This window comes from Halomonas alimentaria, from assembly GCF_009902005.1.
Classification (GTDB): domain Bacteria; phylum Pseudomonadota; class Gammaproteobacteria; order Pseudomonadales; family Halomonadaceae; genus Halomonas; species Halomonas alimentaria.
Genome location: NZ_WUTT01000001.1, coordinates 1,655,467 through 1,768,622 on the forward strand (window position 1 = coordinate 1,655,467; position 113,156 = coordinate 1,768,622).

Here is a 113,156-nt window from a genome sequence, read left to right on the forward strand (position 1 = left end):
CCAGTTCCGGGCCCTGCCGGAAGTGGATCGCGCCCGCCCCGGCGACCTGCTGTTCTTCGATACCAGCGGGGGTGGCAAGGCCAGCCACGTGGGCATCTACCGCGGCGACGGGCAGATGATCCACGCCCCCGGCCGCGGCCGCCGGGTAGAGACCTCGCCGGTGGAGATCGCCTACTGGCAGGAGCGCTTCCTGGGCGCCGCCGCCCCGGCCCCCTGACGCCCGAGGTGGCGCACAGCATTCCGGGCCAGGGCTTAAGCCTGCGTTAAGTTGTCGGGACCAGAGTATCGGTGACACGTCATGGAGACGACCCGATGCCTGAACCGAGACGCCTGCCCTGCCTGCCGGCCGCGGCCACCCCCTCGCCGCTGCAGTGGCGCGAGGCTCGCCACTGGACCCGGCGCCGCCGCCTGGAGCACCTGATCCGTCGCCGCTTCGCCGAGGAGCATGGCGCCGCCATCACCCAGCTGCTGCCGCGCCTCTTCGGCCTGTGGCAGGGCGAGCGGGCCGAGGCCGCGGTGGGGGTGCGCTCGGCGGCGAGCGGCCCGCTGTTCCAGGAACGCTACCTGGACGTTTGCGCCGAGCGCCTGCTGGCCGAACGCTTCGCCCGCCCCGTGGCCCGCCACCAGGTCGCCGAGATCGGCAACCTGGCCAGCCGCCGTCCCGGCCTGCAGCGGATGCTCTTCCTGCATCTGGTGGACCAGCTCGGCCGCGAGGGCATCGGCTGGCTGCTGTTCACCGCCACCCCCGAGGTGGCCAACGGCATTCGTCGCCTGGGCCTTACCCTGGAGCCGGTGATGGTCGCCGACCCGGCACGCCTCGGCGCCGAGCAGGCCAGCTGGGGCCGCTACTATGAGCGCCGCCCTTGGGTCATGGCCGGCGACCTGCGCCGCGCCCATCGTGAACTGGGAGAACGCGGCCTGCTGCCCTCGAGCCTGCCCCGTCCGGCGGAGGTGGCCCATGCGCACCTCGCCTGAGGCCTTCCTCGCGCGGCTGAGCCGCCACACCGAGGAGCGCCCGACCCGTATCGCCCTGGAGGAGGGGCAGCGGCGGGTCTCCTTCGGCGAGCTGCCGGGCGAGATCGAGGCACGCCGGCAGCGGCTGGCCGACGCCGGCGCCGCGCGGGTCGCCCTGGCCCTGGACAACGGCATCGACTGGGCGCTGTGGGACCTGGCGCTGCTGCAGGATGGCCGCGTGGCGGTGCCGGTGCCCGCCTTCTTCAGCGCTGCCCAGCGCCACCACCTGGTGGAGACTGCCGGGCTCGACGCCTGGATCGGCCCCGGCGGCGAGGCCCAGGGCTTCGCCGCCACGCGGGACCCGGCCCTCGCCACCCGACGCGTCGCCTCGCCACCGGAGCTGCATCCCGGCACCACCCGCATCACCTTCACCTCCGGCACCAGCGGCACTCCCAAGGGAGTCTGCCTGGATGCCGCCGCGCCGCTGACGGTGGCCGAGAGTATCGCCGCGGTGGTCGAACCACTGGGCATCGAGCGGCACCTGGCGATGCTGCCGCTGGCCACCCTGCTGGAGAACATCGGCGGCCTCTATGTGCCGCTGTGGCTGGGCGCCACCGTTTGCCTGCCCGGGGTCGCCGAGCTGGGCTGGAGCGGCGCCAGCGGCTTCGACCCGCACCGAGCACTGGCCACCCTCGACGCCTGCCGGCCCCACAGCCTGATCCTGGTACCCCAGCTGCTGCAGGCGCTGGTGGCGGCACGCCCGAACGCCCCAGAGAGCCTGCGCTTCGCGGCGGTGGGTGGCGCCAGGGTCGCCGATACCCTGCTGGCGCGTGCCCGGCACGGCGGCTGGCCGGTCTTCGAGGGCTACGGCCTCTCGGAATGCGCCTCGGTGGTGTGCCTCAACCGTCCCGGCGAGTCCGCCCGAGGCGTGGGCCGGCCGCTGCCCCATGCCAAGGTGCGCCTGGCCGACGACGGCGAGGTGCAGGTCCAGGGGGCCAACATGCTCGGCTATCTCGGTGAGCCGACGTCCACCTCGGCCTGGCACGCCACCGGTGACCTGGGGCACTGGGAGGGCGACGCCCTGGTGCTGGAAGGACGCCGTCGCGAGGTCTTCATCACCACCTATGGTCGCAACGTCGACCCCCAGTGGGTGGAGGGCGAGCTCTGCGCCCGCCCCGCCATTGCCCAGGCCCTGGTGCACGGCGAGGTGCTGCCCGCCAACCGCGCGCTGCTGGTGCCTGCCTCGGCGGAGGTCGACGACACCCAGCTTGCCGCCGCGGTGGCCGAGGCCAACGCCGGGCTGCCCGACTACGCCCGGGTCCACGAATGGCGCCGCAGCGCCCCCTTCACCCCCCACAACCACCAGCTGACGGCCAACGGCCGCCTACGCCGCGACGCCATCCTCGCCGCCCATGGCGGCTGGCTATGTGCCGCACCCACTCGACCCGAGCCGCACCTTTCACAGGCGCCACAAGGAGTGACCCCATGACCCCCTACCAGCAACTGCAGCACGCCACCCGTGAAGAGCGCGACTGGCTGCTCTCCACTCCGCTGCTGACCCGCGCCCTGGCCGGCCGGGTGAGCCGTGACGAATACCTCGCCTTCCTCGGCCAGGCCTACCACCACGTGCGCTTCACGGTGCCGCTGATGATGGCCTGTGGCGCCCGCCTGCCGGAGCATCTTGAGTGGCTGCGTGGCGCTCTGGTGGAGTACATCGAGGAGGAGCACGGCCACGAGCAGTGGATCCTCGACGACATCCGTGCCGCCGGTGGCGATGCCGCGGCGGCCGCCACCCGCCCGGCGGACCCCGCCACCCGTCTGATGGTGGCTGCTGTGCGCGACGAGATCGAGCATGGCCACCCGGTGGGCTTCTTCGGCATGGTCCAGGTGCTGGAGGGCACCAGCACGGCGCTGGCCACCCAGGCTGCCGAACGGTTGCAGGCGAGCCTCGACCTGCCCGACGACGCGGTACGCTACCTGACCTCCCACGGCAGCCTGGATATCGGCCACCTGGCCTTCTTCGAGGGGCTGGTGAACCGCCTGGAGGCGCAGGACCTGGCGGCAGTGATCGATACCGCCAAGCTGGTCTACCGCCTCTACGGCGCCATGTTCCGCGGCGTCGAGACGCGCTGTGCCGGCGGCAATGCCGCCCGGGAGCTCTCCGATGCGCTGGTCTGACCGCCTCGCCCGACGCCCACGGCTGCCGGAGGGGGGCTGGCCCGCCCAGCGGGTGCTGATCACCGGGGCCAGCGGCGGCATCGGCCAGGCGCTGGTGGACGAGCTGGCCGCCGCCGGGGCGCAACTGCTGATCACCGGCCGCCGAGCGGAGGCCCTCGCGGCCACCGCGGACCGCCACCCCGACCGGGTCACCGCGCTGCCCGCCGACCTGACCCGCGTCGAGGAGCGCCAGCAGCTGGTGGCCACGGCTCGACAAGTCGGCTGCAACATGCTGATCAATGCCGCCGGTGTGAACCGGGTGGCGCTGTTCACCGAGGGCTCCGATGCCGAGATCGAGCGCCTCATTGCCCTCAACCTCACCGCCACCCTGCAGCTGACCCGCGCCCTGCTCCCCCAGCTGATGGCGGCGCGCCAGGGCTGGGTGGTCACCCTGGGCTCCACCTTCGGCACCCTGGGCTACCCCGGTCAGGTCGGCTACTGCGCCACCAAGTTCGCCCTGCGCGGCTTCAGCCAGGCCCTCCGCCGGGAGCTCGCCGACACCCGGGTGCGGGTGTTGCATGTCTCGCCCCGGGCCACCCGCACCGCCATGAATGCCCCCGAGGTGGAGGCCATGAACGCGGCCCTGGGCAACGCCATGGACAGCCCCGCCCGGGTCGCCCAGGCGGTGCGCCACGCCGTGGAGCGCGGCCGCCAGGAGGCCCAGCTGGGCGGGCCGGAGCGGCTCTTCGTGCGCCTCAACGCCCTGCTGCCGGGTGTGGTCGACCACGCCCTGGCGCGCCAGCTTCCCGTCATCCGCCGCTTTATCGGCACTTCGGAGACCACGCCATGAACGCTCGACGCCCCCCTCGCTTCCCCCGGCTGCGCCTTGCCGCCACGCTGCTTGTCGCCGGCCTCGGCGGCCTCTCCACCATCACCGCCCTGGCCGCGGGCGATGGCGGTGGTTCCGACCCGAGTGTGGCTGCACTGCAGTCCCGCTGGGCCGAGATCCGCTACGAACTGCCCGAAAGCCAGCAGGCCAAGGCCCTCGAAGAGCTAGGCAAGGAGGCCGAACGCCAGTTGGCCGAGCACCCCGACTCCGCCGAGCTGCTGATCTGGTCCGGCATCGTGCGCTCCAGCCAGGCCGGCGCCGAAGGCGGGCTGGGGGCGCTGGGCCTGGTCAAGCAGGCGCGCGGCTATCTGGAGGCCGCCCTGGCGCAGGACCCGCTGGCGCTGAACGGCTCCGCCTACACCAGCCTGGGGGCCCTCTACTACCAGGTACCGGGCTGGCCGATCGGCTTCGGCGACGACGACAAGGCCGAGTGGCACCTCAAGCGGGCGCTCACCATCAACCCCGACGGACTCGACAGCCTCTACTTCTGGGGCGACTATCTGCACCAGCAGGGTCGCGATGCCGAGGCGCGCCAGGCCCTGGAGAAGGCCCTGCAGGCACCGCCCCGGCCCGGCCGCGAACTCGCCGATGCCGGCCGCCGCGAGGAAATCCGCCACCTGCTGTCGCAACTGGAGAAATGACCCAACGATGCGCATCCTGCTGGTCGAGGATGACCCGAGCCTGGCCTCGGGCATCCGCCTGGCCCTCAAGCCAGAGCACTACACCGTGGACCATCTCGCCGATGGCGCCGTGGCACTCACCGCCCTGCAGGGCAGCGAACCCTTCGACGCGGTGATCCTCGACCTGGGCCTGCCCGGGCTCGACGGCATGCGGGTGCTGGAGGCCGTGCGGCGCGGCGGCAACCGGATCCCGGTGCTGGTGCTGACCGCCCGGGACGCCGTCGACGACCGCATCGCAGGGCTGGATGCCGGCGCCGACGACTACCTGGTCAAGCCCTTCGAGGTCGCCGAGCTCAAGGCGCGCCTGCGTGCCCTGCTGCGCCGCAGCCAGGGCCAGGCCAGCCCAATGCTGGAGTGTCGCGGCATCCGGCTCGATCCCGCCAGCCGGGAAGTGTGCTATCGCGGCGAGGTGATCCCGCTCTCGCGCCGCGAGTTCACCCTGCTTCAGGAATTCATGGGCCACCCCGGGCGGGTCTTCACCCGCGACACCCTGACCCGGCTGGTCTACGGGTGGGAGGAGGACGTGGAGAGCAACGCCATCGAGGTGCATGTCCACCACCTGCGTCGCAAGCTCTTCCCCGGCCTGATCCGCACCGTGCGCGGCATCGGCTATGTGCTGGACCGCGCGCCGCAGGAGGCCGAGGCATGACCTCCATTCGTCGCCGAACCCTGGGACTTGTGCTGCTGGTGTTCGGGGTCAGCATGCTGGCCATCGGCCTGGTCAGCTATCGTTATGCTGCCCACGAGATCGAGGAGCTCTACGACGCCAGCCTGGCCCAGAACGCCCGCCTGCTGGAGGGCCTGATCCAGGCGCCGCTGCCGGACGACCAGCGCGAGGCGCTGCTGGCCAGCCTGGAGAGCGCAGTGGCGCGCGCCGAGCAGTCTGACAAGGAGCTCCCCGGTCACCGCTACGAGAGCAAGCTGGCCTTCCAGCTGTGGGAGGAAGACAGGCTGTTGCTGCGCTCGGCCAGCGCCCCGCCCGAGCCCTTCACCGAAGCGCCACCCGGCTATGCCAGCAGCCGGGTGGCCGGCCACGACTGGCGGGTCTATGTCCTCGACCTGCCCGAGCCGTCGCGGCGGGTGATGGTCGCCGAGCGCGACGACGTGCGCGGCGAGCTGACTCGCGCCGTGGCCCTGCGCACCCTGCTGCCGGACCTGGTCGGCCTGCCGCTGCTGGCACTGCTGCTGTGGTGGGCCGCCGGCTGGGGATTGCGGCCGCTGTCGCGGCTGGCCGCGGCGATCCGCCAGCGCGATCCCCACAACCTGCAGCCGCTGGTGATGCGCCCCCTGCCCCGGGAGCTGGACACCATCGTCGGCGCCCTCAACCGGCTGCTGGAGCGCATCCGCGGGCTACGGGTGCGCGAGAAGCGCTTCATCGCCGACGCCGCCCATGAGCTGCGCACCCCCCTGGCGGTGCTCGACCTGCACGCCCAGAACGCCCTGGCCACCGAGGACCCCGCCGACCGTCGCGAGGCGCTGGAGGAGCTGCGCCGCGGCGTGGCTCGCGCCACCCGGCTGGTCACCCAGTTGCTGACGCTGGCGCGCCTGGAGCCTGAGGATGAGGAGCAGGAGGCGAGCGCCCGGATCGCCGGCGACCTGCTGGTCGAGGTTCGCGAGGCCCTGGCCGAGCTCTCGCCGCTGGCGGTGGAGCGCGGCCAGGCGCTAGACCTCACCGCGAACGAGGAGAGTGACTGGCGGTTGGCTACCGAACCCGGTGCCATCGCCACCCTGGTACAGAACCTGGTCGGCAACGCCCTGCGCTACACCCCGGACGGCGGCCGGGTAACGGTGAGCCTGGCCGCCGAGGCGACCCGACTGACGCTGCGAGTGGATGATCAGGGCCCGGGGATTCCCGCCGCGGAGCGCGAGCGCGTTACCGAGCGTTTCCATCGCGCCGGCCCCGGCGCCGGCGCCGGCCTGGGGCTCTCCATCGTCGAGCGCCTGCTGGCCCGCCACGGCGGCACGCTCCGCCTGGAGGAGGCACCCGGCGGCGGCCTGCGCGCCGTGGCGATGCTGCCGCGGGCCGCCTGAGCCTTTGCGCTGGTGCCTCTGAAATAAGGCTTCGTTAAGACGAGCCCGTCAGCATGGCTGGGTTACCTTCCTGGACTCAGCCAATGCCTGAAACCAATAACTCGCGGATAGATAGTCTCCTGCGGTTCCAATACCGACTGCCAGCGGTTTCCCCCCAGGCCCTGACCCTGCTGGTGTGCCTGAGCTTCACACTCTTCTACAACCGACGCTTCTGGTCGGCGGTAATCGAGGCCGAGCCGCCCACGGGGCTTGGCGACTGGGGCCTGCTGGTCGCCTACGGCGTGGTGGTGACAGGATTGCACCTGGTGGTCTTCCTGCCTCTGGTCGGCCGCGTGACCGTCAAACCGCTGCTGACTGCCCTGGTGATGGTCGCCGCCTCGGTCAGCTATTTCACAGGCCAATACGGCACCTACTTCGATACCCACATGATCGATAACGTGCTGCAGACGGATACCCGAGAGGCAGGCGAGCTGCTTACCCCGGGCCTGGTGCTCTACCTGCTGCTGTTCGGCCTGCTGCCGTTGTCCCTGGTATGGGGCTGGCCGCTGCGCCGGCGCAGCTGGCAGCACGGCCTGGGGGCCGGTGCACTGTGGTGGCTGGGTAGTGTCGTCGTGCTCGTCGGGGCACTGCTGCTCTCCTTCCAGAGCTTCTCCTCGCTGATGCGCAACCATCATGAACTTCGCTATCTGGTGACACCGGGCAATGCCATCGTCTCCACTGGCCAGGTGATGGCGGCGCCCCCACCGCTGCCCGAGGAGCGCCTGCCCATCGGCGAGGATGCACGACGCCTGCCGAGCGCCGACGGCGCGCCGCGGCTGCTGGTGCTGGTGGTCGGAGAAACCGTGCGCGCCGCCAACTGGGGGCTGTCCGGATACCCGCGGCAGACCACCCCGCGGCTGGCCGAACGTGAGGTCGTCAACTTCAGCGAGGTGGCCACCTGCGGTACCAGCACCGCCGTCTCGCTGCCCTGCATTTTTTCCCCGCAGGGGCGAAGCGACTACGACGAACGCTTCACCCGCAGCCATGAGACGCTGCTGGACGTGGTGCAGCGCGCCGGCTATCGCGTGGTATGGATCGACAACCAGTCGGGCTGCAAGGGAATCTGCGATGGCGTGGAACGGGGCTCACCATCGCCGGACGCCCACCCCGAGCTGTGTGGAGAAGAGGGTTGCCTCGATGGCGTGCTGATCGAGGCGTTGAAAAGTCAGGTTGCGTCGATCAGCGGCGATACGGTTGTCGTGCTGCATATGCTGGGCAACCACGGCCCCAGCTACTTCCAGCGCTACCCGGAGGACTTTCGGGCCTTCACGCCTACCTGTGACACGGCCGACCTGGCCCAGTGTGAACGGGAGGCGATCGTGAACAGCTACGACAACGCGATCCTGTATACCGACAGCGTACTGGCCGGGATCATCGGCGTGCTGGAGGAGAGTCAATCCCTGGCCACGGCCATGCTGTACGTCTCCGACCACGGAGAGTCACTGGGCGAGAAGGGGATCTATCTGCACGGCCTGCCCTACGCCATCGCTCCTCGGGAGCAGACCCGCGTGCCCATGGTGTGGTGGGCATCCGATGATTTCCTGGGCAGCCAACGACTGACGAGCGACTGCCTCACTGCCCAGCGTGACGCCTCACTGAGCCATGCCCACCTGTTCCACTCTCTGCTCGGCCTGCTTGGCGTGGAGAGCGAGGTTCGCAAGGACGCCCTGGACCTGACGGCAAACTGCCGCGCTCCGGAGGCACAAGCCCCCGGAGCGCTGATCACGCAGGAATAGCAGAATATTCAGGCCATGCGCTTCAGGGTGTGGTCGCGCAGCCAGAACTGGTGCGCCAGGCTGGCCGCCACGTGACCGCCGATCAGCAGCCACAGCAGGTTGGCCAGCACCTCGTGGGTCTCCTCGGCGGCCTCCTCCAGCCACTCGATCTCGGCACCGGAACCGATCAGCGGCAGGCCGAAGAACTCCACGCCGTGGCCGCTGCCCAGGGCGACGAGCAGGCCGCTCACGGGGATCACCAGCATCGCCGCGTAGAGCGCCAGATGCCCCAACCGGGCCGCCCACTTCCAGTGCGCATGGGCCTCGAGCCGGTCGTGGTTGACCCGGCGCCACAGCAGCCGGAACATCAGCAGCCCCAGCAGCAGCACCCCCACGCTCTTGTGCAGCGCCATCGCCTCGCGCTCGCTCATCCCGACGATCTCCGCCAGCCACTCGGTGCCCAGCATCAGTAGCAGCAGCGTGGCCATGCTCCAGTGAAGCGCCCGCGAGACGGCGCCGTAACGTTGTTCGGAATCCAGCCAGTTCATGTCGTCATCCTCCTCGGTCGATGGACGACGACCGTTGTACCGCACCCAGGCTGACGCCAGCCTTAACGCCGCATTCATGCGCCGTTCATCTTCACCCAGTGCCGCTCAACGATAGAAGCGCGACAGCGCCTGCAGCACCTCGCGGGAGACCTCGGGGGCCGGGCGCACCTCCGCGAGCTCGTTCATGCGGTAGTCGTAGGCCTCGAAGGCGCCGGTCGGATGCACGGCGATCTGGTACTCCGGCAACAGGATGCCGTAGCCCATGTAACTACCGGATAGCAGCCAGTCACGCTCGCCCCCGGGGACGAGCAGGCTGCGCCCTAGGGTATAGCGCTCGGGGGCGGCCTCGCAGCCGAGCAGTTCCTCGAGCAGTGTCGGGGCGATATCGGCATGCTGGGTGCGCCCCTCGAGCACACCGCCGGGGCGCCCCGGCAGGTGCATCACCAGCGGTACCTGGACCTGCTCCGGGGTGTAGTTGCTGCCGTGCCCCCAGTAGTTCCGGCCATGCTCGTTGAACGACTCGCCGTGGTCCGATGTGATTACCACGGCGGTATCGTCGAGCCTGCCGCGTCGCTCGAGGTCGTCAAGCACTCGCCCGAGCTGCGCATCCACGTAGCGCGCCGCGGTACGGTAGCGATTCCAGTAGGGCTCGGGGTCGAAGTCGGGACCCAGCGCCATATGGTTGATCTGCTCCCAGTAGGGAGTGAAACGCGGGAAGTCGGGGGGATGGCTGTAGCCATGCACGGCGTCGTAGAAGAGGAAGCCGAAGAAGGGCGCAGCGTCGGGCGACTCCGCCGAGGCCTCCATCCAGGCCAGCCAGTCGTCGGTGATCTTCCGGTCGCGCTCCCAGGGCTCGCCCTGGGCCGGGGTCAGCGAGACGTCCTCCAGGCCGGCGAAGACGTTGCGGTCGAAGGCGGGGCTCACCAGGGTCGCCGAGGAGAGCACCTGGAAACGATAGTCGGCGGCCTCGAGCTTCTCCATCAGCACCGGCGGCGTCTGGCCGCCGGTGAAGGCATCCCAGTAGGTGACCGGCAGGCCGTAGAAGAGGCTGAACACCCCCGCCTTGGTGGAGTTGCCCCCACTGAAGTGCTCGGCGGCCCGGTACCAGCCTGGGCGACCGGCGTAGCGACTCAGGTTGGGCATCACCTCGGGGGTCAGCAGGTCGTGGCGCACGCTGTCCAGCACCACCAGCAGCAGGTTGTGGGACGCGGCCGCCGACGAGCAGCTCAGCGGCGCCGAGGGATAGGCCAGGTCATGGGCCTTTCCCTGTGCCGCCTCCAGTTCCACCCGGTCGCGCACCGCCTGGGGGTCGACCCAGCCCCGCTTGACGAACAGGCGCTTGGCGGTAGCGGGATAGAACAGCGGCACATGGCGGGTCATGCCGGTGATGTCGCGGTCATAGTGGGCGTCGGCCCAGGCGTGCCAGCCATGCACCCCGAGCAGGGCCAGCAGGCCGAGGGCGAGTGCCGGCAGCACCGGCCGCGACAGTGGGCGCCGCTTGAGCCATAACCCCAGGGCCCCCTGCAGCGCCAGCATCGCCAGCACACCGCCGATGGCCAGGGCCCAGGCCAGCCAGGAGAAACTGAAGACGTCGCCGCCAGCGTTGACCAGCAGATCGAGGATGAAACCGCTCAGGTGGAAGCGGTACTGGGCGTAGACGAAGGTGTCGAGCAGCAGCACCAGTTGCAACAGGCCGGCCCACAGGGTGGTGACCAGCCACAGCCAGGGCGCCCGAAGTAGCGGGGCCAGCAGCAGCAGCGGCAAGGCCCCAAGCCACACCAGCAGCCCGATATGACCGAGGAACACCAGCAGCAGGTAGCCCCACTGCTCGGCGCCCTCGGGGGCCATGTAGGGGAGATAACGCAGACTGATCAGCCAGGCGAGCAGCAGGTTGGCCAGGGTCCAGGCGCCCAGCCAGCGCCAGCGATGGAGAAGGGATGCAAGCATGTGATGACCACGATCATGAAAGGGCCCGACACCAAGCCGCAGTACACGGCCTGTCGGGTGGTGGAAAGATACCGGGATCGGCGCCGTCACACTCTGGTCATGCCACCTTAAGCAATCCTTAAGGAAGGCGCGCCACAGTCATGGTGCATGCTGATACCGCCGCAACCCGAGGCAACACCATGACCCGGAGTCCGATAATGACACTCGCAGACACCCTCGTCACCGAGAACCGCGCCATCGTGCCGCTGCTGCTCATCGGCCTGGCGTTGCTGGCCCTGGGCGTGCTGGCCGCCGGCTGGGAACCCATCGAGCTGCCGCTGGGGCTCGCCGCCCTGGGCACCCTGGCGCTGGTCCTGCTCACCCCCGAGCGCTGGCAAGACGAGGAAGCACGGGACACCGTCAACAGCCTGGTACTGGCCAGCCTGATCACCCTGGCGGGCTTCCATGTGATGGCATGAACCTCGCTGCTCGAGCGCCTCGCCAGAGGCATTGCCCGGCCTTTACAGTCCTCCCCGGGACGTGGATAGTGTGGCTCGACGACAGGGGCGCCGCGGCACTCGCCGTGGCTGAGACGCACCCTTGGAACCTGACCCGGATCATGCCGGCGTAGGGAGTCGTGCAGCCCGCCCCGCCGCCTGCACCTCCCGCGCCCGGGAGGAACGATGACCACCGCCACCCGCGGCCCGATCGACCCCGCCGCCCATCTCGCTCGCCTGCGCGAGCGCGCACCCCTGATTCATAACATCACCAACCTGGTGGCCATGAACCCCATGGCCAACGTGCTGCTGGCCCTGGGCGCCTCGCCGGCCATGGTGCATGCCCGCGAGGAGGCCGCCGAGTTCGCCGCCCTCGCCGATGCCCTGACGGTGAATATCGGCACCCTCTCCCCCCTCTGGGTCGAGGCCATGCAGGAGGCCGCCGAGGCCGCACGGCTGACGGGCAGGCCCTGGGTGCTGGACCCGGTGGCGGTGGGTGCCACCGCCTACCGCCGCGAGACGGGCAGGCGCCTGCTGGAGCGACGCCCCACGGTGATCCGCGGCAACGCCTCTGAGATCCTGGCCCTGGAGCAACAGGGCAGCGGTGGGCGCGGCGTGGACAGCAGCGATCCCACCGAAGCCGCCGAACAGGCCGCCGTGGCCCTGGCACGCCGCATTGATGCCGTGGTGGCGGTGACCGGCGAGGTCGACCTCGTCACCGACGGCCGGCGCCTCGCCCGCATCCCGGGCGGCCATGCGCTGATGCCCCGGGTCACCACCCTGGGCTGCGCGCTCACCGGCGTGGTCGCCGCCTTCCTGGTGGGCGCAAAGGACCCCTTCGCGGCCAGCGTGGCGGCACTCGCCTGCTACGGCGAGGCGGGACGCCGCGCCGGTGAGGTCGCCAACGGTCCCGGCAGCTTCGCCGTGGCCTTCCTCGATGCCCTCTACGCCCTCGACCACGACCAGCTTGCCACCCTGCCCACCCTGGAGGTAACCGATGCGCCTTGACCTCTCCCTCTACCTCGTCACCGACCCCGCCCTGTGTTCAGGCCACGGCCTGGTGGAGACCGCGGTGGCCGCGGTGCGCGGCGGTGCCACGATGATTCAGCTGCGCGACAAGCTCGCCTCGGACGGCGAGATGATCGACCAGGCGCGACGGCTCAAGGCGGCCCTTGCCGGCAGCGGCGTGCCGTTGATCATCAATGATCGCCTGGCGGTGGCGGTGGAGAGCGGCGCCGACGGCCTGCATATCGGCCAGGATGATGGCGAGGTGGCCGAGGCTCGAGCGGCCCTGGGCGAGCAGGCGATACTGGGGCTCTCGGTGCAGACCCTGGCGCAGATGGCACGCATCGACGCCGAGCGCCTCGACTACCTGGGGCTCGGCCCGGTATTCGCCACCCCCAGCAAGCATGACCACGCCGAGCCGCTGGGCTTTGCGGGGCTCGCCACCCTTGTGGCGGCGAGCCCCCTGCCCAGCGTGGCCATCGGCGGCCTCAAGGTCGAGCACGTGGCGGCGACGCGCCAGGCCGGTGCCGACGGACTGGCGGTGATCTCGGCGATCTGCGGCATGCCGGACCCCGAGGCCGCGGCGCGGGCCTTCTTCTCCCGAGGCTGAACTCATCCCGGGACAGGGCCAGGACGTGCAGCAGCGGCTGGGGATCAGGCGGTGGGGCGACGCTTGAGCGAGGTGCGCCCCTCGCGGTAGGCGATGGCCAGGCCGCTGCCGATGATCAGCACGCTGCCCACGAATACCCAGAGGTCCGGCATCTCGCCCCAGAACCACCAGCCCAGCAGCACCGCCCACAGCATGGCGGTGTAGTCGAAGGGGGCGGCGATAGCCGCCGGGGCGTGGCGGAAGGCCAGGGTGATGAAGGCGGTGGCCCCCACCCCGAACACCCCGGCGCCGAAGAAGCCCAGCCAGTGCCAGGGCTGGGGTGACTGCCACACCCAGGGCAGCAGCAGTCCGGTGATCACGAAGGGCACCACGGTCATATGGAAGACCATGGCCCAGAGATGCTCGCTGCCGCCCCAGCGGCGCGCGGTGATCAGCATCAGCGCATAGAAGAGCGCCGCCCCCACCAGCACCAGCGACCCCGGATGGAAGGCCTCTCCCCCCGGGCGCACCACGATAAGCACGCCGACGAAGCCCACCAGCGAGGCGATCAGTACCGGCGCCTCGATGCGCTCCCCCAGCAGCGGTATCGAAAGCAGGGTCACGAACAGCGGCGCCACGAAGGCGATGGCCGTGGCCTCGGCCAGGGGCAGCAGGGTCAGGCCCAGCACGAAGCAGCCCATGGTGCCGGTGTAGATCAGCCCGCGCAGCAGGTGAATGCCCGGGCGCCGGGTACGCAGCTTGCGCAGGCCGCCGGCAAAGTGCGCCAGCAGCGCGATCAGCGGCAGCGAGACCAGGGTGCGGAAGAAGATGATCTGCAGCGGCGAGTGCACCTCACCGAGCCACTTCGAGATGGCGTCGCCGGTGGCCAGGCAGAGCACGCCCAGGCACATGAAGCCAATCCCCTTGAACGACGACGTCATCGCGACTCCCCTTCCGATCACCCGGAGTGACAAAAGCACCACCCCGCCGACCGAAGGCCGACGGGGTGGTTATCGAGGTCAGGCTAGAAGGTTCGCAGACGAACGGCAAGGCCTAGAGGCTGGCGTTGACCACCATGCAGTCGATGCCGTCCCGGGCCAGGCTGCGACAGGCGCGGTAGGCCTGATTCTCGTCGAGGTTGACCAGGCGGGCGCGGAACAGCGGCTGCGGCCCCGGCGCCTCGTGGATATCCACGCGGGCATTGGTCAGGTCGCTGGCCAGGCGGTCGGCGGCACGGCCGGCCAGGCTGCGGGCGTTGTCGGGATTGCTGAAGGCGCCCACCTGAACGCCCCAGCCTCCCGAGCCGCTGCGACCTACCGGCTCGAGACGCTGGCTGGTGCGGCTGACCGGCTCATCGGCCTGGGAGATCAGCTCGCGGATCGGATCGTTGGCCGAGCCCTGGGCGGTCTCAGGCAAGGCTGACGTCGCACGGGGCAGCGGCTCGGGGACTTCCAGGCTGGCCAGCTGGGGTGCTGGTGCTGGCTCCAGGCGCTCCACGACGCGGGGTGCCGGTTCGGCTGCCTGGCGGCTGGCCAACTGCACCGCCGGCCGGGACGCCGGCACTGCCGGACGGGAGGCGGGAACCGCTGCGGGCGTCGTCTGTGGCAGATTCATGCGCTCGCCGGAGAAGTCGGCCTGGGCCACCCAGTCGCCGCGCCCGTACAGCGAGGCGCGCACGAAGCCGCGGTCCAGCAGATCTGACATGTGGGCGTCGCGGGAGGCCGCGGTGAAGCCGCCCATTACCACCGATACCAGCCGGCGGCCATTGCGCACCGCCGAGGTGGCCACGTTGAAGCCCGAGGCGCGAATGAAGCCGGTCTTCAGGCCATCGGCGCCGGCATAGTTGTCGAGCAGCCGGTTATGCCCAGTGATGGTCTTGCCCTTCCAGTTGAAGCTGGTGCGCGAGAAGTAGTGATAGTACTGCGGGAAGTCCTGCATCAGCCGCAGCGACAGGGTGGCCATGTCGCGGGCGGTGGTGGTCTGCCCGGCGTCGGGCAGGCCGTTGGCATTGCGGAAGGTGGTGCGCGTCATGCCCAGCTCATGGGCCTTTTCGGTCATCATGCGCGCGAAGTGAGTCTCGCTGCCGCCCAGGGCCTCGGCCACCACCACGGCCACATCATTGGCCGACTTGATCACCAGCGCCTGGATGGCGGTCTCCACCGGAATCGTCGAGCCGGCCTTCACATAGAGCTTGGAGGCCGGCTTGGAAGCCGCATAGGAGGAGACCGGCAGCGCGTGACCGAGGCTCAGGCTACGCCCCTCGAGGGCCTCGAACAGCAGGTAGAGGGTCATCATCTTGGTCAACGACGCCGGATAGCGAGTCTCCTCTGCGTTGGCGGCGTGGAGGATCTCGCCACTCTCCACGTCGACGACGATGGCAGCGTAGCGAGGATTGGCCTGTGCCACCCCGGCCAGCAGCATCGCCAGGCTCACCAGCAGCCCGAACGCCAACAGCCGTGAGCGGCCCGTGGCCATGTTCGCGGTCACCATACTCTTGCTCCCTCGAATGTCCCGATATCGCTTTTCTTGAGGCTTCTAAAGCCATTATGGCCGGCATGCCGGCGCTGTACAGCGCGAATCGGCAAAAAAACTCGACTTCCACAATCCTCAGCCCGCCAGCCGAGACGCCCCCAGCCAGACCAGCCGCAACGCCAGCAGGGTCAGGGCCCACTTGAACAACGTATCGAAGCGGTGCTCGGAGAGCCGCCTGAGCAGACGCAGGCCCAGCCAGGTACCGATGAAGCCCGAGGCGACCATGGCCAGCATCAGCCCCAGCCAGTCCCGGAACACGAAGCCGGCCATGCCGAACACGAAGGCCTTGGTCAGGTGCTGGGCACTCATGCAGGCCGAGAAGGTCGCCACCTTGGCCAGCCGGTCGCTCTGCCCCTGCTTGATGAAGGCCGCCACCATGGGCCCGCTGGCGCCCACCAGGCTGGAGAGCAGGGTGGTCAGGGCGCCGGCCAGCAGCACACCGGCGCGCCCCAGAGCCCGCTTGGGCAGCCCCGGCCCCCAGCAGCTGTAGAGCACAAAGGCGGCGATAGACAGCTCCAGCAGCCCGGCGGGCAGGCGCACCAGCAGCCAGGCCGCGGCCAGGGCGCCCAGCACCACCCCGGGCAGGAAGGCCGCGATCACCGTGCGATCGACATGGCGCCAGGTGAGCGCCACCCGTCCGACGTTGGAACCGGTCTGCACCATGCCGTGAACCGGTATCAACGCCGCCGCCGGCATCACTTGGGCCAACGCCATGATCAGCAGCAGCCCGCCCCCGACTCCCACTGCTGCGGTGAAGGCCGAGGTGAACACCGAGATCAGGATCAGCAGCAGATTGATGCCGGCGGAGAGCGGCGAGAGGAGGTCGAGCAGGGTCATCGGGGCTCCCGGCGGGGGTGAATGGCGAAGGGAATGACGCCATAGGGTAGCGAGAGGCCAGCGAGAAATCTCCCCGAGCCTCCAGGTGACAGGGCCAGTCCAGGCCGGCCCCATGAATGACGCATTGGTTCAAGACAATGTCGTTTCAGGTCAACTCTTCCGGGCCAAGGCTGGCCACACTAGGCGGGACAACTCCTCCGCCACAGAGGCAAGACATGAACCGCAACGTGATCCTGACCTGCGCCATCACCGGCGCCGGCGATACCACCGCCAAGAACCCCAATGTCCCCGTGACCCCGCAGCAGATCGCCGACGACTGCATCGCGGCCGCCAAGGCAGGCGCCAGCGTGGCGCATATCCACGTCCGCGACCCCGAGACCGGCGGCGTCAGCCACTCTGTCGAGCACTTCCGTGAGGTGATGCAGCGGGTGCGCGAGGCGGACGTCGACATCGTCATGAACATCACTGCCGGCGGCGGCGGCGACTGGATCCCCGACGCCGAGGATCCCACCCGGGGCGGCCCGGGCAGCGACATCCAGACCCCGCGCGAGCGCCACGAGCCGGTGGGCGAGCTGCTCCCGGAGCTCTGCACCCTCGACTGCGGCAGCCTCAACTTCGGCGACATGGTCTATGTGAACCCCGCCGACTGGCTGCGCGAGCACGCCCGACTGGTGCAGGCCGCCGGGGTCAAGCCGGAGCTGGAGTGCTTCGACCTGGGCCACGTCTGGTTCGCCCGTCAGCTTCAGCAGGAGGGCCTGATCGACGGCGACCCACTCTACCAGCTCTGCCTGGGCATCCCCTGGGGCGCCGAGGCGGACACCGAGACCATGCTGGCGATGCGCAACAAGCTGCCGGAGAACGCCAACTGGGCCGCCTTCGGCATCGGCCGCCAGCAGATGCCCATGGTCGCCCAGGCGATGCTGCTCGGCGGCCACGCCCGGGTCGGCCTGGAGGACAACCTCTACCTGAAGAAGGGGGTGCTCGCCACCAACGGCGGGCTGGTCGAGAAGGCCGGGGACATCATCGAGAGCCTCGGTGGCCGGGTGATGACGCCGGCCGAGACCCGTGCCCACCTCAGGCTGCGTGACCCGAGCACCGGCCATATCGTCAAAAAAGCACTCGAGACAGCCGCGGGAGGTGAGGCATGAGCCAGCAGCTCTCCGTGATCGGCACCGGGGTGATCGGCAACGGCTGGATCGCCCGCGCCCTGGCGCGCGGCTGGGACGTGGTGGCCTTCGACCCGGCCCCCGAAGCCCCGGCGCGTACCCGCGCCTTCGTCGACAATGCCTGGGCCTCGCTCGAGCGCCTGGGCCTGGCCGAGGGCGCTAGCCCCGCACGGCTGACCTTCGTGGATAGCCTCGAGCAGGCGGTGGTCGGCGCCGACCTGATCCAAGAGAACGTGCCGGAGCGCCTGCCCCTCAAGCAGGAGATCCTCGCCGCCATCGATGCCGCGGCGTCACCTGAAGCCATTATTGGCTCGTCGACGTCCGGCTTTAAGCCCAGCGACCTGCAGCAGGATTGCGCCAAGGCACCCGGCCGGGTGATCGTCGCCCACCCCTTCAACCCGGTCTACCTGCTGCCGCTGGTGGAGCTGGTCGGCGGCGCGGCCACAGAGCCCGCGCAGGTCGAGCGTGCCCAGTCGCTCTACCAGGCACTGGGCATGCGCCCGCTGGTGGTGCGCCGCGAGATCGAGGGGCATATCGCCGACCGCCTGATGGAGGCGCTGTGGCGCGAGGCGCTGCACCTGGTCAACGACGGCGTGGCCACCACCGAGGAGATCGACGCCGCCGTGGTCTATGGCTGCGGGCTGCGCTGGTCGTTGATGGGCACCTTCCTCACCTTCCACCTGGCCGGTGGCGAGCAGGGCATGCGTCATATGCTCGAGCAGTTCGGCCCGGCCCTGAAGCTGCCCTGGACGAAGCTCGAGGCCCCCGAGCTTACCGACACCCTGATCGACCGTGTGGTCGAGGGCTGCGAGCACCAGGCCGCCGGCCGCCCGGTCGCCGAGCTCGACCGCCGCCGCGATGACTTCCTGGTGGAGCTGCTCGACCTGGTACAGAAGTACTGGCCCGAGGCCGAGGGCCTGGAGGGGCGCATCTGATGGTGATCCTGGAGAGCCGCGTCGCCCCCGAGTGGGTCGACTACAACGGCCACATGAACGACGCCGAATACGCCCGGGTCTTCTCCCTGGGCGTGGAGGCGCTGATGGGCCATATCGGCCTGGATGCCGACGGCCGCGACCGGCACGGCTATACGATCTACACCCTGGAGACCCACCTCTGCTATCGCCGCGAGGCCCACGAGGGGCAGCCGCTGCGCGTCGCCCTGACCCTGCTGGATCGTGACGCCAAGCGGCTGCACGTCTTCTTCGAGCTTCTCGATGAGGAAGGCAACCTGCTCGCCACCAGCGAGCAGATGCTGATGGGCATGAGCCAGGAGAGCGACCGTCCGGCGCCCTTCCCCGCCGAGATCGAGGCCGTCATCGCCATGCTGCCCCACGCCGCACGGGACGCCTGGCCGACACTCGCCGGGCGCACCATCGGCATTCGCCGCTGACCCGGCATTCGTCACTAACCCGGTCACGAACGCCATAAGGGATCGGCTGCCCCTTGCCGGGCAGCCGAGCGGGATCGCCGGCCCGAGGACCGGCCCAGGAGGACACGACTATCGCTACGCCAACTCCCCCATCGCATAAAGCCGACGCTCATATCGAACTCGATACCGACTACATGGTCACCGAGCTCGCTCAGGGCGGTTTCTTCCAGGGCATGCACCGCGGCATGACCCTGACCTCCGCCGCCCTGGTGCTGGCCTTCGTGCTCTTCACCGGGTTCGGCTCCGATACCGCCGGCAGTGTGTTCGGTGCCGCCCGCGCCTGGATCGAGAGCACCTTCAGCGGCTACTACCTGGTCACGGTGATGCTGCTGCTGACGGTGTGCGCCTTCATCGTACTCAGTCGCTACGGCAGCGTACGCCTGGGACCCGATGACAGCCGCCCGGAGTTCAGCAACTTCTCCTGGTTCTCGATGCTGTTCTCCGCCGGTATCGGTATCGGCATCCTGTTCTTCGGTGTCGCCGAGCCGGTCTTCTACCTCGATGACACCGGCGCCTTCGGCTATCCCAACAATCCCCATGCCGACATGGCCGGGGCCGCCGCCATCGGCCATGAGCGCGCCATAGACGCCCTTCGGGTCACGGTCTTCCACTGGGGGCTCCACGGCTGGGCGATCTACGTCATCGTCGGCATGTCGCTGGCCTACTTCGCCTATCGCAAGGGCCTGCCGCTGGCGCTGCGCTCGGCCCTCTACCCCTTCATCGGCGAGCGCATCTTCGGTCCTCTGGGCCACCTCTTCGATATCCTCGGCGTGCTGGGCTGCGTCTTCGGTGTGGCCACCTCCCTGGGCCTCGGCATCAGCCAGATGGCGGTGGGTCTGGAACGACTGGTGGGCATCGGCGCCGGCCTGGATACCCAGCTGATCCTGATCGCCCTGATCTCGATGGTCTCGATCCTATCGGCGGTGACCGGAGTACGCCGCGGCATCCGGGTGATCTCCGAGCTCAATATCTGGACCTCGCTGTTCGTGGTCGGGGTCTTCCTGATCGGCGGCCCCACCCTGTGGCTGCTCAGCGCCTTCGGCGAGACCCTGCTCGACTACGCCGTCAACTTCATCCCCATGGGCCTCTGGTTCGCCGACGACCCCGCCAACGTGAAGTGGCAGCAGGGCTGGACCATCTTTTACTGGGGCTGGTGGCTGGCCTGGGCCCCCTTCGTCGGGCTGTTCATCGCGCGCATCTCGAAAGGCCGTACCCTGCGCGAGTTCGTCCTCGGCGTGCTGCTGGTACCGACCCTGATCATCTTCGTGTGGCTGATCATCTTCGGCGGCAACGCCATGTATCAGGAGCTCAATGCCCCGGGCGGCCCGGGCAGCGCCGGCATCATCGAACTGGTCAACGCCTGGCAGCTGCCGGCGGCGCTGTTCGCCACCGCCGATGGCATCGTCGGCACCGGCACCTTCGGCTGGCTGCTCTCGGCGATGATGGTGTTCCTGCTGATGAGCTGGTTCGTCACCTCATCCGACTCCGGCACCCTGGTGCTGACCACCATCCTGTCACTGGGAGACGAGGAGCCACCCCGCCGCTTCCGGGTGTTCTGGGGCGTGGTGATCGGCCTGGTGGCCGCGGTGCTGCTGGTCGCCGGCGGCCTCACCGCCCTGCAGACCGCACTGATCGCCGCCGCCCTGCCACTGAGCTTCGTCATCCTGGTGATGACCGCCGGCGTGCTGCTCTCGCTGGTGCGCGAGACCCTCGACGCGCGGCGCCGAGCCGCCGCCAAACCCATCTCCGCACGACAAGGAAATTCCCATGAGCGCTGACCTGCCCCTGACTCCCGACTACGACGCCTGGCCCATACACGCGGATATCATCGCGGTGGAGAGCGACCCACAGCTGGTGACGGTGCGCTGGAACGACGGCCGTCAGAGCCGCTACCACGGCATCTGGCTGCGCGAGAACGCCGCCGATGACTCCACCATCAACCCGGCCACCCGGGAACGCATCCTGGACCTCTCCACCCTGCCCGCCTGGCCCACGATCGCCGATGCCGAGGTCGATGAGGCCGGCGCCCTCTGTGTGACCTTCGCCCCCGAGCAGCGCCGCCTGCGCTTCCACCCCGGCTGGCTGCGCGCCCATGACTACGACAACGGCGAGGATCCCGAAGCGCCGCTGGTGCCGGTGACGACCTGGCAGGGCGGCGAGGACAAGGTGCCGGACAGCCTTGAGGCTGCCGGGCTACTCGACACCGAGCCGGGCAGCGAGGCCGAGGAGGCGATCCTCGCCCCGGCGCTGGAAAGTGTTCTCGCCAAGGGACTGGTTCGCCTGCACCATCTGCCCACCGAACCCGGCTCGCTGAAGGCCATCGCCCGGCGCATCGGCCCGGTGCGCCCCACCAACTTCGGCCTGTTGTTCGACGTCAAGGCCAAGCCGGACCCGGACTCCAACGCCTATACCTCTATCGCCCTGCCGCCGCACACCGACCTGCCGACCCGCGAGTACCACCCGGGCCTGCAGATGCTGCACTGCCTGGAGAACAGCGTGGAAGGTGGTCAGGCGGTGATGCTCGACGGCTTCGCCGTAGCCGAGGCGCTGCGCGAACGCGACCCCGAGGCCTTCGTTACTCTGACCCGGGTGCGCTGGTGTTTCGCCAACACTGCCCGCACCACCGACTACGTCTGGTACTCGCCGATGATCCGCCTGGATGAACGCGGTGAGCTGCTCGAGGTGCGCATCGCCGACTTCCTGCGCGGCCCACTGCAGACGGACTTCGAGGAAGTGGAGCCGGCATACCGGGCCCTGATGACCCTGCAGGCGATGCTGCGCGAGCCCGAGTTCGCCCTGCGCTTCACCTATGCGCCAGGGGACCTGGTGATATTCGACAATCGCCGGCTGCTGCATGCCCGCGACGCCTTCGAGGGCGACAGCGGCCACCGCTGGCTGCAGGGCTGTTACATGGAACGCGACGAGATCCGCTCACGCTACCGCCTGGTGCAGCGCTCTCGGCGCCAGCGGAGACTCACCCGAGAATGAGCTGCCTTAGCCATTGGCCGGCAGTTGACGCACCTCGCGCGGCGACTGGCCGTAGTGTTCCCTGAAGGCGCGAGAGAAGCTGGACGCAGACGAGAAGCCACAGGCGAGGCCCACCGCCAGCACGTCGAGATCGGTCTCGACAAGGAGTTGGTGGGCTCGCTCCAGGCGCAGACCTAGGTACCAGCCCTGGGGCGTGCTGGCGAGGTGCTGCGCAAAGAGCCGCTGCAGCTGGCGGGAGGTAATCCCGCAGCGGCGGGCAATTTCGCCAAGCGCCAACGGCGCCTCGAGATGGCGCTCCATCAATGCCACCGCCTGCACCAGACGGCGGTTATGAGTGCCCAGGCGACGTGCCAGGGCCATGCGTTGCTGGTCGCTGCGGCTGCGTAGCCGGTCATGAATCAGCTGCTCGGAGACATCCAGTGCCAGGCGGGTGCCGTGACGTCGGGCGATCACCTCCAGGGCCATGTCCATGGCAGCGGCCCCGCCGGCGCATGAAAAGCGCCGCGGACCGAGCTCGAACAGTTCGTCGGACGTATCGATGGCAGGGAAGCGTTCACGGAAGGCGGGCAGGCTCTCCCAGTGCAGGGTGACCCGCTCTCCCTTCAGCAGGCCGGCGGCGGCGAGCAGGAAGCAGCCAGTATCGAGCCCGCCCAGGGTACAACCGGCCTGGTCCAGCCGATGCAGCCAGGCCATCAGAGGCCGGCTCAGATGTGCCTCGGGCTCGAAGCCGCTGCACACAGCCAGGGATGGCAGTGCATGAGGTTCACCGGCCGGCCGGTCGACCAGCAGGGTCATGCCGTTACTGGCGGTGACCGGCTCACCGTCGACCCCGAACAGTGTCCAGTCGAACAGTGGCCGCCCACTGATGCGATTGGCGATACGCAGCGGCTCCACCGCAGAGAAGAAGGCCATCATCGAGAAGCGCGGCAGCAGCAGGAAGCCGATCAGCTCGGGTAGTGGGCCCTGGTAGTGCAGGCGCATGGCTGGCTCCTCAATGCGGTTTCACCACATCCGACATGGCGTTGCAGTAGCACCCCGTGGTAATGGCGTATCCACTCTTTTCGGGTTGCGATCTGGCGCGATCGGCCTACAAATACGGAAAAATACTAATGACAAGAGGCTTTTTTTTCGTTTGAGGCCAAGACATGGGCTCTGCTCTGATATGGGGCCTAACACTCCAAAGCCCCTAAAGGAGGCAACCCACATGGAACTTCCCTACGTCAGCGACTCGATGGGCATCGTACACCCCATCTGCGTGACCCGCGGCCGCAACGCGGAAGTGTGGGATGAGCAAGGCCAACATTATATCGACTTTGTTGGCGGGATCGGTGTGCTCAACCTAGGCCACTGCCACCCTACGATTGTAGAGACCACCACTCACCAGCTGAACCAACTAATGCATTCTGCTTTCAATGCCTTGCCCCACCGCGGCTACCTGGCAGTGCTCGACGCGCTGCAAGACTTCGTGCCAGTGAGCTATCCCCTCACCACCATGCTGACCAATAGCGGCGCAGAAGCAACGGAAAACGCCCTCAAGGTCGCCCGGGGATTCACAGGTCGTCAGGCGGTGATTGCCTTCGACGACGGATTTCACGGCAGAACATTGGCGACCCTCAACCTCAACGGTAAAGTCACCCCGTATAAGCAAGGACTCGGTAGTCTCCCTGGCCCGACTCACCATGTGCCCTTTCCCAGCCAGGATGGCGGCGTCTCAGCCGAAACCTCGCTCGCGGCCCTGGAGCGCCTGTTCGAGGTAGAGCTACCCGCCAATGAGGTGGCCGCTATCATCGTCGAGCCAGTTCAGGGAGAGGGTGGCTTCCGCTTGCTGGATCGTGAGTTTGCCCAGCAGCTTCGCAAGCTGTGTGATCGCCACGGCATCGTGCTGATTCTGGATGAAATCCAATCTGGATTTGGACGTACCGGCACCCCCTTTGCCTTCTCTCACCTGGGGATCGAGCCCGACCTCCTACTGATGGGCAAGAGCATGGCGGGCGGTCTCCCACTGGCGGCTGTTGCAGGACGAGGGCCGATCATGAACGCCCTACCCAAGGGGGGGCTCGGCGGGACCTTCTCGGGCAATGCTGTAGCCTGCGCTGCTGCTTTAGGCGTCATCCAGGAAATGCGTGAGGAGAACCTCACAGCCTGGGGGGAAAAAATCTCCGCTCGGCTCGAGTCCATCCATGCCCGCTGGCAGGTAAGCGGGCGCTTCGCGATGCTCGGGCCCCTCACAGGGGTCGGCGCGATGCGCGGCATCATCATGAATGACACTCCCAAGGCCAACGGTGGGCAACACCTAGGCCGATTACTCCGCGAGGCGCGCCAGAGGGGCCTGCTTCTGATGCCCAGCGGGCGACACAAGAACGTGTTGCGTCTACTGATGCCGCTGACCATTGAGCCCGAAGTGTTGGATCAAGGCCTTGAGCGCCTCGAGCAGGCTCTGACGGCACTTGCCCCCTAATTCCTGGCATGACACTTCAATGGAGAGACAGATGAGTCACTGGATTCACAAGGATCAGATTCGCGACCGCTTCTCGCGCGCCATGTCGGCGATGTACCGCCAGGAGGTGCCCCAGTACGGCACTCTGCTCAAGCTGGTCGACTCGGTCAATCGCCGGGTGCTGGACAAAGATCCCGAGCTGGCCGAGGCGCTGACTCAGCAGGGCGAACTCGAGCGCCTGAATGTGGAACGTCACGGCGCGATCCGGGTGGGCACCGCGGAGGAACTCGCCATGCTACGGCGACTCTTCGCCGTCATGGGCATGGCCCCGGTGGGCTACTACGACCTTTCGACGGCCGGGGTGCCGGTGCACTCCACCGCCTTTCGTCCGGTGGATGAGGTGGCCCTGACGCGTAACCCCTTCCGGGTCTTCACCTCCCTGCTCCGCCTGGAGCTGATCGAGGACGAGGCACTGCGACGCCAGGCCACCGATATCCTCTCCGCCCGGGATATCTTTACCACCAAGGCCCGCCACCTGATCGTGCTGGCAGAGCAGCAGGGCGGGCTGGATGCAGCCCAGGCCGAAGCCTTCGTCCATGAGGCGCTGGAGACCTTCCGATGGCACCAGCAGGCCACCGTGGATCTCGCCACCTATCGAGCGCTCAACGCCGAGCACCGCCTGATCGCCGACGTGGTCTGCTTCCGGGGCCCCCACATCAACCACCTCACCCCTCGCACACTGGACATCGACGCGGTGCAGACAGCCATGAGCCAGGCTGGGATGACCCCCAAGGCGATCATAGAGGGACCTCCGCGGCGGCGCTGTCCGATTCTGCTGCGCCAGACCAGCTTCCGGGCCCTGGAGGAGTCCATCGCCTTCGCCGGCAATGAGCCTGGCCAGCACACCGCGCGCTTCGGTGAGATCGAGCAGCGCGGCGTGGCGCTGACCCGCAAGGGGCGCGCTCTCTACGACGAACTGCTTACCGCCGCGCGGGAGACCAATTCCTCCACCGATAACACGACCCATCAGGACCAGCTGGCCAGGGTGTTCGAGGCCTTTCCGGATGACCACGCTACCCTGCGCCGGGAAGGCCTGGCCTTCTACCGCTATCGACCGGTCCCCGGTGTGCCCCTGCCCGCCGCTCACGACACGGAGTCGCTGATCGCGGCGGGAGCCCTGGTGGCGAGACCCATCGTCTATGAGGACTTCCTGCCCGTCAGCGCCGCCGGCATCTTCCAATCCAACCTGGGAGACGGGACGCGCGACGAATACGCCAGCCACTCCCTCCAGGCCCAGTTCGAGGCTGCATTGGGCGCCGAGGTCATCGACGAGCTGGCGCTCTACGAGAAGAGCCAGCAGGCCTCCCTGGACGACGCCCTGCAGGCACTGGGTCTCGCCACGCCCTGAGGGCGACCGGATGCCCTTGCTCATTCGCGTGTGGGCAGGGGCCCAAGCCACGGCGGCGCCCACCGGGGCAGTGACACCACGGTCTCCACCGAAGCCAAGATAGCGGTCGTCGCGAGTCCCAGAAGAGTAAAGCTCTCCTCCGCCGTCAGCCGGGGCAGGCGTCGCCGACTATCCGGTGCTCGACCACCCCCGTCACCAGCTCTTCACTCACCGACCCCGTTCGTCGATACTCATCGACGATCAGGGAGTAAGGGCATCCAGTCCCTTGCTCTTCAGCCGCTCCAGCAAGGCCACCTCTTCTTCACTCAACTTGATACCCTCAGACACGGCTTCTCGGCGCGCCTTATAGCGACGCTGAGATGGCAAACGTGCTCCTTGATTCACAATGCCTTGCAGCAGTTGTTCACCTCCCGCCATAGGGTCACGATGGCGACCATGGGAAAACACCTGCGGATCAAAGGCGAGCACCAGCGCACCGTGCCGTGGTAACAAGCTAGTGTCGCCATGCATGAAGTCGAGCGCTTCCTGGCTCGTAAAGTCTCCCAGCATCGGTCCTGCCAATAGCTCGATCATGGTGGCGATAGCTGATCCCTTATGCTGGCCAAAAGGCAGCATGGCGCCAGCAAGCGCTGCGTCTGGATCGGTGGTGGGCTGGCCCGCATTGTCTACTGCCCAACCTTCTGGCAATGGCCTGCCTTCACGACGATGAAGTTCAATCTCGCCTCGCGCCGCAACTGTGGTGGCAAAATCAAAGACGTAGGGGTCCACCCCTTTGCGCGGCCAGGCAAATGCAAAGGGGTTAGTCCCCAAGAGTGGCTGCTTGCCACCCCAAGGGGCCATGACCGCATAGCTTGGACACATGGAAAGTGCTACCAGGCCTCGGCTGGCAATATCTTCAACCTCATACCAGAGTGCTGAGAAATGCAGGCAATCATTGATGACCAGCGCCGCTAACCCATGCGTCTGAGCGCGCTCGATCAATAGAGGCACCCCTTTTTCATAGGCCAGGCTGGCAAAGCCACCCTTGGCATCAACTTTCACCATGGGCCCATCACCCGCCTCTATCTCAGGCACTGCCTGTGGTGAAACCTTACCGGCTTGCAAGACACGCAGACACCCCTCGATCCGATAAATACCGTGGGATTTACAGCCATCACGCTCACCAGCGCTAATCACTCTCGCTATGGCTTCAGCTGCATCATCAATCACGCCACACTTCTTGAAGATAAGCCCCACATCCTCTTCAAGTCTTTCGATAGTATACATCGTCTTATTATTCATTTTCCCACTCCTTGAAAATCAGGCTCTTCGCAGCCTGACGTCAACCCCGTCAATAGGAGGGATGCTACACATCTCCACGAGAGGCCTCAGGCACCCTGCGCCCCCCGACTAGGCGGCATCAACAAGGCTCCTAGCGACGCCATTCGCCCGGAGGATCCGGCCTTCTTAGACGCGACGCCGGAAGGTGACCCCTCTAACCATGGTGATCGATAAACACCAACATTATGGAACAAGCCAGTAATGCAAACTGCCCCCCAAGAATGAGGGGCAGTGCCATCCAAGACTACGCACAGGCTTCAAGGCTGCCTGACGGGCTCTCCCACGGCAGCTTCCGCAGCGGCACCGAGATCCGATCGAGTCGCGATCGCTTCATTTTGCTCTTGCCACATGGCACGCTCAGCATCCGTTGCCTTGGGAGAGAACATGCCAAGCTGAGCATAGATAATTCCAATGATGGGAGATATCCAGCACGCGAAAGCCAGTGGGATATAAAGCAGGTTTTCTACGTTGCCATCTGCAATTCCTAGGCCCAGTACACTGATAACAAAGGCTCCACCAGCATTCCATGGAACCAAGGGTGACATTAACGTACCGCCCTCTTCAATAGCACGGGACAAGTTGAGAGTTGAATAACCAAGGCCCCGGTATGTAGGTGCATACATGCGACCAGGCAACGCAATAGATAGGTAAGGATCACCAGCGACCAGATTGGTGGCGAAAGAAGTCAGCATGGCTGATGTTTGGACACCTTTAAAACTCCTCACCTTCGACATGATCGCCTGTATGATAGTCTCGAGGCAACGAGTCTTCTCTAACGCACCACCAAAGCCCAAAGCTATAAGAATCAACGAAATAGTCCACATCATGGACTGGATTCCACCGCGGTTAAGCAGGCTATCCATCGCTTCTACACCGGTCTCTATAGTGTAGCCATAGTTCGCGAATGTAACCACTTCATGTAACCCGACACCTTGAACCATCATGGCTGTTGCTCCGCCCGCCAGCACACCAGCAAACAGAGAGGGAATCGGTGGCATACGCTTGACGGCAAGAATGATTACCAGAAGAGCCGGAAGTAGCAACCAAGGAGAAATGGTGAAATTTTCTTTCAGCGCCGCGGTAATGGCATTAATTCGTTCAAATGAGGCCGTCTGATCATCGATCATGCTGAAGCCGGCAAAAAGATAAATTCCAAGCGCAATCAGCATTGCGGGAATAGTCGTAGGCAGGAGATTCTTGATATGCGAGAAAATATCTGTACCGGTTACCGCTGGTGCGAGGTTGGTGGTATCCGACAGGGGCGACACCTTATCGCCGAAGAAAGCACCAGACACCACAGCCCCGGCAGTCCAGTACATGGGAATATCGAAACCGGCACCGATACCCATCAAGGCAAGACCAACAGTACCCACCGTACCCCAGGAAGTCCCCAAGGAGACCGAAACTACAGAACAAAGGATCATGGCTGCGGCAAGAAAGAATGCCGGTGAAAGCAGAGTAAGCCCATAATAAATCAGGCTTGGAACTGTTCCACTAGCAATCCATACCCCGACAATCATCCCTACGCATATTAGTACGGAAACCGACGGCAGCGAGACGTGAATTACATGAAAAACACCTTCTTCTATCCGCTTCCATCTCAACCCCAGCTTTACACCTACCAATGAGGTAATGGCAAGACCTATGGCTAGCGGTATATGTGGCGTGAAGTCGCCAAAATAAAATATTTGAACCCCGATTGCAGCTAACGTCAGCAGCACAGGCGTAAGGGCCAGCGCAAGGCTTGGCTTTTGCAAATCTTCAGAAAACTTTTTCTCTCTCATTTTATTATCCTTGTCTACCCTGAGTGAAGTATATTACTGTGTTTTCATCCTTATATTAAAACGCGAAGGCACTGACCCGCATGGTAGAGAGTGAACCCTCCTTCATAGGCAGAACTCCATAATGGTTTCGCTTGAATCGGCTTGCACCGTCGAATTGGTAACGGTAGTTGCGATTCATCCTTCCGTGTCAGGTAACGTGCAAACCCCTTTCCCACTACCGTTCCCGTAGTAATACCTCGGCCATTGAAGCCTGTCGCGGCAAGGATGCCAGGGGCTGGCTCGAAGAGGCGCAGCGTATGATCGGGGGTAAAGGCGATTTTTCCCGTCCATGTACATTCCCAATCGACCCTACCTAGTTGGGGGAAGTAGTGCCGTTGAATGCGATCGGCCCAGCAGCGCAAATACGCAGACGGCCGCCCTTCTCCACTACCTAAGCTACCTAGGATCAGGCGTCCTTCGGAGTCACGCCGCATGCTGCTGAGTACCATTCGGGTATCCCATGCGCCTTGCCCTTCTGGCAGAATATCACCGGCAAGTTCATCGGATAATGGAGTCGAAGCCACCTGAAAAAAGCAGCCCGGAAAGAAGTGGTGGCGCACCTGATTCCAGTCATCTTCTGTGTAGGCGTTCGTGGCAAGCACTATGCGGGGAGCCAACACACTGCCTTGCGGAGTAGTAACACGCCAAGATTCGCCTTCACGAGAAACTCCCAGTGCAGGACTCCGAGTAAAGAGATTCGCGCCGGCTGCATATGCCGCCCTAGCCAGCCCACGTGTATAGGCCGCGGGGTTGAGAGTTCCGGCGCGTCGATCCAGCAGCGCCCGGCGAATCCGCCGAGTCCCTACCTTCTTCCAGCAGGCCTCATCTTCCAGCAGCTCCACCGGTGCATCACGCTGCTGAAATTGCACCACACGCCGCGCTAGCTCTTGTTCTCCCTTGGTATTGTGCGCCAGATGTAGGGTTCCCGTGCGCGTCGCCTGACAGGCGATATCATGTCGCTCAATCAGGTCGAATACCTCACCCGGCGCCGCACCGAGAATAGCGTTGGCACGCTCACCGTCTTTCTCGCCGAGGGCATCACAGATATCCTGGGGCGGGATCCATAGCCCCGCGTTTACCAAACCAACATTTAGGCCCGACCCGCCACTGGGAATCTCACCCGATTCGATCAACGTGGCTGTAGTACCCGCCTCGGCTAAGTGCAGCGCCGTACTCAACCCAGTAATACCTGCACCCACCACGATGACATCGGCAGACTGGCGTCCTTCGAGGGCTGGCAGATCCAGACATGGCTCCGGCGACGTAACGTGCCACAGACACTGCTCTTTCATTACCCCTCCTCAAACAGTACGCGGACTCAACGCACCATCTCTGTCAATCAAATTTAATCCCTTGTGCCAAGGGTAACTCACGAGAGTAGTTGACAGTATTAGTCTGACGACGCATGTAGCTCTTCCAGACATCTGACCCCGACTCACGGCCGCCTCCGGTCTCCTTCTCGCCACCAAAGGCACCACCGATCTCCGCCCCGCTGGGCCCGATATTAACGTTGGCGATGCCGCAGTCGCTGCCCACGTCGGAGACGAAGGTTTCCGCCTCGCGCACATCGGTGGTGAAGATGCACGACGATAGTCCCTGGGGCACATCATTCTGCAGCGCCATGGCTTCATCGAAGGTGTCGTAGGTCAGCACATAGAGAATGGGCGCGAAGGTCTCGTTCTTGACCAGCTCGTCCTGACCCTCGGCTTCGACGATGGCCGGCGAGACGTAGTAGCCGTCGGGATACTGATCGGCCAGCTGACGCTCTCCCCCGAAGACCCGACAGCCTCGCTCCCTAGCCTTCGCAAGCACCGACTGCATCTGCTCGAAGGCCTGGGCATCGATCAGCGGACCCACCAAATTCCCCGCCATAGGATCGCCGATGGTCACCCCAGCATAGGCCTTCTTGACACGCTCGAGTACCTCATCGCGTACCGAAGCATGCACGATCAAACGACGCAGAGTGGTACAGCGCTGCCCCGCGGTACCCACCGCGGAGAACAGGATGGCGCGCACTGCCATGTCCAGGTCCGCGCTGGGAGCCAGGATCATGGCGTTGTTGCCGCCCAACTCCAAGATGCTGCGGCCAAAGCGGGCCGCCACCCGCGGGGCAACTTGGTGCCCCATTCGGGTACTGCCTGTGGCGCTGATCAGCGGCACACGCGGATCATCGGTGAGGCACTCGCCCGCCTCGCGCTCCCCGATGATGACCTGGCTAAGATCCTTGGGCGCCTCCTCGCCAAATTCCTGCATGGCTCGCTCGAGCAAGGCCTGGCAGGCCAGTGCACACAGCGGGGTCTTCTCGGAGGGCTTCCACAGCAGGCTATTGCCGCACACCAGGGCCAGGGCGGCGTTCCAGGCCCAAGGAGCCACCGGGAAGTTGAAGGCGGTGATCAGGCCGATCGGCCCCAGGGGGTGCCAGCTCTCGCGCATATGGTGGCCGGGGCGCTCGGAAGCGATGGTCAGCCCGTACAACTGACGAGACTGCCCTACGGCGAGGTCGCAGATATCGATCATCTCCTGCACCTCGCCGAGGCCTTCCTGGTAGATCTTGCCGCACTCCAGGGTAACCAGGGTGCCGAGGTCCTCCTTGTGGCGACGCAGCTGCTCGCCGAACAGGCGCACCAGCTCGCCGCGGCGCGGTGCCGGCACGCGGCGCCACGCGTCAAAGGCCGACTGCGCACGATCAATTCGCGCTTTCACCTGCTCGGCATTCTCTAACTGAACCCGCCCTATCTCACCTCCGTCGGTGGGGGAAAACACCACATAGTCGCCGCCACGATAAAGAGATTCTTCCACACCGAGGCGCTGCATGATGGAACCAATCATTCTTCCTCCTACTGCTGAATCTGCCCAAATGGGGAACACCCGCAGTATTGCCGTACCCCTTGACCTGCCTCAAACGACGTTTTATATGGAGGTCATTCCTTTTTTTCTTGGAGCTCCCTACCATGAGTCGACGCCACCTGCCCACGCTGACCGCCATGCAATGTTTCGAGGCCGCCGCCCGCCACTTGAGCTTCACCCGGGCCGCTGAGGAGCTCAACCTCACCCAGAGCGCCGTCAGCAAGCAGGTGGCACAGCTGGAGTCGGTGTTGGAACACCCGCTGTTTCGTCGCGTGCGCAAGCGTCTTCAGGTCACCCCCGAGGGATCCCTCTACCTGACCGAGGTACGCAAGATTCTCGCCCAGGTGGAGATGTCCACTCGCTACATGCAGTCCTACGGCGGCCAGAGCGAGGTTCTCAATATCACCACCCTGCCGACATTCGGTGCTCGCTGGCTAATTCCTCGCCTCAACGGCTTTCGCTTCCGCCATCCCGATGTCTACCTGAATATCAGCAACCGGGTGGAACCCTTCGACCTGGACAAGGAGCGCGTGGACGTGGCGTTCTTCTTCGGACATGGCGCCTGGCCCAAGGCGGAGTGCATCAAGCTACTTGACGAGGAAATGGTCGCCGTCTGTGCCCCTGATGTGATCCCCGCCGGCGGCGTCCAGGATCCCCTGGCGCTCACCAGCATGGTTCTGCTGCAGAGCGCCACGCGCCCCGAGGCCTGGCACAACTGGTTCAAGGCTCAGGACCTCTATACCGAGCACAGCTACCATGGGCCACGCTTCGACACCTTCTCCATGACCCTGCGCGCCGCCAGGGCCGGCTGTGGGGTAGCGCTAGTGCCCCGTTTCCTGGCCGAGGAGGAGCTGACGGCGGGCCAGCTCACTACTCCCTGGGAGTTCTCGCTGACCAGCCGCGATGCCTACTATCTTGCCTACCCCGAGCACAAGGCCGAGCAGGTCAAGATTCGTGGATTCATCGACTGGATAATCGAGCACCTCGAGTCCTCTGAACGGCCTGAGAAAGCCTCGACCTGTCGAGCCGCACATGCTCTAACCGCTATCGCCGAAGCCCCATAGCGCTCCAATCCCCCCTGGAATGTCAACGCCACTTTTTATCGTTTGCTAGGCCTGGCGGGGCCGGTATTGAATAAAGAGAAAAGTCGCTAGGAAGAGGCCAGCGAGTGCCATGACAACACCACAAGAGAGCCAGGTCTGCGTGATCGGCGCCGGCGTGATTGGTATCACTGCGGCACTGGCCCTGCAGCAACGTGGCCTCTCGGTCACAGTACTTGATCCTCAAGGGCCGGGAGAAGGCACCTCGTCTGGAAATGCCGGCTATATTGCTGTAGAGCTGATCAACCCCCTGGCCACGCCTCACACCCTGCGCCAAGCCCCGAGTCTCTGGCTGGATCCTCATGGCCCCCTGGCCCTGCCGCTGCGATATCTTCCCGCCGTAGCGCCCTGGCTCGCGCGTTTCATCGCCGCGGCGAGCCCACGGCGGGTAGAGGAGTCACGCCGAGCGATCCACGCCCTCAACAGTGAGGCAGTCACCGCCTGGCAGCGCTGCCTGGCAAAGGCCGACGCCAGCGATGCCTTGGTCCAATCCGGTTACCTGATGGTCTGGGAGTCGCCTCGAGGAATGGCGGCAGCCCGGCAGCACATGGCGCAGTTGGAGCAATGGGGGCAGCAGGTTGTCTGGCTGGAAGGCGCCGATCTCCAGCGCCATGAACCGGGACTGCAGGACGGGCTCAGTCACGGGCTCTATCTGCCCAAGGCCCACCAGGTTCGCGACCCCTATGCCCTGGTCCAGCGTCTGGCGGGGGTACTGACCCAGCGGGGTAGCAGTATAGTTAAGACCACAGTCGAAGCCGTACATCCACAGGATACTGGCGTGACCCTAGAGACTGACGACGGCCCGTACCATGCCGATCACGCCGTTATCGCAGCGGGCGCCTGGAGTCACCGGCTGGCCGGACAGCTGGGGCTTTCGATTCCCTTGGAAACCGAGCGGGGCTATCACCTCACTCTGCCCTCTCGAGTGCAGGCGTTGAAACAACCCGTGGGCTCAGCTGAGCGTCACTGCGTCATGACCCCCATGAGCTGCGGTTTGCGTATCGTCAGCTTCACCGAGTTGGGCGGCCTGACCTTGCCTCCGATCATGCGTCGTTATCGTTCACTGCGTCATCACGCCAAGGCTCTACTCCAGGACTCATCTGGAATCGAGACCGCCCAAGAGTGGATGGGCTTCAGGCCTACCCTGCCCGACTCCCTGCCTGTGATCGATACCCATCCCGAACATCCTTGTGTGCACTTCGCCTTCGGCCACCAGCACCTGGGACTCACCCAGGCCGCCATTACCGCTGAGCTCTTGAGCGCACTAGTATTTGGCGAAGCACCACACATTGACCTGAAGCCATATCGCGCCTCCAGATTCTAAAGGTTAGCTAGTGTGGTGTCTCACAAGTAAGTACTATAAATATAGTCTATCCTGATACCTGAATTCCGCACCATTGCTGGAGGTGGTCGAGCAGCGTCAGCTCTTGATCGACGCACCGACAAGCCAGATTAATTATGCGAACTTGAGAATCGCCACACTAGGATATTGGTGGAGGGATGCTCAACACTCGATCCCGCTGACGGCAAGGCCACCCTTAGAAGTCTCCTTGTACTTCTCCTGCATGTCGGCGCCGGTGTCGCGCATGGTGCGGATCACCTTGTCCAGCGATATGAAGTGCTGGCCATCGCCGCGCAGGGCCATCTGGGCGGCGTTGATCGCCTTCACCGAGGCGATGGCGTTGCGCTCGATGCACGGCACCTGGACGAGGCCGCCTACCGGGTCGCAGGTCAGGCCCAGGTTGTGCTCCAGGCCGATCTCGGCGGCGTTCTCCACCTGATCGATACTGCCGCCCATCACCTCGGTGAGACCGGCGGCGGCCATGGCGCAGGCGGAGCCCACCTCGCCCTGGCAGCCCACCTCGGCGCCGGAGATGGAGGCGTTCTTCTTGCACAGGATGCCCACGGCACCGGCGGCGAGCAGGAAGTCCACCACGTCGCGCTCGCTGGCGCCCTTGCGGAACTGCATGTAGTAGTGCAGTACCGCCGGAATGATGCCGGCCGCGCCGTTGGTGGGGGCGGTGACCATGCGCCCGCCGGCGGCGTTCTCCTCGTTGACCGCCAGGGCGTAGAGGTTGACCCAGTCCATGGCCGACATGGTGGTAGCGATCAGCGAGTCGTCGTCGCTGCTGTCCAGCAGGCGCTGGTGCAGCGAGCGGGCGCGACGGCGGACATTGAGCCCGCCGGGCAGCACGCCCTCCGCTTCCAGCCCCTTCTCCACGCAGGCCTTCATGGCCTGCCAGATCTCGCACAGCCCGGCGCGGATCTCGTCCTCGCTGCGCCACGCCTTCTCGTTCTCGAGCATCAGCTCGCCGATGCGCAGGCCGCTCTCGCGGCACATGCGCAGCAGCTCGTCGCCGGTCTGGAAGTCGTAGGGAATCTCGGTGTGGTCGGTGTCCAGCACCCCCTCGGCGGCCTGGGCCTCGTCGATGACGAAGCCGCCACCCACCGAGTAGTAGGTGTTGCGGTAGAGCTCGCCGGCGTCGCCGTGGGCTATCAGGCGCATGGCGTTGGGGTGGCGCGGCAGGCTCTCCTCGAGCAGGCGCATGTCCCGCTGCCAGTCGAAGGCGACATCATGGCGGCTAGCCAGATGCAGGTTACCCGAGGACTTCAGGGCCTCGATACGCGGCGCGATGACGTCGGGGTCGATGCGGTCGGGGCGCTCGCCCATCAGCCCCATGATCACCGCACGGTCGGTGCCATGGCCGATGCCGGTGGCGGAGAGCGAGCCATAGAGCTCGACCTCGAGACGCGTGACGTGCTCGGTCAGCTCCCTGGCCTCGAGCTCGGAGACGAAGTTGCAGGCGGCCTGCATCGGACCCACGGTGTGGGAACTGGACGGCCCGACGCCGACCTTGAACAGATCGAAGACGCTGATTGGCATGATGCTATGACCTTGTTGTTGGATTCATCGAGAGGCGCCTGACGGTGCCTATCGATCGAAGACTACGGTGCGTTTAGCGTGCAGGAAGACACGGCGCTCCACGTGCAGGGCCACCGCTCGGGCCAGGGTGAGGCACTCGACGTCACGCCCCTTGGCCACCAGGTCCTCCGGGTAGTCGGCGTGGCTCACCGGCTCCACGCCCTGGGTGATGATCGGCCCCTCGTCCAGGTCATCGTTGATGTAGTGGGCAGTGGCGCCGACCAGCTTGACGCCCTTCTCGTAGGCCTGGTGGTAGGGCCTGGCACCCTTGAAGCCGGGCAGCAGGGAGTGGTGGATATTGATGGCGCGGCCGCTGAGCTTCTCGCACATGTCGCTGGAGAGCACCTGCATATAGCGGGCCAGGATCACCAGCTCGGCGCCGCTCTCCTGAACCACCTGCCACACCTGCGCCTCCTGCTCGGGCTTGGTCTCGGGGGTGATCGGAAAGTGGTGATAGGGAATGCCGTGCCACTCCGCCAGGTCGGCCAGGTCCGGGTGGTTGGAGACGATGGCGCGTATCTCGATGGGCAGCTGGCCGATGCGATAGCGGTAAAGCAGGTCATTCAGGCAGTGATCCGCCTTGGAGACCATGATCACCACCGGCATGCGCGTGCCGGGGGCGGTGAGTTCGAAGCTCATCTCGAACTCGGCGGCGCGGGCGGCGAACTCGGCCTGGAAGGCCTCGGCATCGAAGCCTTCAGCCTCCGGCTTGAACTCCGTGCGGATAAAGAAGCGCCCGCTCAGCCGGTCGTCGAAGGAGTGCTGCTCGGTGATGTAGCAGCGGCTCTCCTTGAGGAAACGCGTCACCACGTCCACGGTGCCCAGCCGGCTCGGGCACTGGGCCGCCAGGATCCAGCGATTGTTGTTGTCTTTCATCTCATCTCTCCCGAAAGGGGCCGGCAGATGCCGGCCCTCTCTCTTCTAACAAGCAACAGCTGTTACTCTTCCACGCCGATGGCGTACTCGGCACCGGCATCCAGGATCCAGCGATAGACGTAGTCGGCGAAGCTTCTGCGCAGTACCAGCTCCCAGCGCTCCTCGGTCGGCCGACGCAGGATCAGGTTGGCCTTGGCGAACACCGTGGTCACTCCCTTGCCCACCGGGAAGGCCTCCGGGTGAACGTCATAGGGTGTCGACTTCATCAGGAGCTCCCGTGCCTTCTCGCCCGAGAGCTCGACCAGGGTCTGGCCGCCACTGACATCGACGATGGCATAGTGGGCATCGCCCAGGGCGTCGCGCAGCCGCTGCTCGACGTCGAGCTCCTCGCCACCGGGCACGATCACCAGCCACTCATCCGGCGACAGCCACTGAACGCTGCGCTCGCCGCTGGCATCCAGAGCCAGCCCCAGGGGCTGGCCGGGCAGGCTGATGCCCAGCACCTTGCGCACGGCTTCGTCGAGGACGATGGCACCACCACGCAGGATCAGATGGCCCAGGAAGGCCTGCTCCTTGAACAGGACCCGGCTGCCGGATGTCGCGGCGGGCACACTGCCCGTGTTGAACGCCACGGACAGCGGTGACTCCATGGGAATCGAGGTGTCCGGATGGGTGTTGAAGGTCGCAACCTTGCCGTAAGTGATATCAGACATGCTGACGCTCTCCCTTGGGATCGATGAATACGGGGCTGACGACCTCGACCTCATGGGCCTGACCGCCCGGCATCGGCACATAGAGCTTCTCGCCCATGCGGTCGCGGCCGCCCTTGATCACTGCCAGGGCAAAGCCGCTCTCCAGGTTCGGGCTGTAATAGCTCGAGGTCACGTGACCCAGCATGTCCATGGGGATGGGCTGGTCCTTGTCGACGACGATATGGGCGCCCTCTTCCAGCACCACCTTCGGGTCGACGGGCTTGAGCCCCACGAACTGCTTGCGGTCCTTGCGCGCCGTATCCGGACGCGTCAGGGCGCGCTTGCCGATCCAGGAGAACGGCTTGTCGTAGCCGATCGCCCAGAACATGCCCAGGTCCTCGGGGGTCACCGAGCCGTCGGTATCCTGACCGGCGATGATCAGCCCCTTCTCGGCACGCAGCACGTGCATGGTCTCGGTGCCGTAGGGCGTCAGGTCATACTTCTTGCCGTGCTCGAACAGGGTCTTCCAGACGTGCATGGCGTAGTTGGCCTGGACGTTGATCTCGTAGGCCAGCTCCCCGGTGAAGGAGATGCGGAACACCCGCGCCGGGACATCGGCCACCTTGCCGTTGCGCCAGTCCATAAACTTGAACTGCTCCTTGTCGAGATCGATATCGGTGATCTCGGACAGCAGCTTGCGCGCATCCGGGCCGGTCACGGTCATGGTCGCCCAGTGGTCGGTGACCGAGGTGAAGTACACCTGCAGCTCCGGCCACTCGGTCTGGTGCCACAGCTCCAGCCACTCCATCACGCCGGCGGCGCCGCCGGTGGTGGTGGTCATCAGGAAGTGGTTCTCGCCCAGGCAGCTGGTGGTGCCGTCGTCCATCAGCATGCCGTCGTCCTTGCACATCAAGCCGTAACGCACCCGGCCCGGCGCCAGCTTGGCCCACTTGTTGGTGTAGACGCGACCGAGGAACTCCCGGGCGTCCGGTCCCTGGATATCGATCTTGCCCAGGGTGGAGGCATCGAGGATGCCGACGCCGGTACGCACCGCCAGGCTCTCGCGGGCCACCGCCTCGTCCATGGTCTCCAGCTTGCCGTTGACCTTGCGCGGGAAGTACCAGGGACGCTTCCACTGGCCGACATCCTCGAACTCGGCGCCGTTCTCGACATGCCACTGGTGCAGCGCGGTGTAGCGCTCAGGGTCGAACAGCTCGCGGCAGTGGCGTCCGACGATGGCGCCGAAGGTGACTGGCGTATAGTTGGGCCGGAACACCGTGGTGCCCACCTCGGGAATCGACTTGCCGAGACAGCGCGCGGCGATGGCCATGCCGTTGATGTTGCCGAGCTTGCCCTGGTCGGTGCCGAAGCCCATGGCGGTGTAGCGCTTGACGTGCTCGATGGACTCGAAGCCCTCGCGAGTGGCCAGTTCGATGGCCGCCGCGGTGACGTCGTTCTGCATGTCGACGAACTGCTTGGGCGCACGCAGGGTCGGCTTCTCGTGGGGCACCTGATAGAGGGCACAGGCCTGGCCTTCGCGGATGGCATCGGCCCGGGGCGGCTCGATGGCACTGGCGGACTTGCCCAGCGCGGCAAGGGCCTCGCTCGCCTTGGCCGCTCCATCGGCCAGGCCTCCGGCCAGGTCATGCACGCCACGCGCGCTGCCGGCGGCGTGCACCCCCTTCACCAGGCTGGGCACGAAACCGAGGATCTCATCGTCCCAGGTGGGTCGTGCACCGGTGTGAGAGGCCAGGTGGATCACCGGGCTGTAGCCGCCGGAGCTGGCGATGGTGTCGCACTCCAGGAGCTCGGCCTGACCGGTGACCTTGAAGGCCGCGGCATCGATGGTCGCCACACGGGCGCCGCTGACGCGCTTGTCGCCCTTGGCCTCGAGCACCGCCGCGCCTTCGATGATGCGAATGCCGCGGGCGCGAGCCTGCTCGACCAGCTCGCCATCCGGGTTGCGGCGCGCATCGACGATGGCCACCACCTCGCGGCCGGCCTCATCCCAGTCCAGGGCGGCGCGGTAGGCGTGGTCGTTGCTGACGGAGAGCACCAGCTTGTTGCCCGGCACCACCCCGTAGCGGCGGATATAGGTGGAGACCGCACCTGCCACCAGATTGCCCGGCACATCATTGTTGCCATAGACCAACGGACGCTCATGGGCGCCGGTGGCGAGCAGCACCTGGCCGGCACGCACGCGGTGCATGCGCGAGCGAGTAGGACGGACGCCGTCAATGGTGGGCGCCGTTTCGCCGAGGTGCTCGGTGCGCCGCTCGTGCAGGGTCACGAAGTGATGGTCATGGTAGCCATTGGCCGTGGTGCGCGGCAGCAGGGTGACATTGTCGTTCTCGGCCAGCTCGCCGATCACCTGCTCGGCCCACTGGGCGGCAGGCCGATCGTCGAGCAGCTCGCGGCTGTCAAGCAGCGAGCCCCCCATCTCCTCCTGCTCATCGCACAGGATCACTCGGGCACCGGCCCGGGCGGCGGTCAGCGCGGCGACCAGACCAGTGGGGCCGGCGCCGACTACCAACAGGTCGCAATGCTGGTTGAGGTGGTCGTAGCTATCGGGGTCGTTTTCCATCGGGCTGCGACCCAGACCCGCTCCCTTGCGGATGTACTTCTCGTAGGTCATCCACATGGAGGCTGGAGCCATGAAGGTCTTGTAGTAGAAACCCGGCGGCATGAAGCGCCCGCCCAGCTTGCCGACCAGGCTCATGACATCACGCTGCACGTTCGGCCAGCCGTTGGTGCTCTGCGCCGTGAGGCCCTCGAACAGCGCCTGCTGGGTGGCGCGCACGTTGGGCACCTGGGCCGCCTCGGTGCTGCCCAGCTGGACCAGCGCATTGGGCTCCTCGGCGCCGGCAGCGACGATGCCCCGGGGCCGCGAGTACTTGAAGCTGCGGTTGACGAGATCCACCCCGTTGGCCAGCAGTGCCGAGGCCAGGGTGTCACCGGCATGGCCCTGATAGCGCTTGCCGTTGAAGGTGAAGCTCAGGGTGCGGGCGCGATCGATGCGTCCACCCTGGCGAAGACGATTAACCTGACTCATGCCTTGACTCCTTCCTGACCTGCGACCACTCCCGCCTCGTCGGCGACGTTCACGGCAGCCCCCTGCTCGGCGGACTTGCCCTCGGGATGCTCGGCGCTGAAGCGGGGCTGCTCACCCATTCGGTAGGTCTCGAGGATCTCGTAGCTCGCCGAATTGCGTGTAATGTTGAAGAACTTGCGGCAGCCGATCGCGTGCACCCACAGCTCATGGTGGATACCCCGCGGGTTGTCGCGGAAGAACAGGTAAGCACCCCACTGCTCATCGGTGCAGGACTCGGGGTCCTCGGGACGGGCGATATGCGCCTGGCCCTTGGGGTGGAACTCCTCTTCATCGCGGTATTCGTCGCAATAAGGGCAATGGATATAGAACATCGTATTTCTCCTTAGTGCGCGACGCCGGCGGCGCCATGTTCATCGATCAGGGCGCCGGTGTTGAAGCGGTCGATGGAGAACGGCGCAGCGATGGGGTGCATCTCGCCCTTGGCGAGGCTCGCCGCGAACACATGCCCGGAGCCGGGTGTCGCCTTGAAGCCACCGGTGCCCCAGCCGCAGTTGAAGAACAGCCCCTTGACCTTGGTCTTGGAGAGGATCGGACAGGCATCCGCACAGGTGTCGACGATGCCGCCCCACTGACGGTTCATGCGCACCCGCGAGAAGATCGGGAACATCTCGACGATGGCCTGCAGGGTGTGCTCCACGGTGGAGTAGCTGCCGCGCTGGCCGTAGCCCAGGTAACCGTCGATACCGGCGCCGATGACCAGGTCACCCTTGTCGGTCTGGCTGATATAGCCATGCACGTGGTTGGACATCACCACGGTATCGAGCACCGGCTTGAGCGGCTCGGAGACCAGCGCCTGCAGCGGATGCGACTCCAGCGGTAGCGTGAGGCCAGCCATCTTGGCCACCACGCCGGAGTTGCCCGCTGTGACACAGCCGATGGTCTTGGATTCGATATCGCCGCGATTGGTATGCACGCCATACACCTGGCCATCGCGAATCTTGAAGCCGGTGACCTCGGTATTCTGCAGGATATCCACCCCCAGGGCGTCCGCCGCCCGGGCGTAGCCCCAGGCCACCGCATCGTGGCGCGCGACGCCGGCACTCTTCTGCCAGGAGGCCCCAAGGATCGGATAGCGGGCACGCTTGGAGGTGTCGATGACCGGCACGATCTCCTTGATCTGGTCGGGGTAGATCACCTCACTGTCGACACCGTTCAGCCGGTTGGCATGCACTCGACGCTGGATGTCACGCATGTCCTGCAGGGTGTGCCCCAGGTTCATAACGCCACGCTGGGAGAACATCACATTGTAGTTGAGGTCCTGGGACAGCCCCTTCCACAGATCCAGCGAGTGGTCATAGAGGCGTGCCGCCTCGTCCCACAGATAGTTGGAGCGCACGATGGTGGTGTTGCGCGCGGTATTGCCGCCCCCCAGCCAGCCCTTCTCCAGCACAGCCACGTTGGTGATGCCGTGGTTCTTGGCCAGGTAGTAGGCGGTGGCCAGGCCGTGGCCGCCGCCGCCGACGACGATGACGTCGTACTGTTTCTTGGGACTCGGGTTGCGCCACTGGCGCTGCCAGTTCTCATGGTGGCTGAGCGCATGCTTCGCCAGCCCGAAGCCTGAATAGCGTTGCATCTTGTTCCTCCTCGGCCGGCCCCGCCTGGCGGGGCCGATCCTTTGCGGGTTCAGGCGGTAGCGGTTTCGCGTACCGCAGCCGGGGTGGCATCGCCGTAGACCGGATGGCGCTCGCAGAGGGCGGCGACCTTCTCGCGCACCTCGGCCTCTACGGCGTCGGTATTGCCCTGCTCGGCCAGCACATCGAGGATGTCGCAGATCCAGCCCGCCAGGTCGCCGCACTCGCTCTCGTCGAAGCCGCGGGTGGTGACCGCCGGGGTGCCGATACGCAGCCCGGAGGTGACGAAGGGGCTCTGCGGGTCGTTGGGCACGGCGTTCTTGTTGACGGTGATATGGGCGCGACCGAGCGCCGCATCGGCGTCCTTGCCGGTGACCCCCTGCTTGATCAGCGAGACCAGGAAGAGATGGTCGTCGGTGCCGCCGGAGACGACGTCATAGCCACGCTCCAGGAAGACATCGGCCATGGCGCGGGCGTTATCGATGACGCACCGCTGGTACTGCACGAACTCCTGGCTCATGGCCTCCTTGAAGGCCACCGCCTTGGCGGCGATGACGTGCATCAACGGGCCGCCCTGCTGACCGGGGAAGACCGCACCGTTGAGCTTCTTGTAGAGATCGGCATCGCCGGTGGCGGAGAGGATCAGGCCGCCGCGTGGGCCACGCAGGGTCTTGTGGGTGGTGGTGGTAACCACATGGGCGTGGGGCAGCGGGCTCGGGTAGTGGCCGGCGGCGACCAGGCCTGCCACATGGGCCATGTCGACCATCAGCCAGGCGCCTACCTCGTCGGCGATGGTGCGGAAGCGGCGCCAGTCGACGACGCGGGCATAGGCAGAGAAACCGGCGATGATCATCTTCGGCTTGTGGCTCTTCGCCAGACGCTCGACCTCGGCATAGTCGATCTCGCCGGTCTCCGGGTTCAGGCCGTACTGCACGGCATGGTAGTGCTTGCCGGAGAAGTTCGGCGCCGCCCCGTGAGTCAGGTGGCCACCGTGGGCCAGGCTCATGCCCAGCACGGTATCGCCGGGCTTGACCAGGGCCATGAAGGCCGCGGCGTTGGCCTGGGCGCCGGAGTGGGGCTGGACGTTGGCGTAGTCGGCACCGAACAGGTCGCAGGCGCGGTCGATGGCCAGCTGCTCCACCACGTCGACGTGCTCGCAGCCGCCGTAGTAACGCTTGCCCGGGTAGCCTTCGGCATACTTGTTGGTGAGCTGGGTGCCCTGGGCCTCCATCACCGCACGGCTGGCGTAGTTCTCGGAGGCGATCAGCTCGACGTGGGCCTCCTGGCGGGCCACTTCGTCGGCGATGGCGGCGGCGATCTGGGAATCGTAGCTGGTGAGAGAGGCGTGATTCATGAGTTTCTCCTGTTGTTGTCGCTCATTGTTCGTTTTTCAAACCCCATGACCGGAATCTATCGGCACTCTCGTCGTGGGGAAAATTTGAAATCCTTATGCGGGGATAACCGTCGCGCAGGGCGTCCGGCATATGCATCGATTAAAGACGACGGAGAGGGGAAGGGATTGAACAGATGCGACAGGATTCCTGAACGCCAGGAATCGTGCTTGCCGCTCGGCGAGCGGGGAACGCCGGACGGTGACGCGCTAACGGCAAGCATGAAGACACGCGCACCTTGAGGTGTTGCCGAGGGCTCAGAGGGTAGGCCGGCCGTCGATATGCAGGAAGAAGGGGTCGACCTGGTCGCTGCCAGGCTCTCCGGCACGCTTGCGCATCTCCGACGGGGTCATGTCGAAGGCGCTGCGGAACTGGCGTGAGAAGTGGGCCGTGTCGGCGAAACCGCAGCGCTCGCCGATCTCGGTAATGCTCTTGCCGGTGTAGTGCAGCAGCCAGAGGCCATAGCGCAGGCGCAGGTCGCGGGAAAACTTGAGCGGGCTGACACCAAGGCTCTCGCGGAAGCGACGCTCCAGATTGCGGCGCGAGGTACCGATCCGCTCGGCCAACGCCTCCATCGAGATGGCCTCACCCATATGCTGCTCGATCACCGCGATGGCACGGCGCACCAGACGGTCCTCGATCTTGCCGAATACCACCGGCTGGGGCTGGGGATGGGTGCCCGCCCGGGCCTCGTCGAGCAACATGATGTTAAGGCTCTTCATGGCCCACGCCTTGCCCAGGTGGCGCTCGACCAGATACGCCGCCAGGTCGGCCGCCGCCGCGCCCCCGGCACAGGTGAGCCGGTCGCCATCGTCGATGAACAGCCGATCGGCCACCGGCTGGATGGCGGGGAAGCGCTGGATCATGTCGCGATGGTGGTACCAGCTGACGCAGCAGCGTCGCCCCTTCATCAACCCCGCCTGGATAAGGGCGAAGAGGCCGGTGCATAGCCCTACCAGTGGCACGCCCGCTTCGGCCGCCTGGCGCAGATAGGCCAGGGCGGTGGAGTCCGTACGTTCGCCATCATCCTGCACGCCACCGATCACCACGAGGTAGTCGAACTCGGCAGGGTCCCGGAAACGCTCGCAGGGCGAGATAGCAGCGCCGGCGCTGGAGAGGACCGCCTCGCCGACGCTGGTCATGAATGTCCAGTGGCAACGCACCTGACGCGAACGGTCTCCCTCGTCGGCGGCCAGGCGCAGGCAGTCGACGAAGGCGGCGAATGGCATCAACGTGAAGCGATGCAGCAGGACGAAGCCGACCGAGAGGGGTTCGTCCTCCAAGTGTGTGCTCATTAACTTTGTCCGGATCTGGGTGGCGAAACAAGCCGTCAGGATGATCAAGGCCCAGGCTCTACTCTACCCCGCCAGATCCTGAGGCAACCATCCAGTCGGCCCGTCCCGCATCTACACCTACACCACAAACAGCGGCGCCCGCAGACTCTGCGGGCGCCGCCATGGTATCGAACAAACGGGCTTAGGAGTGCACCGCCGAGCCATTGAACCGGGAACGGGGCGTCACCAGCGATACCCCCACATAGCAGATCGAGGATACCACACAGCCTGTCAGCGGCCCGATCAACCAGCCCACATCGGCGAACAGCATCATGTAGCCGCTGGTGCCGAAGCCAGCCAGCATGGCAACCAGGGCGCCCCAGGCGCTACCCTGCCAGAAGGTGGAGATAAATACCGGACCGATCATACTGGCCAGCAGGGTGCCGGTGCCGAGGATGCCCAGCCAGGAGAGCATGAAGGGCGGCGCGTAGAGCATCATCAACAAGGCGACGATACCCAGGACCACGACGGCCAGACGATTGACCCACAGCACCAGCCGCTGGCTATGGAGAAGGTTGCTGAACAGGGCAAGCCGCAGATCATGGGAAGTCGCCGAGGCCACGGTATGCAGCAGCGAGTTCGCAGTGGACTTCATGGCGAACAGGATAAACAGGGTGATAAAGCCCTGAAGTGCCGGATGCATGAAGTGTTCGAGATAGGCCGGCATGGCATTGTCAGGGTCGGCCAGGTCCGGCATCTGTGCCCGCATATAGAGGCCGACAAGCGGCACCAGGCTCAACAGGGCCCCCAGGATCGCCACATAGACGCCCGCCTTGTGCAGCTTGACGTCCGGCTTGAAGGCCAGGAAGCGTATTGCCATGAACGGCAGGACCGCGGCGAACAAGAAGGCATAGGGCAGCACCAGGAACACCGTCGCCGTGCTGTCGCCATAATGGGCCCCGGTGGTAGGATTCAGAAGCTCAGGATCGATGGCATTGAGTGACGCCTCCCAGCTGCCCAGATCTATAGACGTGAAGATCTGCACCATGATGATGACAGCGGCGACCGACATGCCACAAACCATCACGGTATCGGTCCAGGCCACCGCGGCGAGGCCGCCCAGCATGGTGTAGAGGATGATGACGCCGACCATCAGCAGGGCACTCTGGTTCAGATCGATACCCAGCCAGCTGGCTCCCAGCAGGCCGACGGCCTTGATCTGGCTGGTCAGGAATACCAGCAGCAGCAGGATGGTGATTAGTGCCGCGACCCCCTGTACGAGCCGGCCCATATTGCCGCCGCCATGAATCTGGGCGATATACTCAGGGATAGTGTTGCTGCCCATGTCGATGGCCTTGCGCTGCAAGAAACTCGCAAAATACAGCACGGCAATCATCATCGCCGGGGCGAAGAAGAAATTGCCCAGCACCTCGATGGCGCCGAACTGGTAAGTCACGCCCGGTGAACCCATGAACCCCCAGCCGCTGAAGCCGGTGGCGACGATGGTACTGGCGCCGACGAAGGCACCCAGGGAACGTCCAGCGACGAGAAAGCCGCCTTCATCGCCTTTCTTCATCATCCTGGATGAGAGGAAGCCCAGGTAGATCATCAGGCCGAAGGTGAGGAACAGAAGCCCCCAGTTGAATAGCTTGTAGGAATCCATGATTACTGCCTCGCTGACCCATTATTGGACTTTCTTTTCAGCTCTCTTCGTAGATAGGCGGCGCCGGCATGTACCAGCATATAAATCGTCAGTATCAGGAAGGTGGTCAACACCCAGGAATCCATATGCTTATACCTCTTGTTATTGGTTTGGCAACAGTGTTGTGATGTTTTCTTTTTGCACCTTCAAGGTATTTTCCTAGCCCGGCAGGCGCCAATTTGTATACTCAATACACACATCAGTCATCGAAATGGGCCAATAATGACTAATATACCCACCGATCTGCTGAGGACCTTCGTCACCATCAAGGATCTCGGTGGATTTACCAGTGCTGGCGATCTGCTGGGTCGTTCACAGCCAGCTATCAGCTTGCAAGTCAAGAAGCTGGAGGAGATCCTTGGCACCAAGATATTCCTTAGGGGCTCCAGCCTGGAACTTACCGAGGATGGAGAGTATCTCTACAAGGCAGCCAGGCAGATACTGGAGATAAACGATCGGGTCATCGCCAAGGTGAGGGGCGACAATATCTCGGGCAAGGTTCGCCTTGGCATTCCCAACGACTTCGAATTGGCTTTTTTGCCCAAAGCGCTACGAAAACTGTCCCGCATCTACCCCAACATCATCGTTGAGGTCGACTGCGAGATCAGCAAGGTGATCCTTCAGCGTTACCAGAAAGGGCACTATGATATTGCCATGGCCATGGAGCGCGAGAAGGAGCATGAGGATCGAGATTCCCGCGACTATCGCCTGGAAAACCTCGAGTGGGTATTCAGGGAAGACCATATGGACAGCGGAGCCGATAGCCCGCTCCCTCTGATTGCGTACCCACAGGGGTGTGTCTATCGATCGATCATGGAAGAGGCCCTGCAACGCCAGGCGCATCCCTATCGCTTCATGTATACCAGCACTAGCCTGCTGGGCATCTTCTCTGCCGTGGAGGAGGGGCTTGGCATCACCGCAATGGCCAGTTCTGTCACCCCAAGCCACCTCAAGCATGCCGAAAGCTCAGACGCGCTCCCTGACCTGGAGCGCGTCTGTATTGGCCTTTACTACAAGGTGTCCGAATTGAACGTGGCATCTCGCCACGTCCTCGACTTCTTGCGTGCCGGACTGGCCAATATTTCTTCTCCTCCGACCTATGGGGGGCTATGAAGAAGGTTATTCAGCGAATGATATTGTGCTCCGGGCCATACGGGAAGCCGGTGATGTTCTCGGCCCCGTGCTCGTTGACCACCAGGATGTCGTGCTCGCGATAGCCGCCGGCACCCGGCTGGCCTTCCGGCACCATGATCATCGGCTCCATGGAGACCACCATGTTGGGCTCGAGCACGGTCTCGATATCCTCGCGCAGCTCCAGGCCCGCCTCGCGGCCGTAGTAGTGGCTCAGGGTGCCGAAGGAGTGACCGTAGCCGAAGGTGCGGTACTTGAGCAGGTCATGCTTGGCGAAGATCTCGTTGAGCTCGTGGGCGATGTCGCAGCAGCGCACGCCGGGCTTGATCAGCTCCTGGCCGCGGCGGTGGACCTCGCAGTTCACTTCCCACAGGCGCAGGTGCTCATCGGAGGCGTGACCGAGGAACAGGGTACGCTCCAGGGCGGTGTAGTAGCCGGAGATCATCGGGAAGGTGTTGAGGCTGAGGATATCGCCGGGCTGAACGCGGCGGCTGGTCACCGGGTTGTGGGCACCGTCGGTGTTGATACCGGACTGGAACCACACCCAGGTGTCCATCAGTTCGCTGTTGGGGTAGGTCTTGGCGATCTCGCGCACCATGGCGGCCTGACCGGCCAGCGACACCTCGTACTCCGGCACGCCGGCGTAGATGGCATCGCGCACGGCCACACCACCCACGTCGGCGATGCGTGCGCCCTGGCGGATCAGCGCGATCTCCTCGTCGGACTTGATCATGCGCATCTTCATAGTGGGCGCGCCGGCATCGACCAGCTCCACGTCGCCCAGCACATCCACCAGCTTCTTCTTGTTCTGCAGCGTCATGTGGTCGAACTCGACCGCGACGCGGCGCTTGCCTTCGCACAGCTGCTTGACGGCCTTGAAGAAGTTGTCCTTCTGCCAGTCGGTGTAGACGATGTTGTCGCCCAGGCGGTTGCGGCGATAGGGCTGGCCGCCGTCGATGTTGGCGGTCACCGTGGTGAAGCGATCCTGGGTCACCACCAGGCCGTAGTCGCGGCCGAACTTGCAGTAGACGAAGTCACTGAAGTAGTTGATGTTGTGGTAGGAGGTCAGCACCACCGCATCGACATCGTTCTGGGCCATGTAGTCGCGCAGGCGCGCCAGGCGGCCCTGCATCTCGGCGTCGGAGAAAGTCGGGACGACCTTGTCGCCGTTGGGAATCTCGATCAGTGACGGCAGTTGCATGTTGTTGTCTCCTCTGGGTCCGTGGGATCGACTCACCAGCCGGGGCGTCCGCGGCCCTTTCGGTGTCGGCCGCTCTCCCCTTCACTTGTCAGTGTTGTGTCGACTGCTGGTGATTCGAATATGGCCAGAGGCACCCCGCGGGACCAATGACTAGTGCAAATGCATGCATTGGCGCGGTCAATACGCTTTTATTTCAGTAAGTTATATTTTCGACAAATGCCGTCAGGGGCGGTGACCCGCGCGCCGCCGCGCCTCCCCAGGCGGATAACCGTAGCGCTCTCGGAAGGCGCGGGAGAAGCTGGTGCCGGAGGCGAAGCCGCAGGCCAGGCCGATGGCGAGCACCTCCATGTCGGTCTCGGTCAGCAGGTGGTAGGCGCGCTCCAGGCGCAGGCCGAGGTACCAGCGGCGCGGCGTGGTGGAGAGATGCTGCTCGAACAGCCGCTGAAGCTGGCGGGGCGAGACCCCGCAGCGCGCGGCGATCTCCGCCAGCGGCAGCGGCGCTTCCAGGTGGCGCTCCATCAGCGCCACCGCCTGTACCAGACGGCGGTTGTGGGTGCCCAGGCGACGGGCCAGCGTCATGCGCTGCTGGTCGCTGCGGCTGCGCAGGCGCTCGTGGATCAGCTGTTCGGAGACATCCACGGCCAGTCGGGTTCCGTGGCGGCGGGCGATCACTTCCAGCGCCATGTCCATGGCGGCGGCCCCACCGGCACAGGAGAAGCGCCGCGGACCGAGCTCGAACAGTTCATCGCTGGTGGGGATGGCGGGAAAGCGCTCGTGGAAGGCGGGCAGGCTCTCCCAGTGAAGGGTGACCCGCTCCCCCTCCAGCAGGCCGGCGGCGGCGAGCAGGAAGCAGCCGGTATCGAGCCCGCCCAGGGTGCAGCCGGCCTGGTCCAGGCGGTGCAGCCAGGCCATGAGCGGCCGGGTAAGCAGCGCCTCGGGCGCGAAGCCGCTGCATACCGCCACTGAGGGAAGATGGTGAACCGCGTCGATGGCACGGTCGGCGAGCAGGGTCATGCCGTTGCTGGCGGTGACAGGCTCACCGTCGACGCTGATCAGGGTCCAGTCGAATAGTGGCCGACAGCTGATGCGGTTGGCGATGCGCAGCGGCTCCACCGCGGCGAAGAAGGCCATCATCGAGAACTGTGGCAGCAGCAGAAAACCCACTTGCTCGGGCAGCGGGCCCGTGTAGTCCAGTCGCACGCCGTCTCGCTCCCCGTCCGTCAGCCTGCGATCACGCGCCTGATGCTTTCCGCCACGGGCAGTGCCATGGCTCAGTCGTCAGTCATCATCAGGTCGCGCATCTTCTGCTCATCGAGCACCACCAGCCGCTGGCGGTCGATATTGATGGCGCCGCTGTCGCGCAGCTTGGCCAGCAGGCGCGAGAGGGTCTCCGGAGTCATGGCCAGCTGAGCGGCCAGCCAGCGCTTGGGAATGGTCAGGCGCACCACCCGGGGCTCCTTGCCACGCCCCGACGGCAGCTGGCGCAGCACATAGCTGACCAGCCGCGACATGGCGTCGCCCTGGGTCAGCAGCGCCAGGTCCTCGAGCCGGTCGGTGAGTTCCAGCGCCAGACGGCTCATGAACTCGGCGCGGCACTCGGGGTGGCGATCCATGGCCTCGCGGCAGCGCTCGGCGGGAATCGACAGCACATGGGTGCGGCGCAGCGCCTCGGAGGAGTAGAGGTAGATGCCCTCCCGGGAGACCATGCTCAGCTCGCCCAGGGTGCCGCCACGCTCCACGCAGCGGATGGTAGCCAGGCGTCCGTCCCCGGCACTGCGTACCAGGCGCACCGCACCACTGATCACGATATGCAGCCACTCGGCAGGGGTATCCTGGCGGAACAGCCATTCACGGCTGGCCAGGGTGCGCGGCTCGCAGTCCTCGAGCAGCGCCTCGATCTCCTCGTCGGAGAGCGCACCCAGCCACGGCACGCCGCGCACCAGGTCACGCAGCTGGCGCGGCTTGAACAGCAGGTCAGCGGCCGAACTGGGCGGCTGGGCAGTATCCATAGGCATGTTGTTCCTCCACATCGGTGTCGGCGTCGACCAGCAGGTAGCCATGGGCCTGGCTGGCGGCACTCAGCATATGTGATCCCTGGCCGCCGGCCAGGCGTGCCACCGGCGTGCCGTCGCTCCAGTCGAGCACGACCCGCAGCAGTTCACGGCGACCACGCGGCCCGCGCCGCGAAAAGCCGGCGGTGACCGGAAAGCGCTGCAGTGCCGGCGGCGTCATCCCCTGGCGGCCTTGCACCAGGGGCAGGGCGAGGAACTGCCAGCCCACCAGCGAAGCCACCGGATTACCCGGCAGGGCAATCAGCGGTGTTCCGGCGGCGAGCGAATCGCCCAGGAAGCCAAGGGCGAAGGGCTTGCCGGGCTTGATGCCCACGCCATGGAAGGCGATGCCACCCAGCCGTTCGATGGCGGGGCGTACATGATCCTCCTCACCCACCGATACACCGCCGCTACAGACTACCAGATCGGCCTCGTCCCGGGCCCGGCCCAGGGCCTGATGCAGGTCAAGCGGATCGTCAAGAAGCACGCCCTGGTCGATGAGCTCGACGCCCGGGTGGGCCATCAGCGCCTTGAGCATCGCCCGGTTGCTGTCGAAGATCTGGCCCGGCGCACGGCGCTCGCCCGGCTCGATCAGCTCGTCGCCGGTGGAGAACAGCGCGATCTTCACGCGGCGCCTCACCGTCACCTCGGCGATACCGTGGCTGGCCAGCAGGGCGATGGCAGCGGCCTCGAGGCGCGTGCCGGCGGAGAGCAGCGGCGTGCCAGCGCGGCTCTCCTCGCCCCGGCGGCGGATATTGGCCCCCTCGGCGAATTCTCCCTCGACGTGCACCCGACCTTCGGCATCCAGACTCACCTTCTCCTGGGGCACCACGGCGTCCGCGCCGATGGGCACCGGGGCACCGGTGAAGATGCGCGCGCAGCCGCCTCCGGGAAGGTGCATCACCCCGGCACCGGCCGGCACCCGTTGCACCACTGGCAGGCCCGCGGGGCAAAGCTCGGCCAGGCACAGGGCATAGCCGTCCATGGCGCTGTTGTCGACGCCGGGCAGGTCCAGGGCCGCGGCAACATCATCGGCCAGCACCCGCCCCTCGGCGTCACCCAGCGCCACCCGCTCGTGACCTTCCACCGGACGAGCGGCGGCGATCATGCGCTCACGGGCATCGAACAGGTCGAGCAGACCGGAAGTGACCACCTCCGCGCAGCCACAGTTCATGCATCGACCTCCTCGTCGCTTTCCGTCTCGATCAGCGCCTCGCTGGTCGACGGCTCCTGCTGGCGGCTGACACAGCCCACACTCTGGGGCAGCACCATGGCCACGAAGTTGCAGGGCCGGGTACGCGCATCGAGCTGCTCGGCGAGGATGCCATCCCAGGCGGTGGCACAGGCCTTGGGCGAGCCGGGCATGGCAAAGACCAGGGTGCGGTCGATCAGCCCGGCCACCGCACGGGACTGCACGGTGGAGGTGCCGATGCTCTGGAACGACAGGTGGCGGAACAACTCGCCGTAGCCGTCGATGGCCTTGTCGAACAGCGGCGCCAGCGCCTCCGGGGTGGTATCGCGGAGGGTGAAGCCGGTGCCGCCGTTGACGAGTACCACCTGGATGTCGTCGCGCACGACCCACTTCGAGACCACCGCACGGATGCGGTAGACGTCGTCGGGGACGATGCGTCGCTCGACCAGGGCATGGCCGGCCTCGGTGAGACGCGCGGAGAGCAGGTCGCCGCTGCCGTCCTCGTCGAAACCGCGGGTGTCGGAGACGGTCAGCACGGCGATGCCCAGCGGGGCGAAGGGAGTATTGGCGTGAACGTGAGCCATGGGGTCCTCCTCACCGCCCGCCGGCGGGCGAGCGGTGCATGAATGGCGAGGAAAGGAAAAGGCGAGAACACCGAAAAGGGGGCCAGGCGGCCCCCTTCATCCGGCTACTGCATCAGGGCGCTGCCACTTTCGTCGTCGAGACTGATCCCCTCGACGCCGATCTCGGCCTGCAGCGCCATCAGGTAGTGGCGCAGGGCACGACGGGTGGACTGCTCGCGCAGGCTGTGGCGCACATGCTCGGCCACCTGCTCGTAGGGGCGCTCGCGACCCTCGACACGCTGGTCGATGCTGACCACATGCCAGCCGTAGCGCGAGGCGAGCGGCCGGTCGTGGAGCCCCTCGGGCAGGTGCTGCAGGGCACCGTCGAGCTCGGCCACGGTCTGCCCCGGCGCCAGCCAGCCCAGCTCACCGCCCTCCTCCTTCGAGGGACAGGCGGAGTGACGCTGGGCGAACTCGGTAAAGCGCTCGGGGTGTTCGCCCAGCTGCTTGATGAGCTTCTCGCCCAGGCGATAGCCGGCATCCCGGGCCTCGGCGTCGTCCGGCGCCGCGGCCAGCAGGATATGGCGCACCTGCAGCTGCGTGGGTTCGCTGAAGCGCTCGGCGTGGGTGGCATGGAAGCGCCGACAGTCCTCCTCGGAGGGCTCGGGCACGTCCAGCTCCTGCTCAAGCAGGGCAGCGATGGCGGCATCGTTCTCGTCGAGATCGGTGCCGTCGGCATCGGCCAGGCCCAGGGCGGCGGCGCGCTGGTGCAGCAGTTCGCGCACCACCAGGGCACGGGCGGCCTTGAGCTGGGCGGTGCCGGCGCTGTCCGCCGGGTGGTACTGCATCTCCTGGGCGATGTCGGCCTCCGCGATGGTGGCCTCGCCGACCCGGATGGGCGGGGGCGTGGTAGCCCCCCCCGGGATCATCTCGATATCGATCTTCTGCATGGTGATGACTCCTCAGCCCCGCTTGCGAACCAGCTGGTAACGACGGGTCACGTAGCCGAAGGGCACGCTCCAGACATGAACCAGGCGGGTGAAGGGGAAGACCAGGATGATGGTCAGGCCCACCAGGATGTGAAGCTTGTAGATGAAGCCCACGCCCTCGAGGTAGGTGGCCGCACCGCCCTGGAAGAAGACGATGGACTGTGCCCAGTGGGCGAGCTGGATCATCACGCCGCCGTCCAGGTGACCCAGGGCGGGGATGATGGTCAGCAGACCCAGCGAGACCTGCACCACCAGCAACACGATGATGAAGGTATCCATCGGGCTCGAGGAGGCGCGCACCCGCGGGTTGGTGATGCGGCGATGGGCCAGCATCACGCCACCCACCAGGCACATCACCCCGGCGATGCCGCCGATCAGGATGGCGATCACCTGCTTGGTGCCGGCACTCATGAAGGGCGAATAGACCCAGTGCGGGGTCAGCAGGCCCACCAGGTGGCCGAAGAAGATCACGATGATGCCGACATGGAACAGGTTGCTGGCCCGACGCATGTTCTTCGAGGTCAGCATCTGGCTCGAGCCGGTCTTCCAGGTGTACTGGCCGTGGTCGAAGCGCAGCAGGCTACCGATCAGGAAGACGGTACCGGCCAGGTAGGGGTAGAGCCCGAACAGCAGGGTGTTGAAGTAGTTCATGACGGGTCTCCGTTCAGTGTTTCCGGGCGGGGGCGGCGGGGTCGAGGACCCGCACCGCTTCGCTCTGGGTAACGTTCTTGCGCTCGGCCAGTCGCCGTCCCTCGGCGGACTGCAGGGCGCAATCCTGGTCGGAATCGGCGGTAAAGCGCACCGCCTCCTCTTCCCATACCTCGTCCAGGGCCTCCGGCGTGTAGTCGGGCGCCTCCTCCTTCGCTGTCTGGCGATGCGCGGCGACATCCTCCTCCGCGCCGATCAGTGCCAGCAGTGCCAGGGGCACCAGGGCGTGATCGGCCTCGCGCTCCTCGAGGCGTGCGGTGAGCAGCGCCAGGATATGGCGGATCTCGCCCAGCCAGCGACCGATCTCGGCCTCGGAGCGGGTGGAAAGGTACTCCAGGAACAGCGGCAGATAGTCCGGCAGTTCATGGGCGTCGAGTTCGAAACCCGCGCCGCTGTACTCGGCCATCAGGTCGACCATGGCCTGGCCACGGTCGCGGGACTCGCCGTGCACGTGCTCGAACAGCAGCAGCGAGGTGTTGCGGCCACGATCGAACAGCGCCACGTACTCCGCCTGCAGCTCCATGATGTCGGCCTCCATCATGCGCTGGCACCAGTCCATCAGGGCGGTGCGTCGCGCCGCCGACAGGCGGCGCTCGGCATTCAGGATCTCGATCATCTCGGGGGCGGCGGCCTGGAGCTCCTCGCTGGGGTAGTCCAGCAGCCGTGCCAGCACGCGCAGGCTCAGCATGCCACCGACGGGGTCCAGCTGTTGTGCTGCGTCAGCCATGACGGGCCTCCTCGCTCTGCGCCTGCGGGTCGAAGGTCACCGGCTGGACCAGGGTCGCATTGTTCTTGCGTCCGCCGAATAGGCTCTCGCTGCTGTCGCCGTGGCAACCATCGCCGAAGCTGAAGCCACAGCCGCCGCGCTCCGGGAAGGCCTCGGTGGCCATCTCGCGGTGGCTGGTGGGGATCACGAAGCGATCCTCGTAGTTGGCGATGGCCAGGTAGCGGTACATGTCCTCCACCTGCTGCTCGGTCAGGTCGACGCTCTCCAGCACCTCGGCGTTGGCCTGGCCTTCCACATGCTTGCCGCGCATATAGAGGCGCATGGCCATCAGCCGCTTGAGCGCCAGCACCACGGGCTCCTCCTCACCGGCGGTGAGCATGTTGGCCAGGTACTTGACCGGGATGCGCAGCGACTCGATCTTGGGCATCACACCGTCGAACTCGACCTTGCCGGCCTCGGCGGCGGACTGGATCGGCGACAGTGGCGGCACGTACCAGACCATCGGCAGGGTGCGGTACTCGGGGTGCAGCGGCAGCGCCAGGCCCCAGTCCATGGCCAGCTTGTAGACCGGCGAGGCCTGGGCGGCGGCGATCACGTTGTCGGTGATGCCGTCCTTCTTGGCCTGGGCGATGACCTCGGGATCATTGGGATCCAGGAAGATCTCGCGCTGGCGGTGGTAGAGGTCGCGCAGGTCCGGCGAGCTGGCCACTTCCTCGATGCGGTCGGCATCGTAGAGCAGAACGCCGAGATAGCGGATGCGGCCCACGCAGGTCTCGGAGCAGATGGTGGGCTGACCGGCCTCGATGCGCGGGTAGCAGAAGATGCACTTCTCGGACTTACCGGTCTTCCAGTTGTAGTAGATCTTCTTGTAGGGGCAGCCGGAGATGCACATCCGCCAGCCGCGGCACTTGTCCTGGTCGATCAGGACGATGCCGTCCTCCTCGCGCTTGTAGATGGCGCCGGAGGGGCAGCTCGCCACGCAGGTCGGGTTCAGGCAGTGCTCGCACAGCCGCGGCAGGTACATCATGAAGGTGTTCTCGAACTGGCCGTAGATATCGGCCTGCACCTTCTCGAAGTTCATGTCCTTGCGACGCTTGGCGAACTCAGTGCCGAGGATCTCCTCCCAGTTCGGGCCCCACTCGATCTTGTTCATGCGCTGGCCGGAGATCAGCGAGCGCGGACGCGCGGTGGGCTGGTGCTCACCCTGCTTGGCGGTATGCAGGTGCTCGTAGTCGAAGGTGAACGGCTCGTAGTAGTCGTCGATCTCCGGCAGGTCGGGGTTGGCGAAGATGTTCGCCAGCACCCGCCACTTGCCGCCGATGCGCGGCTCGATCTTGCCGTCCTTGCGACGCATCCAGCCGCCCTTCCACTTGCCCTGGTTCTCCCACTCCTTGGGATAGCCGATGCCGGGCTTGGTCTCGACGTTGTTGAACCAGGCGTACTCGACGCCCTCGCGGCTGGTCCAGACGTTCTTGCAGGTCACCGAGCAGGTGTGGCAGCCGATGCACTTGTCTAGGTTGAGGACCATGCCTACCTGGGAACGAATCTTCATTTCACGGCCTCCTGCTCGTAGTCGTTGCCTTCGCCATCCAGCCAGTCGATCTTCTTCATCTTGCGTACGATGACGAACTCATCGCGGTTGGAGCCGACGGTGCCGTAGTAGTTGAAGCTGTAGGACAGCTGCGCGTAGCCACCGATCATGTGGGTCGGCTTGGGGCACACGCGAGTCACCGAGTTGTGGATACCGCCGCGGGTACCGGTCATCTCGGAGCCCGGCATGTTCAGGATGCGCTCCTGGGCGTGATACATCATCGCCATGCCGTTCTTGACCCGCTGGCTGACCACCGCACGGGCCGCGATGGCGCCGTTGGCGTTGTAGAGCTCGATCCAGTCGTTGTCCTCGACGCCGATGGACTTGGCATCGTCCTCGGACATCCACACGATCGGGCCGCCCCGCGACAGGGTCTGCATCAGCAGGTTGTCGCTGTAGGTGGAGTGGATGCCCCACTTCTGGTGCGGGGTGATCCAGTTCAGGGCGATCTCCGGGTTGCCGTTGCCCTTGGGCTCGGCCACGCTCACCGCCGCCTTGGTGTCGATGGGCGGACGGTAGACCAGCAGGCTCTCGCCGAAGGCGCGCATCCAGGGGTGATCCTGGTAAAACTGCTGGCGACCGCTCACCGTGCGCCACGGGATCAGCTCATGCACGTTGGTGTAGCCGGCGTTGTAGGAGACGTGCTCGTCCTCGAGGCCGGACCAGGTGGGGCTTGAGATGATCTTGCGCGGCTGGGCGACGATGTCGCGGAAGCGGATCTTCTCCTCCTCCTTGGGATGCGCCAGGTGGGTATGGTCCCGCCCGGTGATCTTGGAGAGCGCGTCCCACGCCTTCACCGCCACCTGGCCGTTGGTCTCCGGCGCCAGGGTCAGGATCATCTCAGCGGCGTCCACGGCGCTGTCGAGACGCGGACGACCCTTGTGCGGTCCCTCGGTCTTGCGGTGGTTGAGCTTGCCGAGCAGGTCCACTTCGGACTCGGTCTTCCAGCTGATGCCCTTGCCGCCGTTGCCGATGCTCTCGAGCAGCGGGCCGATGGAGGTGAAGCGCTCGTAGGTCTCGGGGTAGTTGCGCTTGACCTCGATCAGCGCCGGCATGGTCTTGCCGGGGATCGGTTCGCACTCATCCTTCTTCCAGTCCTTGACCTCGACCTGGGCCAGTTCGGCCGGGGAGTCGTGCTGGTGCGGCAGGGTGACCAGGTCGGTCTCCTCGCCCAGGTGCCCCTCGGAGGCCTCGGAGAAGGACTTGGCGATGCCCTTGAAGATCTCCCAGTCGCTGCGCGACTCCCACGCCGGGTCGGTGGCCGCGGTCAGCGGGTGGATGAAGGGGTGCATGTCGGACGTGTTGAGGTCGTCCTTCTCGTACCAGGTCGCCGTGGGCAGCACGACATCCGAGTAGAGGCAGGTGGTGGACATGCGGAAGTCCAGGGTCACCAGCAGGTCGACCTTGCCCTCCGGGGCGTCGTCATGCCACTTGACCTCTTCCGGCTTCTGGCCGCCGAAGTCACCTAGGTCCTTGCCCTGGATGCCGTGGCGGGTGCCCAGCAGGTACTTGAGCATGTACTCGTGGCCCTTGCCGGAGCTGCCCAGCAGGTTGGAGCGCCAGATGAACATGTTGCGCGGGAAGTTCTGGGGGTTGTCCGGATCTTCCGCGGCGAAGGCGAGCTTGCCCTCCTTGAGCTGCTGCACGGCGTAGTCTTGGGTGGACATGCCGGCATCCTTGGCCGCACCGGCCAGGCGCAGCGGGTTGGTACCCAGCTGAGGAGCGGAGGGCAGCCAGCCCATGCGCTCGGCGCGCACGTTGAAGTCGATCAGGCTGCCGGGGTAGTCCTCGGCCTTGGCCAGCGGCGAGAGGATCTCCTTGATCTCCAGCTTCTCGTAGCGCCACTGGGAGGAGTGGTTGTAGAAGAAGGAGGTGCCGTTCATGTGGCGCGGCGGACGCTGCCAGTCGAGGCCGAAGGCCAGCGGGGTCCAGCCGGTCTGCGGGCGCAGCTTCTCCTGGCCGACGTAGTGGGCCCAGCCGCCGCCGCTCTGACCGATACAGCCGCACATGACCAGCATGTTGATCAGGCCGCGGTAGTTCATGTCCATGTGGTACCAGTGGTTCATGCCGGCACCGACGATGATCATGCTGCGACCCTGGGTCTTGTCGGCGTTCTCGGCGAACTCACGGGCGATGCGGGTGGCCTGCTCGGCGGGCACACCGGTGATCTTCTCCTGCCAGGCCGGCGTGTAGGGCTTGACCTGGTCGAAGGAAGTGGCGCCGTCATCCTCACCCTCTTTACCAAACCCTCGATCGATGCCGTAGTTGGCACACATCAGGTCGAAGACGGTGACCGCCAGCGCCTCGCTGCCGTCGGCCTTCTTCAGGCGCTTGACGGGCAGGCTGTGGAACAACAGCTCGTCGCTGGCCCCGCCGCTCTTGACGTGGTCGAAGTGCTCGTGGGCGATGCCGCCGAAGTAGGGGAAGGCGACCTTGGCGACCTCGTCATGCTTGTCGGCCAGGGTCAGCAGCGGCTTGATCTCGGTGCCTTCGGCGTCCAGCGGCTCGAGGTTCCACTTGCCCACCTCGTCGCCGGTCTCGCCCCAGCGGAAACCGATGGAGCCACGCGGTACCACCAGCTGGTCGCGGGTCTCGTCCCACGCCACGGTCTTCCACTCGGGGTTGTTGCCCTGGCCCAGGCTCGCCTCGAAGTCGCTGGCGCGCATCTGGCGACCCGGCGCATAGCTGCCGTCCTCGCGAGCTTCCAGCTCGACCAGGAACGGCATGTCGCTGTAGCGCCGCACGTAGTCGGTGAAGTAGCTGCTGGGGTTGTCGAGGTGGAACTCCTTGAGGATCACATGCCCCATGGCCATGGCCAGGGCGGCATCGGTGCCCTGCTTGGCGGAGAGCCACTCGTCGGTGAGCTTGGAGACCTCGGCGTAGTCCGGGGTGACCGAGACGGTCTTGGTGCCCTTGTAGCGCACCTCGGTGAAGAAGTGGGCATCCGGAGTACGCGTCTGGGGCACGTTGGAACCCCAGGCGATGATGTAGCCGGAGTTGTACCAGTCGGCGGACTCGGGCACGTCGGTCTGCTCACCCCAGGTCTGGGGGCTGGCCGGGGGCAGGTCGCAGTACCAGTCGTAGAACGACAGGCAGACACCACCGATCAGCGACAGGTAGCGCGCACCGGAGGCGTAGCTGACCATGGACATGGCGGGGATCGGCGAGAAGCCGATGATGCGGTCCGGACCGTACTGCTTGGTGGTATAGACGTTGGAGGCGCCGATCAGCGCATTGAGCTCGTTCCAGTCGGCGCGCACGAAGCCGCCCATGCCACGGGCACGCTTGTACTGCTTGGCCTTGGCCGGGTCCTCGACGATGGAGGCCCACGCCTCGACCGGATCCTTCTTCTCGTTCAGCGCCTCACGCCACAGCTTGAGCAGCGGCTTGCGGATCAGCGGGTACTTGAGGCGGTTGGCACTGTACATGTACCAGGAGTAGCTGGCGCCGCGCGGGCAGCCACGGGGCTCGTGGTTGGGCAGGTCGGGCCGGGTGCGCGGGTAGTCGGTCTGCTGGGTCTCCCAAGTAACCAGGCCGTTCTTGACATAGATCTTCCAACTGCACGAACCGGTGCAGTTCACCCCGTGGGTGGAGCGCACGATCTTGTCGTGCTGCCAGCGCTGCCGGTAGCCGTTCTCCCAGCCGCGAGACTCGTCGCGAAGCTCGCCGTGGTCGTTGGCGAAGGGCTCGCGGGCCTTGCGGAAGAAGTTCAGCCGATCGATGAAGTGACTCATGGTCGCTCTCCAGGCTCCTGAAAAGATGCGTGGCCCCGCCGGGCCACCCGGTCAGCCTTGGTCGAGTGCGCTCCAGCGCGGACCAGGGCCGGTGACATGCAGGCAATTCTGGGCGATAGACGCCGCGATTACTGCCCGGTTACCTCCATATACCCCCCACCTACCTCCAAGGGGATACAACCCCACGACACCCGGGGTGATAGCCCCTATCAGGGCCTCAGCCGTCCCGCCCCGCCCCGCTGGCGTGGTCCCAGACCATCACCAGCATGCACACCACCAGCGAGGCGTAGAGGAACATGAACCCAGCGGTGCGGATGCCGACCCAGAGATTGCCCAGGGCGAACATCACCGGCAGCAGGGCGCCGAACAGCCCACCCATGGTCAGCGAAAGCCCGCCCACCAGGGCCAGATCGGGGCCATGGTCACGGTGGATCATGCGCATCAGGCTGCCCTGGCCCGTTCCCATGGCCAGCCCCATGGCCACCAGCAGCACCATGAAGGCCCAGAGTGGCGCGGAATAGCGCAGCGTCAGCACCCGTTCCACGCCCTCGACCTGCATGGTGAAGGGGGGGTAGGAGAGCAGGAAGAGGCATATCAGCACGAAGGCGCTGACCCACCAGCGCAGGGCACGAAAGTCATGCGCATCGCTCCAGGCGCCCCCCACCACCTGGCCCAGGCCCACCGCCAGCGGGAAAGGCAGCGCCAGCATGGCCGCGTCGCGCAGCCCGAGCTGGTACTGGGCGCCGAGGAAGGCCGGCAACCACAGCGACAGCGCCACGAAGGCGCCGTAGAAGAAGCTGTAGACCAATGCCAGTCGCCAGGGGCGCCAGTGGTGCAAGGCCGCAAGCCACCCTGCGCGAGCCTTCTCCGCGACGCCGTCGTCATCGGAATCGCGGGGGGCCGCCGGCGGATCCGGGTCGTCGGCGAACAGCCACAGCAGCGTGGCCACCGACAGTACCGGCAACAGATAGAGCATGGGGGCGCTGCGCCAGCCATAGGCCTGGCTGATCAACGGCAGCAGCAGGTAGCTCAGGCCGGCGCCCATCATCCCGGCACCGTAGAGGCCCAGGGCCAGGCCGGCGTGGCGCCGCGGACAGAGCTCCCCCACATAGACCAGCCCCGCTGCCAGGGAACCGGCGCCCAGCCCCAGGCCGGCGCCGGAGAGCAGGAAGTGCAAATAGATGCTGGAGTGGGCCACCGCCCACAGGAAGGGGCAGATCAGCAGCAGGCAGGCGATCATCACGCGCCGCCCCCCATGACGCCTGGCCAGGGCCGCCATGGGCAGCGCCGCCAGCGCCCCGGTCACCATGGGCGTGGCCAGCAGCAGCGCGAAGTCGAGTTCGTCCAGGCCCAGCAGGGCGCGCAGCTCCACCCCCAGCACCGCGAAGATGGTCCAGCTGGCGAACACCAGCACGAAGGCCAGCGGCGACAGCATCACCACCACCAGCGGGCGGTAGCCGACAACGACAGCATCGCGGTCAGACGGGAGTGGCATCATGGGGCCAGGCAACGGTGGAGTGTCTGTCGAAGTCTCAGTAGCGCACTCCCCGGGGTCAAAGGGGCAGTGGAGGTATCCGCCCTACCCCCTTGGGTGTAGTAGACTCCCCACAGCACCACGCATTGCGCCACTCCCCCGACGGCCTGCGAGTCCTATGAAACTGCTGCAACGCTCCCTGGTGGCACGCATCATCGCCTCGCTGCTCGCCATCAGCGCCATGGCCCTGGTCAGCATCGTGGTCACCATGACGGTGGCCAACGACAGCCGCGGTGACGCCGGCGCCATCAACGTGGCCGGTTCCCTGCGCATGAACACCTACCAGATCGTCGCTGCCCTGCAGCGCTACGAGCAGCAGCCCACAGTGGCGCAGCGCTCACGGGTAGAGGAGTTGATGGAGCAGTTCGAGTCGCGTCTGGCCAGTCCCGCACTGACCCGTGCGCTGCCCGGGGCCGAGGATCACTCCCTGCACGAACAGTACCGAATGCTTCAGGGGCGCTGGGAGGAGGCGCTGGCCCCCCAGGTGACCCGCGCCATCGACGGCGGCGGGCTCGAGGTCGAGGCACTGCGCCAGACGCTGGATGGCCTGGTCGGCGATATCGACGCCATGGTCACCCTGCTCGAGCAGAACAGCGAGTCGAAGATCCAGCTGCTCAGCGCCCTGCAGATCCTGTTCCTGGCACTGACCGCGGTGGTGGTGGCCATCGCCCTCTACGATATCCGCCACAACCTGGTGGGGCCGCTGCGCCAGCTGGTGGTATTGGCCCGCGAGGCCGCCCAGCGCAACTTCGGCTACCGTACGCATCTCACCGGCAACGATGAACTTGCCCTGCTCGGGCGCACCTTCGACGGCATGGCCGAGGAGCTCGCCGCCAGCTATGCCGAGCTGGAGGAGCGCGCCTCGCGCAAGAAGGTGGAGCTCGAGCGCAGCAACCGGGCCATGCAGGTGATGCACGACGGCAGCCGCGCCCTCTACGGCGGCGGCAACGACCTGTGCGCCAGCGCCGCACCCATGCTGCGGGAGCTCGAGCAGCTGCTCGAGGTGGGCCCGATCCGGCTGTCGCTGAACGACCCCTACGACGACCGCCAGATCCCGATACTCGCCACCCACTCGCCACGCCGCCCCGAGTACTGTCGTGATCACGACTGTCACGCCTGCCTGCTCGACGCCCAGCCACTTCGCCTGGAGCAGACCGAGCAAGGCGAGTGCCTGCTGCTGCCGGTGAGCGTGGGCGAGCTGATGCTCGGCACCCTGGAGGTGTGGCATCCCCGGCGCCAGCCGCTCTCCGACAGCGTCCGCCGCCTGCTCAACGCCCTGGCCGACCAGCTGGCCACCGCGGTCTACCTGCAGCGCCGCATCGAGGAGCAGCAGCAGGTCACGCTGATGAACGAGCGCGCCATCATCGCCCGGGAGCTGCACGACTCCCTGGCCCAGTCGCTCTCCTACCTCAAGATGCAGGTGGCCAGGCTCGAGCGCATGCAGCAGAAGGAGGCCCCGCGGGAGAGCCAGGCGGCGGTATTCGACGAGCTGCGCACCGGGCTCGACAGCGCCTATCGCCAGCTGCGCGAGCTGCTCACCACCTTCCGCCTCAAGCTGGAGGGCCCGGGGCTGGCCAGCGCCCTGCGCCAGACCACCCGAGAGTTCAGCGACCGACTGGGGTTCCCGGTGGCGCTGGATGTCGATGTGCCGCCCCACCTGCTCAACCCCAACGAGGAGATCCACGTGCTGCAGGTGGTTCGCGAGGCGCTGGCCAATGTCCTCAAGCACGCCAACGCCCACTGGGCCGCCGTCACCATCGGCTTCCAGGCGGCGCAGCTGCACGTCGCCATCGAGGATGATGGCGTGGGTCTCGCAGACGACAGCTCGCCGCCGATGCACTACGGCCTGGTGATCATGCGCGACCGCGCCGACACCCTGGGCGGGCAGATGACGCTGGGCAACCGCCCCGGCGGCGGCACCCGGGTGGAGCTGATCTTCACGCCACAGACCGCACGCCTGATCCACCAGCAGGTGGCTCCCAGCCCGGGCGGCGTCGCCCCCGCTGCCGACGAGGTGGCCGATATCCCCCATGGCAACAGGACTCCAGGATGACCGACACGACTACCGAGCACCCCGCCACCATCCTGATCATCGATGACCATCCGCTGCTGCGTCGCGGCGTCTCCCAGCTGCTGGAGCTGGAGGATGACCTGCTGCTCGCCGGCGAGGCCGGCGATCCCCGGGAGGGCATCCGCCTGGCCCTGGAGCTCGACCCAGACATGGTGCTGCTCGACCTCAACATGCCGCAGATGGACGGCATTGAGACGCTCAAGCGTCTGCGCGACGGCGGCTTCGCCGGCCGCGTGGTGATGTTCACGGTCTCCGACCATGAGGAGGACGTGGTCAACGCCCTGCGGTCGGGGGCCGACGGCTACCTGCTCAAGGACATGGACCCCGACGAGATGGTGCGCCAGCTGCGCCAGGCCTCCCTGGGGCGCATGGTGATCAGCGAGAGCCTCACCGCGCTGCTCGCCGAGGCGCTGTGCAGCCAGCGCAACCAGCCGGCGGCGCCGGATATCCACAGCCTGACCCAGCGCGAGCGCGAGATCCTTCTCGAGCTGGCCGCGGGGCTCTCCAACAAGATGATCGCCCGCAAGCTGGAGATCACCGAGGGCACAGTGAAGGTGCACGTCAAGCACCTGCTCAAGAAGCTCAACCTGCGCTCGCGGGTCGAGGCCGCGGTGTGGGCCGTACAGGAAGGGATCGAGCGCTAACCGAGACCCGGCTCTGTGTGGATACCTCCAAATACCCTCGGGGCGCCGATGCGCCCCCACCACCCCCTTACCGAAACTCGATAATTCTTTATAAACAATTAATTAAAGATTATCCCTCTCTACCTCCCTGGAGGTATACCCGCCCGACGTGGCGTCGTTTGCCACGTTTCCCGATTCCGCCTCCCGGCGTATCTTTCCACCATCTTCGTGCGCCTTGATATCGATCAACCGGTTCGGGGCCGATGCGAGCACCGCTAGACCTCAAGGGGAAACGCCATGACCAGGAAGAATGCCGACATCGAACAGTGGGATGTCGAGAACGAGGAGTTCTGGGAGTCGGAGGGCAAGCGGGTTGCCAACCGCAACCTATGGGTCTCCATTCCCAGCCTGCTGCTGGGCTTCGCCGTCTGGCTGATGTGGGGCATGATCACCACCCAGATGCAGAACCTGGGCTTCCCGTTCACGGTGGAGCAGCTGTTCACCCTGACGGCGATCGCCGGCCTGGCCGGCGCCACCCTGCGCATCCCCGCCTCCTTCATGATCCGCATCGCCGGCGGGCGCAACACCATCTTCCTGACCACCGCCCTGCTGATGATCCCCGCCATGGGCACCGGCATCGCGCTGATGAATCCCGAGACCCCCTTCTGGGTGTTCCAGGCACTCGCGCTGCTCTCCGGCATCGGCGGCGGCAACTTCGCCAACTCGATGAGCAACATCTCCAACTTCTTCCCCAAGAAGCAGCAGGGCTATGCCCTGGGGATGAACGCCGGGCTGGGCAACTTCGGCGTCACCTCCATGCAGATCCTGATCCCGCTGGTGATGACCGTGGGCCTGTTCGGCGCCCTGGGCGGCGACCCCATGGAGCTGCAGAAGGCCAGCGGCACCCTGATCGGGCGCATCGAGGCGGGCACCCAGACCTGGATCCAGAACGCCGGCTTCGTCTGGATGCTGTTCCTGATCCCGCTGGCCTTCGCCGGCTGGTTCGGCATGAACAACCTGCGCACCATCACCCCCAACCCGGGCACACCGCTGCAGGCCTTCGGCAAGATCCTCGGGCTCTACGGGGTCGGTGTCGTGACCTCCATCGTCGGCGTGGTGGCGCTGGGCTATCTCAACATGTGGCTCGCCCTGCCGCTGACCATCGTGCTCACCGTGGTGCTGCTGCGCCTGATTCCCGGTGACATCAAGCCCGGTATCAAGAAGCAGTTCGAGATCTTCTCCAACAAGCACACCTGGTCGATGACCGTGCTCTACATCGCCACCTTCGGCTCCTTCATCGGCTTCTCCGCTGCCCTGCCGCTCTCCATCTCGGTGATCTTCGGCAACATGATGGAGGTCGCCGCCGACGGCAGCATGACCCGCGTCGCCAACCCCGAGGCTCCCAGCGCCCTGACCTGGGCCTGGATGGGCCCCTTCGTGGGCGCCCTGATCCGTCCGGTGGGCGGCTGGATCTCCGACAAGCTGGGCGGTTCCATCGTCACCCAGGTGATCACCGCCATCATGGTGGTGGGCTCGGTGGGCGCCGGCTACGTGATGATGCTGGCCTACAACTCTACCGACCCCAACCAGTACTTCTGGATGTTCCTGCTGCTGTTCATCGTGCTGTTCGCCGCCAGCGGCATCGGCAACGGCTCCACCTTCCGCAGCATCGGCTTCATCTTCGACCCGCAGCAGAAGGGCCCGGCACTGGGCTGGACCTCGGCAGTGGCCGCCTATGGCTCCTTCATCGCCCCGCGGGTGATGGGCGAGCAGATCAAGGCCGGCACCCCGGAACTCGCCATGTACGGCTTCGCGGTCTTCTACGCGCTCTGCCTGGTGGTCAACTGGTGGTTCTACCTGCGCAAGAACGCCTACGTGAAGAATCCCTGAAGCCTCTATGAAGGAGTAATAAAGAGCCGATCTTTCACCATGATAGGTCGGCTTTTTTGATACCGATCAAGGCAATAATCACTCCCTGGCATATCCTGAAACCATCCCTTAACCCGGCAAACTCGGAGGGTCTTATGGCCTCTGAACGCTTCAAGCAAACCTCGGTGCTGATAGCCAACACCTTCGCCTTCACCATGTGCTTCATGGTGTGGACGATGTTCGGCGAGATCGGCGTACCGATCGCAGAGCAGCTCGACCTCAACGGCACCCAGTTCGGCATCCTCACCGCGGTACCCATCCTCACTGGCGCCCTGTCGCGGCTGCCGCTGGGCTCGCTGACCGACCGCTACGGCGGCCGCCCGGTGTTCTTCATTATCCTGCTGGTGATCGTGCCGGCCATCTGGCTGGTGCAGTTCGCCACCGCGTACTGGCAGCTGCTGGTACTCGGCGCCTTCGTCGGCCTCGCCGGCGGCTCCTTCTCGGTGGGCATCACCTACACCGCCAAGTGGTTCGAGAAGGATCGCCAGGGCCTGGCCATGGGGATCTTCGGCGCCGGCAACGCCGGGGCCGCGGTCACCAAGTTCATCGCCCCCACCGTGATCGTGGTACTGGGCTGGCAGGCCGTGCCCAACATCTACGCCGGCATCATGCTGGTCACCGCGGTGCTGTTCTGGTTCTTCACCTACTCCAACCCCGCCCACCGCACCGCCAGCAGCGTCTCGCTGCGCGACCAGCTCAGGGTCCTCAACGACCCCAAGGTGTGGAAGTACTGCCAGTACTACTCGGTAGTGTTCGGCGGCTATGTCGGCGTCTCCCTGTGGCTGACCCGCTACTACATGGGCGAATACGGTTTCGGCATCCAGGTCGCGGCGCTGATCGCCACCATCTTCGTGCTGCCTTCCGGGGTGATCCGCGCCTTCGGTGGCTGGCTCTCCGACCGCTTCGGCGCCCACACCGTCACCTGGACCTGCCTGTGGGCCAGCCTGATCGCGCTGTTCATCATGTCCTATCCCGAGACCCAGTACCGCGTGGCCGGTGCCGGCGGCGAAGGGATGGTCGAGTTTGGCTTCGGCATCCCGGTATGGCTGTTCACCACCGCCCTGTTCGTGGTGGGTATCGCCTGGGGCATCGGCAAGGCCTCGGTATTCAAGTACCTCTCCAACGAGTACCACGAGAACCTCGGCCTGGTCTCCGGCATCGTCGGCCTGGCCGGCGGTATCGGCGGCTTCCTGCTGCCGATCATGTTCGGCGCCCTGGTGGATATCACCGGCGTGGCCACCACCGTGTGGATGCTCTGCTTCGGTGTGACCCTGGTCTCGATCATCTGGATGTGGTGGACCGAGCGTCGCGTGCCGATGCTGACCCGCGACGAGAAACATCCGGGCAAATCCGCCGAGACCCAGTCCGCCGAAACCCAATCCGCCGAAACCAGGCCGACCGAGAGTTGATCCAGGCCAAGTCTTCCCGCAAGGTCTCGCGCTATAGTAGCATCCTGAATACATCTTAGGCCGGCCCGCCAGGGCCGGTCGCCTGCCAAGCGAGGACCCGTCATGTCCACCCCTCAGGCCTTCCCTGCCGCTTCCGGCGACCACTTCGCCGACGCGAATCCCGGCAAGCAGTCCCGCGGGCGCGGCGCCGCCATCATCGTCTACATGCTGTTCCTGGGCAGCGTGCTGGCGGTGGTCACTGCACCCATCGCCGTGCTGATCGCCCATTTCAAGCGTCCCGGTGCCGAGCCCTGGGTGCAGAGCCACCTGCAGTTCCAGATCCGTACCTTCTGGCTCGGCGTGCTGGGCGGCGCCGCCTTCATCGCCACCTGGCAGCTGCTGGGGCTGGCCGGCATCCCGCCCATGGCGCCCTGGGCCATGGGTTACCTCTACTTCACCGCCTGCATGATCTGGATGGTGGGGCGCTGCGCCGTGGGCATCGCCCGGCTGACCTCCAACCGCCCGATAGACAACCCGCGCAGCCTGGCCTTCGGCGGCTCCCGGGTAACCCTGACCGACGCATGAGGGAACAGGAGCTTCCCAACCCCGGGTGGGGGCCGCTCTCCGCCTTGCCCGGCAACCCGCTGATGTGGGTGCTGATCCTCAGCGAGTTGCTGGTGTTCATGGCGTTCTTCGCCCTCTATGCCGCCGAGCGTGCCGCCCAGGTGGCGCTGTTCGACGCTTCACAGCAGGAGCTCGACCCGCTGATGGGCGGGCTCAATACCCTGGTGCTGCTGACCAGCGGCCTGTGCGTGGCGCTGGCCGTGGAGGCCAGTGCCGCGGAACGTATCCGCCGTACCCGCCAGTGGCTGGCCGCCGCCATGGGGCTGGGCGTGCTGTTCGGGGTGATCAAGGTGGTCGAGTATTCGAGCAAGTTCGCCGTGGGGATCACCCCGGACACCAATACCTTCTTCGGCTTCTACTACGGCCTGACCGCCTTCCATTTCGCCCACGTGCTGTTCGGCCTGGCGCTGCTGGCCCTGGTCAGCTGGCGCACCAGCCTCGAGAACGTGGAGACCGCCGCCGCCTTCTGGCACATGGTCGACCTGATCTGGATCCTGCTCTACCCGCTGCTCTATTTATTGCGCTGAGGGCTCCCTATTGCGCTGAGGGCTCCCTTTTGTGCTGAACCGGAGGATGGCATGACCTCGCTGCCCGGTACCCGCCGACTGTTGACCACCTGGGCGATCCTGATGGGACTGACCCTGGTGTCCATGGTTTCGGCGCTCTTCGACGCCAACGACTGGCAGGCGCTGCCGCTATGGTCGGCGGCCCTGGTGATCCTGGCTACCGGCTTCAAGGCCCAGCGCCTGCTGATGGTCTACCTCAACCTGCGCATGGCCACCCCGGCCTGGAAGGGCGCCTTCGTGGGCCTGGTGGCGCTGACCCTGGCGCTGATCGGCGCCGGCTACCTGGTGGCACGGCTGACCTGACACTCGCTTCTCACAATGCCGAAGGGCCTGCATTGGCAGGCCCTTAGTCGTCGTGCGGTGCTGTTTCCTGGGGGGTGGCTAGCGCCGCTGCGGGTGATCGGGTGGCGTGCTTGCCCGGGCCCAGTTCTCCAGGGCGCGGCCCAGGCGCATCAGGGCATAGACCATGACCGGGGTCAGCAGCATCAGGCCGATGCCCCAGTCGCGGTTATTGATCAACCAAACCAGCGGCAGCACCAGCGCCACGGCGACCAGGCACCAGGCCGCCACGGCAAGGATCAGTCGGGTTTGAACGGTCATGGCGCGCTCCTCGGCGACGGTTCGACTGGCGAGTGGGAATGGAAAGGGCTCAGGTGGCGATGATCTGGCGGTAGATGCCCGGCAGGGCCAGTGACAGGTGCTCCGGGCGCTGCACGATGGCGTAGCCGCCACGACCGAAGAGGTGGGGGATATACTGCCCCGCCTCACGGTCGATGGTCACCCCGAACACCCGCACCTCCTGGCGCCGCGCTTCCAGCACCGCCTTGCGGGTATCCTCGATGCCGTAGCGCCCCTCGTAGTAGTCGTTGTCGTTGGGCTTGCCGTCGGTAAGCATCAGCAGCAGCCGGTGCCGATTGGGGCGTTCGCTCAGTTGCTTGGTCAGGTGGCGAATGGCCGGCCCCATGCGGGTATAGCTGCCGGGACGCAGCGCCGAGATGCGCCGCGTCACTCGATCCCCCATGGGCTCGTCGAACTCCTTCAGGGTGTTGACCCACACCTTGTGGCGGCGCTGGGAGGTGAAGCTGTGAATCGAATAATCGTCGCCACAGCCGGCCAGGCCATTGCCCAGCACCAGCAGCGCCTCCTTGGCCACGTCGAGCACCCGGCGGTCCTGCAGCCACGCCTCGGTGGAGAGCGAGACATCCACCAGGATCGATACCGCCAGGTCGCGGGCCTGGGTGCGGCTGGCCATGTAGAGACGATCGCTGGCCTCGCCGGTGGCGGCCAGGTCGCAGCGCGAGCGGATGACCGCATCCATGTCGAGTTCGCTGCCATCCAGCTGGCCGCGCAGGATCTCGCGCCGCGGGCGCAGCGCCTCGAATTCGCGACGCACGCGGCGGATGCGCCTGCGGGTCATCTCGTCGGGCGCCCAGTCCTCGCCTTCCTCACTCTGCACGTCGCTGTGCACCACACAGTGATCAGGCAGGTAGGCCTGCTTGCGGTGGTTCCACTCGGGATAGAGATGCTTGCCCTTGAGGCGGTCGCCAACAGCCTCGTCAGGGGCGAGGTCGAGGTCGAGCTTGAGCCGGGAGGAGGCCTTCTTGCGGTTGGAGCTGAGCACGATCTCGTCCATCTGATCGGCCGCCTGGCGTGCCTCCTCCTCTTCCTCGTCATCCACATGGCGATTGAGGTTCACCATCTCCGCCCAAGAGAGCATCTTCTCCATGTTGTTGAGCATCAACGGATCGTCACGATCGGCCTGGTCCTGCTCGCGGCGATCGGCCTGGCGCTTGCCGTGGTCATCGTCGGGCGAGGCGGCGGCGCTGGCCAGCTCCTCGTCATCATCCACGCTCTGCTCGCGTGCGCCGTCGCGGGTGCCCAGAGTGACCGCCTGTCCCCACAGCGGCACCGGCAGCGGCGGGCGATAGCCGCGTGGCGCGCGGAACTCCTCCAGCGGGAAGTCGCTCTCGCGGATGGCACGCTGCATGGCCAGGGCCCAGGCCTCCTCGGGGTCGGGGGCTCCGAGCTCGGCGCATATTGCCGACTCCAGGGCCGCCTCTCTGGGCGGCAGGCGCTTTCTCTGTGGCCGGATGGCCAGCAGTTCGCCGCACAGACGGACATAGCGCTCGGCAAGGCCGGGGAAGCGCGCCAGGGCGGCACGGGCGGTACGCCGCGCCTCGCGCAGCCGCGCCAGATCGGCCTGCAGAGGATCCTGTGGATATGTCAGCGGACGTGCCTCGGCCAGGTAGGCGGTCAGCCACAGGTAGAGGTCGCGGTTGAGAGCGGCCTCGGGGTAGAGCGCCAGGCGTGGCGGCAACAGCAGGTTCTCCTCGTCACGGCGGGCCTGGTCCAGGGCCTCCTCGTCGAGGCCCAGGCGCTGACGCAGACTCAGCCGGTGAGCCGAGGCGCGCCGGGCGATGGCCGCCACCTCGATGCCCTGCTCCCCACCGCCGGCGCGGAAGAAGACCCCCAGCATGGGGCGCAGGCTCTCGAGGCTGACCGCCGCCTCGGGGTGATCGGGGTAGCTCGCCGCCCCGGAGGCCCAGCGGTGCCAGAAACGGCCGACAGTCTCCTCGACCTCAAGAAAGTCCAGCATGATCAAGCTCCCGGGTATCGAAAGGGGCTGATTCGGGGACCTCCTCTTCGGCTTGCCCCCGGCGCCCCTTCCTTCAAGAAATATCTCATCAACCGAAGGTGGCCTGGATGGCCTCCATCAGGCCCTCCTGGACATCCGCATCATCGGAGAGCGGCTCCACCAGGGTGGCGCGGGCGGCATCGCGGATCGGCATGCCAGCCTGGATCAGGGTGGCGCAGTAGACCAGCAGGCGGGTGGAGACGCCCTCCTCCAGGTCCTGGCCCTTCATGGCACGCAGGCTGGCCGCTAGGTTGACCAGGGCGCTGCAGCGCTCGGGGTCCAGGCCGCTCTCGCGGGCGACGATATCGCGCTCCACCCTGGGCGGCGGGAAATCGAAGGACATCGCCACGAAGCGCTGGCGGGTACTGGGCTTCAGTGACTTGAGGATGTGCTGGTAGCCGGGGTTGTAGGAGACCACCAGCATGAAGTCGTCCGGTGCCTCGAGCAGTTCGCCGGTACGCTCCAGCGGCAGCAGGCGGCGGTCGTCGGTCAGCGGGTGCAGCACCACGGTGACGTCCTTGCGCGCCTCGACTACCTCGTCGAGGTAACAGATGCCGCCCTCGCGCACCGCGCGGGTCAGCGGGCCGTCGACCCAGCGTGTCTCGCCACCCTGCAGCAGGTAGCGGCCGGTCAAGTCGGCGGCGGTGAGGTCATCGTGGCAGGAGACGGTGAACAGTGGCTTGCCCAGCTTGGCGGCCATATGGCTGACGAAACGGGTCTTGCCGCAGCCGGTGGGGCCCTTGAGCAGCAGCGGCAGGCGCTGCTCGTAGGCATGCTCGAACATGGCGCACTCGTTGCCCACGCTGTCGTAGTAGGGAATCTCCTGGTCGGCGGGCTGCGCCGCCGCGGGGGAGAGGGTCATGGCGAAACTCCGTGTGGGTCAATCGAAGAGGGCCCCTGGCGGGGCCCTCGGGTGATCAGGCGCGATCGGCGCCAGCGGTGAGCTGAGTCCCGCCTGCGGGAACCTGCTCACGGGCAGGGCCGAAGAAGGCGTAGAGCAGCAGGCCGCTACCGATGGCCACGGCGATGCCGGAGCCCAGGCGCATGCCATAGAACAGCACCAGCTGGTCCTGCACCTCCATGAAGTTCATGCCCAGCACGCGCTGCAGGTGGGTCTGGACGACGCCTGCAAAGGTCAGCGTGAAGGTCATGAAGCACATGGCGCCGGTCACGATCCAGAAGCCCCACATGTTCATTACCTGGTTGTAGGGCTGGACGCGGCGCAGCTGCGGCATGGCGAAGCTGATGATACCCAGCATCAGCATCACGTAGGCGCCGTAGAAGGCCAGGTGGCCGTGGGCCGCGGTGACCTGGGTGCCGTGGCTGTAGTAGTTGACCCAGTGCAGGGTGTGCATGAAGCCCCACACGCCGGCGCCGAAGAAGGCAACGGTCGGGCAACCGAGCGCCCACAGCATGGCGGCCTTGTTGGGGTGGTTACGGCTGCCCTTCCAGAACATGGTGAAGGCGAACACCACCATGGCGAAGAAGGGGATCACCTCCAGGGTGGAGAAGATGCTGCCGATGGGCTGCCAGTAGCTCGGCGCACCGATCCAGTAGTAGTGGTGACCGGTGCCCAGCAGGCCGGAGAACAGCGACAGGCCGACGATGACGTAGAGCCACTTCTCGATCACCTCGCGGTCGACGCCGGTCATCTTGATCAGCAGGTAGCCGAGCAGGGAGGCCATGATCAGCTCCCACACGCCCTCGACCCAGAGGTGCACCACCCACCACCAGTAGAGCTTGTCCACGGCGAGGTTGGAGGGGTTGTAGAAGGCGAACAGCCAGAATACCGCGGCCAGCCACAGGCCCAGCATCAGCACCAGGTTGATGGCGGTGCGGCGCCCCTTGAGCAGGGTCATGCTGGTGTTGAACAGGAACATCAGGAAGGAGATGGTGATCAGCACCTTGACCCAGAACGGCTGCTCGAGGAACTCGCGCCCCTCGTGGATCCCGAACTGGTAGCCGACCAGCGCCGCGGCACCGGCGAAGGCGAAGATCGCCAGCTGGATATAGGCGATGGTGGGACTGTGGATCTCCTGCTCGGCCTCTTCCGGCATCAGGTAGTAGGTCGCGCCCATGAAGCCGATCAGCAGCCACACGATCAGCAGGTTGGTATGGCTGACCCGCATGATGTTGAAGGGCATCAGCTCGGCCATGAAGTTCGGCCACACATAGACAGAGGCAGCCAGCAGCCCGAAGACGATCTGCAGCGCGAAGAGCGCCATGGCCACCATGAAGAATGGCAGGGCCACCTTCTGGGTTTCATATTTCATTGGTGTCGTTCTCCTTGATTCATCCCGGTCCGGCGATCCGGCGGTCCGGCGATCCGGCGTTCAGGTGGTTCAGCCGGCGGGGTGCGGCGGCCAGTCCTGGTCGTCGATGCCGTCGGTCCACTCGAGGAAGTCGATCAGCGCGTTCATCTCCTCGTCGCTGAAGTCGTAGGCCGGCATCTGGCGGCGGCCCTGGGTGCCCAACGGCTGGGCGCGGATCCACGCGGCCAGGCCGGCACGCGCCGCCTCGGGGTTCTGGTGGCCGCCGTAGCGTTCCCAGACGTTACCCAGCTCCGGCGCGAAATAGGCGCCCTCGCCCATGATGCTGTGGCAGTTGATGCACATGTTCTTTTCCCAGATGTGCTTGCCTTCCACGACAGACTCGGTGAGCCCCTCCTTGTCGGTGGACTTGTTGACCATGTACCAGTGGCTGTGCGCCGTCAGGGCGGTGAACAGCAGAAAGAAGAACAGCGACCCGCCATAGAAAATATTGCGGGCCGCCGACTTGGTGAGACCGTCGGCCATGAATCTTTCCCCCCTTGCTCGTCTGGCAGGCGCGTCGCGGAATCCACGGGTTACGCCTGGCGATTTCTTAACATGCATTGCTGATGCATGTTAAGCCTACCAGAAGAGAGTGGCTCAAGGCTTTGACGCTGGTCAAATAGTGCAGGAAGGTAGCAAATCGCGAGCGGTCAGAACCCGAAAGAACGCCGCCCGCGTGGGGATAAAGGGCTTGTCGGCAAGCCTAGCACAGCCTGGCGGCCTCAGTGGCCGAGAATCTGGCTGAGGAACAGCTGGGTACGCTCGGACTGCGGGTGGTTGAAGAACTGTTCGGGGGGTGCCTGCTCGATGATCTGCCCCTGATCCATGAAGATCACCCGGTCGGCGACGGTCTTGGCGAAGCCCATCTCGTGGGTGACACAGAGCATGGTCATGCCCTCGCGGGCCAGCTCGACCATCACGTCGAGCACCTCCTTGATCATCTCGGGGTCCAGCGCCGACGTGGGCTCGTCGAAGAGCATCACCTCGGGCTGCATGCACAGCGCCCGGGCGATGGCCACCCGCTGCTGCTGGCCACCGGAGAGCTGGCCAGGGTACTTGCGGGCCTGGTCGGCGATCTGCACCCGCTCGAGGATCTCCATCGACGTGCGCTCGGCCTCGGCGCGCGGCTTCTTCTGCACCCAGGTCTGGGAGATGCAGCAGTTGTCCAACACGCTCAGGTGGGGAAAGAGGTTGAAGTGCTGGAACACCATGCCGACATTACGGCGGATCTGCTCGATGCGCTTCACGTCCCTGGTCATGGGCATGCCATTGACCACGATGCGCCCCTCCTGATGCTCCTCGAGGTGGTTGATGCAGCGGATCAGGGTCGACTTGCCCGAACCCGAGGGGCCGCAGATGACGATGCGCTCGCCGCGGGCCACGGTCAGGTCGATATCGCGCAGCACGTGGAAGTCGCCATACCACTTGTTGAGCCCGGCAATCTCGATCATCGGCGAGTCGGCCTGGGCGGCATTTGCCTGGTTCATGTCGGGTCGAATCCTTGTTGTCAGTTGCGATGGCCGGTGTGCAGGCGGCGCTCGATGTACTGGCTGTAGCGCGACATGCTGAAGCAGAACACCCAGAACACCAGGGCGGCGAAGACATAGCCCTCGGTGGCGAAGCCCAGCCAGTCACTGTCGGTCAGCCCCGCCCGGATGATCGCCAGCAGGTCGAAGAGGCCGATGATCAGCACCAGTGAGGTATCCTTGAAAAGCGCGATGAAGGTGTTGACGATGCCGGGGATCACCAGCTTGAGCGCCTGGGGCAGCACGATCAGCGCCATGCGCTGCCAGTAGCCCATGCCCAGCGCCTTGGCGGCCTCCTCCTGCCCCCGCGGGATCGCCTGGAGTCCACCACGCACCACCTCGGCCATGTAGGCACTCCAGAACAGCATGATGCCCACCAGGGCCCGCAGCAGCTTGTCGAACTCCACCTGGGTCGGCACGAACAGCGGCAGCATCACCGAGGCCATGAACAGCACGGTGATCAGCGGCACGCCGCGCCAGAACTCGATGAATACCACGCAGAAGCCACGCACCAGCGGCATCTTCGAACGCCGCCCCAGGGCCAGCACCACGCCGATGGGCAGCGAGCCGACGATCCCCACGGTGGCGATGGTCAGGGTCAGCATCAGACCGCCCCAATCGCGCGTCGGTACGTGTTCGAGGCCAAAGCTGCCACCCACCAGCAGGAAGAAGGCCACCATCGGGAAGCCCACCAGGGCGAACAGCCCCACCCAGCGCTTGGCGGGCAGGCGTGGGATGGCCAGCCAGGCCACCAGCACCGCCATCAGCAGGAAGACCAGATCCACCCGCCAGCGCTCGGCCTCGGGGTAGAAGCCATAGACGATGGACTCGAAGCGGGCGCTGATGAACACCCAGCAGGCTCCCTCGCCGCTGCACGCCTCCCGTGAGTTGCCGATCCAGTCGGCCTGCAGCACCGCCCACTGCAGCGCCGGCCACAGCAACCAGGCCAGCAGTGCGGCGGTGACCACCGTCACCGCCCCGTTGAGCGGCGTATTGAAGAGGTTGGCCCTGAGCCACCCCACCGCCCCCCGGCGCAAGTCGGGCGCGCGGCGCTCGGGAATCATCTCGGTTCGGGTCGAAGTCGGTTCCATGTCACCGCTCCTTGAGCAGGGTGCGCGCGTTGTAGAGGTTCATCAGCGCGGACACCACCAGGTTGATCAGCAGGTAGACGGCCATGGTCATGGCGACGATCTCGATGGCCTGCCCGGTCTGGTTCAGCGCCGTGCCGGAGAACACCGCCACCAGGTCCGGGTAGCCGATCGCGGTGGCCAGCGAGGAGTTCTTGATCAGGTTGAGGTGCTGGCTGGTCAGCTGCGGCACGATCACCCGCATCGCCTGGGGAATCACCACCTTGCGCAGGATGATGCCGGCGGGCAGGCTCAGCGCCTTGGCGGCCTCCACCTGCCCCTGGGGTACCGACTGGATCCCAGAGCGTACGATCTCGGCGATGAAGGAGGCGGTGTAGATGGAGAGCGCCAGCCACAGTGCGATCAGCTCGGGAAGCACCGTCACGCCACCCTGGAAGTTGAAGCCCTTGAGCGTCGGGATGGACCACTCCAGCGGCATGCCGGTGACCAGGAAGGTGGCGAAAGGCAGCCCGATCAGCAGCAGGGCACCCAGCCTGAACACCGGCAGCGGCCGGCCGGTTTCGGCCTGGCGACGCTTGGCGAAACGCACCAGCCCCCAGGTGGCGAGAACCGCCACCAGCAGCGCCCAGGGAGTAGCAGCGAAGCCGGCCAGCGGCTGGGGGTCGGGCAGGACCACGCCGCGCACGTTGAGGAAGATCACCTCGAACAGCGAGAGGCTGTCGCGCGGGCTGGGCAGGGCCTGCAGCACGGCGAAGTACCAGAAGAGGATCTGCACCAGCAGCGGGATATTGCGGAAGATCTCCACGTAGGCGGTGGCCAACCGGGCCAGCAGCCAGTTGGGCGACAGCCGGGCGATGCCCACGGCGAAGCCGATCAGGGTCGCCGCCACGATACCCATGGCGGAGACCAGCAGGGTATTGAGCAGGCCCACCACGAAGGTGCGGGCATAGGTGCTGTCGCCGGAGTAGTCGATCAGCGTCTGGGGAATCGAGAAGCCGGCACGCTCCTGAAGGAAGCCGAAGCCGGTGGTGATGCCCCGGGCCTCGAGGTTGGCCAGGGTGTTGGACACCACCATGGCGATGAACGCCCCCAGTGCCAGCAGCAGGATGCCCTGCACCAGCAGGGCGCGGAAGGTGGGGTCACGCCATAGCGGCCCCCTCTCCCGTGAGGAAGAACGCAGCATAACGAGCCTCGCAGACGTACCCGGAACGGCACCACGCATGTCGCCATGCGTGGTGCCAGGTCATTGGACGTTCAGGATGGGTCAGCGAACCGGCGGCGCATAGAGGATGCCGCCCTCGTTCCACAGCGCGTTCACCCCGCGGCTGATCTGCATGGGGGAGTCCTCGCCCACGGTGCTGGCGAACACCTCGCCATAGTTGCCCACGTGCTTGACGATGTTGTAGGCCCAGTCATTGCCGATACCCAGCTGCTCGCCATAGTTGCCGTCAACGCCCAACAGACGCGCTACCTGGGGGTTGGGGGCATCGTCGCGCATCTCGTCGACGTTCCCGGAGGTCACGCCCAGCTCCTCGGCGTTGACCATGGCGAAGATCGACCACTGCACGATATCGAACCACTGGTCATCCCCCTGGCGCACCACGGGCCCGAGTGGCTCCTTGGAGATCAGCGTCTCGAGGATCTCGACACTGTCCGGCTCAGGCAGCTGCAGGCGCAGGGCACTGAGCTGGGAAGTGTCGGAGGTCAGGATGTCGCAGCGGCCGCTGGCGAAGCCCTGGGCGGTCTGGTCGGGGGTGTCGAAGGTGACGGTCTGGATCTCGATGCCACGGGAGGGGAAGTAGTCGGCCAGGTTGAGCTCGTGGGTGGTGCCGGACTGGATGCAGATCGAAGCGCCATCGAACTGCTCTGGCCCCTCGATACCCAGGTCCTTGGCCACCATGAAGCCCTGGCCATCGTAGAAGGTAGTGGCGGTGAAGTTCAGGCCCAGCGAGTTGTCGCGGGTCGCCGTCCAGGTGGTGTTGCGCGAGAGCACGTCGATCTCGCCGGACTGTAGTGCGGTGAAGCGCTCCTTGGCGGTCAGCGGGGTGAAGGAGACCGCTTCCGGATCGCCCAACACGGCGGCGGCGATACCGCGACAGGTCTCCACATCGAGCCCCTGCCAGGTGCCATTCTCGTCGGGGGAGGAGAAGCCGGAAAGGCCGACGTTGACACCGCAGCGCAGCTCGCCGCGCTCCTGGACCTCGTCCAGGGTGGCGGCAGAGGCCTGGGCGGAAAGCCCCACGCCGAGGGCCAGGGCAGGAAGGGACCACAGCATCTTGTTGTTGTAACGCATGAAAGACTCCCGGTCTGTTATGTCTTGATCTGCTGATGCAGCAGCCTCGAACCTAGCAGAGCCGGGAGTTCCGATGCCAATAAGGCGATTAAACGCTTGTCCCAGCGGCCCGGAGGGCCGCCGTAGTCAGGAGTCGGTGATGTCCTCGATCCAGGTCAGCGCCGCGACACCGCGGGGCAGGCCCAGGGTGGGGATGGAAAGCATGGCCACCTGCTTGAGGGCCTCCGCGGTCTCGCCCTCCTCCAGGGCGCGGCGGGCATGGGAGTGCACGGCGCCCTCGGAGCGTGCGCCCACGGCCAGGGCCAGCTTCACCAGTCGGCGGGTACGCGCGTCCAGCGGGCCACTCTCGGCACAAGCCCTGCCCAGCTCGGCGTAGGCGTCCCACACTTCGGGGTACTGCTCGGCCACCTGACCGGCACCGGAGGGAAGATCCTGTTTCGACATGCCAAGTTCCTTCTGCGGATGAATGTGGCGTCAGTATAGGTCACTCGACCGGGGCCGCGTCACGCCAGCCAGGAGAGCGCGCTCTTGGTGATGGCCGCGCCCAGCATGTACAGGAACACCAGTACCGCCGCCACACCGGCCACGCCACGCACCGCCGGGCTTCGCCCGCGCTTGATCGCCAGCGTGCCCAGGCCGATGTAGACCAGCAGGGCGATCAGCTTGGCGGCCAGCCAGGGATGCTGGTGGGGCCATAGCGAGAGCATCACCATCAGCACCACACCCAGCGTCAGCAGCAGCGTGTCGATGACATGGGGGGCGATCCTCACCCAGCGCGCCTGCAGCACCGGCGCCTCGCGCACCGACCAGACGGCGCGCAGCATGAAGAAGAGGATGCTCAGGGTGGCGGCGGTGATATGCAGGTGCTTGATAAGGAAGTAGTGTTCCATCGAGGCGCTCCGAGTGCGTGGCTAGCCATCCTTGCCGTCGGCACGGGGCGACAGCAGCGGCCCCGTATAGTGGAACAGGAAGACGCCATAGGCCAGGCACCAGAAGATGATTCCCAGGTTGTAGGTCCAGTGGGTGATCTGCGGGAAGAGCACCAGCACCGGCGAGCGCAGGAGCGCAGCGGCCACCATCAGCGCGAGGGCCACCCCGATGCCGGGCAGGCAACGGATGGGGCGTGCGGTGTGGCCCAGCGAGACCCGCGCCATCATCGACAGCATCATGGTGCCCATGCCGCCGATGGTCAGGGCGTGCAGCGCGGCATCCGCGCGGCTGCCGGCGAGCAGCGCCAGGGCCCACATGACCAGGCCCAGCGGAATGCAGGCATAGCTCAGGTGCAGGCCCCACAGCAGTGGCTCGCGCCAGCTGTGCTGGCCGCCCCAGCGCGCCAGGCGCACGGCGTTGGCCACCGCCGCCAGCAGCATCAGGCCCGCCAGCAGCGCGGGGGGCAGCGCCACGCCCAGGGCGACGAGCAGCTGGCCGACCACCACCGCCATCACGCTACCCAGGCTCAGGTATTCGAGAACCGGAATCGGCGGTTTGCGAGTCAGCCCCAGGCGGTTGGCGGTGAACATGGCGATCACCCGACCGCCCACCACCACCATCAGCAGGGTGATCAGCAGCACCGCCAGGTGTGCGGCAGGGCGAATCAGCTCCGCCTCGCCGGAGAGCACGCCCAGGTGCATCAGCAGGTTGGCCAGGGTCAGCAGTCCCAGGGCCGGCAGGAAGATCAGGTTGCGCCAGCGCCGCGCACGGATCACCAGGCTCGCCATCACCGCCGCCACCACCGGCAGGAAGGCGAGATCCACCGCCGCCACCAGCCAGCCTGGCAGCCCCATGGGAAAGGCCATCAGCACACGCGCCGCCAGCCACAGTGCGACCAGCCCCAGCAGCGGCCCGCCCTTGAGGCTGGGCAGCCCGGTCCAGTTCTGCACCGCGGTGAGCAGGAAGCCCGCCACCACGGCAACGGCAAAACCGAACAGCATCTCGTGCTGGTGCCAGAACATCAGCCCGCCCTGGGGGCGCAGCAGGATATCGCCGTGCCAGAAGGCGAACCACACCACCAGGGAGAGGATGCTGAACAGCGCGGCGAGCAGGAAGAAGGGACGGAAGGCCAGACGCGCCACCGCTAGCTGGGTCGGTGCGAAGGCGGTCTGGCTGGTGCGGGAGGAGGTCATGTCGCGATACCCGTATGAGACGCTTGGATGGTGCCATTGTGCGCCGACGGGCTCGCGACTTCCATGACAGGTATCAAGAATACTTCTTATGGCACCTCAGTGGCTGGTGCCCTCCTCGTACCTGGTCTTGTTCCAGACGTTGTACTTGCCGGAGGGCTTGCTCATCGGGATGCGCTTCTCCTCCTCGAGGGTCTCGGCGTCATAGACGATCACCGCGCCATCGTCTTCCCACAGGCTGAGCAGCAGCTTCTCGCCGTAGCGATCGAACTCCACGTGGGCGGCGGTCTTGCCGGGCTCGGGAATCAGCGTCTCGACGATCTCGAGGCTCTGCTTGTCGATGACATGCACCCGGTCGCGGTTGGGGCCGAAGAAGACGTCCGCCCAGACATAGGGCGAGTTGGCATGGCTGCGCATGAAGAAGCCGGGGCCATCGGTCTCGAGGGTCTTGATGACCTCCCAGCTGGTCATGTCGATGATCGATACCGCCGCCCGGGTCAGGTGGGGCGTCGCCATCACCCGGCGCCCCTCATGTTCCCAGGTGATGCCCGAGCCGAGGTGGGGCATCCCCTCCAGGGGCAGGTCGGCTACCTTCTCGCCACTGTCCAGATTGACCACCATGCCGCCCTGGCCGCCCCGTGAGGCGCCGATGACGTGCGCGTAGTCGAGGTCGAAGAAGAAGTCATCGAGGTAGTCCGGGACCGGGATGCGCCGCACCCGGAAGTTGGGCGTGTCGTGGCCACGTCGTGGCGCCAGCGGCGTCGCCATGTGGCCGGTGGAGACCACCGGCTCGGTGGGCAGCGGCCAGGGAATCTCCCACACCTCCTCGATATCCTTCAGCGCGGCGATGAAGCTGCCCCGCGGCGGGGCGGCGTAGACGGCGCTGACCCGCGAGCTCTCGCCGTTCTCGCCCACCGCCGGATAGACCTTCATCAGGTCGAGGTTGTGGGCATCGAAAAGCACCAGGCTGTGGGGCAGGTAGTTGGCGGCCATCACGTAGCGGCCATCCCCGGAGACGGCGATATTGCGCATGTTGATACCGGCGCGCACCTCGGCCACCACCTGCATGTTGTAGATGTCGTACTTGGTCACCCAGCCGTCCCGGGAGCCGAAGAACACGTAGCGTCCATCCGGGGTGTACTTGGGTCCGCCGTGCAGGGCATAGCGGGTGGCGAAGCGATGAATCGGCTCGAAGGTATCGCCGTCGAGCAGGGTGGCGTGGTGGTCACCGGTCTCCACCACGATGAACAGGTTGAGCGGGTCGGCGTCGAAGCGCGGTTCGTCAGGCAGGCTGCCATCGGGATGGTGCACCAGCTGGCTGGCCAGGATCTCGTCGCGCCCCCAGCTCGGCTCCACCTCGGGCTCGCGGTAGATCCACTCGGCCAGCGAGGTGACCTGATCCTCTTCGAGCTGATCGGCAAATCCCGGCATCTGGCTGGCCGCACGGCCGTCACGGATCACCGCCTCGGCGGCTGCCGGCTTGAGACGTGACAGGTTGCCCGGCAGCAGCGCCGGGCCGATACCACCCAGGCGGTCGGCACCGTGGCAGGAGGCACAGTGGGTCTGGTAGAGCGCCTCGGTATCCGCACCACCCTCGGCCAGGACGGCCGCGGGCAGCAGCATGGCAACAGCCAGCAGCGCCAGGAGTCGCGGGATCATTGCGAGTCTTCCATGAACTGTCACAGGGCAATCCGCTCCAGGGCGGCACCCTCGATAAAGGAGGCCTCCTCCGGCGCGGGCTGGGCCAGGGTATCGGCCAGGCGCACCACCTCACCCACCACGATCAGGGTGGGCGGACGCAGCCCTTCCCTGGCGATGGTCTCGACCAGCTCGCCCAGGCAGGTGATGACCTGGCGCTGCTCGGGGGTGGTGCCACGCTCGACCAGGGCCACCGGGTGCTCGGCCGGCAGGCCGTGGCGCTGCAGCTCGCGGCGAATCAGCTCGGCATTGGCCAGGCCCATGTAGAACACCGTGGTCTGGTGCGGGGCGGCCAGCGAGGCCCAGTTCAGGGCCAGGTCACCATCCCCCTTGCAGTGGCCGGTAACGAAGGTGACGCTCTGGGCATAGTCACGATGGGTCAGCGGGAAGCCACCGTAGGCGGCACAGCCCTGGGCGGAGGTGATGCCCGGCACCACGCGAAAGCCCACGCCATGCTCGATCAGCACCTCGGCTTCCTCGCCGCCGCGACCGAAGATGTAGGGGTCGCCCCCCTTGAGGCGCACCACGCGACGGCCCTCCCGGGCCAGGCGCACCAGCAGGGCGTTGGTCTCGTCCTGGGTCAGCGCATGGCAGCGCGACGCCTTGCCCACGTAGAAGCGTCGCGCCCTGGGGCTGGCCAGGGCCAGCACCTCACGGGAGACCAGCCGGTCGTAGACCAGGCAGTCGGCCTGCTCGATCAGCGACAGGGCACGCAGGGTCAAGAGGCCGGGATCTCCGGGGCCGGCGCCGATGATGGCCACCTCGCCGGACGCCAGCGGCGCCTCGGCCAGGTCATAGGAAACACGGTGTGACGGCATGGCGGTACTCCTCGCTAGCCTCAGCTGATCTCGACGGCCTGGATGGCCTCATGGGGTGGGGAGGAATAGGGTGCCGCCACCCGACGCTCGCCCCCCTCGGCGACGCCGATCTCGGCGTTGGTCAGGTAACAGCCGGGATCCTCCTCCCAGGGATCGCCGCTGACCTTCCAGGCGCGTACCCGTGTGTTGCCGTTGCAGATCGGCAGGTAACGGCACTCGGCGCAGCGCCCCTTGAGCGGCCGCGGCCGCTGGCGGAAGCCGACCATCAGCGGGTCCCGGGTATCACGCCAGATCGTGGAGAAGGGGCGCTCGCGGACACTGCCCAGGTCGTGGTCCCACCAGAAGGTATCCGGGTGGACGTGGCCCAGGTTGTCGATATTGGCGATATGCTCGCCGGAGGCGTTGCCGCCCCAGTCGAGCAGCCGCTGCTCCAGGGCCGCGGCCTGGTCGGGGAAGTGCTCCCGGGCCCACATCAGCAGGAAGGGCCCATCGGCGTCGTTGTTGCCGGTGACATACTCGCGCTCCACGCCACGCGAGAGCTCATCGCGGCAGTGGTCGAAGAGCCGGGTCATGGCGTCGCGGGTCATCTGGTGCCAGGCGTCCTGCTTGCTGTGGCGCCGGCCGCGGCCGCCGTAGTTGAGGTGCGAGAGGTAGAACTTGTCGACGTCATGCTCGTCGAGCAGGGCCAGGATATCGCCGAGCTGCTCGTAGTTCTCGCGGGTCAGGGTGAAGCGCAGGCCCACCTTGATACCGCGCTCCTTGCACAGCTTCACCGCATGCATGGACTCGCGGAAGGCACCCTTCCGCTGGCGGATGACGTCGTGGGTCTCCTCGAGGCCATCGATGCTGATGCCCACGTAGTCGTAGCCGACGTCGGCGATCTCGTCGATGTTCTCCTCGGTAATCAGGGTGCCGTTGGTGGAGAGTCCGGTGTAGATCCCCAGCTCCCGGGAGCGGCGCGACAGCTCGAAGATGTCGGGCCGCATCAGCGGCTCGCCGCCGGAGAGGATCAGCGCCGGCACCCGGAAGGCAGCGAGGTCGTCGAGAACCGCATGGGCCTCGGCGTTGGAGAGTTCGCCGGCGAAGTCGATATCCGCCGAGGTGGTGTAGCAGTGCTTGCAGGTCAGGTTGCAGCGACGGATCAGGTTCCAGATCACCACCGGGCCGGGCGGCTTGCGCGCCGGCCCTCTTGTTTCCTGACCCTGGGGACCCGGTTCCATCAGGCTCTTGATATAGCGGGTGACGCGGAACATGGCGTTCTCCTGCTGGGATTTGCTGTGCTGAGCCGCCGCTGCGGCGCGCGACTCAGCCCCGACGTTGGGTGTCCTTGGACGCATCGCTCGGCCGGCTGCCGGCCAGGCGCAGCCCGGTCTTCTTGAGAATACGCGTGCTGTAGAGGATGCGGTGATCGCGACACGCCTCTCCCAGGCGCTCGCGCAGCACCGCGGCCTGGCGCTCGACCTCCTCCCGGCTGCGGCCATGCAGCATGGCGAACAGGTTGTAGGGCCAGTGTGGCAGGTGGCGCGGGCGACGATAGCAGTGGCTGACGCCCTCGATGGCGGCCACCTCGCGGCCCAGGCGGTCGATCTGGGCGTCGTCGACGTCCCACACCGTCATGCCGTTGGCCACGTAGCCGAGCCGATAGTGGTTGGGCACCGCGGCGACCCGGCGGATCACCCCGCTTTCCTGCATGGCCTGCATGCGCTCGAGTACCTCGGCACCGCTCATGCCCACCTCGCGGCCCACCGCGCCCCAGGGGTCGGGGACCAGCGGCAGGCCGGCCTGGGTGGCCAGCACGATGGCACGATCGGCGGCATCGAGCCCCCCGGCATCCGGCGTCGGGACTGCAGCCTCGACGGCTTCGCGGCGCGGCGCCGGCCTAGACGGGCAGGTGGAGACGGACATGGAACTCCTCCTCCTTGGGCATGTTGTAGACCGGCAGGCCGGTGGCCGCCTCGATCCCGGCGATGGTCTCGGCGATACCCTGCGGCGTCTCGGTGGCCAGCACGAACCACATGTTGAGCTCGTGCTCGCGACGATAGTTGTGGGCCACCTCGGGGAAGGCATTGACCGTCGCGACGACCTCATCATAGTCGGGCTCGGGCACCGCCAGCGCGGCCAGGGTCAGGCCGCCGCCCAGGCGCTCGGCGTGGTACATCGGGCCGAAGCGGCTGAGCACCCCGCCCTCGCGCAGGCGCTCCAGGCGGTAGAGCAGGTCGCCCTCGGCGATGTCCAGCTCCTCGGCCACCGCCGCGAAGGGGCGTGCCACCAGCGGCAGGCCATCCTGCAGGCGGTTGATCAGGCGACGATCGACGCCGTCCAGGTCATCGAGGGTCATGCTGCCCCCTCACGCACGTAGCGGCCACCGCACTGGCGATAGGCATGGGTACTGAACAGCACGCGGTGCTCCAGGTCTCCCAGGCCCAGGCGCTCGACGATGGCCGCAAGCTCCGCCTCGACCCGCTCGCGACGGGCACCGTGGATCATGCAGAACAGGTTGTAGGGCCAGTCGGGCAGCCGCCGGGGACGACGGTAGCAGAGTGTCACGGCGGTCTCGTGGGCCAGGCGGCGGCCCACCTCGGCGACCCGCTCGTCGGGCACGTTCCATACCACCATGGCATTGGCCTGGATGCCCAGGCGGCGATGCTTCACCACCAGCCCCAGGCGCTTGATCATGCCGTCAGCCTGCCAGCGGCGCACGCAGGCCATCACCTGATCCTCGGCCATGCCAGCCTGTTCGGCCAGGGTGCGCCAGGGGCGAGGGACAAGCGGCAGCCCCTGCTCGAGCAGGCCGCGCAGGCGGCACTCGGCCTCGGCCGAGGGCGCATGGCGGGCGCCGCCGGTGGCGGCGAACTCCAGGTCGTCGGTGGTCTTCATGCGCGCTCCAGCTCGGCCCAGGGAATGGGGAACGACAGGTCGATATGGTAGCCCTCGAGCATCGGCAGCCGCAGGATCGGCACGCCCAGGAGTGCCTCCAGGGCGTCGAGCCGCGCCTCGAGCTCGGGCTCGTCCGGTGCGGTCATCACGAACCAGAGATTGAAGTCATGCTCCCTTGCGTAGTTATGGTTGACGCCGGGAGCGGCGTTGATGAGCTCTGCGAAGGCATCGCGTTCGGCCTCGGGTACGGCCACGGCGGCCAGCAGGCTGGCGCCGGCCCGGGCATGGTCGAACACCGGCCCCACCCGGCTCAGCACGCCCATGTCCTGCAGGCGCTCGAGGCGTGAGATCACCTCGTCCTCACTGCTACCCAGGCGTTCGGCAATGGTGTGGAAGGGGCGGGTACAGACCGGCAGGCCACGCTGATAGCTGTCGACCAGACGACGGTCCAGCGCATCGAGCTTTCGGGCCTGGTGAGTCGGGTCTTGGCTGTTCGGGGCTTGGCAATGCATTGGCACAGCTCACTTGCGGCGGGTGGCGGCGGGCTTGCGCCCGCCGCCGGGTCCCGATCAGTAGATGTCTTTCTGAGTGTTGATCACGTTGAACTTGCCGGTCGGGGTGACCAGCCGCTCGTCCTTGATCACGTGCTTCAGCTCGCGGGTCTCGTCGTCGACCACCACGATCGCGGAGGTGTCATCCATGGTGTTCCACACGGAGAACCACACCTCGTCGCCGGCCTGGTTGTACTCCGGCTGCACTACGCGCTTGGGCCCCTCACCCACATCGGCCCACTCGGCGATCGGCAGCACATCGTAGCCGGCCTCCAGGTCGTTGATGTCGTAGACCGCCACGCTCTGGCTGATCGCCTCGTTGGGGTTGAGCGCGGTGTCGACGTAGAGGTTGTCGGACTCCGGATGGGTCTTGATGAACAGCGAGCCGCCGCCCTGGCCTTCCAGGGTGCGTACCACCTTCCAGGCGTTGTCCGGATGCCCTTCCGGGTCGGTGCCGATCAGCTGGATGGTGGCGTCGCCCAGGTGGCTGGTGGCCCACACCGGCCCATGCTCGGGGTCGACGAAGTTGGCGCCGCGGCCCGGGTGCGGGATCTTGCCCACGTCGACGATCGCCTCGAGCTCACGCTCCTGGGCGTCGATGACCACGATCTGGTTGGACTCGTTGGCCGCGGTGAGGAAGTAGCGACCCGAGGCGTCCCAGCCGCCGTCGTGCAGGAAGCGCGAGGTGTCGATCTCGACGGTGGAGAGGGCGTCCAGGTTCTCGTAGTTCACCAGGCGGACCTTGCCGGTCTCCTTGATGTTGACGATGAACTCCGGGTGCTGGTGGGAGGCCACGATGGCCGCCACGCGGGGCTCCGGGTGGTACTCCTGCTCGCCGACGGTCATGCCGCGGGTGGCCACGATCTTCTTCGGCTCCAGGGTCTGGCCATCCATGATCACGTACTGGGGCGGCCAGTAGGCACCGGCGATGGCCAGGTCATCCTCGTAGCCCTCGAACTTGGAGGTCTCGACGGAGCGCGCCTCCATGCCGATCTTGATGGTGGCGACGATGCTCGGGTCTTCCATCCACAGGTCGATCATGTCGATCTTGGCGTCGCGACCGATGACGAAGAGGTAACGGCCGGAGGCGGACATGCGCGAGATATGCACCGCATAGCCGGTGTCGAGGATCTTGACGATCTCCTTGGAGGCGCCGTCGATCAGGGCGATCTGGCCGGCGTCACGCAGGGTGACGGAGAACAGGTTCTCGATGTCCAGGTCGTTCATCTGCTCGGTGGGGCGGTCCTCGGGGGCGACCAACACCTCCCAGGTCTCCTTCATGTCGGCCATGCCGAATTCGGGAGGCTGCGGCGGCTCGTGCATGATGTACTTGGCCATCAGCTCGACCTCATCCTCGGTCAGGTCGCCCGAGGTGCCCCAGTTGGGCATGCCGGCCGGAGAGCCGTAGTGGATGAACGCCTTGAGGTACTCGATACCACGTTCCTGGGTGATATCGGTGGTCAGCGGCTTGCCGGTGGCGCCCTTGCGCAGCACGCCGTGGCAGCCGGCGCAACGTTGGAAGTAGATCTCCTTGGCCTTCTCGAACTCCGCATCGGTCAGGTCCGGCGCGCCGGGGGTGCGAACCACCTTCGCCGAGCCCGGATCCACGGCGGACTCGGTGCCCTGATAGGCGGCCTGGGTCTCGTCGAGATCCTTCTTGCCATCCTGGGCGTAAGCCGCGGTAATACCCAGCGCGACGGTGGTTACCGCCACGGCCAGGGGCTTGAGATACCAGTCTTTCTTCATCATCGTTCCACCTCTGTCATGATCCTTGAGTGCGCTGTCGCCAGGACATGGGCGAGTCATTGTTGTATTTCTCAATGGTGTACTTCGCCGGACGGCCAGCCGGCATCACACGGCCGATGACCTTCCTGCGCAGAGAGTGGCTCAATAACGCGTATAATTCATGCTCCTTTAATGCTCTCAGGCCCTCTATCCGGGGAGACATTGACCTGTATCAAAGCACCGAACGGCTACCCACAAAGGGAAATTGAGCGCTTTTGGCTTTGCTGATAAGCACAAGCATAGGAGACTTTCGTTGACGCCAATCAATGCGCGCCGACACCCGGGCAGGGACACTCTCGCCAGCCCTTATCTCAGGAGTCGCCATGTTGCCGCCCCTTAAACTTTGCCTGTCGCTGCTGGCCATGGCCTGTGCGCTGCCGCTCGTCGCCCAGGCCGAGACGCCACTCTCCGCCGAACGCGAGGCCGAACTCGAGACCCTGCTCTATCAGGACTGCGGCTCCTGCCACGGCATGACCCTGCGCGGAGGCCTGGGCCCTGAACTGCCCAGGTCGCGCATGAATGCCTACAGCCAAGACGGCCTGGCCGCGCTGATCCTCCACGGCGTCGAGGGCACCGCCATGCCGGGCTGGGAGGGGCTTCTCACCGAGCAGGAGGCCCTGTGGCTCGCCGACCACCTGCAGAACGACAACCCCCTGGATGAGTAACGTCCTTCCCGATCACAAGGAGTGACCATGATCGCCCCTGCCCTTCTCAAGCCCCTCGCCGCCGTCTCGCTGCTCGCCCTGCTAGCCGGCTGCCAGGCAACCCCGACCACCGAGCTGCGTGGTACCGGCGACCTCGGCGTGGTGGTGGAGCGCGCCACCGGCAGCCTGGCGGTGGTGGATACCAGCGAACGCCGCATCCTCGACCGGGTCGAGGGCCTCGGGGATCTCTCCCACGCCTCGGTAAAGTTCTCCCGTGACGCCCGCTACGCCTTCGTGTTCGGCCGCGATGGCGGCCTCAGCCGGGTCGACCTGCTTACCGGCGAGATCACCCACCGGGTGATCCAGTCCGGCAACAGCATCGGCGGCGCCGTCTCCCAGGATGGCGCGCTGGTGGCGGTGGCCAACTACGAGCCGGGCGGCGTGAAGCTATTCGACAGCGAGACCCTGGAAGAGGTAGCGGACATCCCTGCCACCTGGGTCGACGAGAAGGGTGAGGAGCAGCGATCCAAGGTGGTGGGCCTGGTGGACGCCCCCGGCAACCGCTTCGTCTACAGCCTGTTCGAGGCCGGCGAGATTCACCTGATCGACATGCAGGGCGATACCCCCGAGGTGACGCGCTTCACCGATATCGGAAAGGAGCCCTACGATGCCCTGATCGGCCCCAACGGGCGCTACTATATCGCCGGGCTGTTCGGCGAGGATGGCCTGGCGATGCTCGACCTGTGGCACCCGGAGCAGGGCGTCACGCGTATCCTGCCCGACTATGGCCGCGGCGAGGAGCGCCTGCCGGTCTACAAGATGCCCCATCTGGAGGGCTGGACCCTGGCCGGCGACGAGGCCTGGCTGCCGGCGGTAGGCCGCCACGAGGTGCTGGTCGCCGACAGCGACGACTGGTCACTGGTCGACCGTATCCCGGTCCATGGCCAGCCGATCTTCGTGATGCGCCGCCCCGACGAGCGCCAGATCTGGGTCAACTTCGCCCACCCCGACAACGACGTGGTGCAGGTGATCGATACCGAGTCCCGCGAGGTCGTCGCCACCCTCACCCCCGGCGAGGCCGTTCTGCACATGGAGTTCACCCCCAAGGGAGAGCAGGCCTGGGTCTCGGCCCGGGACAGCGACCGGGTGGTGGTCTACGACACCCGCACCCTGGAGGAGGTCGCACGGCTCGACAGCGAGTCGCCCAGCGGCATCTTCTTTACCGACCGGGCGCACCGTATCGGGCTCTGAGGACCCGGGCACCCGAAGCAAGGAAGGCGCCCCGCGGGGCGCCTTCCGTCATCATGGCCTGACCTGCGACTAGCGCCGCACGTGCAGCGGCACCTCGGAGTAGCCGCCGGCGGGGTAGAGGGCGCGCACCGCGGGACGTGCCGGCAGCAGGGCGATATCGACGGTGGCGTCGAGCAGCGCGTCCATGAAGTCGTGAAGCTCCATTCGCGCCAGGGGCGCCCCGGGGCAGACGTGGATGCCGGCCCCGTAGAGCAGGTTGTCCTTGGGGTCGCGATCCAGACGCACCTCGTCGGGGTCACCGAACACCGCCTCGTCGCGGTTGGCCGAGCCCCACAGGAGCGTCAGGCGATCGCCGGCCTCGAGACGGCGGCCGCCGATCTCCACCGGACGGGTAGCAATGCGCCGGTTGGACATCAGAGGCGCATCGAGGCGCAGGATCTCGTCGATGGCCGCCGGCAGCAGGCGGCGATCGGCACGCAGCCGCCCCTGAAGCTCCGGATCGGCGGCCAGGTAGCGCATCAGGATGCCGATGCTTGCCGAGATGGTGCCGAGTTCCCCCACCGTCCAGTTGCGCAGGATGCTGACGATTTCCTCGTCGGCGAGCGCACGCTCCTCCACCGTCTCGTTCATGATCCGGGTGGTGACGTCGTCCGGCGCGTCATCGCCAGCCGCTCGGCGGAGTTCCAACTGTTCGCGGATCACGCCATCGAATTCCAGCGCCAGCTCGCCCAGCGCCTCGCGGTCCTGGGCCAGGGTGGCGGCCTGCTGGCGCTTCACCCAGGCGCGCAGCGGCTCGTGGAGCGCGGCGGGCCAGCCCATGAAGGCGCACTGGATCTCCAGGGCGAAGTCCTGTCCCATCTCGGCCATCGCTTCTACCTCACCGTCGGCGGGCAGACGGTCGACCACGGCCTCGGCGATAGCACGGCATTGCGGCGCAAACTCGGCCATGGCCTCGGGGCCGAAGTAGGGCTCGATGAGTCGCCGGAAGCGAGTGTGCTCGGGCGGGTCCATGGCGTTGGGCACCGACAGGTGGCGGCTCGCCGCGTTGCTGAAGGTCTCGTGGTCCTCGAGCACGCGCATCACGTCCGCATGGCGGAACAGCGACCACTGCAGGTAGTCGCTGAAGGCCACCGGGCAACGGTGGCGCATCTCGTCATAGGCGCTGATCTGGTCGTTCAGCGCATCCGCGGCGCGCGGGTCCCAGTCCTGCTGGCGCGTATCGCTCATGTCATCTCCTGAAAGAATAAGAGAGTCTGTTTCGCCATGAGAGCATACGCCCTCGAAGGCTGCATTGACGCAAGTCAGCGGCCCCTGACTGGCCTAGCGGAATTCGGGCCAGCCGGGCAGGCAGAACTCTTCCTGCAGGTGGCGAAGCTCAGGTTGGTGCTGCTCGGCGATGCGGCTGGCAAGCTCGGCACCGCGAGGCAACAGGTGGACCTCGATGCAGCGACGATCCTCGTGGCTCGGGCGACGTTCCACCAGGCCCAGTTGTTCGCAGCGATCGATCAGCGCCACCGTACCGTGGTGCTTGGCCTGAAGCCGCTCGGCCAGCTCGCCAACCGACGCCCATTCGCGCCCCTCGAAGCCCAGCAGGTGCAGCAGCAGCTGGTACTGCAGCGGCGTCAAGCCATGACGGCGACAGATATCCTCACTCTGGCGCAGGAAGCAGCGCAGCTGATAGCGGAAGTGAGAGAGGCGTTGGAAGTCCTGCTTAGTGAGGGCGTCATCGCTCATGAAGCGGTATCCGAATGTGCATGGGCAGCCACAATCGCTCCTTGACAGCCAAGGAAGCGAAGCCTAAAGATTAAACAATAATATCACAACATGATACAACTTCCCCGCCGACGAGGAGACCACCATGAACCCCCTGACCGTCATCAAGCTGCCCTTTACCCGCCAGGCGGGCTGGAAGAGCCTGCAGCAACGCAAGCCCTCGATCCCGGTGCTTGCCTGGGGCCTGGTGCTGCCCATGTCGCTGCTGCCGCCGGTGCTGCTCTACTATGCCGGCACTCACTATGGTGACGGTTTCGTCATGGGCTTCGCCGACCGGGAGTGGCGCTTCATCACCACCATCCTGTTCCTGGCCGAGTTGCTCACCTTCTTCGTGATGGGCTGGTTGATTCACGCCGTGGTCAACGGCACGCGGGAACTGTCCATCGACTACCACGATGCCTACCTGCTGGCAGCCCTCGCACCGCTGCCGCTGTGGTCCTCGGCGATCGTGCTGCTGATCCCCAGCCTGCTGCTCAACACCCTGGCGGTACTGGTGGCCCTGGGTATCTCCTGCAGTCTGGTCTACCACGGCCTCCAGGCCCTGTGCGAACGACGCGATAATGACGTCAACACCATGTCTGCGGCCTATACCATCATGGCGGCCGGGGTGCTGGCCTGGGGCCTGCTGATGGCAATCGTGTGGGCCTACTGAGCCGAACGCCATGATGCGGCGCAGCATCGGAGGCTGGAATCCGCGGGAATTAACATGTAATTTACATGCACCTTAAAAAACATCCCCGACACGGAGCCCCTCGATGCTGACCCAGGAGCAGGAACAACTCGTCGCCGCCACCGCGCCGGTGGTGGCCGAGCACCTTGACGCCATCACCCAGCGCTTCTACCCGCTACTGTTCGAGCGCTATCCGCAGGTAAAGCCGCTGTTCAACCAGGCACACCAGGCCGACGGCGGCCAGCCGCGGGCACTGGCCGGCGCCGTGCTGGCCTATGTGCAGTTGCGTCACGATCGCGAGAAGGTGCGCGAGACTCTGGCCACGGTGGTCGGAAAGCACGTATCCCTGGACATCCGCCCCGAGCACTATCCCCTGGTCGGCGAATGCCTTATGGCCGCCATCGGCGAGGTGCTGGGCGACGCCGTGAGGCCGGAGATCGCCGCCGCCTGGGAGGGCGTCTACGAGGAGCTGGCCGGACTGCTCATCGAGCTGGAGGAGTACCGCTACGGCAACTTCGAGCAGTCCCCCGGCGGCTGGCGTGGCCCCCGCGAGTTCCGCATTGCCGCCGTTCGCCAGGAGAGCGCGGTGATCCGCTCCTTCGTGCTCGAGCCGGTGGATGGCGGCCCGGTCGCCGGCCATGAGCCTGGCCAGTACATCGGTGTCAGGCTCACCATCGATGGTGAGCCGGTCTATCGACACTACAGCCTCTCGGACCTGCCGAACGGCGAGAGCTACCGGATCTCGGTGAAGCGCGAGCCCCAAGGGCGTGCCAGCCGTCATCTGCATGACGCCATGGACGTGGGTGACACCCTGGCATTGCTGCCCCCGGCCGGCGAGTTGACCCTGATAGAGGGTGACGAGCCGCTGCTGCTGGCCAGCGGCGGTGTCGGCCAGACCCCGCTGCTGCCCATGGCGCGCCAGGCGCTGGCCCAGGGTCGCCGGGTGGTCTACCTGCATGCCGCCCTGGATGCCGAGCATCACGCCTTCCGCGACGAGGTCGCGGCCCTGGCCGAGGCGCACCCGGAGCGGCTCCGGGCCGTGAGCATTCATGAGGCCGGGGATGATGCCGAGCATATCGGACGCGTGGATCGCGACCTGCTGGCAAGCTACCTGCCCGAGGGCGGCCGCTGCTACTTCGTTGGCCCCCAGGGGTTCATGACCGCCGTTGACCGGGCCCTGGCCGAACTCGGCGTACCCGCCGAACGCCGTCATTTCGAGCACTTCGGCCCCTCGCGTCCCCTCGACGCCGCCTGAGTCTCGACCGCTCCGCACGACAAGACGACGCCCCGGCCATGCCGGGGCGTCGTCACTGCGTTTGTGGCGATCGGGATAGGTCTCAGCTGCCACGTGCCAGCAGCATCGCCTTGATATGGCCGATGGCCCGCATCGGGTTGAGCCCCTTGGGACACACCCAGGTGCAGTTGGCGATCTGTCGGCAGCGAAACACGCTGAAGGGGTCGTCGAGCTCGACCAGGCGCTCGTCGGTGGCGGTGTCCCGGCTGTCGATCAGGAACCGATAGGCCTGGATGAGGCCGGCCGGGCCGATGTACTTGTCGGGGTTCCACCACCAGGAGGGACAGGCCGAGCTGCAGCAGGCGCACAGGATGCATTCGTAGAGGCCATCGAGCTTCTCGCGATCCGCCGGGCTCTGGCGGCGCTCGGTGGCGGTGGGCGGCTCATCGTTGATCAGCCAGGGGCGGATCTTCTCGAACTGGCGGAAGAACAGCGTCTGGTCGACGACCAGGTCGCGGATCACCGGCATGCCGGGAAGCGGACGCAGGGTCAGGGTATCGCCGCTGCCCAGCACCTCCTCCACCGGCGTGATGCAGGCCAGGCCGTTCTTGCCGTTGATGTTCATGCCGTCGGAGCCACACACCCCCTCGCGACACGAGCGCCGATAGGCCAGGGTGGCATCCTGCTGCTTCAGGTGTTCGAGCACGTCGAGCACCATCGCCTTGCGGAAACGCTCCTCGACTTCCAGGCTTTCCATCCGCGGCAGGTCGTCCCTCTCGGGGTGATAGCGATAGAGCCGTACCTTGATCATCACGCCCCCAGTTCGGCCTCGACTCGACTAAAAGATTTATTATGAATACATCTTTTAGGCTAGCCCCGATGCCGCTGCCGTCAAGGGCGTGACCTCGGGACCACTACGGCACGCTGCATTACGTCCCACTCTCCGACCTGCGGGTCCAGCCCCAGTCGTCGAACAGTACATAGAGTGCCGGAATCACCAGCAGCACCAGCAGGGTGGCGCTGAGCAGGCCGAATACCACGGCGATCACCAGCGGCTTGATGGCATCCGCCTGACTGCTGGTCTCGGCCAGCAGCGGCGCGAGGCCGGCAATGGTGGTGGTGGAGGAGATCAGGATGGCCCGCAGCCGGTCGCGGCTGGCCTGCCCCGCGGCCGCTACCGCATCCATGCCTCGCTCACGGTGCGTCTTGATGAAGTGGATCAGCAGGATGGCATTGTTGACCACGATGCCGGCCAACGAGGCGGCGCCGATCAGCGAGGGCATCGAGAGGTAGTAGCCCATGACCACGTGCCCCCAGATGGCGCCGATAAAGGCCAGGGGAATCGAGAGCATGACGATCAGCGGCTCCACATAGCTGCGGAACTGGAAGGAGAGGATCACGAAGATCCCTACCAGGCCGATCAGCAGGCCGCGGGCGATGGAGCCGCCGGTCTCGGCGGAGCTGGCCACCTGGCCCTCGAAGGTGACCGCCACCTCGGGATGGCGCGCCTCGAAGTCGGCCAGCCAGCCGCTGCCGACGAGGTCGTCGACGATGGCCTGGCCACTGGCCTGGCGGGCGTCCACGTTGGCCTCGACGGTGACGGTGCGCCGCCCGTCGATGCGGGTGATGCGCGCCCAGTCGCGGCGTTCGGCCACCTCGGTCACCACCGAGAGCGGCACCCGGCTGCCGTCGGGGAGCATCAGGGTCTGGTCGGCCAGGTCATCGAGACCGTCGCGATCGGCCTCGGCCTGGCGTACCAGCACCTCGATCTCCTGCTCGCCGATGCGCTGGGTATCGGCGATCTCGCCGAGCAGGCCGGCGCGCAGCTGGTTCGCCACCTCCTCGGCGCTGAGCCCCAGGCCATGGGCGCCCGAGGCCAGCGAGTATGCGCGCTGGGGCTTGCCCAGGTGCTGGTCATCCATGACGTTGTAGACCGCCGAATAGCCCTCGAGGCGCGTGGCAAGCTCCCGTGCCGCCGCCTTCATGGCCGCGAGGTCCTCGCCGGCCAGGCGCACCTCCACGGGCACCCCGGCGGGGCCGAACCCCGGCTCCTGGATGATCAGGCGCTGCACCCCAGGGATGTCACCGATCGCTTCCCGCCACTCGGCGGTCAGCGCATCCAGGGTCATGGTGCGCCGCTCGGCGGTGAGCAGGTCGACACTGACCGTGGCCACATGGGGCCCCGCCTCCCGGGCGCTGAGGTTGTGGTTGAAACGCACCTGGATCGCCTCGACCAGCGCCGCGCCCTCCGGCTGCCCGGGCGAATGGCGTTCATCGAGCTCGCGCATCGCCGTCTCGATGCGCTCGGCCACCGCCTCGGTGCGCTCGAGCGGTGTGCCTTGGGGCATCAGGATGCGCGCCTCGAGCACATCGCCGTCGATGTCGGGCATCGCCTCGCTGCCGACATGGCCACCGGCCATGAAACCGACGGAGGCCAGCATCACGGCCAGCACCGCCCCCAGCACCAGATGGCGGAAGCGGATCGCCCGATCGGCCAGCCGCCCCACGCCCTCGCGGAAGCGCTCGAAGCCGCGGTCGAAGGTGGTGCGAAAACGCGACTCATGGCCCTGCTGCAGGTGTTTCACGCTGCCCTTGAGACTGCCCTTGAGATGGTGAGGCAGGATCCAGAACGCCTCGACAAGACTCGCCGCCAGCGCGGCGATCAGCACCACCGGCAGCACCTCCAGCACCGCCCCCAGCTCGCCGGCCAGGAAGGAGAGCGGCACGAACACCGCGGCAGTGGTCAGGAACGACGACAGCACCCCGGGCAGTACCTGTCGAGTCCCCGCCACCACCGCCTGCAGTGGTGTGGCGCTCTCACCGGCGTGGGCGGCGATGTTGTCGGTGATCACGATGGTGTCGTCCATGACGATACCGATGGCCATCAGCAGCGCCACCAGGGTGATCATGTTCAGCGAGAGGCCGGCAAGCCCCATGACCAGGAAGGCCCCCATGAAGGCCGCGGGCAGCCCAAGCACCGCCCACAGCGCCAGTCGCGGGCGGAAGAACAGGCTCATCACCAGCACCACCAGTGCCAGCCCCATGACACCGTTGCCCACCAGCATCTCCAGGCGATCGCGGACGATGCTGGTCATGTCCTGGGTCAGGGTCAGCGTGATGCCATCATCGAAGCGGCGGCGCTCTTCCTCGATCAGCCCCTCGAGGCGCTCCTTCACTGTCAGGGAGTCATCGCGCAGGCTCTTGCTCACCTCCAGCACCAGCGCCGGTTCGCCGTTGAAACGAAGCTTCTCCTCCTCGCGTTCACCGGCCTCGCTCAAGCGGGCAATGTCACCCAGGGTCAGCTCGCCGCCGGCCGGATCGGAGATCACCACCAGGCGCGACAGTTCCTCCAGCGAGCGGCGCTGGTCGGTGAAGCGCAGCAGGAGTTCGCGCTCGGGGGTCTCCAGGGTGCCCAGCGGCAGGTCCAGGCTCTGAGCCGAGATCCGCCGCGCCAGCTCGCGGGCCGAGAGGCCGTGCTGGCCGAGCACCTCGCCGGGCACCTCCACCTGCCACTGGCGCTGGGACATGCCGTGGATCGCCACGTCCGCCACGCCGGTCAGCGCCATGATGCGCTCTTCCAGGCGCAGGGCGTACTCCTCGAGCTGGCCGGCGGGCATGTCGGCCGACACCGCGACCGCCGCCACCGCGTCGCTGCGGTGCAGCTCGCGCACCACCGGTGGGTCCGCCCGCGCCGGCAGCTCGCTGATGGCGGAGACCTCGGTGTCGATCTCGCCGAGAAAGCGCAGGGGATCACCGCCGGCCTGCATGGTGGCGGTGGCGCTGGCCAGGTTGTCCTGGGCCACACAGACGAACTCGTCGAGGAACTCCACCCCCTTCACCGCCTCATGCAGGCGGCGGCAGACGGCATCCTCCACGTCGGCGGCGCTGGCCCCGCGGTAGACCACCTCGACACCCACTTCCACCGGGCGGTAGTCGGGGAAGGTCTCGCGCTTGAGCGACGGGGCGGTGAAGAGGCCGGCGGCGAGCAGCAGTACCAGCAGCAGGTTGGCGGCGGTGGGGTGGGCGGCGAACCAGCGGATCATGGCCGCGCTTCCTCATGTCCCTGGCCCAGCGCCTGCTCGGCGACTCGCGCCTCCAGGGCCTCGTCGCGACGCGGGTCGAGGGCCATCCCGGCGATCGCCGCGGGCAGATCATCGACCACCAACCGCTCGCCGGGCTCGAGACCGTCCGCGACCACCGCCAGGTTGCCCTGCTCGAAGGCCACGCTCACCGCGCGCCGCTCGAGGCGATCCTCGTTATCCACCAGCCACACCTCGCCCTGATGCACTGTACTGGCCGGTATCACCAGGCGAGGCTCGGGGCTGGGCGCGGACAGCCGCGTGCGCACGTACATGTCGCGCTGTAGCGGCGGGCGATCCGGCGGCCGCGCATCGCGGTAGGGGTGCTCGACCCGCACCACGGCACGCACGGTGCGGGTGGCGGGATCCAGGCCGCTGGCCACGCGTACCAGCTCCCCCGCCCAGCCCACACCCTCGGCGCCGGCCAGGAAGAGGTCGGCCTGCACCGCCGGGAAGTCCAGCCGCTCCGCCAGGTCCAGCCCCTCGGCCAGGACCGGGGCCGCGTCGCTGGCTCCCGCCGGCATGGCCGCGGCCAGCAGGCGGCGCATCATGGCGATGGGGATATGGGCCTCCACCTCGGCGGCGGCCAGGCTCTCGGCCTGGAACAGCCGCTGCCCGGTGCCGACAAACTGGTGCAGCTCCACCTCGACATCGGCCAGGCGCAGGTCGTAGGGCGCCACGAAACGCGTATCGGCGAGGTCCTCCCGGGCCTGTGCCAGGCGCACAGCGGCCCGCTCGCGCTGCGCCTCGAGTACCTCGCGCCGCGCGGGGAGCAGTGCCAGGCTGTTCTCCAGCGAGGCGACCGCCTGACGCTGCCCCAGGGTGCTGCGGCGCTGCTCGTCGCGTCGTGAGCTGGAGACCGAACCGCTGGCCGCCAGGCGCTCGATGCGTGTCAGCTCCTGCTCGGCCAGGGCGAGTGCCTGCTGCTCCAGCCCCAGCAGGCGACGGGTGTTCTCCTCCTCGGCCTCGAGCTGTGCCAGCTCGCCGGCCAGGCTGGCGAGCTCCGCCTCGGCCTCGGCGATGGCCAGTTCATAGCGGCTGGGATCCAGGGCCACCAGCAGGGTGCCCTCGGGCAGCAGGGTGCCGCTCTCCAGTTCCGGGTGGCGTTCGACGACGCGCCCCGCCACATTGGCCGTCGCCTGCCAGGTCTCGGCGGGGCGCGCCACACCGTGGCCGCGCGCCTCCAGGCGCAGTTCCAGGGGGCAGACCTCGACGAACCTGACCGGAGTGGCGGAGGCCGTCGTCTCCTGGCGCTCGGGTGACTGGCGGTTGGCCACGAAGAAGACCAGCAGCGCCACGCCCACGGCGACGCCGATCAGCACCGCCAGGCCCCGCCCCAGTCGCCGAGTCCAGGGACTCATGCGTCACCTTCCCGTGTCCACCGGGAAACGGCATTTCGAGAGCCCGTCCCGCAAGAATGGGATATCAACATTGTTAGACCCCGAAAAAGAGTAACGGACCACTACCTTAGGCCGATCGAGGCGACTTGCCATGACCCGCGTCAAAAGGCCAGGCGGGATAGTCGACTAGCATGGTCGGGATTCCCACGACAGGAGGCTCACCATGGAGCTCGTCTGCCCCGCCGGTAACCTGCCCGCCCTGAAGCGCGCCGTGGATGAAGGGGCCGATGCCGTCTACTTCGGCTTTCAGAACACCACCAACGCCCGCCAGTTCGCCGGCCTCAACTTCACCGACAAGCGCGCCCGGGAGGGCATCGACTACGCCCACGCCCGCGGCAAGCGAGTCTTCTGCGCCATCAACACCTACCCTCAGCCGGATGGCTGGGCGATGTGGACCCGCGCCGTGGACCAGGCCGCCGACCTCGGCGTCGATGCCCTGATCATGGCCGACATGGGGCTGCTCGACTACGCCGCACGCCGCCACCCGGACCTCGCCCGCCATCTCTCGGTGCAGGGCTCGGCCACCAGCCACGAGGCGCTGCGCTTCTATCACGACCAGTTCGGCATCAAACGCGCCGTGCTGCCCCGGGTGCTCTCCATCACCCAGGTGCGCGACCTGGCCAAGCAGAGCCCGGTGGAACTCGAGGTATTCGCCTTCGGCAGCCTGTGCATCATGGCCGAGGGGCGCTGCTACCTGTCGTCGTATCTCACCGGTGAATCGCCCAACACCCGCGGCGTCTGCTCGCCGGCGGCCCATGTGCGCTGGGAGGAGACCCCGGAGGGCCTGGAGTCACGACTCAACGGCGTGCTGATCGACCGCTACGGCGAGGGCGAGAACGCCGGCTACCCCACCCTGTGCAAGGGGCGCTTCGAGGTGGGCGGCGAGACCTACCACGCCATCGAGGAGCCCACCAGCCTGAACACCCTGGAGCTGTTGCCGGAGCTCAAGGATCTGGGCATCGCGGCCGTCAAGATCGAGGGGCGCCAGCGCAGCCCGGCCTATGTATCAAAGGTCGCCGGCATCTGGCGCCAGGCCCTGGATCGCCTGGAACGCGCCCCGGGCCGCTTCCATACCGAACCCGCCTGGATGACCGGCCTCGGCGAGGTCTCCGAAGGCAGCACCACCACCCTGGGCGCCTACGAGCGCCGCTGGAAATAGGAGAGAGCCCATGTCCGCTACCCCCACGCTCCAGCTGTCGCTCGGCCCGGTGCTCTTCTACTGGACCCGCGAACACTACGCCGACTTCTATCGCGAGGCCGCCGACTGGCCGGTGGAGATCGTCCACCTGGGTGAGTCGGTCTGCTCGCGGCGCCGCGACATGAAGCTCGACGACTGGCTTGGCATCGGCCGCGAGCTGACCCAGAGCGGCAAGCAGGTGGTGCTCTCGAGCCAGACCCTGATCGAGTCCGAGGCCGACCTGCGCGACCTGCGCAAGCTGTGCGACAACGGCGAGTTCCTGGTCGAGGCCAATGACCAGAGCGCCCTGCAACGCCTCTCGGCGGCGGGCCAGCCCTTCGTGGCCGGTGCCGCTCTCAACCTCTACAACCCGGCCACCCTTGCCGTGCTCTCCCGCGCCGGCATGCAGCGCTGGCAGGCACCGGTGGAGATGTCCCGGGACGACCTCGCCCGCCTGCTGGAGGACTGCCGCGAGCAGGGGATCGAGGCCCCCTGCGAGGTGTTTGCCTACGGCCACCTGCCGCTGGCCTGGTCATCGCGCTGCTTCACCGCGCGGCGCTACCAGAAACCCAAGGACCGCTGCCAGTTCGTCTGCCAGAAGCACCCGGAGGGCCTGGCCCTGCGCTCCCAGGAGTCCCAGCAGGTATTCACCCTGAACGGCATCCAGACCCTCTCGGGGGCCTGCCAGGACCTGCGCCACGAGGTGCCGGACATGGCCGGGATGGGCGTCGGCGTGACACGCCTGAGCCCGCGCCCCGAGGGCATGGCGGAGGTGGTCACGGCCTTCGATGCCGCCCGCCGCGGCGAGCTGCCCACCCCCGACCCTCTCAGCCTGGTCGACGCCGAGATCTGCGACGGCTACTGGCACGGCCGCCCCGGCATGGACCACAGCCGAGCCGCCAGCCTGGGGTGAGCGCCATGGTGATCCCCCTGGTCCCCGAGCCCGGCGCCGCGATCCGTCTGCCTATTGCCGGCTTCGAGGCCAGGGACGACCACGCCTTTCCGGGGCGCCGGTCGGCGTTGGTCTACCTGCAGGGTTGTCCGCTGCAGTGCGGCTACTGCGAGACGGCGAGCAGCATGGGGCCGGCCCGCCGCGCTGCGGCGGGGGAGTGGGATGCCATCGAGGGGCTGCTGGCGGCCCGGGTCGGCGAGCTGGACGCCGTGGTGTTCAGCGGCGGCGAGCCCACCCTGCACCCCGACCTGCCCGCCGCCGCCGACGCCTGCCGGTCACTCGGACTGGCGGTGGGGCTGCACACCGCCGGCCCCTACCCGGAGCGCCTGGAGCGGCTGCTGCCGCGACTCGATTGGGTTGCCCTGGACACCAAGGGGCGCGGCGCCGACTTCGACCGCGTCGCCGGTCGCCCCGGCATCTGGCGCCAGCACGCCCTGAGCCTCTCGCTGCTGCTGGAGGCCGGGGTGCCCTTCGAGTGCCGCACCACACTGCACTGGCGCGACTTCTCCCTCGACGACCTCGAGCTGCTGGCCATGACCCTGGCCGACTGTGGGGTCCGCCGCTACGCCATCCAGCTCGCCCGCCTGGAGCGCTGCCTGGACCCGGCCTACCGCGACGCCGTCGAGGACGCCCCGCCCCGGGAGGCGCTGGAGACCCTGATACGCCGGCTGCGCCGCCACTTCGCACAGGTCGAGCTGCGCGGCTGAAGCCCGCGCCAAGACGACATCGCCCCGGGCCACTCTCGTGACCCGGGGCGATGTGTGCTTCGACTGACGTTCAGTGCCTGGCGCTTAGCCTAGCCACACTTGGACCAGCCGCAGCCAGAGTAGCAGGTGGGGCAGCCGTCCATCATGATCAGCTCGCCGTTGCACTCGGGGCAGTGGCCGACCACGGTGGGGCCGTCGCCCTTGGCATGGGCGGCCTCCTCTGCCTTGCGCTCGGCCTGCTCGATCTCCTCGGCGGTGGGCGGCACCCACAGGTGGCCGCTGGCCTGGCGCTGGGCGTAGCGGGCGACCAGCTCCTCCACCGGCACCTGGTTGCCGTCCTGGTCGAGGAAGCCGCGGCGGTAGAGGATCTGCTGGATCGACCAGGCGATGGCCGCCACCTCGGAGTCGTGGAACACCGGCTTGCCCCAGCGGTTCATCCCGCAGCGCACCAGGCCCTTGTCCCAGGCCACCTTGCGCAGGTCGGCCACCGCCTGGGTGACGTAGCCGCCGCGGGCGGCCAGCGACAGGCTGCGCATGGTGGCGGTGATCCACTGGTGCTCGCTGGAGAGCTGGCCGGAGGGGAAGAAGAACTCCACCGGACGCTCGATCACCACCCGCTTGCCGTTGAGCACGCCCTCCACGGGCATGAAGGAGACCAGCAGGTAGACCTTCTTGCGGCCCTCGGCGCCGACGTAGGAGATCTTCTCCGACACGGCCTCCAAGGTGCCCTCGGGACGCGACGGGATGCGCACCGTGAGCGGGTTCTCCTCGGGCAGCGGCGGCTCTTCCACCGCCTTCTTGACACTGTAGGAAACGATCTTGGAATTGATCTCGACGGCCATCAGGGGGCTCCTCCGGAAAGTTGTTGGGTGGCACTGGGCATCCATCGCTCGGGGCTGATCCGGCGAAGAGCCTGCGAGGAGGCGCTGTAAACCCATCCCTGGGCGCTACCGACGCCATCCCTGGCGTAGGACCTCCTCTTCGGCTCTTCCCCGGCGCCCCTTGCTAAAGGCAACCAGGGAAACAATGGCTTACCACTTGCCATAGGTGCCTTCCTTCAGCGCGTCATAGAGGTTCGCCGCGTTGTGCTCCTCGCCGTCGTAGATGACCTTCTCGTCACCGGCCAGCTCCACGCTCTCGCCATTCTCCAGCTCGAAGACGTAGGTGGTGTTCTTGAGGTCATCCTCGCGCACCAGCACGCCCTGGAAGGCCTCCGGATTGAAGCGGAAGGTGGTACAGCCCTTGAGCTTGCTCTGGTAGGCGTCGAGGTAGAGGTCCTTGAACTCCTCGAAGGGGAACTCGGTGGGCACGTTCACCGTCTTGGAGATCGCCGAGTCGACCCAGGCCTGGGCGGCGGCCTGCACCGCCACGTGCTGCTTGGGGCTCACCGCGTCGGCGGTGATGAAGTAGTCGGGCAGGTCGCTCTCCACGGCGTCGGCGGCGATGAAGTGGCGGTAGGCCGCCAGCTCGAAGGAGACCACCTCGACCTGCTCCTTGGTCTTCTTGCCCGACTGGATGACGTTGCGGAAGTAGCGGTGCGAGAACGACGGCTCGATCCCGTTGGAGGCGTTGTTGCCCAGCGACAGCGAGATGGTGCCGGTCGGCGCGATGGAGCTGTGGTGGGTAAAGCGCGCACCATGCTCGGCGAGCTGGGCCACCAGCTCAGGCTCCACCTCGGCGACCTTCTGCATGTAGCGGCTGTAGCGCGCATGCAGGATGCGACCGGGCACCTTGTCGCCGATCTCGTAGCCGTCCTTCTTGAGCTCCGGGCGCTCGCGCAGCATCTTCGGGGTGATCTCGTAGTCCTCGGCCAGTGCCGGGGCCATGCCCTTCTCGCGGGAGAGTTCCAGCGCCTGCTTCCAGCCCTCGATGGCCAGGTTGCGGCTCACCTCCTCGGTGAAGGCCAGCGACTCCGGCGAGCCGTAGGGGATCTTGAGCATGGTCAGGGTGGAGCCCAGGCCCAGGAAGCCCATGCCGTGGCGGCGCTTGGCCTCGATCTCGCGGCGCTGGCCCTCCAGGGGCAGGCCGCTGATCTCCACCACGTTGTCGAGCATGCGGGTGAAGATCGCCACCACCTGGCGGTAGCGCTCCCAGTCGAAGCGCGGCTTCTTGCCGAAGGGGTCGATGACGAAGCGGGTCAGGTTGACCGAACCCAGCAGGCAGGCGCCCTCGGGCGGCAGCGGCTGCTCGCCGCAGGGGTTGGTGGCGCGGATCTCCTCGCAGAACCAGTTGTTGTTCATCCGGTTGACCTGGTCGATCAGGATGAAGCCCGGCTCGGCGTAATCGTAGGTGGAACGCATGATGGTGTCCCACAGCTCGCGGGCCTTGATCACCTCGACGATGCGGCAGGCCACGCGGCCCTCGGCATCGACGGTATAGCCCTCCTCCACCACCGGCCAGTCGCGGTAGATCAGCTCGTTCTCCTGGACGTCATCCTTCTCGCCCGGGTGCAGCGGGAAGGCCAGCGGCCAGTCGGTGTCGTTCTTGACCGCCTCCATGAACTCGTCGGTGATCAGCAGGCTGAGGTTGAACTGGCGCAGGCGGCCCGCCTCGCGCTTGGCCTCGATGAACTGGCGCACATCGGGGTGGCCGACGTCGAAGGTGCCCATCTGGGCACCGCGGCGGCCGCCCGCCGAGGCCACCGTGAAGCACATCTTGTCGTAGATATCCATGAACGCCAGGGGGCCGTTGGTGCCGGCCCCGGCGCCGAACACGAAGGCGCCCTTGTGGCGCAGGGTGGAGAAGTCGTAGCCGATGCCGCAGCCCGCCTTGAGGGTCATGCCGGCGTCCACCACGGAGTCGAGGATATCGTGCATGGAGTCGCGGATGGTGCGCGACACCGTGCAGTTGATCAGGCTCACCGCCGGCTTGTAGGCCTCGGCGCCGGCATTGGACATGATGCGCCCGGCGGGAATGGCGCCATTCTCCAGCGCCCAGCGAAACTTCGGCAGCCAGGCGTCGGCCTGCTTGCCTTCCACCGCGGCCAGCGCCCGGGCCACGCGATCCCAGGTGGCAGTCACGTCCTGGTCCACGGCCTTGCCGTGACGGTCCTTGAGGCGGTACTTGGAGTCCCAGATGTCGCGGGACGGCCCCTGCAGGGGCACCTCGTTGGATGACTTCACTGCCTTGGTGGAAGTGCTCATTCGGATGGCTCCGGAAGAAGTTCGTTAATCGAAAAAATTCAGTTCGTACGTCTCGCCAGTCGCTCCAGGCGAACCAGCAGTTCACCGAAGGGCCCCTGGGCCAGGCCCTCCTCGCGACCGTCGAGCAGGTTCTTGACCATCAGGCCCAGTTCGGTGTCGCCCTCGATCAGCAGCCGGCGCTGAAAGAACAGCGCATCGGGGTCCTCGCGCCGGGTGGCCAGGCAGAGAAACTCCCGCCAGCCACCGCGGATAGTGGCCTCGCCGGGCTCGGTGCACACCGCCAGTCGCTCGCCCTCCAGGGTGAGGGTCAGCGCCACGCCGATGTCCTCGATGGCCAGGGTGATGCGACGTCCCTCCAGGGCGTCGAACTCCCCCTCGGCCAGGGGCTCGGCGAAGGTGCGGTTGAGCAACGGTTCCACCAGGCGGCGCTTGAGACCGACCGGCACGCGCGGGTCGAGGGCGCGAATCAGGCGGGCGGGTGCGGGAGGACGCGGCAGGGCGTGTAACGGTAAAGGCAACAACGGCAGGGACATGACAGCTCTCCTGAAGGGTAACCATGCGGCCAGGGCCGCCGAACCGTTCATCCTAGGCCGGTGCTCCCGGGGCTGCACTGACATGCATCATGTCGGTGTCAGGCCCTCTGTTCACCCGCGGCCCGACTACCATATATAGACCATATCTCGCCGGCAAGCCCCATATCTGGTGCAAGCCGGCGAACATCATGATCCATTTTCATTTGACAGCCTAACCGCTTGAAGCGGCGGCAGAATCACCCGACGCGGCGGTAGATGAGATCCCAGACGCCGTGGCCGAGCTTCTCGCCGCGGGCCTCGAACTTGGTCAGCGGACGGAACGCCGGGCGTGGTACGTAGGGTGCGGTCTCGGGCTCGGCGGTATTGGCGAAGCCGGGGGCGGCGTCCATCACCTCGGCCATCCACTCGGCGTAGGCCTCCCAGTCGGTGGCCAGGTGGAAGGTGCCGCCGACCTTCAGCCGCGAGCGCACCAGCTCGACGAAGGCAGGCTGCACGATGCGCCGCTTGTGGTGCTTCTTCTTGGGCCAGGGATCGGGGAAGAACAGCTGCACGGTATCCAGGCTCGCCTCGGGCAGGCACTCCTCGAGCACCCGCAGGGCGTCCTCACGGTAGACGCGCAGGTTGCCGAGGCCGCGCTTGTCGGCCTCGTCGAGCAGCTTGCCGACACCCGGCGCATGCACCTCGATGCCGATGAAGTCGGTGTCGGGGTGGGTCGCGGCCTGCTCAACCAGCGAGGCGCCCATGCCGAAGCCGATCTCCACCACGCAGGGCGCGCGGCGCCCGAACAGCGTATCGAGATCCTGGCGACCGTCGGCCAGGGTCAGTCCGAGACGCGGCCACACCTCCTCGAGCCCGCGGGTCTGGGCCTGGGTCATGCGTCCGGCGCGCAGCACATAGCTCTTGATGCCGCGGCGGTGCAGCGGGGCGTCGGCCCCCTCCGGGCCGGTGGTCTTGTCGTCGTGTCGGGGATCGGTCATGGCGCGGGGCAACCCTTCTCTTGGCTTGAATCTTCTGGGCTTGAATAAACCGGGGGCGCGTATTGTAGCGGCTGAGGCTCGCCCGGGGTACGGTAGCGGCCGATTCTACCGACACGGAGGGGGACCGATATGCAGGACAGGGGATGGTGGCTGGGGGCGGCGCTCTCCGGCGCCCTGGTGGTGATCGCCGGTGCCTTCGGCGCCCACGCCCTGGAGGGGCAGCTGGCCCCGCGGCTGGCGGCGGCCTTCGAGACCGGGGTGCGCTACCAGGCGTGGCACACCCTGGCACTGCTGGCGATGCTGGCCTGGCGCGCCTCCCAGCCGCTGGCCGGCCAGCGGCTGGCCATGGCGCTGTGGGCGGCAGGCATCGCGCTGTTCTCCGGTTCGCTCTATGCCATGGCGCTCACCGGCGCGACGGGGCTGGGGATGATCACGCCCATGGGCGGGGTACTGATGATCGCCGGCTGGTTGGCCCTGGCCGCCGCCATATTGCGCGCCCGCTGAGGCGCCATCAGTCGTCGCGATCGGGCAGGGCGTAGGTGGCGGTGACCAGCGCCACCGGCTCCTCCTGCCCGGCAGAGAACAGCTGCACCTCGCCCACCGCCAGGCGGCGGCCCAGCTTGAGGATACGCGCGGTGGCGATGATATCGCGGTCGCCCCGGGGACGACGCAGGAAGCGGCAGTGCAGGTCGCTGGTGACCGCCATGGGTTCGGGGCCGATCTCGGCGAGGATCGCCACGTAGAGGCAGACGTCGGCGAGCCCCATCAGGGTGGGGCCGGAGACGCTGGCGCCGGGACGCAGGTGCTCGTCGTCGATGGCCAGGCTCATGGTGGCCTTCATGTGATCGACGGCCTCGATGGTGCCGAAACGCTGGGGGAACACCTCGTCGAGGAAATCCTCGATGGCGGCGGCGGTCATCACGGGCATGGCAAGCCTCCCTGCTGTGGCGAACGAAAACCACCACCTTAGCCGACCCGCGCCGACGCCGACAGTGCCCGAACGTCGAGCCCTCACGAAAGCGCCCCCGCGGCATGACCGCGGGGGCGCTCCCCGACGCCTTTGGTTGGTTTCCTTACTTCGCCTTGTGCACGGCGCGCCAGTGGTGCAGCAGCGGCTCGGTGTAGCCGGCAGGCTGCACGCGGCCCTTGAAGATCAGGTCGCTGGCGGCCTGGAAGGCGCTGGAGCCCTGGAAGTCCGCGCTCATCGGCGTGTACTCCGGGTCATCGGCGTTCTGCTTGTCGACCACCTTGGCCATGCGCTCCAGGGTCTCCTGGACGCGGGCGGCATCGACCACGCCGTGGTGCAGCCAGTTGGCGATGTGCTGGCTGGAGATGCGCAGGGTGGCACGGTCTTCCATCAGGCCCACATCGTGGATGTCCGGCACCTTGGAGCAGCCCACGCCATGCTCGACCCAGCGCACCACGTAGCCGAGGATGCCCTGGCAGTTGTTGTCGAGCTCCTGCTGGCGCTCCTCGTCGCTCCAGTCGGCGCTCTCGGCCACCGGCACGCTGAGCAGGTCATCCAGGACGTCCGGTTCGCCCTGCCCCTCCAGCTCGCGCTGGATGGCGGCGACGTCCACCTGGTGGTAGTGCAGGGCGTGCAGGGTAGCGGCAGTGGGTGAGGGCACCCAGGCGGTGTTGGCGCCGGCCTTGGGGTGGCCGATCTTCTGCTCCAGCATGCCGGCCATCAGGTCGGGCATGGCCCACATGCCCTTGCCGATCTGGGCGCGGCCGCGCAGGCCACAGGCCAGGCCGACCTGGACGTTGTTCTTCTCGTAGGCCTGGATCCAGGCGGCACCCTTCATGTCGCCCTTGCGGATCATCGGACCCGCCTCCATGGCGGTGTGCATCTCGTCGCCGGTGCGATCGAGGAAGCCGGTGTTGATAAACACCACACGCGAGGCAGCCTCGGCGATACACGCCTTGAGATTCACCGTGGTGCGGCGCTCCTCGTCCATGATGCCCATCTTGAGGGTGTCGCGGGCCATGCCCAGCAGATCCTCGATGCGGCCGAACAGCTCGTTGGCGAACGCCACTTCCTTCGGCCCGTGCATCTTGGGCTTGACGATGTAGACCGAGCCCTCGCGGGAGTTGCGCGCCTCGCCCTCGCCCTTCTTCAGGTCGTGCAGGGCGATCAGGCTGGTGACGATGCCGTCGAGGATGCCCTCGGGCAGCTCGTTGCCCTCGGCGTCGAACACCGCCGGCGTGGTCATCAGGTGACCGACGTTGCGCACGAACATCAGCGAGCGACCCGGCAGGGTCACGCTGCCGCCAGCGGTGTTCTGCCAGGTGCGGTCGGCGTTGAGGCGACGGGTGAAGGTCTTGCCGCCCTTCTCGACCTCTTCTGTCAGGTCGCCCTTCATCAGGCCCAGCCAGCTGGCGTAGACACCTACCTTGTCCTCGGCGTCCACCGCGGCCACGGAGTCCTCGCAGTCCATGATGGTGGTCACCGCCGCCTCGACCACCACATCCTTGACGCCAGCCGGGTCGGTCTTGCCGATCGGGTTGCTCGGATCGATCTGGATCTCCAGATGCAGGCCATGGTTGCTCAGCAGGATGGTATCGGGGCTCTCGGCCGGGCCGTTGAAGCCCACCAGCTTGCCGGCATCCTTGAGGCCGGTCTCGCGACCACCCTCCAGGGTAACCACCAGATGGCCGTCACGCAGGGCATACTTCACGGCGTCACGGTGGGAGCCGGTGGCCAGCGGTGCGGCACGATCCAGCACGCCGCGGGCGTAGGCGATGACCTTCTCGCCACGCTTGGGATTGAAGCTCGTGCCCTTCTCGGCGCCGTCCTCCTCGGAGATGGCATCGGTGCCGTAGAGGGCATCGTAGAGGCTGCCCCAGCGGGCATTGGCGGCATTCAGCGCATAGCGGGCGTTGTTGACCGGCACCACCAGCTGGGGGCCGGCCTGGACGGCAATCTCGCGATCGACGTTGGCGGTGGTCACCTTGACCGAGCTCGGCGCCTCGGCCAGGTAGCCGATCTCCTCGAGGAAGGCGCGGTAGCCAGGCATGTCCCGCACCGGGCCGGGATTCTCGCGATGCCAGCTATCGAGCTTCTCCTGCAGGCGATCGCGCTCGGCGAGCAGTTCACGGTTCTTCGGGGTCAGATCATGGAAGAGGGCGTCGACACCGGCCCAGAAGGCCTCGGCGTCGATGCCGGTGCCCGGGAGCGCCTGTTCGGTGATGAAGCGGTCCAGTTCGGCGGCCACCTGGAGGCGGTGACGCGTGACACGTTGAGTCATGGTGAATCTCCTCGCACGGGGCAGGCGGCGGGTGCACACCGGACTGCCATCAACAGGGTTGGGTGACTGCGTAGCATCGATTTTGTGGAAAACCGTTCCACATGTAAAGCTGGAATGGCATCGCCAGCGCCAGGACTCGACCAAAAGATAAGACCGCGAGGCCCGCCCGCTCGGCAATCATGGTGCCACCTCGCGCTTGCCGCTAGCATGGTGGTGCACCGTGGAGAATGCGATGAGCGATTTCACCCCCCTGCAGGCCCTGGGCCCCTTCCGCTGGATCGACCCAGCCGACGAGTTGCCCGGCGGCGACCACCTGGAACGCTATCTGGGCCACTACGGCCTCGCGCCCCTGCTCGCCGAGCATGTGGGGCTGCACCTGGGCTTCCTGGACGCCGGCGACTTCCGCCTGTGGGCCTCGGTCTGGAGTCCCGCCGAGCCCATCGGCACCGCCTTCGTGGTGCACGGCTACTTCGACCACCTGGGGCTCTATCGTCACCTGCTCGAACGCCTGCTGGAGCGCGGCTGGCGCGTGGTACTGTGGGATCTGCCCGGCCACGGGCTCTCCAGCGGCCAGCGCGCCTCCATTGCCGACTTCGACGACTATGGTGGCTGCCTGCACGCCCTGCAGGACCATCTGGAAGCCGAGGGGCTGGCCCCGCACCCCTGGCTGGGCATCGGCCAGAGTACCGGCGCGGCGATACTCGCCACCGATGCCCTGACCCGCGGAGAGGACGGCAGCTGGGCCGGCCTGGCCCTGCTGGCGCCGCTGGTGAGGCCCTGGGGTTGGCGCCAGTCAAGCTGGCTGCATCTGCTGGTGGGCCCCTTCGTGCGCTCCATCCCACGCAAGTTTCGCGACAACTCCACCGACGCCGATTTCGCCGCCTTCCTGCGCGACCAGGACCCGCTGCAGGCCGACCGCGTGGCAGTGGACTGGGTCAGCGCCATGCGCCGCTGGATGCCGCGGCTGCTGGCACTGCCCCCCAACCCGGTGCCGACCCTGATCCTGCAGGGCGAGCAGGACCTGACCGTGGACTGGGAGTGGAACCTGGAGGTACTCAAGGAGAAGTTTCCCAATGCCGAGGTGCATCTGCATCCCGAGGCCCGGCACCACCTGGTCAACGAGGCGGAGCCCATCCGCCAGGCGCTGTTCGAGAGCCTGGATCGCTTTATCGATGCCCTGGCGCCCGGCGCCACTGTGGAGAAAACGACATCATGAAGACCGCGCCCTCCCGTCTGGTCGCCCTCCTGGCGCTGACCCTGCTTGCCGGCTGCGCCGGCGCTCCCGAGCGTCCCGACAGCAGCATCCGCCAGGCGCTCTTCAACCTCGGCGAGCGCGCCGCCGCCCTGGTGATGACGGCCCCAGACCTGCCGCAGCCACCCAGCGACCAGGTGCTGCTGCTGTCTCGCCCCGAGGTCAACGCCGGCCTCGGCATCGAGAACGAGCGCTTCAACGAGAGCCTGGTACGCGCCCTGCTGGCAATCAGTGATGGTCCCCAGGTCCTCGACTGGAACACCAACCTGACCGACAGCGGCGATAACCAGTGGCGCCTGGAGAGCCGTCTGATGGCCGACGGCCCACGCCTCTCACTCTCCGACCGCGAACTGCTTCCCTACCGCCTGACGCTGACCCTGCGCCGCCCCGGCGAGGAGGCAGCACGCTGGGAGCAGAGCCTGCAGGGCGCTCTGGACAGCACGGCGCTATAGCGAAAGGCGCCGCTCACCCCTTGAGGAGTCGATCGAGCTGGCGATAGCCCACCGCCTCGATCAGCTGATCGCGCTCGGGGCGCGAGACGCCGGCGAGATCGGCCAGGGTCAGTGCCACCCGCAGCACGCGATGATAGGCCCGGGCCGACAGCTTGAGCCGCTCCAGCACCGCCGCCAGCCAGGCGCGGTCCGCCGCCGAGAGGCCGCAGGCCGCCTCCAGCTCGCGCCCTGCCAGGTGAGCGTTCAACGCACCCCGCGCCAGCTGGCGCTCGCGGGCCGCCAGCACCCGCTTGCGCACCGTGGCGGAGTCCTCGCCGGGCTGGTTGGCGGTAAGCTGCTCCGGGGGGAGTGCCGGCACCTCCACCTGCAGGTCGATGCGGTCGAGCAGCGGCCCGGAGAGGCGCGCCTGGTAGCGCTGGATCTGCGCCGCGGTGCAGTGGCAGGCCTGGCGCGGATCGCCCAGATGGCCGCAAGGGCAGGGGTTCATCGCCGCCACGAGCATGAAACGCGCCGGGTAGCGACGCTCATGGCTGGCCCGGGCGATATGGATGCGCCCGCTCTCCATGGGCTCGCGCATCACCTCCAGCACATGGCGCGGGAACTCCGGCAGCTCGTCGAGGAACAGCACCCCGTGGTGGGCCAGGGAGATCTCGCCGGGGCGCGGCCGCGCGCCACCACCCACCAGGGCCACCGCGCTGGCGGTATGGTGCGGGGCACGGAAGGGTCGGCGTCCCCACTCGGCGCGCAGCGGCAGGCCGCTGACCGAGCGCACCGCCGCCACCTCCAGCGCCTCGTCGTCGGTGAGCGGGGGCAGGATGCCGGGCAGGCGACTGGCCAGCATGGTCTTGCCGGTACCGGGTGGGCCGGCAAAGAGCAGGTTG

At 66.5% G+C, this 113,156-nt stretch carries 101 protein-coding genes and 1 riboswitch (2 of these 102 only partly in view); of the genes, 39 read left to right on the forward strand and 62 right to left on the reverse strand.

Annotation, left to right across the window (positions count from 1 at the left end):
• The 9 genes from GRB96_RS07815 to GRB96_RS07855 form a co-directional block, all read left to right on the forward strand.
• Positions 1-217, forward strand: the 3' end of a protein-coding gene (locus tag GRB96_RS07815) for a C40 family peptidase (protein ID WP_161431620.1). It extends 269 nt beyond the left edge of the window; the window shows 217 of its 486 coding nt (coding positions 270-486); its start codon lies off the left edge, out of view; its stop codon occupies positions 215-217.
• Positions 218-312: 95 nt separating this feature from the next.
• Positions 313-975 carry a thermostable hemolysin gene (locus GRB96_RS07820; protein WP_161431621.1) on the forward strand — a complete coding sequence of 221 codons (663 nt, stop codon included), beginning with the start codon at positions 313-315 and terminating at the stop codon, positions 973-975.
• On the forward strand, positions 959-2,443 hold the full coding sequence (locus GRB96_RS07825) for an AMP-binding protein (protein WP_161431622.1): 1,485 nt from the start codon (positions 959-961) through the stop codon (positions 2,441-2,443). The genes GRB96_RS07820 and GRB96_RS07825 overlap by 17 nt, the downstream gene beginning before the upstream one ends.
• Positions 2,440-3,132 (forward strand): iron-containing redox enzyme family protein, encoded by a 693-nt coding sequence (locus tag GRB96_RS07830; protein ID WP_161431623.1) that lies wholly within the window; start codon positions 2,440-2,442, stop codon positions 3,130-3,132. Before GRB96_RS07825 ends, GRB96_RS07830 begins: the two co-directional genes overlap by 4 nt.
• Positions 3,119-3,961: an SDR family oxidoreductase gene (locus GRB96_RS07835; protein WP_161431624.1), complete on the forward strand. Its 843-nt coding sequence runs from the start codon at positions 3,119-3,121 to the stop codon at positions 3,959-3,961. Before GRB96_RS07830 ends, GRB96_RS07835 begins: the two co-directional genes overlap by 14 nt.
• Complete coding sequence (locus tag GRB96_RS07840; protein ID WP_161431625.1) at positions 3,958-4,641, forward strand: tetratricopeptide repeat protein; 684 nt, start codon at positions 3,958-3,960, stop codon at positions 4,639-4,641. Before GRB96_RS07835 ends, GRB96_RS07840 begins: the two co-directional genes overlap by 4 nt.
• A gap of 7 nt (positions 4,642-4,648) precedes the next feature.
• Entirely contained in the window at positions 4,649-5,329 is a 681-nt protein-coding gene (locus GRB96_RS07845) for a response regulator (protein ID WP_161431626.1), read from the forward strand.
• Positions 5,326-6,711: an ATP-binding protein gene (locus GRB96_RS07850; RefSeq protein WP_161431627.1), complete on the forward strand. Its 1,386-nt coding sequence runs from the start codon at positions 5,326-5,328 to the stop codon at positions 6,709-6,711. The genes GRB96_RS07845 and GRB96_RS07850 overlap by 4 nt, the downstream gene beginning before the upstream one ends.
• An 83-nt stretch (positions 6,712-6,794) precedes the next feature.
• Positions 6,795-8,486, forward strand: a complete 1,692-nt coding sequence (locus GRB96_RS07855) for a phosphoethanolamine transferase (protein WP_161431628.1) — start codon at positions 6,795-6,797, stop codon at positions 8,484-8,486.
• 8 nt (positions 8,487-8,494) lie between these two features.
• Here the strand turns inward: GRB96_RS07855 and GRB96_RS07860 are convergent, their stop codons facing one another.
• Both GRB96_RS07860 and GRB96_RS07865 read right to left on the reverse strand, forming a co-directional pair.
• A complete protein-coding gene (locus GRB96_RS07860) occupies positions 8,495-9,013 on the reverse strand; it encodes a cytochrome b (protein ID WP_161431629.1) in 519 nt (172 codons plus the stop codon).
• A gap of 105 nt (positions 9,014-9,118) precedes the next feature.
• On the reverse strand, positions 9,119-10,960 hold the full coding sequence (locus GRB96_RS07865) for a DUF3413 domain-containing protein (RefSeq protein WP_161431630.1): 1,842 nt from the start codon (positions 10,958-10,960) through the stop codon (positions 9,119-9,121).
• A 197-nt stretch (positions 10,961-11,157) separates the two neighbouring features.
• Here GRB96_RS07865 and GRB96_RS07870 point away from each other — a divergent pair, with 197 nt between their 5' ends.
• The 3 genes from GRB96_RS07870 to thiE all read left to right on the forward strand — a co-directional run bounded on the left by GRB96_RS07870 (position 11,158) and on the right by thiE (position 13,051).
• The gene (locus GRB96_RS07870; RefSeq protein ID WP_161431631.1) at positions 11,158-11,418 is read left to right on the forward strand and encodes a hypothetical protein; all 261 of its coding nucleotides are present in this window, start codon (positions 11,158-11,160) and stop codon (positions 11,416-11,418) included.
• A 73-nt stretch (positions 11,419-11,491) separates the two neighbouring features.
• Positions 11,492-11,590, forward strand: a riboswitch (TPP riboswitch).
• 32 nt (positions 11,591-11,622) lie between these two features.
• Complete coding sequence (gene thiM, locus GRB96_RS07875; RefSeq protein ID WP_161431632.1) at positions 11,623-12,444, forward strand: hydroxyethylthiazole kinase; 822 nt, start codon at positions 11,623-11,625, stop codon at positions 12,442-12,444.
• Positions 12,434-13,051 (forward strand): thiamine phosphate synthase, encoded by a 618-nt coding sequence (gene thiE, locus GRB96_RS07880; RefSeq protein ID WP_161431633.1) that lies wholly within the window; start codon positions 12,434-12,436, stop codon positions 13,049-13,051. Before thiM ends, thiE begins: the two co-directional genes overlap by 11 nt.
• A 44-nt stretch (positions 13,052-13,095) precedes the next feature.
• Here thiE and GRB96_RS07885 read toward each other — a convergent pair whose 3' ends face one another.
• The 3 genes from GRB96_RS07885 to GRB96_RS07895 all read right to left on the reverse strand — a co-directional run bounded on the left by GRB96_RS07885 (position 13,096) and on the right by GRB96_RS07895 (position 16,399).
• On the reverse strand, positions 13,096-13,971 hold the full coding sequence (locus tag GRB96_RS07885) for a DMT family transporter (protein ID WP_161431634.1): 876 nt from the start codon (positions 13,969-13,971) through the stop codon (positions 13,096-13,098).
• Between the two features lie 112 nt (positions 13,972-14,083).
• Positions 14,084-15,520: a D-alanyl-D-alanine carboxypeptidase gene (locus GRB96_RS07890; RefSeq protein ID WP_161431635.1), complete on the reverse strand. Its 1,437-nt coding sequence runs from the start codon at positions 15,518-15,520 to the stop codon at positions 14,084-14,086.
• A 117-nt stretch (positions 15,521-15,637) separates the two neighbouring features.
• Positions 15,638-16,399 carry a TSUP family transporter gene (locus tag GRB96_RS07895; protein ID WP_161431636.1) on the reverse strand — a complete coding sequence of 254 codons (762 nt, stop codon included), beginning with the start codon at positions 16,397-16,399 and terminating at the stop codon, positions 15,638-15,640.
• A gap of 215 nt (positions 16,400-16,614) precedes the next feature.
• Here GRB96_RS07895 and GRB96_RS07900 point away from each other — a divergent pair, with 215 nt between their 5' ends.
• The 5 genes from GRB96_RS07900 to GRB96_RS07920 all read left to right on the forward strand — a co-directional run bounded on the left by GRB96_RS07900 (position 16,615) and on the right by GRB96_RS07920 (position 21,982).
• Positions 16,615-17,547: a beta-keto acid cleavage family enzyme gene (locus GRB96_RS07900; protein WP_161431637.1), complete on the forward strand. Its 933-nt coding sequence runs from the start codon at positions 16,615-16,617 to the stop codon at positions 17,545-17,547.
• The gene (locus GRB96_RS07905) at positions 17,544-18,500 is read left to right on the forward strand and encodes an L-carnitine dehydrogenase (protein WP_161431638.1); all 957 of its coding nucleotides are present in this window, start codon (positions 17,544-17,546) and stop codon (positions 18,498-18,500) included. The genes GRB96_RS07900 and GRB96_RS07905 overlap by 4 nt, the downstream gene beginning before the upstream one ends.
• Entirely contained in the window at positions 18,500-18,955 is a 456-nt protein-coding gene (locus GRB96_RS07910) for a thioesterase family protein (RefSeq protein ID WP_161431639.1), read from the forward strand. Before GRB96_RS07905 ends, GRB96_RS07910 begins: the two co-directional genes overlap by 1 nt.
• Positions 18,956-19,128: 173 nt before the next feature.
• Positions 19,129-20,772: a BCCT family transporter gene (locus GRB96_RS07915; protein ID WP_170293775.1), complete on the forward strand. Its 1,644-nt coding sequence runs from the start codon at positions 19,129-19,131 to the stop codon at positions 20,770-20,772.
• Complete coding sequence (locus tag GRB96_RS07920) at positions 20,762-21,982, forward strand: TauD/TfdA family dioxygenase (RefSeq protein WP_161431640.1); 1,221 nt, start codon at positions 20,762-20,764, stop codon at positions 21,980-21,982. Before GRB96_RS07915 ends, GRB96_RS07920 begins: the two co-directional genes overlap by 11 nt.
• A gap of 6 nt (positions 21,983-21,988) precedes the next feature.
• On the opposite strand, the gene GRB96_RS07925 is transcribed toward GRB96_RS07920, so the two are convergent.
• Positions 21,989-22,963, reverse strand: a complete 975-nt coding sequence (locus GRB96_RS07925) for a GlxA family transcriptional regulator (protein WP_161431641.1) — start codon at positions 22,961-22,963, stop codon at positions 21,989-21,991.
• A gap of 223 nt (positions 22,964-23,186) precedes the next feature.
• On the opposite strand from GRB96_RS07925, the gene GRB96_RS07930 reads away from it, so the two are divergent.
• Positions 23,187-24,440: a 2-aminoadipate transaminase gene (locus GRB96_RS07930; protein WP_161431642.1), complete on the forward strand. Its 1,254-nt coding sequence runs from the start codon at positions 23,187-23,189 to the stop codon at positions 24,438-24,440.
• Between the two features lie 31 nt (positions 24,441-24,471).
• A complete protein-coding gene (gene hglS / locus GRB96_RS07935; RefSeq protein WP_161431643.1) occupies positions 24,472-25,827 on the forward strand; it encodes a 2-oxoadipate dioxygenase/decarboxylase HglS in 1,356 nt (451 codons plus the stop codon).
• Between the two features lie 240 nt (positions 25,828-26,067).
• On the opposite strand, the gene GRB96_RS07940 is transcribed toward hglS, so the two are convergent.
• The 4 genes from GRB96_RS07940 to amaB form a co-directional block, all read right to left on the reverse strand.
• Positions 26,068-27,108 carry an Ldh family oxidoreductase gene (locus tag GRB96_RS07940; protein ID WP_161431644.1) on the reverse strand — a complete coding sequence of 347 codons (1,041 nt, stop codon included), beginning with the start codon at positions 27,106-27,108 and terminating at the stop codon, positions 26,068-26,070.
• A gap of 296 nt (positions 27,109-27,404) precedes the next feature.
• The gene (nhaC, locus tag GRB96_RS07945) at positions 27,405-28,931 is read right to left on the reverse strand and encodes a Na+/H+ antiporter NhaC (protein ID WP_161431645.1); all 1,527 of its coding nucleotides are present in this window, start codon (positions 28,929-28,931) and stop codon (positions 27,405-27,407) included.
• A 50-nt stretch (positions 28,932-28,981) separates the two neighbouring features.
• A complete protein-coding gene (gene amaA / locus GRB96_RS07950) occupies positions 28,982-30,262 on the reverse strand; it encodes an L-pipecolate oxidase (RefSeq protein WP_161431646.1) in 1,281 nt (426 codons plus the stop codon).
• 43 nt (positions 30,263-30,305) lie between these two features.
• Positions 30,306-31,799: an L-piperidine-6-carboxylate dehydrogenase gene (gene amaB, locus GRB96_RS07955; protein WP_161431647.1), complete on the reverse strand. Its 1,494-nt coding sequence runs from the start codon at positions 31,797-31,799 to the stop codon at positions 30,306-30,308.
• Between the two features lie 122 nt (positions 31,800-31,921).
• On the opposite strand from amaB, the gene gcvA reads away from it, so the two are divergent.
• Both gcvA and GRB96_RS07965 read left to right on the forward strand, forming a co-directional pair.
• Positions 31,922-32,881: a transcriptional regulator GcvA gene (gene gcvA / locus GRB96_RS07960; RefSeq protein WP_161431648.1), complete on the forward strand. Its 960-nt coding sequence runs from the start codon at positions 31,922-31,924 to the stop codon at positions 32,879-32,881.
• Between the two features lie 109 nt (positions 32,882-32,990).
• Positions 32,991-34,241, forward strand: a complete 1,251-nt coding sequence (locus GRB96_RS07965) for an NAD(P)/FAD-dependent oxidoreductase (protein WP_161431649.1) — start codon at positions 32,991-32,993, stop codon at positions 34,239-34,241.
• A 180-nt stretch (positions 34,242-34,421) separates the two neighbouring features.
• Here the strand turns inward: GRB96_RS07965 and GRB96_RS07970 are convergent, their stop codons facing one another.
• The 9 genes from GRB96_RS07970 to GRB96_RS08010 all read right to left on the reverse strand — a co-directional run bounded on the left by GRB96_RS07970 (position 34,422) and on the right by GRB96_RS08010 (position 46,419).
• A complete protein-coding gene (locus GRB96_RS07970; RefSeq protein ID WP_161431650.1) occupies positions 34,422-35,801 on the reverse strand; it encodes an L-serine ammonia-lyase in 1,380 nt (459 codons plus the stop codon).
• Positions 35,802-35,849: 48 nt separating this feature from the next.
• Positions 35,850-36,716, reverse strand: coding sequence for a formyltetrahydrofolate deformylase (gene purU / locus GRB96_RS07975; RefSeq protein WP_161431651.1), 867 nt, complete (start codon positions 36,714-36,716; stop codon positions 35,850-35,852).
• Positions 36,717-36,778: 62 nt separating this feature from the next.
• Positions 36,779-37,429: a sarcosine oxidase subunit gamma gene (locus tag GRB96_RS07980; protein ID WP_161431652.1), complete on the reverse strand. Its 651-nt coding sequence runs from the start codon at positions 37,427-37,429 to the stop codon at positions 36,779-36,781.
• Positions 37,422-40,460 carry a sarcosine oxidase subunit alpha family protein gene (locus GRB96_RS07985; protein ID WP_161431653.1) on the reverse strand — a complete coding sequence of 1,013 codons (3,039 nt, stop codon included), beginning with the start codon at positions 40,458-40,460 and terminating at the stop codon, positions 37,422-37,424. Before GRB96_RS07985 ends, GRB96_RS07980 begins: the two co-directional genes overlap by 8 nt.
• Entirely contained in the window at positions 40,457-40,831 is a 375-nt protein-coding gene (locus tag GRB96_RS07990; RefSeq protein ID WP_161431654.1) for a sarcosine oxidase subunit delta, read from the reverse strand. The genes GRB96_RS07985 and GRB96_RS07990 overlap by 4 nt, the downstream gene beginning before the upstream one ends.
• Positions 40,832-40,842: 11 nt before the next feature.
• Positions 40,843-42,093 (reverse strand): sarcosine oxidase subunit beta family protein, encoded by a 1,251-nt coding sequence (locus tag GRB96_RS07995; protein WP_161431655.1) that lies wholly within the window; start codon positions 42,091-42,093, stop codon positions 40,843-40,845.
• 50 nt (positions 42,094-42,143) lie between these two features.
• Positions 42,144-43,445 (reverse strand): serine hydroxymethyltransferase, encoded by a 1,302-nt coding sequence (gene glyA / locus GRB96_RS08000; protein WP_161431656.1) that lies wholly within the window; start codon positions 43,443-43,445, stop codon positions 42,144-42,146.
• Positions 43,446-43,739: 294 nt separating this feature from the next.
• Positions 43,740-44,777, reverse strand: a complete 1,038-nt coding sequence (locus GRB96_RS08005) for a GlxA family transcriptional regulator (RefSeq protein ID WP_161431657.1) — start codon at positions 44,775-44,777, stop codon at positions 43,740-43,742.
• Between the two features lie 181 nt (positions 44,778-44,958).
• On the reverse strand, positions 44,959-46,419 hold the full coding sequence (locus tag GRB96_RS08010) for a sodium:solute symporter family protein (protein WP_161431658.1): 1,461 nt from the start codon (positions 46,417-46,419) through the stop codon (positions 44,959-44,961).
• Positions 46,420-46,680: 261 nt separating this feature from the next.
• On the opposite strand from GRB96_RS08010, the gene GRB96_RS08015 reads away from it, so the two are divergent.
• The gene (locus tag GRB96_RS08015) at positions 46,681-47,571 is read left to right on the forward strand and encodes a LysR family transcriptional regulator (RefSeq protein ID WP_161431659.1); all 891 of its coding nucleotides are present in this window, start codon (positions 46,681-46,683) and stop codon (positions 47,569-47,571) included.
• 10 nt (positions 47,572-47,581) lie between these two features.
• Here GRB96_RS08015 and GRB96_RS08020 read toward each other — a convergent pair whose 3' ends face one another.
• From GRB96_RS08020 to GRB96_RS08070, 11 genes are all read right to left on the reverse strand, one after another.
• Positions 47,582-48,790, reverse strand: coding sequence for a M24 family metallopeptidase (locus GRB96_RS08020; protein ID WP_161431660.1), 1,209 nt, complete (start codon positions 48,788-48,790; stop codon positions 47,582-47,584).
• A 222-nt stretch (positions 48,791-49,012) separates the two neighbouring features.
• Positions 49,013-49,990 (reverse strand): helix-turn-helix domain-containing protein, encoded by a 978-nt coding sequence (locus GRB96_RS08025; protein WP_161431661.1) that lies wholly within the window; start codon positions 49,988-49,990, stop codon positions 49,013-49,015.
• A 71-nt stretch (positions 49,991-50,061) separates the two neighbouring features.
• Positions 50,062-50,805 (reverse strand): Crp/Fnr family transcriptional regulator, encoded by a 744-nt coding sequence (locus GRB96_RS08030; protein ID WP_161431662.1) that lies wholly within the window; start codon positions 50,803-50,805, stop codon positions 50,062-50,064.
• Entirely contained in the window at positions 50,765-52,015 is a 1,251-nt protein-coding gene (locus GRB96_RS08035) for a molybdopterin molybdotransferase MoeA (protein WP_161431663.1), read from the reverse strand. The genes GRB96_RS08030 and GRB96_RS08035 overlap by 41 nt, the downstream gene beginning before the upstream one ends.
• The gene (moaB, locus tag GRB96_RS08040) at positions 52,012-52,617 is read right to left on the reverse strand and encodes a molybdenum cofactor biosynthesis protein B (RefSeq protein WP_161431664.1); all 606 of its coding nucleotides are present in this window, start codon (positions 52,615-52,617) and stop codon (positions 52,012-52,014) included. Before moaB ends, GRB96_RS08035 begins: the two co-directional genes overlap by 4 nt.
• Positions 52,618-52,721: 104 nt before the next feature.
• Positions 52,722-53,546 carry a peptidylprolyl isomerase gene (locus GRB96_RS08045; protein ID WP_161431665.1) on the reverse strand — a complete coding sequence of 275 codons (825 nt, stop codon included), beginning with the start codon at positions 53,544-53,546 and terminating at the stop codon, positions 52,722-52,724.
• Positions 53,547-53,558: 12 nt separating this feature from the next.
• A complete protein-coding gene (narI, locus tag GRB96_RS08050) occupies positions 53,559-54,236 on the reverse strand; it encodes a respiratory nitrate reductase subunit gamma (RefSeq protein WP_161431666.1) in 678 nt (225 codons plus the stop codon).
• Between the two features lie 13 nt (positions 54,237-54,249).
• Positions 54,250-55,020 carry a nitrate reductase molybdenum cofactor assembly chaperone gene (gene narJ / locus GRB96_RS08055; RefSeq protein WP_161431667.1) on the reverse strand — a complete coding sequence of 257 codons (771 nt, stop codon included), beginning with the start codon at positions 55,018-55,020 and terminating at the stop codon, positions 54,250-54,252.
• Complete coding sequence (gene narH / locus GRB96_RS08060; protein ID WP_161431668.1) at positions 55,013-56,572, reverse strand: nitrate reductase subunit beta; 1,560 nt, start codon at positions 56,570-56,572, stop codon at positions 55,013-55,015. Before narH ends, narJ begins: the two co-directional genes overlap by 8 nt.
• Positions 56,569-60,345: a nitrate reductase subunit alpha gene (locus tag GRB96_RS08065; RefSeq protein WP_161431669.1), complete on the reverse strand. Its 3,777-nt coding sequence runs from the start codon at positions 60,343-60,345 to the stop codon at positions 56,569-56,571. The genes narH and GRB96_RS08065 overlap by 4 nt, the downstream gene beginning before the upstream one ends.
• A gap of 217 nt (positions 60,346-60,562) precedes the next feature.
• Positions 60,563-61,840, reverse strand: coding sequence for an MFS transporter (locus GRB96_RS08070; protein ID WP_161431670.1), 1,278 nt, complete (start codon positions 61,838-61,840; stop codon positions 60,563-60,565).
• Positions 61,841-61,997: 157 nt separating this feature from the next.
• Here GRB96_RS08070 and GRB96_RS08075 point away from each other — a divergent pair, with 157 nt between their 5' ends.
• The 7 genes from GRB96_RS08075 to GRB96_RS08105 all read left to right on the forward strand — a co-directional run bounded on the left by GRB96_RS08075 (position 61,998) and on the right by GRB96_RS08105 (position 69,383).
• Positions 61,998-63,932 carry a type IV pili methyl-accepting chemotaxis transducer N-terminal domain-containing protein gene (locus GRB96_RS08075; protein ID WP_161431671.1) on the forward strand — a complete coding sequence of 645 codons (1,935 nt, stop codon included), beginning with the start codon at positions 61,998-62,000 and terminating at the stop codon, positions 63,930-63,932.
• Positions 63,929-64,594 (forward strand): two-component system response regulator NarL, encoded by a 666-nt coding sequence (gene narL / locus GRB96_RS08080; RefSeq protein ID WP_161431672.1) that lies wholly within the window; start codon positions 63,929-63,931, stop codon positions 64,592-64,594. Before GRB96_RS08075 ends, narL begins: the two co-directional genes overlap by 4 nt.
• Positions 64,595-64,870: 276 nt before the next feature.
• Entirely contained in the window at positions 64,871-66,463 is a 1,593-nt protein-coding gene (locus GRB96_RS08085; RefSeq protein WP_161431673.1) for an MFS transporter, read from the forward strand.
• Between the two features lie 134 nt (positions 66,464-66,597).
• Positions 66,598-67,911, forward strand: a complete 1,314-nt coding sequence (locus GRB96_RS08090; protein WP_161431674.1) for an MFS transporter — start codon at positions 66,598-66,600, stop codon at positions 67,909-67,911.
• Positions 67,912-68,013: 102 nt separating this feature from the next.
• Positions 68,014-68,475: a DUF4870 family protein gene (locus GRB96_RS08095; RefSeq protein ID WP_205743507.1), complete on the forward strand. Its 462-nt coding sequence runs from the start codon at positions 68,014-68,016 to the stop codon at positions 68,473-68,475.
• Complete coding sequence (locus GRB96_RS08100; protein WP_161431675.1) at positions 68,472-69,041, forward strand: cytochrome c oxidase subunit 3 family protein; 570 nt, start codon at positions 68,472-68,474, stop codon at positions 69,039-69,041. The genes GRB96_RS08095 and GRB96_RS08100 overlap by 4 nt, the downstream gene beginning before the upstream one ends.
• Before the next feature lie 51 nt (positions 69,042-69,092).
• Positions 69,093-69,383: a hypothetical protein gene (locus GRB96_RS08105; protein WP_161431676.1), complete on the forward strand. Its 291-nt coding sequence runs from the start codon at positions 69,093-69,095 to the stop codon at positions 69,381-69,383.
• Positions 69,384-69,461: 78 nt separating this feature from the next.
• Here GRB96_RS08105 and GRB96_RS08110 read toward each other — a convergent pair whose 3' ends face one another.
• The 20 genes from GRB96_RS08110 to GRB96_RS08205 form a co-directional block, all read right to left on the reverse strand.
• The gene (locus GRB96_RS08110; RefSeq protein WP_161431677.1) at positions 69,462-69,680 is read right to left on the reverse strand and encodes a hypothetical protein; all 219 of its coding nucleotides are present in this window, start codon (positions 69,678-69,680) and stop codon (positions 69,462-69,464) included.
• 49 nt (positions 69,681-69,729) lie between these two features.
• Complete coding sequence (locus GRB96_RS08115; protein WP_161431678.1) at positions 69,730-71,676, reverse strand: nitric oxide reductase activation protein NorD; 1,947 nt, start codon at positions 71,674-71,676, stop codon at positions 69,730-69,732.
• A gap of 88 nt (positions 71,677-71,764) precedes the next feature.
• A complete protein-coding gene (locus GRB96_RS08120) occupies positions 71,765-72,577 on the reverse strand; it encodes a CbbQ/NirQ/NorQ/GpvN family protein (protein ID WP_161431679.1) in 813 nt (270 codons plus the stop codon).
• 55 nt (positions 72,578-72,632) lie between these two features.
• Entirely contained in the window at positions 72,633-73,988 is a 1,356-nt protein-coding gene (locus GRB96_RS08125) for a cbb3-type cytochrome c oxidase subunit I (protein WP_161431680.1), read from the reverse strand.
• A gap of 69 nt (positions 73,989-74,057) precedes the next feature.
• Entirely contained in the window at positions 74,058-74,510 is a 453-nt protein-coding gene (locus tag GRB96_RS08130) for a c-type cytochrome (protein WP_161431681.1), read from the reverse strand.
• A 239-nt stretch (positions 74,511-74,749) separates the two neighbouring features.
• Positions 74,750-75,478, reverse strand: a complete 729-nt coding sequence (locus GRB96_RS08135) for an amino acid ABC transporter ATP-binding protein (protein ID WP_161433050.1) — start codon at positions 75,476-75,478, stop codon at positions 74,750-74,752.
• 56 nt (positions 75,479-75,534) lie between these two features.
• Positions 75,535-76,644 (reverse strand): amino acid ABC transporter permease, encoded by a 1,110-nt coding sequence (locus GRB96_RS08140; RefSeq protein ID WP_205743508.1) that lies wholly within the window; start codon positions 76,642-76,644, stop codon positions 75,535-75,537.
• Between the two features lies 1 nt (position 76,645).
• On the reverse strand, positions 76,646-77,824 hold the full coding sequence (locus GRB96_RS08145) for an amino acid ABC transporter permease (protein ID WP_161431682.1): 1,179 nt from the start codon (positions 77,822-77,824) through the stop codon (positions 76,646-76,648).
• Positions 77,825-77,905: 81 nt separating this feature from the next.
• Positions 77,906-78,934 carry an amino acid ABC transporter substrate-binding protein gene (locus GRB96_RS08150; RefSeq protein WP_161431683.1) on the reverse strand — a complete coding sequence of 343 codons (1,029 nt, stop codon included), beginning with the start codon at positions 78,932-78,934 and terminating at the stop codon, positions 77,906-77,908.
• Positions 78,935-79,060: 126 nt separating this feature from the next.
• Positions 79,061-79,378 carry a carboxymuconolactone decarboxylase family protein gene (locus tag GRB96_RS08155; RefSeq protein ID WP_161431684.1) on the reverse strand — a complete coding sequence of 106 codons (318 nt, stop codon included), beginning with the start codon at positions 79,376-79,378 and terminating at the stop codon, positions 79,061-79,063.
• A gap of 59 nt (positions 79,379-79,437) precedes the next feature.
• Positions 79,438-79,824: a SirB2 family protein gene (locus GRB96_RS08160; RefSeq protein WP_161431685.1), complete on the reverse strand. Its 387-nt coding sequence runs from the start codon at positions 79,822-79,824 to the stop codon at positions 79,438-79,440.
• 21 nt (positions 79,825-79,845) lie between these two features.
• Entirely contained in the window at positions 79,846-81,057 is a 1,212-nt protein-coding gene (locus GRB96_RS08165) for an NnrS family protein (protein WP_161431686.1), read from the reverse strand.
• A gap of 96 nt (positions 81,058-81,153) precedes the next feature.
• A complete protein-coding gene (locus tag GRB96_RS08170) occupies positions 81,154-82,713 on the reverse strand; it encodes a nitrite reductase (protein WP_161431687.1) in 1,560 nt (519 codons plus the stop codon).
• 20 nt (positions 82,714-82,733) lie between these two features.
• Positions 82,734-83,570, reverse strand: coding sequence for a uroporphyrinogen-III C-methyltransferase (gene cobA / locus GRB96_RS08175; RefSeq protein WP_161431688.1), 837 nt, complete (start codon positions 83,568-83,570; stop codon positions 82,734-82,736).
• 20 nt (positions 83,571-83,590) lie between these two features.
• Entirely contained in the window at positions 83,591-84,823 is a 1,233-nt protein-coding gene (gene nirJ / locus GRB96_RS08180) for a heme d1 biosynthesis radical SAM protein NirJ (RefSeq protein ID WP_161431689.1), read from the reverse strand.
• Between the two features lie 52 nt (positions 84,824-84,875).
• Positions 84,876-85,475, reverse strand: coding sequence for a siroheme decarboxylase subunit beta (gene ahbB, locus GRB96_RS08185; RefSeq protein WP_161431690.1), 600 nt, complete (start codon positions 85,473-85,475; stop codon positions 84,876-84,878).
• Positions 85,450-85,908, reverse strand: a complete 459-nt coding sequence (locus tag GRB96_RS08190) for an Lrp/AsnC family transcriptional regulator (protein WP_240894142.1) — start codon at positions 85,906-85,908, stop codon at positions 85,450-85,452. The genes ahbB (GRB96_RS08185) and GRB96_RS08190 overlap by 26 nt, the downstream gene beginning before the upstream one ends.
• Positions 85,905-86,447, reverse strand: a complete 543-nt coding sequence (ahbB, locus tag GRB96_RS08195; protein ID WP_161431691.1) for a siroheme decarboxylase subunit beta — start codon at positions 86,445-86,447, stop codon at positions 85,905-85,907. The genes GRB96_RS08190 and ahbB (GRB96_RS08195) overlap by 4 nt, the downstream gene beginning before the upstream one ends.
• Positions 86,444-86,959: an Lrp/AsnC family transcriptional regulator gene (locus GRB96_RS08200; protein ID WP_161431692.1), complete on the reverse strand. Its 516-nt coding sequence runs from the start codon at positions 86,957-86,959 to the stop codon at positions 86,444-86,446. The genes ahbB (GRB96_RS08195) and GRB96_RS08200 overlap by 4 nt, the downstream gene beginning before the upstream one ends.
• 57 nt (positions 86,960-87,016) lie before the next feature.
• Complete coding sequence (locus GRB96_RS08205; RefSeq protein WP_023007103.1) at positions 87,017-88,747, reverse strand: nitrite reductase; 1,731 nt, start codon at positions 88,745-88,747, stop codon at positions 87,017-87,019.
• A 359-nt stretch (positions 88,748-89,106) separates the two neighbouring features.
• Between GRB96_RS08205 and GRB96_RS08210 the strand changes: the two genes are divergently transcribed.
• Positions 89,107-89,448, forward strand: a complete 342-nt coding sequence (locus GRB96_RS08210) for a c-type cytochrome (RefSeq protein WP_240894143.1) — start codon at positions 89,107-89,109, stop codon at positions 89,446-89,448.
• Between the two features lie 27 nt (positions 89,449-89,475).
• Complete coding sequence (locus tag GRB96_RS08215; protein WP_161431693.1) at positions 89,476-90,678, forward strand: cytochrome D1 domain-containing protein; 1,203 nt, start codon at positions 89,476-89,478, stop codon at positions 90,676-90,678.
• Between the two features lie 69 nt (positions 90,679-90,747).
• On the opposite strand, the gene GRB96_RS08220 is transcribed toward GRB96_RS08215, so the two are convergent.
• A complete protein-coding gene (locus tag GRB96_RS08220) occupies positions 90,748-91,905 on the reverse strand; it encodes a cytochrome P450 (protein WP_161431694.1) in 1,158 nt (385 codons plus the stop codon).
• 93 nt (positions 91,906-91,998) lie between these two features.
• Positions 91,999-92,412: a MarR family transcriptional regulator gene (locus tag GRB96_RS08225; protein WP_161431695.1), complete on the reverse strand. Its 414-nt coding sequence runs from the start codon at positions 92,410-92,412 to the stop codon at positions 91,999-92,001.
• Positions 92,413-92,536: 124 nt separating this feature from the next.
• On the opposite strand from GRB96_RS08225, the gene GRB96_RS08230 reads away from it, so the two are divergent.
• Together GRB96_RS08230 and GRB96_RS08235 are read left to right on the forward strand one after the other, a co-directional pair.
• A complete protein-coding gene (locus GRB96_RS08230; RefSeq protein ID WP_161431696.1) occupies positions 92,537-93,103 on the forward strand; it encodes a YIP1 family protein in 567 nt (188 codons plus the stop codon).
• 103 nt (positions 93,104-93,206) lie between these two features.
• Positions 93,207-94,376 (forward strand): globin domain-containing protein, encoded by a 1,170-nt coding sequence (locus GRB96_RS08235; protein ID WP_161431697.1) that lies wholly within the window; start codon positions 93,207-93,209, stop codon positions 94,374-94,376.
• Between the two features lie 82 nt (positions 94,377-94,458).
• On the opposite strand, the gene GRB96_RS08240 is transcribed toward GRB96_RS08235, so the two are convergent.
• From GRB96_RS08240 to GRB96_RS08250, 3 genes are all read right to left on the reverse strand, one after another.
• On the reverse strand, positions 94,459-95,166 hold the full coding sequence (locus GRB96_RS08240; protein ID WP_205743509.1) for a succinate dehydrogenase iron-sulfur subunit: 708 nt from the start codon (positions 95,164-95,166) through the stop codon (positions 94,459-94,461).
• A gap of 118 nt (positions 95,167-95,284) precedes the next feature.
• A complete protein-coding gene (locus GRB96_RS08245) occupies positions 95,285-98,398 on the reverse strand; it encodes an efflux RND transporter permease subunit (RefSeq protein WP_161431698.1) in 3,114 nt (1,037 codons plus the stop codon).
• Positions 98,395-99,795: an efflux RND transporter periplasmic adaptor subunit gene (locus GRB96_RS08250; RefSeq protein WP_161431699.1), complete on the reverse strand. Its 1,401-nt coding sequence runs from the start codon at positions 99,793-99,795 to the stop codon at positions 98,395-98,397. The genes GRB96_RS08245 and GRB96_RS08250 overlap by 4 nt, the downstream gene beginning before the upstream one ends.
• 202 nt (positions 99,796-99,997) lie before the next feature.
• Between GRB96_RS08250 and ubiU the strand changes: the two genes are divergently transcribed.
• Genes ubiU through GRB96_RS08265 form a run of 3 tightly spaced genes read left to right on the forward strand, consistent with a single transcriptional unit; the run spans position 99,998 to position 102,670 of the window.
• Positions 99,998-100,993, forward strand: a complete 996-nt coding sequence (ubiU, locus tag GRB96_RS08255) for a ubiquinone anaerobic biosynthesis protein UbiU (RefSeq protein WP_161431700.1) — start codon at positions 99,998-100,000, stop codon at positions 100,991-100,993.
• A gap of 10 nt (positions 100,994-101,003) precedes the next feature.
• The gene (locus tag GRB96_RS08260) at positions 101,004-101,924 is read left to right on the forward strand and encodes a U32 family peptidase (RefSeq protein WP_161431701.1); all 921 of its coding nucleotides are present in this window, start codon (positions 101,004-101,006) and stop codon (positions 101,922-101,924) included.
• A gap of 5 nt (positions 101,925-101,929) precedes the next feature.
• The gene (locus GRB96_RS08265) at positions 101,930-102,670 is read left to right on the forward strand and encodes an anaerobic ribonucleoside-triphosphate reductase activating protein (protein WP_161431702.1); all 741 of its coding nucleotides are present in this window, start codon (positions 101,930-101,932) and stop codon (positions 102,668-102,670) included.
• Positions 102,671-102,759: 89 nt separating this feature from the next.
• Here the strand turns inward: GRB96_RS08265 and GRB96_RS08270 are convergent, their stop codons facing one another.
• The 4 genes from GRB96_RS08270 to trmB all read right to left on the reverse strand — a co-directional run bounded on the left by GRB96_RS08270 (position 102,760) and on the right by trmB (position 107,323).
• Complete coding sequence (locus GRB96_RS08270; protein ID WP_089677259.1) at positions 102,760-103,512, reverse strand: ribonucleoside-diphosphate reductase; 753 nt, start codon at positions 103,510-103,512, stop codon at positions 102,760-102,762.
• A 189-nt stretch (positions 103,513-103,701) separates the two neighbouring features.
• A complete protein-coding gene (locus tag GRB96_RS08275) occupies positions 103,702-105,813 on the reverse strand; it encodes an adenosylcobalamin-dependent ribonucleoside-diphosphate reductase (protein WP_161431703.1) in 2,112 nt (703 codons plus the stop codon).
• A 38-nt stretch (positions 105,814-105,851) separates the two neighbouring features.
• Complete coding sequence (ubiT, locus tag GRB96_RS08280) at positions 105,852-106,346, reverse strand: ubiquinone anaerobic biosynthesis accessory factor UbiT (protein WP_161431704.1); 495 nt, start codon at positions 106,344-106,346, stop codon at positions 105,852-105,854.
• A 236-nt stretch (positions 106,347-106,582) separates the two neighbouring features.
• Positions 106,583-107,323 carry a tRNA (guanosine(46)-N7)-methyltransferase TrmB gene (gene trmB / locus GRB96_RS08285; RefSeq protein WP_161431705.1) on the reverse strand — a complete coding sequence of 247 codons (741 nt, stop codon included), beginning with the start codon at positions 107,321-107,323 and terminating at the stop codon, positions 106,583-106,585.
• Between the two features lie 129 nt (positions 107,324-107,452).
• Between trmB and GRB96_RS08290 the strand changes: the two genes are divergently transcribed.
• Entirely contained in the window at positions 107,453-107,827 is a 375-nt protein-coding gene (locus GRB96_RS08290; protein ID WP_161431706.1) for a DUF423 domain-containing protein, read from the forward strand.
• Between the two features lie 7 nt (positions 107,828-107,834).
• Here the strand turns inward: GRB96_RS08290 and GRB96_RS08295 are convergent, their stop codons facing one another.
• Positions 107,835-108,251 (reverse strand): PaaI family thioesterase, encoded by a 417-nt coding sequence (locus GRB96_RS08295; RefSeq protein WP_161431707.1) that lies wholly within the window; start codon positions 108,249-108,251, stop codon positions 107,835-107,837.
• 145 nt (positions 108,252-108,396) lie between these two features.
• On the reverse strand, positions 108,397-110,571 hold the full coding sequence (locus GRB96_RS08300; RefSeq protein ID WP_161431708.1) for a malate synthase G: 2,175 nt from the start codon (positions 110,569-110,571) through the stop codon (positions 108,397-108,399).
• A 232-nt stretch (positions 110,572-110,803) separates the two neighbouring features.
• On the opposite strand from GRB96_RS08300, the gene GRB96_RS08305 reads away from it, so the two are divergent.
• Both GRB96_RS08305 and GRB96_RS08310 read left to right on the forward strand, forming a co-directional pair.
• Positions 110,804-111,787 (forward strand): alpha/beta hydrolase, encoded by a 984-nt coding sequence (locus GRB96_RS08305; protein ID WP_161431709.1) that lies wholly within the window; start codon positions 110,804-110,806, stop codon positions 111,785-111,787.
• A complete protein-coding gene (locus GRB96_RS08310) occupies positions 111,784-112,275 on the forward strand; it encodes a hypothetical protein (RefSeq protein ID WP_161431710.1) in 492 nt (163 codons plus the stop codon). The genes GRB96_RS08305 and GRB96_RS08310 overlap by 4 nt, the downstream gene beginning before the upstream one ends.
• Positions 112,276-112,288: 13 nt before the next feature.
• On the opposite strand, the gene GRB96_RS08315 is transcribed toward GRB96_RS08310, so the two are convergent.
• A protein-coding gene (locus GRB96_RS08315) for a YifB family Mg chelatase-like AAA ATPase (RefSeq protein ID WP_161431711.1) crosses the window boundary here: on the reverse strand, positions 112,289-113,156 show its 3' portion. It continues 635 nt past the right edge of the window; 868 of the gene's 1,503 nt are visible here — the last part of the coding sequence; the start codon falls outside the window, past its right edge; its stop codon occupies positions 112,289-112,291.

Coding starts and splice junctions, on each gene's coding strand:
- cobA (WP_161431688.1), bottom strand. CDS start 83,570: ATGCCGTCACACCGTGTTTCCTATGACCTGGCCGAGGCGCCGCTGGCG.
- GRB96_RS07985 (WP_161431653.1), bottom strand. CDS start 40,460: ATGAGTCAGGTTAATCGTCTTCGCCAGGGTGGACGCATCGATCGCGCC.
- GRB96_RS08110 (WP_161431677.1), bottom strand. CDS start 69,680: ATGACCGTTCAAACCCGACTGATCCTTGCCGTGGCGGCCTGGTGCCTG.
- narL (WP_161431672.1), top strand. CDS start 63,929: ATGACCGACACGACTACCGAGCACCCCGCCACCATCCTGATCATCGAT.
- GRB96_RS07940 (WP_161431644.1), bottom strand. CDS start 27,108: ATGAATAATAAGACGATGTATACTATCGAAAGACTTGAAGAGGATGTG.
- GRB96_RS08075 (WP_161431671.1), top strand. CDS start 61,998: ATGAAACTGCTGCAACGCTCCCTGGTGGCACGCATCATCGCCTCGCTG.
- GRB96_RS07845 (WP_161431626.1), top strand. CDS start 4,649: ATGCGCATCCTGCTGGTCGAGGATGACCCGAGCCTGGCCTCGGGCATC.
- GRB96_RS08270 (WP_089677259.1), bottom strand. CDS start 103,512: ATGGCCGTCGAGATCAATTCCAAGATCGTTTCCTACAGTGTCAAGAAG.
- GRB96_RS07915 (WP_170293775.1), top strand. CDS start 19,129: ATGGTCACCGAGCTCGCTCAGGGCGGTTTCTTCCAGGGCATGCACCGC.
- GRB96_RS08035 (WP_161431663.1), bottom strand. CDS start 52,015: ATGAACTGTGGCTGCGCGGAGGTGGTCACTTCCGGTCTGCTCGACCTG.
- ahbB (WP_161431691.1), bottom strand. CDS start 86,447: ATGAAGACCACCGACGACCTGGAGTTCGCCGCCACCGGCGGCGCCCGC.
- GRB96_RS08105 (WP_161431676.1), top strand. CDS start 69,093: ATGACCTCGCTGCCCGGTACCCGCCGACTGTTGACCACCTGGGCGATC.
- GRB96_RS07860 (WP_161431629.1), bottom strand. CDS start 9,013: ATGAACTGGCTGGATTCCGAACAACGTTACGGCGCCGTCTCGCGGGCG.
- amaB (WP_161431647.1), bottom strand. CDS start 31,799: ATGATTGGTTCCATCATGCAGCGCCTCGGTGTGGAAGAATCTCTTTAT.
- amaA (WP_161431646.1), bottom strand. CDS start 30,262: ATGAAAGAGCAGTGTCTGTGGCACGTTACGTCGCCGGAGCCATGTCTG.
- nhaC (WP_161431645.1), bottom strand. CDS start 28,931: ATGAGAGAGAAAAAGTTTTCTGAAGATTTGCAAAAGCCAAGCCTTGCG.
- hglS (WP_161431643.1), top strand. CDS start 24,472: ATGAGTCACTGGATTCACAAGGATCAGATTCGCGACCGCTTCTCGCGC.
- GRB96_RS08200 (WP_161431692.1), bottom strand. CDS start 86,959: ATGCATTGCCAAGCCCCGAACAGCCAAGACCCGACTCACCAGGCCCGA.
- purU (WP_161431651.1), bottom strand. CDS start 36,716: ATGAAAGACAACAACAATCGCTGGATCCTGGCGGCCCAGTGCCCGAGC.
- GRB96_RS08220 (WP_161431694.1), bottom strand. CDS start 91,905: ATGAGCGATACGCGCCAGCAGGACTGGGACCCGCGCGCCGCGGATGCG.
- GRB96_RS07835 (WP_161431624.1), top strand. CDS start 3,119: ATGCGCTGGTCTGACCGCCTCGCCCGACGCCCACGGCTGCCGGAGGGG.
- GRB96_RS07825 (WP_161431622.1), top strand. CDS start 959: ATGCGCACCTCGCCTGAGGCCTTCCTCGCGCGGCTGAGCCGCCACACC.
- GRB96_RS07855 (WP_161431628.1), top strand. CDS start 6,795: ATGCCTGAAACCAATAACTCGCGGATAGATAGTCTCCTGCGGTTCCAA.
- GRB96_RS08150 (WP_161431683.1), bottom strand. CDS start 78,934: ATGCGTTACAACAACAAGATGCTGTGGTCCCTTCCTGCCCTGGCCCTC.
- moaB (WP_161431664.1), bottom strand. CDS start 52,617: ATGGCTCACGTTCACGCCAATACTCCCTTCGCCCCGCTGGGCATCGCC.
- trmB (WP_161431705.1), bottom strand. CDS start 107,323: ATGACCGATCCCCGACACGACGACAAGACCACCGGCCCGGAGGGGGCC.
- GRB96_RS08260 (WP_161431701.1), top strand. CDS start 101,004: ATGTCCGCTACCCCCACGCTCCAGCTGTCGCTCGGCCCGGTGCTCTTC.
- GRB96_RS07965 (WP_161431649.1), top strand. CDS start 32,991: ATGACAACACCACAAGAGAGCCAGGTCTGCGTGATCGGCGCCGGCGTG.
- GRB96_RS08005 (WP_161431657.1), bottom strand. CDS start 44,777: ATGAGCACACACTTGGAGGACGAACCCCTCTCGGTCGGCTTCGTCCTG.
- GRB96_RS08085 (WP_161431673.1), top strand. CDS start 64,871: ATGACCAGGAAGAATGCCGACATCGAACAGTGGGATGTCGAGAACGAG.
- glyA (WP_161431656.1), bottom strand. CDS start 43,445: ATGAATCACGCCTCTCTCACCAGCTACGATTCCCAGATCGCCGCCGCC.
- GRB96_RS08205 (WP_023007103.1), bottom strand. CDS start 88,747: ATGATGAAGAAAGACTGGTATCTCAAGCCCCTGGCCGTGGCGGTAACC.
- GRB96_RS08245 (WP_161431698.1), bottom strand. CDS start 98,398: ATGATCCGCTGGTTCGCCGCCCACCCCACCGCCGCCAACCTGCTGCTG.
- GRB96_RS08310 (WP_161431710.1), top strand. CDS start 111,784: ATGAAGACCGCGCCCTCCCGTCTGGTCGCCCTCCTGGCGCTGACCCTG.
- GRB96_RS08210 (WP_240894143.1), top strand. CDS start 89,107: ATGTTGCCGCCCCTTAAACTTTGCCTGTCGCTGCTGGCCATGGCCTGT.
- GRB96_RS07885 (WP_161431634.1), bottom strand. CDS start 13,971: ATGACGTCGTCGTTCAAGGGGATTGGCTTCATGTGCCTGGGCGTGCTC.
- GRB96_RS08090 (WP_161431674.1), top strand. CDS start 66,598: ATGGCCTCTGAACGCTTCAAGCAAACCTCGGTGCTGATAGCCAACACC.
- ubiU (WP_161431700.1), top strand. CDS start 99,998: ATGGAGCTCGTCTGCCCCGCCGGTAACCTGCCCGCCCTGAAGCGCGCC.
- narI (WP_161431666.1), bottom strand. CDS start 54,236: ATGAACTACTTCAACACCCTGCTGTTCGGGCTCTACCCCTACCTGGCC.
- GRB96_RS08095 (WP_205743507.1), top strand. CDS start 68,014: ATGTCCACCCCTCAGGCCTTCCCTGCCGCTTCCGGCGACCACTTCGCC.
- GRB96_RS08020 (WP_161431660.1), bottom strand. CDS start 48,790: ATGCAACTGCCGTCACTGATCGAGATTCCCAACGGCGACAAGGTCGTC.
- GRB96_RS08250 (WP_161431699.1), bottom strand. CDS start 99,795: ATGAGTCCCTGGACTCGGCGACTGGGGCGGGGCCTGGCGGTGCTGATC.
- GRB96_RS08120 (WP_161431679.1), bottom strand. CDS start 72,577: ATGACCCTCTCCCCCGCGGCGGCGCAGCCCGCCGACCAGGAGATTCCC.
- GRB96_RS08170 (WP_161431687.1), bottom strand. CDS start 82,713: ATGATCCCGCGACTCCTGGCGCTGCTGGCTGTTGCCATGCTGCTGCCC.
- GRB96_RS08160 (WP_161431685.1), bottom strand. CDS start 79,824: ATGGAACACTACTTCCTTATCAAGCACCTGCATATCACCGCCGCCACC.
- GRB96_RS07830 (WP_161431623.1), top strand. CDS start 2,440: ATGACCCCCTACCAGCAACTGCAGCACGCCACCCGTGAAGAGCGCGAC.
- GRB96_RS07840 (WP_161431625.1), top strand. CDS start 3,958: ATGAACGCTCGACGCCCCCCTCGCTTCCCCCGGCTGCGCCTTGCCGCC.
- GRB96_RS07995 (WP_161431655.1), bottom strand. CDS start 42,093: ATGCAACGCTATTCAGGCTTCGGGCTGGCGAAGCATGCGCTCAGCCAC.
- thiM (WP_161431632.1), top strand. CDS start 11,623: ATGACCACCGCCACCCGCGGCCCGATCGACCCCGCCGCCCATCTCGCT.
- GRB96_RS07910 (WP_161431639.1), top strand. CDS start 18,500: ATGGTGATCCTGGAGAGCCGCGTCGCCCCCGAGTGGGTCGACTACAAC.
- GRB96_RS08145 (WP_161431682.1), bottom strand. CDS start 77,824: ATGCTGCGTTCTTCCTCACGGGAGAGGGGGCCGCTATGGCGTGACCCC.
- GRB96_RS08215 (WP_161431693.1), top strand. CDS start 89,476: ATGATCGCCCCTGCCCTTCTCAAGCCCCTCGCCGCCGTCTCGCTGCTC.
- GRB96_RS08010 (WP_161431658.1), bottom strand. CDS start 46,419: ATGGATTCCTACAAGCTATTCAACTGGGGGCTTCTGTTCCTCACCTTC.
- GRB96_RS07890 (WP_161431635.1), bottom strand. CDS start 15,520: ATGGTGACCGCGAACATGGCCACGGGCCGCTCACGGCTGTTGGCGTTC.
- GRB96_RS07990 (WP_161431654.1), bottom strand. CDS start 40,831: ATGTTCTATATCCATTGCCCTTATTGCGACGAATACCGCGATGAAGAG.
- GRB96_RS07870 (WP_161431631.1), top strand. CDS start 11,158: ATGACACTCGCAGACACCCTCGTCACCGAGAACCGCGCCATCGTGCCG.
- GRB96_RS08190 (WP_240894142.1), bottom strand. CDS start 85,908: ATGACCCTCGATGACCTGGACGGCGTCGATCGTCGCCTGATCAACCGC.
- GRB96_RS08155 (WP_161431684.1), bottom strand. CDS start 79,378: ATGTCGAAACAGGATCTTCCCTCCGGTGCCGGTCAGGTGGCCGAGCAG.
- GRB96_RS07970 (WP_161431650.1), bottom strand. CDS start 35,801: ATGCCAATCAGCGTCTTCGATCTGTTCAAGGTCGGCGTCGGGCCGTCC.
- GRB96_RS07900 (WP_161431637.1), top strand. CDS start 16,615: ATGAACCGCAACGTGATCCTGACCTGCGCCATCACCGGCGCCGGCGAT.
- gcvA (WP_161431648.1), top strand. CDS start 31,922: ATGAGTCGACGCCACCTGCCCACGCTGACCGCCATGCAATGTTTCGAG.
- GRB96_RS08065 (WP_161431669.1), bottom strand. CDS start 60,345: ATGAGTCACTTCATCGATCGGCTGAACTTCTTCCGCAAGGCCCGCGAG.
- GRB96_RS08300 (WP_161431708.1), bottom strand. CDS start 110,571: ATGACTCAACGTGTCACGCGTCACCGCCTCCAGGTGGCCGCCGAACTG.
- GRB96_RS08115 (WP_161431678.1), bottom strand. CDS start 71,676: ATGCTGGACTTTCTTGAGGTCGAGGAGACTGTCGGCCGTTTCTGGCAC.
- thiE (WP_161431633.1), top strand. CDS start 12,434: ATGCGCCTTGACCTCTCCCTCTACCTCGTCACCGACCCCGCCCTGTGT.
- GRB96_RS08265 (WP_161431702.1), top strand. CDS start 101,930: ATGGTGATCCCCCTGGTCCCCGAGCCCGGCGCCGCGATCCGTCTGCCT.
- GRB96_RS08045 (WP_161431665.1), bottom strand. CDS start 53,546: ATGCAGAAGATCGATATCGAGATGATCCCGGGGGGGGCTACCACGCCC.
- GRB96_RS08165 (WP_161431686.1), bottom strand. CDS start 81,057: ATGACCTCCTCCCGCACCAGCCAGACCGCCTTCGCACCGACCCAGCTA.
- GRB96_RS08235 (WP_161431697.1), top strand. CDS start 93,207: ATGCTGACCCAGGAGCAGGAACAACTCGTCGCCGCCACCGCGCCGGTG.
- GRB96_RS08015 (WP_161431659.1), top strand. CDS start 46,681: ATGACTAATATACCCACCGATCTGCTGAGGACCTTCGTCACCATCAAG.
- GRB96_RS08240 (WP_205743509.1), bottom strand. CDS start 95,166: ATGATCAAGGTACGGCTCTATCGCTATCACCCCGAGAGGGACGACCTG.
- GRB96_RS07905 (WP_161431638.1), top strand. CDS start 17,544: ATGAGCCAGCAGCTCTCCGTGATCGGCACCGGGGTGATCGGCAACGGC.
- GRB96_RS07925 (WP_161431641.1), bottom strand. CDS start 22,963: ATGCGCCTGCACTACCAGGGCCCACTACCCGAGCTGATCGGCTTCCTG.
- GRB96_RS08030 (WP_161431662.1), bottom strand. CDS start 50,805: ATGCCTATGGATACTGCCCAGCCGCCCAGTTCGGCCGCTGACCTGCTG.
- GRB96_RS08130 (WP_161431681.1), bottom strand. CDS start 74,510: ATGGCCGACGGTCTCACCAAGTCGGCGGCCCGCAATATTTTCTATGGC.
- GRB96_RS07865 (WP_161431630.1), bottom strand. CDS start 10,960: ATGCTTGCATCCCTTCTCCATCGCTGGCGCTGGCTGGGCGCCTGGACC.
- GRB96_RS07980 (WP_161431652.1), bottom strand. CDS start 37,429: ATGTCTGATATCACTTACGGCAAGGTTGCGACCTTCAACACCCATCCG.
- GRB96_RS07850 (WP_161431627.1), top strand. CDS start 5,326: ATGACCTCCATTCGTCGCCGAACCCTGGGACTTGTGCTGCTGGTGTTC.
- GRB96_RS07820 (WP_161431621.1), top strand. CDS start 313: ATGCCTGAACCGAGACGCCTGCCCTGCCTGCCGGCCGCGGCCACCCCC.
- GRB96_RS08125 (WP_161431680.1), bottom strand. CDS start 73,988: ATGAAATATGAAACCCAGAAGGTGGCCCTGCCATTCTTCATGGTGGCC.
- ahbB (WP_161431690.1), bottom strand. CDS start 85,475: ATGTCCGTCTCCACCTGCCCGTCTAGGCCGGCGCCGCGCCGCGAAGCC.
- GRB96_RS08305 (WP_161431709.1), top strand. CDS start 110,804: ATGAGCGATTTCACCCCCCTGCAGGCCCTGGGCCCCTTCCGCTGGATC.
- GRB96_RS08290 (WP_161431706.1), top strand. CDS start 107,453: ATGCAGGACAGGGGATGGTGGCTGGGGGCGGCGCTCTCCGGCGCCCTG.
- narH (WP_161431668.1), bottom strand. CDS start 56,572: ATGAAGATTCGTTCCCAGGTAGGCATGGTCCTCAACCTAGACAAGTGC.
- GRB96_RS08230 (WP_161431696.1), top strand. CDS start 92,537: ATGAACCCCCTGACCGTCATCAAGCTGCCCTTTACCCGCCAGGCGGGC.
- GRB96_RS08295 (WP_161431707.1), bottom strand. CDS start 108,251: ATGCCCGTGATGACCGCCGCCGCCATCGAGGATTTCCTCGACGAGGTG.
- narJ (WP_161431667.1), bottom strand. CDS start 55,020: ATGGCTGACGCAGCACAACAGCTGGACCCCGTCGGTGGCATGCTGAGC.
- GRB96_RS08070 (WP_161431670.1), bottom strand. CDS start 61,840: ATGCCACTCCCGTCTGACCGCGATGCTGTCGTTGTCGGCTACCGCCCG.
- GRB96_RS07920 (WP_161431640.1), top strand. CDS start 20,762: ATGAGCGCTGACCTGCCCCTGACTCCCGACTACGACGCCTGGCCCATA.
- GRB96_RS08140 (WP_205743508.1), bottom strand. CDS start 76,644: ATGGAACCGACTTCGACCCGAACCGAGATGATTCCCGAGCGCCGCGCG.
- GRB96_RS07895 (WP_161431636.1), bottom strand. CDS start 16,399: ATGACCCTGCTCGACCTCCTCTCGCCGCTCTCCGCCGGCATCAATCTG.
- GRB96_RS08135 (WP_161433050.1), bottom strand. CDS start 75,478: ATGATCGAGATTGCCGGGCTCAACAAGTGGTATGGCGACTTCCACGTG.
- nirJ (WP_161431689.1), bottom strand. CDS start 84,823: ATGTTCCGCGTCACCCGCTATATCAAGAGCCTGATGGAACCGGGTCCC.
- GRB96_RS08275 (WP_161431703.1), bottom strand. CDS start 105,813: ATGAGCACTTCCACCAAGGCAGTGAAGTCATCCAACGAGGTGCCCCTG.
- ubiT (WP_161431704.1), bottom strand. CDS start 106,346: ATGTCCCTGCCGTTGTTGCCTTTACCGTTACACGCCCTGCCGCGTCCT.
- GRB96_RS08100 (WP_161431675.1), top strand. CDS start 68,472: ATGAGGGAACAGGAGCTTCCCAACCCCGGGTGGGGGCCGCTCTCCGCC.
- GRB96_RS08225 (WP_161431695.1), bottom strand. CDS start 92,412: ATGAGCGATGACGCCCTCACTAAGCAGGACTTCCAACGCCTCTCTCAC.
- GRB96_RS07930 (WP_161431642.1), top strand. CDS start 23,187: ATGGAACTTCCCTACGTCAGCGACTCGATGGGCATCGTACACCCCATC.